Source organism: Pedococcus bigeumensis (assembly GCF_039531795.1).
Taxonomy (GTDB): domain Bacteria; phylum Actinomycetota; class Actinomycetes; order Actinomycetales; family Dermatophilaceae; genus Pedococcus; species Pedococcus bigeumensis.
In genome coordinates this window covers 736,830-850,615 of record NZ_BAAAQS010000003.1, presented here as the reverse complement: position 1 = coordinate 850,615, position 113,786 = coordinate 736,830, and the positions used below count along the sequence as shown (strand labels likewise).

The 113,786-nt window shown below is 71.1% G+C and carries 107 protein-coding genes, 1 tRNA gene and 3 pseudogenes (2 of these 111 cut by a window edge); 40 read left to right on the top strand and 71 right to left on the bottom strand.

Features of this window, described 5'->3' with window-relative positions:
* Nucleotides 1-552, bottom strand: the 5' portion of a protein-coding gene (locus ABD262_RS14575) for an NADP-dependent oxidoreductase (protein WP_344137596.1). Its footprint begins 375 nt before the window's first position; only the first 552 of its 927 coding nucleotides appear in the window; it begins with the start codon at nt 550-552; its stop codon lies off the left edge, out of view.
* Nucleotides 553-711: 159 nt separating this feature from the next.
* On the opposite strand from ABD262_RS14575, the gene ABD262_RS14570 reads away from it, so the two are divergent.
* A tRNA-Phe gene (locus ABD262_RS14570) sits at nt 712-788 on the top strand.
* A gap of 167 nt (nt 789-955) precedes the next feature.
* Here ABD262_RS14570 and mobF read toward each other — a convergent pair.
* Nucleotides 956-3,859: a MobF family relaxase gene (mobF, locus tag ABD262_RS14565; protein WP_344137593.1), complete on the bottom strand. Its 2,904-nt coding sequence runs from the start codon at nt 3,857-3,859 to the stop codon at nt 956-958.
* 569 nt (nt 3,860-4,428) lie between these two features.
* On the opposite strand from mobF, the gene ABD262_RS14560 reads away from it, so the two are divergent.
* The 3 genes and pseudogenes from ABD262_RS14560 to ABD262_RS14555 all read left to right on the top strand — a co-directional run bounded on the left by ABD262_RS14560 (nt 4,429) and on the right by ABD262_RS14555 (nt 5,750).
* The gene (locus tag ABD262_RS14560) at nt 4,429-4,638 is read left to right on the top strand and encodes an excisionase family DNA-binding protein (RefSeq protein ID WP_344137590.1); all 210 of its coding nucleotides are present in this window, start codon (nt 4,429-4,431) and stop codon (nt 4,636-4,638) included.
* Nucleotides 4,638-4,787, top strand: a pseudogene (locus ABD262_RS19680) (tyrosine-type recombinase/integrase); the annotation flags it as partial. The gene ABD262_RS14560 and the pseudogene ABD262_RS19680, both read left to right, overlap by 1 nt.
* A 378-nt stretch (nt 4,788-5,165) precedes the next feature.
* Complete coding sequence (locus ABD262_RS14555) at nt 5,166-5,750, top strand: site-specific integrase (RefSeq protein WP_344137587.1); 585 nt, start codon at nt 5,166-5,168, stop codon at nt 5,748-5,750.
* A gap of 526 nt (nt 5,751-6,276) precedes the next feature.
* On the opposite strand, the gene ABD262_RS14550 is transcribed toward ABD262_RS14555, so the two are convergent.
* Nucleotides 6,277-6,837 (bottom strand): hypothetical protein, encoded by a 561-nt coding sequence (locus ABD262_RS14550; protein WP_344137584.1) that lies wholly within the window; start codon nt 6,835-6,837, stop codon nt 6,277-6,279.
* A gap of 71 nt (nt 6,838-6,908) precedes the next feature.
* On the opposite strand from ABD262_RS14550, the gene ABD262_RS14545 reads away from it, so the two are divergent.
* Nucleotides 6,909-7,070, top strand: coding sequence for a hypothetical protein (locus tag ABD262_RS14545; protein WP_344137581.1), 162 nt, complete (start codon nt 6,909-6,911; stop codon nt 7,068-7,070).
* A gap of 41 nt (nt 7,071-7,111) precedes the next feature.
* Here the strand turns inward: ABD262_RS14545 and narI are convergent, their stop codons facing one another.
* The 6 genes from narI to ABD262_RS14515 form a co-directional block, all read right to left on the bottom strand.
* Nucleotides 7,112-7,840, bottom strand: coding sequence for a respiratory nitrate reductase subunit gamma (gene narI, locus ABD262_RS14540; RefSeq protein WP_344137577.1), 729 nt, complete (start codon nt 7,838-7,840; stop codon nt 7,112-7,114).
* Nucleotides 7,837-8,547: a nitrate reductase molybdenum cofactor assembly chaperone gene (gene narJ / locus ABD262_RS14535; protein WP_344137574.1), complete on the bottom strand. Its 711-nt coding sequence runs from the start codon at nt 8,545-8,547 to the stop codon at nt 7,837-7,839. Before narJ ends, narI begins: the two co-directional genes overlap by 4 nt.
* The gene (gene narH, locus ABD262_RS14530; protein WP_344137571.1) at nt 8,544-10,193 is read right to left on the bottom strand and encodes a nitrate reductase subunit beta; all 1,650 of its coding nucleotides are present in this window, start codon (nt 10,191-10,193) and stop codon (nt 8,544-8,546) included. The genes narJ and narH overlap by 4 nt, the downstream gene beginning before the upstream one ends.
* Nucleotides 10,193-13,960: a nitrate reductase subunit alpha gene (locus ABD262_RS14525; protein ID WP_344137568.1), complete on the bottom strand. Its 3,768-nt coding sequence runs from the start codon at nt 13,958-13,960 to the stop codon at nt 10,193-10,195. The genes narH and ABD262_RS14525 overlap by 1 nt, the downstream gene beginning before the upstream one ends.
* A gap of 34 nt (nt 13,961-13,994) precedes the next feature.
* Complete coding sequence (locus ABD262_RS14520; RefSeq protein WP_344137565.1) at nt 13,995-15,266, bottom strand: MFS transporter; 1,272 nt, start codon at nt 15,264-15,266, stop codon at nt 13,995-13,997.
* A gap of 73 nt (nt 15,267-15,339) precedes the next feature.
* Entirely contained in the window at nt 15,340-16,137 is a 798-nt protein-coding gene (locus ABD262_RS14515) for a DUF2249 domain-containing protein (RefSeq protein ID WP_344137562.1), read from the bottom strand.
* A gap of 147 nt (nt 16,138-16,284) precedes the next feature.
* Between ABD262_RS14515 and ABD262_RS14510 the strand changes: the two genes are divergently transcribed.
* Genes ABD262_RS14510 through ABD262_RS14500 form a run of 3 tightly spaced genes read left to right on the top strand, consistent with a single transcriptional unit; the run spans nt 16,285 to nt 20,734 of the window.
* On the top strand, nt 16,285-16,917 hold the full coding sequence (locus tag ABD262_RS14510; protein WP_344137559.1) for a helix-turn-helix transcriptional regulator: 633 nt from the start codon (nt 16,285-16,287) through the stop codon (nt 16,915-16,917).
* Nucleotides 16,914-18,047, top strand: coding sequence for a hypothetical protein (locus ABD262_RS14505; protein WP_344137556.1), 1,134 nt, complete (start codon nt 16,914-16,916; stop codon nt 18,045-18,047). Before ABD262_RS14510 ends, ABD262_RS14505 begins: the two co-directional genes overlap by 4 nt.
* Nucleotides 18,048-18,070: 23 nt before the next feature.
* Nucleotides 18,071-20,734 (top strand): multicopper oxidase domain-containing protein, encoded by a 2,664-nt coding sequence (locus ABD262_RS14500; RefSeq protein WP_344137553.1) that lies wholly within the window; start codon nt 18,071-18,073, stop codon nt 20,732-20,734.
* 4 nt (nt 20,735-20,738) lie between these two features.
* Here the strand turns inward: ABD262_RS14500 and ABD262_RS14495 are convergent, their stop codons facing one another.
* On the bottom strand, nt 20,739-21,806 hold the full coding sequence (locus ABD262_RS14495) for a tellurite resistance/C4-dicarboxylate transporter family protein (RefSeq protein WP_344137550.1): 1,068 nt from the start codon (nt 21,804-21,806) through the stop codon (nt 20,739-20,741).
* 395 nt (nt 21,807-22,201) lie between these two features.
* The gene (locus ABD262_RS14490) at nt 22,202-22,645 is read right to left on the bottom strand and encodes a hemerythrin domain-containing protein (RefSeq protein WP_344137547.1); all 444 of its coding nucleotides are present in this window, start codon (nt 22,643-22,645) and stop codon (nt 22,202-22,204) included.
* Between the two features lie 737 nt (nt 22,646-23,382).
* On the opposite strand from ABD262_RS14490, the gene ABD262_RS14485 reads away from it, so the two are divergent.
* Nucleotides 23,383-24,084, top strand: a complete 702-nt coding sequence (locus ABD262_RS14485; protein ID WP_344137544.1) for a GAF domain-containing protein — start codon at nt 23,383-23,385, stop codon at nt 24,082-24,084.
* Between the two features lie 363 nt (nt 24,085-24,447).
* On the opposite strand, the gene ABD262_RS14480 is transcribed toward ABD262_RS14485, so the two are convergent.
* Nucleotides 24,448-25,128 (bottom strand): ABC transporter ATP-binding protein, encoded by a 681-nt coding sequence (locus tag ABD262_RS14480; protein WP_344137541.1) that lies wholly within the window; start codon nt 25,126-25,128, stop codon nt 24,448-24,450.
* The gene (locus ABD262_RS14475; RefSeq protein WP_344137538.1) at nt 25,125-26,198 is read right to left on the bottom strand and encodes an FtsX-like permease family protein; all 1,074 of its coding nucleotides are present in this window, start codon (nt 26,196-26,198) and stop codon (nt 25,125-25,127) included. The genes ABD262_RS14480 and ABD262_RS14475 overlap by 4 nt, the downstream gene beginning before the upstream one ends.
* Nucleotides 26,199-26,428: 230 nt before the next feature.
* Here ABD262_RS14475 and ABD262_RS14470 point away from each other — a divergent pair, with 230 nt between their 5' ends.
* Together ABD262_RS14470 and ABD262_RS14465 are read left to right on the top strand one after the other, a co-directional pair.
* On the top strand, nt 26,429-27,727 hold the full coding sequence (locus ABD262_RS14470; RefSeq protein WP_344137535.1) for a sensor histidine kinase: 1,299 nt from the start codon (nt 26,429-26,431) through the stop codon (nt 27,725-27,727).
* The gene (locus ABD262_RS14465; protein WP_344137532.1) at nt 27,724-28,362 is read left to right on the top strand and encodes a response regulator; all 639 of its coding nucleotides are present in this window, start codon (nt 27,724-27,726) and stop codon (nt 28,360-28,362) included. Before ABD262_RS14470 ends, ABD262_RS14465 begins: the two co-directional genes overlap by 4 nt.
* 369 nt (nt 28,363-28,731) lie before the next feature.
* On the opposite strand, the gene ABD262_RS14460 is transcribed toward ABD262_RS14465, so the two are convergent.
* The 3 genes from ABD262_RS14460 to ABD262_RS14450 all read right to left on the bottom strand — a co-directional run bounded on the left by ABD262_RS14460 (nt 28,732) and on the right by ABD262_RS14450 (nt 32,636).
* Nucleotides 28,732-30,084, bottom strand: coding sequence for a nucleotide disphospho-sugar-binding domain-containing protein (locus tag ABD262_RS14460; protein WP_344137529.1), 1,353 nt, complete (start codon nt 30,082-30,084; stop codon nt 28,732-28,734).
* On the bottom strand, nt 30,059-31,948 hold the full coding sequence (locus tag ABD262_RS14455; RefSeq protein ID WP_344137522.1) for a glycosyltransferase: 1,890 nt from the start codon (nt 31,946-31,948) through the stop codon (nt 30,059-30,061). The genes ABD262_RS14460 and ABD262_RS14455 overlap by 26 nt, the downstream gene beginning before the upstream one ends.
* A gap of 94 nt (nt 31,949-32,042) precedes the next feature.
* Nucleotides 32,043-32,636: a GNAT family N-acetyltransferase gene (locus ABD262_RS14450; RefSeq protein WP_344137519.1), complete on the bottom strand. Its 594-nt coding sequence runs from the start codon at nt 32,634-32,636 to the stop codon at nt 32,043-32,045.
* Between the two features lie 176 nt (nt 32,637-32,812).
* Between ABD262_RS14450 and ABD262_RS14445 the strand changes: the two genes are divergently transcribed.
* Nucleotides 32,813-36,136 (top strand): response regulator, encoded by a 3,324-nt coding sequence (locus tag ABD262_RS14445; RefSeq protein WP_344137516.1) that lies wholly within the window; start codon nt 32,813-32,815, stop codon nt 36,134-36,136.
* A gap of 169 nt (nt 36,137-36,305) precedes the next feature.
* On the opposite strand, the gene ABD262_RS14440 is transcribed toward ABD262_RS14445, so the two are convergent.
* The 3 genes from ABD262_RS14440 to ABD262_RS14430 form a co-directional block, all read right to left on the bottom strand.
* A complete protein-coding gene (locus ABD262_RS14440; protein ID WP_344137514.1) occupies nt 36,306-36,692 on the bottom strand; it encodes a hypothetical protein in 387 nt (128 codons plus the stop codon).
* 120 nt (nt 36,693-36,812) lie between these two features.
* Nucleotides 36,813-37,943 carry a CaiB/BaiF CoA transferase family protein gene (locus tag ABD262_RS14435; protein ID WP_344137511.1) on the bottom strand — a complete coding sequence of 377 codons (1,131 nt, stop codon included), beginning with the start codon at nt 37,941-37,943 and terminating at the stop codon, nt 36,813-36,815.
* 88 nt (nt 37,944-38,031) lie between these two features.
* Nucleotides 38,032-38,220 carry a BldC family transcriptional regulator gene (locus tag ABD262_RS14430; protein WP_056922026.1) on the bottom strand — a complete coding sequence of 63 codons (189 nt, stop codon included), beginning with the start codon at nt 38,218-38,220 and terminating at the stop codon, nt 38,032-38,034.
* 233 nt (nt 38,221-38,453) lie between these two features.
* On the opposite strand from ABD262_RS14430, the gene ABD262_RS14425 reads away from it, so the two are divergent.
* The 4 genes from ABD262_RS14425 to ABD262_RS14410 all read left to right on the top strand — a co-directional run bounded on the left by ABD262_RS14425 (nt 38,454) and on the right by ABD262_RS14410 (nt 42,168).
* Complete coding sequence (locus ABD262_RS14425; protein WP_344137503.1) at nt 38,454-39,581, top strand: Glu/Leu/Phe/Val dehydrogenase dimerization domain-containing protein; 1,128 nt, start codon at nt 38,454-38,456, stop codon at nt 39,579-39,581.
* A gap of 219 nt (nt 39,582-39,800) precedes the next feature.
* Nucleotides 39,801-39,998, top strand: a complete 198-nt coding sequence (locus tag ABD262_RS14420; RefSeq protein WP_344137501.1) for a DUF3073 domain-containing protein — start codon at nt 39,801-39,803, stop codon at nt 39,996-39,998.
* A 140-nt stretch (nt 39,999-40,138) separates the two neighbouring features.
* Nucleotides 40,139-41,629: a purine-cytosine permease family protein gene (locus tag ABD262_RS14415; protein WP_344137498.1), complete on the top strand. Its 1,491-nt coding sequence runs from the start codon at nt 40,139-40,141 to the stop codon at nt 41,627-41,629.
* Nucleotides 41,626-42,168 carry a cysteine hydrolase family protein gene (locus ABD262_RS14410; protein WP_344137495.1) on the top strand — a complete coding sequence of 181 codons (543 nt, stop codon included), beginning with the start codon at nt 41,626-41,628 and terminating at the stop codon, nt 42,166-42,168. The genes ABD262_RS14415 and ABD262_RS14410 overlap by 4 nt, the downstream gene beginning before the upstream one ends.
* Here the strand turns inward: ABD262_RS14410 and ABD262_RS14405 are convergent.
* From ABD262_RS14405 to purM, 5 genes are all read right to left on the bottom strand, one after another.
* Nucleotides 42,165-42,656 carry a hypothetical protein gene (locus ABD262_RS14405; RefSeq protein WP_344137492.1) on the bottom strand — a complete coding sequence of 164 codons (492 nt, stop codon included), beginning with the start codon at nt 42,654-42,656 and terminating at the stop codon, nt 42,165-42,167. The two genes, ABD262_RS14410 and ABD262_RS14405, sit on opposite strands and share 4 nt — an antisense overlap.
* A gap of 8 nt (nt 42,657-42,664) precedes the next feature.
* The gene (locus ABD262_RS14400) at nt 42,665-43,168 is read right to left on the bottom strand and encodes a hypothetical protein (RefSeq protein ID WP_344137489.1); all 504 of its coding nucleotides are present in this window, start codon (nt 43,166-43,168) and stop codon (nt 42,665-42,667) included.
* A 138-nt stretch (nt 43,169-43,306) separates the two neighbouring features.
* A complete protein-coding gene (locus ABD262_RS14395; RefSeq protein WP_344137487.1) occupies nt 43,307-43,798 on the bottom strand; it encodes a hypothetical protein in 492 nt (163 codons plus the stop codon).
* A 141-nt stretch (nt 43,799-43,939) separates the two neighbouring features.
* Nucleotides 43,940-44,293, bottom strand: coding sequence for a hypothetical protein (locus ABD262_RS14390; RefSeq protein WP_344137484.1), 354 nt, complete (start codon nt 44,291-44,293; stop codon nt 43,940-43,942).
* 49 nt (nt 44,294-44,342) lie between these two features.
* The gene (purM, locus tag ABD262_RS14385; protein WP_344137481.1) at nt 44,343-45,458 is read right to left on the bottom strand and encodes a phosphoribosylformylglycinamidine cyclo-ligase; all 1,116 of its coding nucleotides are present in this window, start codon (nt 45,456-45,458) and stop codon (nt 44,343-44,345) included.
* Nucleotides 45,459-45,556: 98 nt separating this feature from the next.
* Between purM and ABD262_RS14380 the strand changes: the two genes are divergently transcribed.
* On the top strand, nt 45,557-46,429 hold the full coding sequence (locus ABD262_RS14380) for a hypothetical protein (protein ID WP_344137478.1): 873 nt from the start codon (nt 45,557-45,559) through the stop codon (nt 46,427-46,429).
* Nucleotides 46,430-46,601: 172 nt separating this feature from the next.
* On the opposite strand, the gene purF is transcribed toward ABD262_RS14380, so the two are convergent.
* On the bottom strand, nt 46,602-48,146 hold the full coding sequence (gene purF / locus ABD262_RS14375) for an amidophosphoribosyltransferase (RefSeq protein WP_344137476.1): 1,545 nt from the start codon (nt 48,144-48,146) through the stop codon (nt 46,602-46,604).
* Between the two features lie 63 nt (nt 48,147-48,209).
* A complete protein-coding gene (locus ABD262_RS14370) occupies nt 48,210-48,434 on the bottom strand; it encodes a hypothetical protein (RefSeq protein WP_344137473.1) in 225 nt (74 codons plus the stop codon).
* A gap of 80 nt (nt 48,435-48,514) precedes the next feature.
* Between ABD262_RS14370 and ABD262_RS14365 the strand changes: the two genes are divergently transcribed.
* The 4 genes from ABD262_RS14365 to ABD262_RS14350 all read left to right on the top strand — a co-directional run bounded on the left by ABD262_RS14365 (nt 48,515) and on the right by ABD262_RS14350 (nt 52,435).
* Nucleotides 48,515-50,101 carry a molybdopterin-dependent oxidoreductase gene (locus ABD262_RS14365; protein ID WP_344137470.1) on the top strand — a complete coding sequence of 529 codons (1,587 nt, stop codon included), beginning with the start codon at nt 48,515-48,517 and terminating at the stop codon, nt 50,099-50,101.
* Between the two features lie 292 nt (nt 50,102-50,393).
* Nucleotides 50,394-51,029 (top strand): fasciclin domain-containing protein, encoded by a 636-nt coding sequence (locus ABD262_RS14360; protein WP_344137467.1) that lies wholly within the window; start codon nt 50,394-50,396, stop codon nt 51,027-51,029.
* A gap of 72 nt (nt 51,030-51,101) precedes the next feature.
* Nucleotides 51,102-51,650: an ECF RNA polymerase sigma factor SigK gene (sigK, locus tag ABD262_RS14355; RefSeq protein WP_344137464.1), complete on the top strand. Its 549-nt coding sequence runs from the start codon at nt 51,102-51,104 to the stop codon at nt 51,648-51,650.
* A complete protein-coding gene (locus tag ABD262_RS14350) occupies nt 51,647-52,435 on the top strand; it encodes an anti-sigma factor (protein WP_344137461.1) in 789 nt (262 codons plus the stop codon). The genes sigK and ABD262_RS14350 overlap by 4 nt, the downstream gene beginning before the upstream one ends.
* Nucleotides 52,436-52,535: 100 nt before the next feature.
* Here the strand turns inward: ABD262_RS14350 and ABD262_RS14345 are convergent, their stop codons facing one another.
* Entirely contained in the window at nt 52,536-53,399 is an 864-nt protein-coding gene (locus ABD262_RS14345) for an LLM class flavin-dependent oxidoreductase (RefSeq protein WP_344137458.1), read from the bottom strand.
* A gap of 91 nt (nt 53,400-53,490) precedes the next feature.
* On the opposite strand from ABD262_RS14345, the gene ABD262_RS14340 reads away from it, so the two are divergent.
* The 3 genes from ABD262_RS14340 (at nt 53,491) to ABD262_RS14330 (ending at nt 56,528) form a co-directional block, all read left to right on the top strand.
* Nucleotides 53,491-54,537 (top strand): zinc-dependent alcohol dehydrogenase family protein, encoded by a 1,047-nt coding sequence (locus ABD262_RS14340; RefSeq protein ID WP_344138238.1) that lies wholly within the window; start codon nt 53,491-53,493, stop codon nt 54,535-54,537.
* A 35-nt stretch (nt 54,538-54,572) separates the two neighbouring features.
* Nucleotides 54,573-55,376, top strand: coding sequence for a spermidine synthase (locus ABD262_RS14335; RefSeq protein WP_344137455.1), 804 nt, complete (start codon nt 54,573-54,575; stop codon nt 55,374-55,376).
* 117 nt (nt 55,377-55,493) lie between these two features.
* Nucleotides 55,494-56,528, top strand: a complete 1,035-nt coding sequence (locus ABD262_RS14330; RefSeq protein WP_344137452.1) for a Gfo/Idh/MocA family protein — start codon at nt 55,494-55,496, stop codon at nt 56,526-56,528.
* 105 nt (nt 56,529-56,633) lie between these two features.
* Here ABD262_RS14330 and ABD262_RS14325 read toward each other — a convergent pair whose 3' ends face one another.
* The 5 genes from ABD262_RS14325 to purS form a co-directional block, all read right to left on the bottom strand.
* Nucleotides 56,634-57,026, bottom strand: a complete 393-nt coding sequence (locus ABD262_RS14325; protein ID WP_344137449.1) for a VOC family protein — start codon at nt 57,024-57,026, stop codon at nt 56,634-56,636.
* 30 nt (nt 57,027-57,056) lie between these two features.
* The gene (locus ABD262_RS14320) at nt 57,057-57,419 is read right to left on the bottom strand and encodes a sterol carrier family protein (RefSeq protein WP_344137446.1); all 363 of its coding nucleotides are present in this window, start codon (nt 57,417-57,419) and stop codon (nt 57,057-57,059) included.
* Between the two features lie 272 nt (nt 57,420-57,691).
* Nucleotides 57,692-60,007, bottom strand: a complete 2,316-nt coding sequence (purL, locus tag ABD262_RS14315; RefSeq protein ID WP_344137443.1) for a phosphoribosylformylglycinamidine synthase subunit PurL — start codon at nt 60,005-60,007, stop codon at nt 57,692-57,694.
* Nucleotides 60,004-60,675, bottom strand: a complete 672-nt coding sequence (gene purQ / locus ABD262_RS14310) for a phosphoribosylformylglycinamidine synthase subunit PurQ (RefSeq protein ID WP_344137440.1) — start codon at nt 60,673-60,675, stop codon at nt 60,004-60,006. Before purQ ends, purL begins: the two co-directional genes overlap by 4 nt.
* On the bottom strand, nt 60,672-60,932 hold the full coding sequence (gene purS, locus ABD262_RS14305) for a phosphoribosylformylglycinamidine synthase subunit PurS (RefSeq protein ID WP_344137437.1): 261 nt from the start codon (nt 60,930-60,932) through the stop codon (nt 60,672-60,674). Before purS ends, purQ begins: the two co-directional genes overlap by 4 nt.
* 164 nt (nt 60,933-61,096) lie before the next feature.
* Between purS and ABD262_RS14300 the strand changes: the two genes are divergently transcribed.
* A complete protein-coding gene (locus ABD262_RS14300; protein WP_344137434.1) occupies nt 61,097-61,513 on the top strand; it encodes a nitroreductase/quinone reductase family protein in 417 nt (138 codons plus the stop codon).
* A 66-nt stretch (nt 61,514-61,579) separates the two neighbouring features.
* Here the strand turns inward: ABD262_RS14300 and ABD262_RS14295 are convergent, their stop codons facing one another.
* Nucleotides 61,580-62,500 carry a phosphoribosylaminoimidazolesuccinocarboxamide synthase gene (locus tag ABD262_RS14295; RefSeq protein WP_344137431.1) on the bottom strand — a complete coding sequence of 307 codons (921 nt, stop codon included), beginning with the start codon at nt 62,498-62,500 and terminating at the stop codon, nt 61,580-61,582.
* A gap of 180 nt (nt 62,501-62,680) precedes the next feature.
* On the opposite strand from ABD262_RS14295, the gene ABD262_RS14290 reads away from it, so the two are divergent.
* Nucleotides 62,681-64,099 (top strand): MFS transporter, encoded by a 1,419-nt coding sequence (locus tag ABD262_RS14290; protein WP_344137428.1) that lies wholly within the window; start codon nt 62,681-62,683, stop codon nt 64,097-64,099.
* A gap of 4 nt (nt 64,100-64,103) precedes the next feature.
* Here ABD262_RS14290 and purD read toward each other — a convergent pair whose 3' ends face one another.
* On the bottom strand, nt 64,104-65,387 hold the full coding sequence (gene purD / locus ABD262_RS14285) for a phosphoribosylamine--glycine ligase (protein ID WP_344137425.1): 1,284 nt from the start codon (nt 65,385-65,387) through the stop codon (nt 64,104-64,106).
* A gap of 285 nt (nt 65,388-65,672) precedes the next feature.
* Between purD and ABD262_RS14280 the strand changes: the two genes are divergently transcribed.
* From ABD262_RS14280 to ABD262_RS14270, 3 genes are all read left to right on the top strand, one after another.
* On the top strand, nt 65,673-66,797 hold the full coding sequence (locus tag ABD262_RS14280) for a helix-turn-helix transcriptional regulator (protein WP_344137422.1): 1,125 nt from the start codon (nt 65,673-65,675) through the stop codon (nt 66,795-66,797).
* Nucleotides 66,798-66,921: 124 nt separating this feature from the next.
* Complete coding sequence (locus ABD262_RS14275) at nt 66,922-69,159, top strand: HelD family protein (protein WP_344137419.1); 2,238 nt, start codon at nt 66,922-66,924, stop codon at nt 69,157-69,159.
* A 160-nt stretch (nt 69,160-69,319) separates the two neighbouring features.
* Nucleotides 69,320-70,504 carry a hypothetical protein gene (locus tag ABD262_RS14270; RefSeq protein ID WP_344137416.1) on the top strand — a complete coding sequence of 395 codons (1,185 nt, stop codon included), beginning with the start codon at nt 69,320-69,322 and terminating at the stop codon, nt 70,502-70,504.
* Between the two features lie 62 nt (nt 70,505-70,566).
* On the opposite strand, the gene ABD262_RS14265 is transcribed toward ABD262_RS14270, so the two are convergent.
* The 12 genes from ABD262_RS14265 to ABD262_RS14210 form a co-directional block, all read right to left on the bottom strand.
* Entirely contained in the window at nt 70,567-71,121 is a 555-nt protein-coding gene (locus ABD262_RS14265; RefSeq protein ID WP_344137413.1) for a DUF402 domain-containing protein, read from the bottom strand.
* Between the two features lie 90 nt (nt 71,122-71,211).
* A complete protein-coding gene (locus tag ABD262_RS14260) occupies nt 71,212-72,513 on the bottom strand; it encodes an adenylosuccinate synthase (protein ID WP_344137410.1) in 1,302 nt (433 codons plus the stop codon).
* Nucleotides 72,514-72,610: 97 nt separating this feature from the next.
* On the bottom strand, nt 72,611-73,450 hold the full coding sequence (locus ABD262_RS14255) for a hypothetical protein (protein WP_344137407.1): 840 nt from the start codon (nt 73,448-73,450) through the stop codon (nt 72,611-72,613).
* Between the two features lie 270 nt (nt 73,451-73,720).
* The gene (locus ABD262_RS14250) at nt 73,721-74,125 is read right to left on the bottom strand and encodes a DUF3151 domain-containing protein (protein WP_344137404.1); all 405 of its coding nucleotides are present in this window, start codon (nt 74,123-74,125) and stop codon (nt 73,721-73,723) included.
* A complete protein-coding gene (fbaA, locus tag ABD262_RS14245) occupies nt 74,122-75,150 on the bottom strand; it encodes a class II fructose-bisphosphate aldolase (RefSeq protein WP_344137401.1) in 1,029 nt (342 codons plus the stop codon). The genes ABD262_RS14250 and fbaA overlap by 4 nt, the downstream gene beginning before the upstream one ends.
* A gap of 159 nt (nt 75,151-75,309) precedes the next feature.
* Nucleotides 75,310-76,596 carry an RNA polymerase sigma factor gene (locus ABD262_RS14240; RefSeq protein ID WP_344137398.1) on the bottom strand — a complete coding sequence of 429 codons (1,287 nt, stop codon included), beginning with the start codon at nt 76,594-76,596 and terminating at the stop codon, nt 75,310-75,312.
* Nucleotides 76,593-76,952, bottom strand: coding sequence for a YciI family protein (locus tag ABD262_RS14235; RefSeq protein WP_344137395.1), 360 nt, complete (start codon nt 76,950-76,952; stop codon nt 76,593-76,595). The genes ABD262_RS14240 and ABD262_RS14235 overlap by 4 nt, the downstream gene beginning before the upstream one ends.
* The gene (locus ABD262_RS14230) at nt 76,949-77,311 is read right to left on the bottom strand and encodes a YciI family protein (protein ID WP_344137393.1); all 363 of its coding nucleotides are present in this window, start codon (nt 77,309-77,311) and stop codon (nt 76,949-76,951) included. Before ABD262_RS14230 ends, ABD262_RS14235 begins: the two co-directional genes overlap by 4 nt.
* A gap of 8 nt (nt 77,312-77,319) precedes the next feature.
* Nucleotides 77,320-77,682: a YciI family protein gene (locus ABD262_RS14225; protein WP_344137391.1), complete on the bottom strand. Its 363-nt coding sequence runs from the start codon at nt 77,680-77,682 to the stop codon at nt 77,320-77,322.
* A gap of 54 nt (nt 77,683-77,736) precedes the next feature.
* Nucleotides 77,737-78,399 (bottom strand): TrmH family RNA methyltransferase, encoded by a 663-nt coding sequence (locus ABD262_RS14220; RefSeq protein ID WP_344137388.1) that lies wholly within the window; start codon nt 78,397-78,399, stop codon nt 77,737-77,739.
* The gene (locus ABD262_RS14215; RefSeq protein ID WP_344137385.1) at nt 78,392-78,802 is read right to left on the bottom strand and encodes a VOC family protein; all 411 of its coding nucleotides are present in this window, start codon (nt 78,800-78,802) and stop codon (nt 78,392-78,394) included. The genes ABD262_RS14220 and ABD262_RS14215 overlap by 8 nt, the downstream gene beginning before the upstream one ends.
* A 43-nt stretch (nt 78,803-78,845) precedes the next feature.
* Nucleotides 78,846-79,622 (bottom strand): polysaccharide deacetylase family protein, encoded by a 777-nt coding sequence (locus tag ABD262_RS14210; protein ID WP_344137382.1) that lies wholly within the window; start codon nt 79,620-79,622, stop codon nt 78,846-78,848.
* Nucleotides 79,623-79,845: 223 nt separating this feature from the next.
* Between ABD262_RS14210 and ABD262_RS14205 the strand changes: the two genes are divergently transcribed.
* The 3 genes from ABD262_RS14205 (at nt 79,846) to ABD262_RS14195 (ending at nt 84,132) form a co-directional block, all read left to right on the top strand.
* The gene (locus ABD262_RS14205) at nt 79,846-81,159 is read left to right on the top strand and encodes an acyltransferase family protein (protein WP_344137379.1); all 1,314 of its coding nucleotides are present in this window, start codon (nt 79,846-79,848) and stop codon (nt 81,157-81,159) included.
* Between the two features lie 255 nt (nt 81,160-81,414).
* Nucleotides 81,415-83,328 (top strand): GTP-binding protein, encoded by a 1,914-nt coding sequence (locus ABD262_RS14200; RefSeq protein WP_344137376.1) that lies wholly within the window; start codon nt 81,415-81,417, stop codon nt 83,326-83,328.
* A 117-nt stretch (nt 83,329-83,445) separates the two neighbouring features.
* The gene (locus ABD262_RS14195; RefSeq protein ID WP_344137373.1) at nt 83,446-84,132 is read left to right on the top strand and encodes a DedA family protein; all 687 of its coding nucleotides are present in this window, start codon (nt 83,446-83,448) and stop codon (nt 84,130-84,132) included.
* A 70-nt stretch (nt 84,133-84,202) separates the two neighbouring features.
* On the opposite strand, the gene ABD262_RS14190 is transcribed toward ABD262_RS14195, so the two are convergent.
* The 9 genes from ABD262_RS14190 to ABD262_RS14150 form a co-directional block, all read right to left on the bottom strand.
* Nucleotides 84,203-85,726, bottom strand: coding sequence for a multicopper oxidase family protein (locus tag ABD262_RS14190; RefSeq protein ID WP_344137371.1), 1,524 nt, complete (start codon nt 85,724-85,726; stop codon nt 84,203-84,205).
* Nucleotides 85,692-86,174 carry a COX15/CtaA family protein gene (locus ABD262_RS14185; protein ID WP_344137368.1) on the bottom strand — a complete coding sequence of 161 codons (483 nt, stop codon included), beginning with the start codon at nt 86,172-86,174 and terminating at the stop codon, nt 85,692-85,694. The genes ABD262_RS14190 and ABD262_RS14185 overlap by 35 nt, the downstream gene beginning before the upstream one ends.
* Before the next feature lie 163 nt (nt 86,175-86,337).
* Nucleotides 86,338-86,964 (bottom strand): response regulator, encoded by a 627-nt coding sequence (locus ABD262_RS14180; RefSeq protein WP_344137365.1) that lies wholly within the window; start codon nt 86,962-86,964, stop codon nt 86,338-86,340.
* Nucleotides 86,961-88,187 carry a sensor histidine kinase gene (locus tag ABD262_RS14175; RefSeq protein ID WP_344137362.1) on the bottom strand — a complete coding sequence of 409 codons (1,227 nt, stop codon included), beginning with the start codon at nt 88,185-88,187 and terminating at the stop codon, nt 86,961-86,963. Before ABD262_RS14175 ends, ABD262_RS14180 begins: the two co-directional genes overlap by 4 nt.
* Nucleotides 88,188-88,194: 7 nt before the next feature.
* Nucleotides 88,195-89,004, bottom strand: a complete 810-nt coding sequence (locus ABD262_RS14170; RefSeq protein ID WP_344137359.1) for an ABC transporter permease — start codon at nt 89,002-89,004, stop codon at nt 88,195-88,197.
* The gene (locus ABD262_RS14165; RefSeq protein WP_344137356.1) at nt 89,001-89,894 is read right to left on the bottom strand and encodes an ABC transporter ATP-binding protein; all 894 of its coding nucleotides are present in this window, start codon (nt 89,892-89,894) and stop codon (nt 89,001-89,003) included. The genes ABD262_RS14170 and ABD262_RS14165 overlap by 4 nt, the downstream gene beginning before the upstream one ends.
* Nucleotides 89,895-89,992: 98 nt before the next feature.
* Entirely contained in the window at nt 89,993-90,724 is a 732-nt protein-coding gene (locus ABD262_RS14160) for a LemA family protein (protein ID WP_344137353.1), read from the bottom strand.
* Nucleotides 90,725-90,786: 62 nt separating this feature from the next.
* Nucleotides 90,787-91,341, bottom strand: coding sequence for an orotate phosphoribosyltransferase (pyrE, locus tag ABD262_RS14155; protein WP_344137350.1), 555 nt, complete (start codon nt 91,339-91,341; stop codon nt 90,787-90,789).
* A 46-nt stretch (nt 91,342-91,387) separates the two neighbouring features.
* On the bottom strand, nt 91,388-92,155 hold the full coding sequence (locus ABD262_RS14150; RefSeq protein ID WP_344137347.1) for an SDR family NAD(P)-dependent oxidoreductase: 768 nt from the start codon (nt 92,153-92,155) through the stop codon (nt 91,388-91,390).
* Nucleotides 92,156-92,192: 37 nt separating this feature from the next.
* On the opposite strand from ABD262_RS14150, the gene ABD262_RS14145 reads away from it, so the two are divergent.
* From ABD262_RS14145 to ABD262_RS19670, 3 genes and pseudogenes are all read left to right on the top strand, one after another.
* Entirely contained in the window at nt 92,193-92,978 is a 786-nt protein-coding gene (locus ABD262_RS14145; protein WP_344137344.1) for an exodeoxyribonuclease III, read from the top strand.
* A gap of 44 nt (nt 92,979-93,022) precedes the next feature.
* A pseudogene (locus tag ABD262_RS19675) lies at nt 93,023-93,532 on the top strand (alpha/beta hydrolase); the annotation flags it as partial.
* Nucleotides 93,533-93,632: 100 nt separating this feature from the next.
* Nucleotides 93,633-93,884: pseudogene (locus tag ABD262_RS19670) on the top strand (alpha/beta fold hydrolase); the annotation flags it as partial.
* 67 nt (nt 93,885-93,951) lie between these two features.
* On the opposite strand, the gene ABD262_RS14130 reads toward ABD262_RS19670, so the two are convergent.
* Nucleotides 93,952-95,592: an MFS transporter gene (locus tag ABD262_RS14130; RefSeq protein WP_344137338.1), complete on the bottom strand. Its 1,641-nt coding sequence runs from the start codon at nt 95,590-95,592 to the stop codon at nt 93,952-93,954.
* A gap of 22 nt (nt 95,593-95,614) precedes the next feature.
* A complete protein-coding gene (locus ABD262_RS14125; protein ID WP_344137335.1) occupies nt 95,615-96,313 on the bottom strand; it encodes an LppX_LprAFG lipoprotein in 699 nt (232 codons plus the stop codon).
* Nucleotides 96,314-96,420: 107 nt separating this feature from the next.
* Here ABD262_RS14125 and ABD262_RS14120 point away from each other — a divergent pair, with 107 nt between their 5' ends.
* Nucleotides 96,421-97,257 carry a C40 family peptidase gene (locus tag ABD262_RS14120; protein ID WP_344137332.1) on the top strand — a complete coding sequence of 279 codons (837 nt, stop codon included), beginning with the start codon at nt 96,421-96,423 and terminating at the stop codon, nt 97,255-97,257.
* Nucleotides 97,258-97,341: 84 nt separating this feature from the next.
* Here the strand turns inward: ABD262_RS14120 and ABD262_RS14115 are convergent, their stop codons facing one another.
* The 4 genes from ABD262_RS14115 to clpB form a co-directional block, all read right to left on the bottom strand.
* Nucleotides 97,342-99,024: an alpha-amylase family protein gene (locus ABD262_RS14115; protein WP_344137329.1), complete on the bottom strand. Its 1,683-nt coding sequence runs from the start codon at nt 99,022-99,024 to the stop codon at nt 97,342-97,344.
* A 2-nt stretch (nt 99,025-99,026) separates the two neighbouring features.
* Nucleotides 99,027-99,992, bottom strand: coding sequence for a TIGR03885 family FMN-dependent LLM class oxidoreductase (locus tag ABD262_RS14110; protein WP_344137326.1), 966 nt, complete (start codon nt 99,990-99,992; stop codon nt 99,027-99,029).
* Nucleotides 99,993-100,116: 124 nt separating this feature from the next.
* Entirely contained in the window at nt 100,117-100,554 is a 438-nt protein-coding gene (locus ABD262_RS14105) for a hypothetical protein (protein WP_344137323.1), read from the bottom strand.
* Nucleotides 100,555-100,636: 82 nt separating this feature from the next.
* The gene (clpB, locus tag ABD262_RS14100; RefSeq protein WP_344137320.1) at nt 100,637-103,210 is read right to left on the bottom strand and encodes an ATP-dependent chaperone ClpB; all 2,574 of its coding nucleotides are present in this window, start codon (nt 103,208-103,210) and stop codon (nt 100,637-100,639) included.
* 221 nt (nt 103,211-103,431) lie between these two features.
* Between clpB and ABD262_RS14095 the strand changes: the two genes are divergently transcribed.
* Entirely contained in the window at nt 103,432-105,261 is a 1,830-nt protein-coding gene (locus ABD262_RS14095; protein ID WP_344137317.1) for a right-handed parallel beta-helix repeat-containing protein, read from the top strand.
* Nucleotides 105,262-105,389: 128 nt separating this feature from the next.
* Here the strand turns inward: ABD262_RS14095 and ABD262_RS14090 are convergent, their stop codons facing one another.
* Genes ABD262_RS14090 through ABD262_RS14080 form a run of 3 tightly spaced genes read right to left on the bottom strand, consistent with a single transcriptional unit; the run spans nt 105,390 to nt 106,461 of the window.
* Nucleotides 105,390-105,662 (bottom strand): ribonuclease E inhibitor RraB, encoded by a 273-nt coding sequence (locus ABD262_RS14090; protein ID WP_344137314.1) that lies wholly within the window; start codon nt 105,660-105,662, stop codon nt 105,390-105,392.
* A gap of 48 nt (nt 105,663-105,710) precedes the next feature.
* Complete coding sequence (locus tag ABD262_RS14085; protein ID WP_344137311.1) at nt 105,711-106,073, bottom strand: ImmA/IrrE family metallo-endopeptidase; 363 nt, start codon at nt 106,071-106,073, stop codon at nt 105,711-105,713.
* Between the two features lie 40 nt (nt 106,074-106,113).
* Entirely contained in the window at nt 106,114-106,461 is a 348-nt protein-coding gene (locus ABD262_RS14080) for a helix-turn-helix domain-containing protein (protein ID WP_344137308.1), read from the bottom strand.
* A 188-nt stretch (nt 106,462-106,649) separates the two neighbouring features.
* Here ABD262_RS14080 and ABD262_RS14075 point away from each other — a divergent pair, with 188 nt between their 5' ends.
* Entirely contained in the window at nt 106,650-106,910 is a 261-nt protein-coding gene (locus tag ABD262_RS14075; RefSeq protein ID WP_344137306.1) for a helix-turn-helix domain-containing protein, read from the top strand.
* 116 nt (nt 106,911-107,026) lie between these two features.
* Here ABD262_RS14075 and ABD262_RS14070 read toward each other — a convergent pair whose 3' ends face one another.
* From ABD262_RS14070 to ABD262_RS14045, 6 genes are all read right to left on the bottom strand, one after another.
* A complete protein-coding gene (locus ABD262_RS14070; protein ID WP_344137304.1) occupies nt 107,027-107,503 on the bottom strand; it encodes a heat shock protein transcriptional repressor HspR in 477 nt (158 codons plus the stop codon).
* A 5-nt stretch (nt 107,504-107,508) separates the two neighbouring features.
* Nucleotides 107,509-108,519, bottom strand: a complete 1,011-nt coding sequence (locus tag ABD262_RS14065; RefSeq protein ID WP_344137301.1) for a DnaJ C-terminal domain-containing protein — start codon at nt 108,517-108,519, stop codon at nt 107,509-107,511.
* Nucleotides 108,520-108,638: 119 nt separating this feature from the next.
* Nucleotides 108,639-109,268, bottom strand: a complete 630-nt coding sequence (gene grpE / locus ABD262_RS14060; RefSeq protein ID WP_344137298.1) for a nucleotide exchange factor GrpE — start codon at nt 109,266-109,268, stop codon at nt 108,639-108,641.
* Entirely contained in the window at nt 109,265-111,163 is a 1,899-nt protein-coding gene (gene dnaK / locus ABD262_RS14055; RefSeq protein WP_344137295.1) for a molecular chaperone DnaK, read from the bottom strand. Before dnaK ends, grpE begins: the two co-directional genes overlap by 4 nt.
* A gap of 131 nt (nt 111,164-111,294) precedes the next feature.
* Complete coding sequence (locus ABD262_RS14050; RefSeq protein WP_344137292.1) at nt 111,295-111,822, bottom strand: hypothetical protein; 528 nt, start codon at nt 111,820-111,822, stop codon at nt 111,295-111,297.
* Nucleotides 111,823-111,864: 42 nt separating this feature from the next.
* Nucleotides 111,865-112,800 carry an SGNH/GDSL hydrolase family protein gene (locus tag ABD262_RS14045; RefSeq protein WP_344137290.1) on the bottom strand — a complete coding sequence of 312 codons (936 nt, stop codon included), beginning with the start codon at nt 112,798-112,800 and terminating at the stop codon, nt 111,865-111,867.
* Between the two features lie 55 nt (nt 112,801-112,855).
* On the opposite strand from ABD262_RS14045, the gene ABD262_RS14040 reads away from it, so the two are divergent.
* Nucleotides 112,856-113,044, top strand: a complete 189-nt coding sequence (locus ABD262_RS14040; RefSeq protein WP_344137287.1) for a hypothetical protein — start codon at nt 112,856-112,858, stop codon at nt 113,042-113,044.
* Between the two features lie 47 nt (nt 113,045-113,091).
* Nucleotides 113,092-113,733: a DNA-3-methyladenine glycosylase family protein gene (locus ABD262_RS14035; protein WP_344137284.1), complete on the top strand. Its 642-nt coding sequence runs from the start codon at nt 113,092-113,094 to the stop codon at nt 113,731-113,733.
* A gap of 9 nt (nt 113,734-113,742) precedes the next feature.
* Here the strand turns inward: ABD262_RS14035 and ABD262_RS14030 are convergent, their stop codons facing one another.
* Nucleotides 113,743-113,786, bottom strand: the end of a protein-coding gene (locus ABD262_RS14030; RefSeq protein ID WP_344137281.1) for an elongation factor G-like protein EF-G2. 2,053 nt of this gene lie beyond the right edge of the window; only the last 44 of its 2,097 coding nucleotides appear in the window; its start codon lies off the right edge, out of view; its stop codon occupies nt 113,743-113,745.

Here is a 113,786-nt window from a genome sequence, read left to right as displayed (position 1 = left end):
GAACTCGTGGTTCGCCTCGGAGGCGGTGCCGATCACGCGGGCGCCGAGCGCCTTGGCGATCTGGACCGCGAGGAGGCCGACGCCACCCGCGGCGGCGTGCACCAGCACGGTCTCGCCCTCCTTGAGCCCCAGCCGCGCGAGCAGCTGGTATGCCGTGAGGCCGGCGAGCGGGAGGCCGGCGGCCTGGTGCCAGTCGAGCGACTTCGGCTTGCGGGCGACGGTGCGCACGGGTGCGGTGACGAGCTCGGCGAAGGTGCCGCCCTGCACCCAGTCCTTGCGGGCGTAGGCGATGACCTCGTCGCCCACCGACCACTCGGGGGTGTCGAGGCCGACGGCCTCGACGACTCCGGCGACGTCCCAGCCCGGGATCGCGGGGAAGCTCACGACCATGAGGCCGTCGAGGTAGCCCTTGGCCACCTTCCAGTCGACGGGGTTCACGCTCGCGCTGCGCACGCGGATCAGCACCTCACCGGGACCGACCTTGGGATCGGCCACGTCGGTGAGCTGGAGGGTGTCGGGGTCGCCGTACTCGGCGTAGGTGATTGCCTTCATGTCCAGCGCAACTTCGTTTGCACACGCGGGTATTCCGCGAATGCACCCGGGTGTGAGATAGCCCCCACGATCGGCTATGATCCTCCAGTCGCGACGGTCCCCCGGGCTACGGCACGAGGCCGCCGCGATCGCATGTCCGCCGCCACGGACGTGCGATACGGCCAGGTAGCTCAGTTGGTACGAGCGTCCGACTGAAAATCGGAAGGTCGGCGGTTCGACCCCGCCCCTGGCCACCACCCGAAGCCGCAGGTCAGAGCCCTCTGACCTGCGGCTTTACGGATCCGGCGACACTCCGATGGAAGGGTCGACTGCCCGCCAATGACCGCGATTGACCCGTAATAGCCGAGAGATGTTGCACGAGATGTTGCACGGCGGGGTGGATGCCGCCGCGCTCGCCATCGCCTCAGGGGCCTTCGCGTGCTGGGAAAGTCGTTCCTCGTGGTTCGATCCGCGAGGTCGGCCACTGGGGCGCCTGTTCGGCCCGTCGGACGTGGGTGGCGGGAGTGTCGACGCCTGAGGTCGTGATGACGGTGCGGAGCACGTCTGCGGGAGGGGCGGGACCGATGGAGCCATGGCTGGTGGCGAGATCAGGGTCGTGGGCGGTGTCGACGTAGAGCCTGTTGGATTCGCGCCCGCGGGTGGCCATGACGTACAGCGGCTCACGCATGGTGCTGGCGCTCACGTAGGCGTGGGCGGTGTCGACGGTGCGACCCTGGGCGCGGTGCGCCGTAGTGGCGTACCCCAGCGCGACATGGTCGGCGACGTAGTCCGCGGGCAGGATCGCAGTCTCCCCGGTCTCCGTCCTTGCGACTCGCATCGACCCGTCGTCCCCTGTCTCGCGGACGATCCAGTCGTCGCCGTTCTTGACCCAGCCTCGCCCGCTTGCAAGGGCGCGAACATTGAGCCGGGTGACGATGACATCGCCGACCCCGATGGTGGTCCCGTCGGCGGTGGTGACACTGCCGCCAGCGACGTCACCTGTGGACACTCGGTGGGCTCGGGCACGGGCATTGAGATCCCCAACGCTTTGTGCGTCGGTGGAGATCATCAGCGATGATCGACCCGCGAGAGTGTCGGTGAGCCATGAGTCGAACAGCAGGTCGAGCATGTCTTCCCGCGCACCCGACTCGACTCGACCGTGCTGGAGGTAGGTGTCTGCCGCGGCGGGGTTCCCGGCGCGCAGCTGGAGGGTGGCGTCGCGTTCCCATTCGTGGCGGAACCGTCGTACGTCGTGCAGGGTCGGGGCGTCGTCGCCGCGGTCGTCGGCCAGCAGCTTGAACGCGCCGCCCGCCTGCACTGGGGACAGCTGTGCCCAGTCCCCGACCAGCAGGACTTTCGCCCCCGCCCGGGACGCGATGGCGGTGATGTGGTCGAGGTCTTTGGTGGCGGCCATGGAGGCTTCGTCGATGATGACCAGCTGACCGGGCCGCAGGGTCCACCGGGCGTGTGCCGCCCGCTCGGCCGCGGCCTGCTGCTGCAGTTGACGGGTGGCCACGCAGGGGTAGGCGCCGGCGAGCCGGGTGGCGTACTGGCGCAGGCGAACTTCGCGTTCGGGGGTGCGGTGGTTCTCGCTGATCCACTTCGCGGTGTTCTCGGTCGGGACGCCGACGGCGTCCGCCAGCACTTCCGCGGCTGCCGCCGACGGCGCCAACCCGATCACCGACCCGGGCCCGAAGGTGGCTTCCCACGCGGCGCGGACCCCGGCCATGGTGGTGGACTTCCCCGTCCCCGCCGCCCCGACAAGCACGTCAAGCCTGCGCCCAGAGGTGACGACCGCGGCGACCGCATGCACCTGCTCCGCGGACAACAGGTGTTCCCGCCCTGGGGCCACCAGGCGGGCCAGCTTGGCAGCGACCCGTGGGTGGACCACCGGACCGTCGGCCGCCTGCCCAGCGGTCAGCAGGCGAGCCTCCGCGTCCAGGATCTCGCGGGTGGCATAGACCTCGCTGTTGCGGGCCCGCAGCCTGTTCGTGCCGTCTGGCCGGAGCAGGTGCGCGGGCAGGAGCTCGGTCGCGACTGGGGTGAGCCTCACGGCCCTGTCGGCTGCGAGGGTCGCGGTCCGTTCCGCGACGTTGATGCGGTCGCCGGGGGTGGCGAACCGGACTCCATGAAACTGTCGGTGCGTCTCGGCGACCAGGTTCGCCCGGGTGAACGTGGCCCGCTTCTCGGCGACCTTGGCCAGCACGAGCGTGGCGGTGTCGGCCAGGATCCCCTCCCCCAGATCGGTTGCGGTCAGCAGCCGTTGCTGGTGTCGGCCGGCCAACTGGTTCACCCACGACGTCTGGTCGGTCCCTATGAAATCGGCGGCCCGTTCGCGCCAGGTCTCGACGAGCTCGTTCAAGGGGCGAACGTGCTTGTCGCCTCGGCTGGCGAGGGTGGCCTGCTGCCGCAGCTGGATGACCTCACGGGTCGTGGGCTGGTGCCCGTGCGAGGCGGCAAACTCGTCGATGAGGTCGTCCTTGGCGCGTTCGATGGCGGTGGTGCGCTGAGAGAACTCAGCCCGCAGCCCCTTCGGGACGCCCTCCACTTCCCACTTCTGCTCCGCTGAGCGGCGCCGCGCCTCGGGCACCCACGCCCACCCCAGCTCGCGAGTGAGCTCGTCGGCGAGCAGCCCGTTGTACAGCTCCGACATCCCCACTACCGCCCGGAACAACGCCTTCGAATCAAGCGTCCGCCACCGGCCATCAACCGCGGACTGGGCCCTGTTCATCACGACCACGTGGGTGTGCAGCTGGGGGTCGCCGGCACGGGAGTCCCAATGGTCGAACGCGGCCGCGACCACGCCGCGCACGTCCTCACTGATCGCGCCGCCATGGCCGGTGCGGGTGGCGAACACCTCGGACTCGCCATAGGCGATGACCGCCTCCAAGGCGCGCCAGTGGGCCGCATGAATCCTGGCGCGAGTGGGTTCGTCGGCGAGCGCCCAGGCGACCGACACCGACTTGGGCGCAGAGAAGGTCAAGTCGAAGCCTGCCACCGACTGGCGCGCCTTGCGCACCCGGCCGAGATGGTCGACGAACACCATCCCCGGTCCCGTCGGCGGACGTCCCAGCTGCTCCGCCGTGACCGGGTCCTGCAGCATCCCCAGCATCCGCCACAGCTGCTCCTCGGTCACCACCGACCCGCACTCGACGCCTGCCCCGCCCGTGAGGCCAGCCAAGCCTGAGCCGAGGTACCGTCCGGGTGGGGTGCCGTGGGCGGCGTAGTACGCAGTGAGTCCGCCAGCCGGGCCGGTCTCGTCCCGCCGGGCGACCGATGACATCAGGTACCGGTAGCCGGCACCCAGAGTCATCCGTCTGATCGACATTGTCACACCGCGCCAACGCGACTCCGGGGGCACCATCGGAACCACGAGCCCCACACCTTGGTGCCAGACGTGTGAAGCGCGTTTGGTCGGTCAGACGGGCGGCGTGAGGTAGCGGGCGGTCAGGTCGGGGTTTGATCGGCGACGAACAGGTCGCTGACTGGACCGAATGCGACGGGGCGGCGAAGGCAATGCTGGACCCGCGGGAAAGCGGCATGGCTGGAGGATTTTGCCCAAGGGCCTTCGCCCGACTACGTAGGCACGCCCGCTAGGGATGGGGCGCCGTGATGCGCTGCCCGGCTGTCAGGTCGTCGCTACACATGCGGTCCATGCCCCGAATCCCCGCGGGTCCGGTCCTCGACCGCGACTCCACCGGGGGCAGGCCGGACTGGCTTGCGCCCTTGAGTTCTCTGCAACGAGAGCGAGACGCGTGAAGTCAAGACGGGCTCAAGAAGCGGTGATCCACTCCATCTACGCTCCGCAGATTTCACCCGGAGAAATAGAGAACCTTCGAATTGAGCGGGGCACGGGGTCGAATGGTGACCCCTCGCGTCGGTTATCTAGACAACAGGATGGAGGACGTCATGGATCGACTACTCACCGTCGATGAGGCTGCAGCGATGCTTGGCACCACCACGCGGTTTCCCCGTCGCCTGATCGCCGAGCGTCGCATCAAGTTCGTCCGCCTGGGCCGGCATGTCCGCATCTCCGAGCGGGAACTCGAAGCCTTCATTGATGCGGGTACCGTCAACGCCGTCTCCTCGCATGTCGGCGTTCGCTGATGCCTCGTCGCCGATTCGGGCTGGTCCGGCGACTCCCCTCCGGAAGGTTCCAAGCGTCGTACATCGACCCAGACGGTGCCCGTCAGACGGCCCCTGAAACCTACGGGACGGAAGCAGACGCTGCCCGCTTCCTCGACCGCATCGAGCGTGAGATCAAGCGCGGACACTGGACGCAGGACGAAGGGCTGGGTCGACGCACCCTTCGGGAATGCTGTGAGGCCTACCTCGAGGAGAACCCGCGAGTTGGGTTGCGATGGGCAGAGACATGCCGCCGCAACATGCGGCTCCACATGTCCGAGCTCCTGGACATGCCAATCATCAACATCACCTCACCCGTCGTACGAGCCTGGCATGCGAAGGCACTACGCGGGAACGGTGGCAGAACCTCAATCAGCCAGTCATACCGGCTCATGAGGTCGGTCCTGAACGTTGCGGTTCAGGACGGTGCCATCTTGCGGAATCCTTGCCAGATCCCCGGCGCAGGCGCCCAGCGCAGTCCGGAGAGGACTATCGCAACGCCGGCCCAGGTGGCTCAACTCGTCGACGAGACCACGCATCGCTTCCGTGCTGCCGTGGTGCTCGCGGCCTGGTGTGGGCTGCGACGTGGCGAGATCTGCGCCCTGCGCACCGAAGATGTCGACCTGCAGTCGGGCGTCGTTCGCGTGCGGAGGAACTACGTCGAACTGCTCGAGCAGCCAACACGATTCGAGAAGGACCCCAAAAGCGACGCGGGCAAGCGCACAGTCACCATTCCCCCTCACGTCTTGCCAGTCCTCAAGGACCACGCGGAGGCGTTCGCAGGCGCCGAGTTCTTCTTCGTGGACCGGTACGGTCACAGGGCCCGAGGCAACGCGATCTACCAGGCCTACGTCCGGGCACGAAAGAAGGTCGGGGTCGACATCTCGTTTCACGACCTCCGGCACACCGGACAGAGCCTCGCTGCTGCTACTGGCGCCAGCCTCGTGGACCTCAAGAAGCGTCTTGGCCACTCATCGACAGCCGCCGCCCAGCGATACATGCACGCAGTAGAAGGCCGGGACGCACAGATCGCCAAGGCCCTCTCCGACATGGCCCTCGACGGCGATGCCACGAAGCTCCCCAAAAGCTTCTGAAGCACGAGATAGTGCACGAAGACGTCGCGCTCTACCCAACAACCCCGCGCTGACCTGCGTATCTGCGTATGTCTGAAGATCGGAGGGTCGGAAGTTCGGCCCCGCACTGGTCAAGTCCCACGGCAAGTCCGGAGTCGTCGAGGATCGGAGGCGGTAACGGGCGACAAGGTAGGTCGCCAGCCGACAATGGTGGCATCGCGGCCCGTGTCATCCCCACGAGGACCTCGTGATCGACGGGGCGACCGTGTGGCGCTCAGGCGACGCCCCTGGGACTGGCCAATGGCCACGCATGGTGGAACCAACGATCCTGGCGACCCGTGCGGTCTCGGGTGACACTAGGGACGAAGGTCCCGGGCGCCTGCAGCAACTGTCCGAGGGTTCGACTTGGCAGTCGTCTCCAGCCGTTGGACGGCGCCTGCGCAGCCGGTGGCGACACGGCAGGCATCCCCACACCGCACCCCTGCCGCATCAGCCTGGTGCTTGGAGCCGGCGGTGGCGGGCCAGTCGGCGGTGAGGCCCCTGGACTTCAGGTGGGACCAGGCGCCGTCGCCGGGTCAGCGACCGGCACCCCGGCAGAGTCTGCGGCCATCACGGCGGCACGCGCCCCCCGCAGCCATCGGCGGATAGTCACCCGGCCGGCTCGGTGCAGAACCGTCCGGTCCAGCACCACCCCCACCCGACCCAACGGCGGGCGGTAGCTGCCGACCAGGGCTACCCGGCTCCGGCCGGCCTCGCACCCGGTGATCTCCAGGTTCGCGTCAAGGGTTGGAAACAGGTCCCCCGCCGGCCCGGTGGCCGACCAGCGCAGCGGTATCACGGTGACGCCATCTCGGACATTCGCCCGCATGGTGTCCACCTCAACGGTCTTGCTCAACCCGGCAAACCCAGCGCGCATCAGCACCCGCCCCCCGGCGGCCAGCGCATCGGCTGCTGCGATCTCACCGCCCCCGACGGCCAGCCATGAGGAAAGACGCTGACAGGTGCGCTCCACGGCGGAGTCCACGCGGATCTCTTCGGATAAGAACACACCCCATCCCACGCCGGGCGGCGCGGACCGGTAAGGGTCTTTGGTCCCGTTGCTCGGCACCCTCCGATGATGGCTTGACCAGGAAGCAGGGTCAGAACTGGACGGGATCGGCGATCCGCTATCGCCCAAAGATGCCGTCGTCCTCACGCTGGACGTGCCGGTCGAGGTGGGCGACGAGGCCGCTGAGCCGCTACGTCGCTGCCGACGGCGAGGTCGTCGCCATCCCGACGGAGCGCCACGCCTTGAGCGCGGTCACCGACGCGGTGGTCCTGCTCACCGTGGCGCTGCACTGACGCCCGCTGCACTCAGCCACGCTGCACGGTGGTCGCGGACCTCAGCCCACTCGGTCCCACCCGCGACGTGTCCGGTGGCTGCCGAGCTGGGTGTCCTCGCGGCTGCGGTAGACGATGTAGGGGCGGGTCAGGTAGCCGACCGGCGCGCTGAACACGTGCACCAGCCTGGTGAAGGGCCACAGGGCGAACAGCCCGAAGGCGACGAGCGCGTGCAGCTGGAATCCCAGTGGCGCGTCCGCCATCAGCGAGGCATCGGGGTGGAACGCGAGGAACGAGCGGTACCAGACGGAGACCCCCTCGCGGTAGTTGTACTCGCCGCCGATCGTCATGATCGAACCGGCGATGGTGTTCCACATGCCCAGCAGGATCACGACCGCGAGGAAGGCGTACATGACCTTGTCCATCCGCGTCGTGGCGGAGAAGACGGGTCCGACGGTGCGTCGGCGGTAGATCAGGATCGCCATGCCGACCACTGCCATCACGCCAGCCAGCAGACCTCCGGTGACGGCCACCACGTGGTAGGCATGCGGGCTGATGCCCGCCCAGTCGGTCCAGGACTGAGGGACCAGCAGGCCGATGATGTGGCCGCCGACGACTCCCAGCATCCCGAAGTGGAACAGCGGGCTCCCGATGCGCAACAGGCGGTTCTCGTAGAGCTGTGAGGACCGGGTCGTCCAGCCGAACTTGTCGTAGCGGTAGCGCCACAGGTGTCCGACCACGAAGGTCGTCAGGCACAGGTAGGGGAGGATGACGAAGAGGAACTCGTTCATGTGCGGGCTCCCGGGAACGACGGCATGGGCAGCGCGATGGATGCGGTTGCGGCACCGGCGTCCGCGCCGGGGCTGAACTGGGGGTTGGCGAACGGGGCGAGCCCCACCTCTTCCTCGGGTGGCCCGTCGGCAGCGAGGCGCCGGACGGCGTCGCGCTCGTCACCGCGCAGCGGCGGCAACGTGGCGGTGACTGCGTCGATCAGGTTCGCCCACGGCGAGCCGATGTCCCGCAGCGAGAGTCGCAGCAGCTCGAGGCCGGCCCGGTGGTCGAGCATCAGGTCACGGCCGATCTCCTGGTCGACGGTGCCGGCGAACTCCAGGACGACGCAGAGGTGGTCGGGCAGCTCCCCGTCGTCGAGCTCGAACCCGGCGCGCAGGTACGTCTGCTTGAACCGGAGCAGTGCCATCCCGCGCTTGCGGGTATCCCCGTGGGCGAAGTAGGTCAGGAACAGGTTGCAGCGGCGCCGGGTGTCGAACGTCTCGACGTAGTCGGCCTGGAGCTCTGGCAGCGGGGTGGACTCGAGGTGGTCCAGGAACGCCCGGAGGGAGCCCCCAACAGCCGGCGTCAGCCGTTGCGATGCCGACCTGAGCAGGTCGGTGCGGGCGAGGAGGAACTCGTCCGGGTAGTCGAGGAGCAGGGAGACCGACTGCCAGACGATGGTGAGCTGGTCGGGGGGCAGGGTCGGTTTCGGGCGGCGGCTGCTCATGAGTCGGAGCCTGTCGGTGGGAACATCCCGGGCGGGGAGCCCTTGCCATCCCAGTTGAGCAGGTTGACACGCCCCTTGGTGTTGCTGGGGCCGGCCAGCGAGTCGGAGGTCTGCCGGTCCTGCAGCATCTGGAAGTTCTCCACGGCGATCGGCGTCGGGATTCCGGAACCCTCGCCGAACAGGTCCTGCTGCCCGCCGCCGTACTCCGACACCGAGCACTCGGTGGACAGCTCCTCCAGGGAGTGGGCCTGTTCGGCGTGCGCGGGCGGGATGACGTAGCGCTCGTCGTACTTCGCGATCGCGAGGAGGCGGTACATGTCGTACATCTCCTCTTCGCTCATCCCGACCGCAGCCGGGATCGACGCGTCCGGGTCGCGGCCCATGTTGATGTCGCGCATGTAGCAGCGCATCGCGGCGAGCTTCTTGAGCACGGCGTCCACGGGCTCGACCTCGCCGGCAGTGAAGAGCTCGGCGAGGTACTCGATGGGGATCCGCAGGGCGTCGATCGCGGCGAAGAGGTTGCCCTTGTCCTCGGCGTCCTCCCCGGTCTCGGCGACGACGTCGACGACGGGGGACAGCGGTGGGATGTACCAGACCATGGGCATCGTGCGGTACTCCGGGTGGAGCGGCAACGCGACCTTGAACGTGTTGATCAGGGCGTAGATCGGCGAGCGCTGGGCTGCGTCGATCCAGTCGCGGGCGATGCCGGCCTTCTCCGCCTCGCGCATCACCTCGGGGTCGAACGGATCGAGGAAGACGTCACGCTGGGCCTCGTAGAGCCCCTGGTCGTCGGTGGTGGAGGCCGCCGCGAGGACCTTGTCCGCGTCGTACAGCATCAGGCCGATGTAGCGCAGTCGACCCACGCAGGTCTCGGCGCACACGGTGGGCAGGCCGACCTCGATGCGCGGGAAGCAGAAGGTGCACTTCTCGGCCTTGCCGGTGCGGTGGTTGAAGTAGATCTTCTTGTAGGGGCAGCCGGAGACGCATTTGCGCCAGCCCCGGCACTTGTCCTGGTCGACGAGGACGATGCCGTCTTCCTCGCGCTTGTAGATCGCGCCGCTGGGGCACGACGCGGCGCACGACGGGTTCAGGCAGTGCTCGCAGATCCGGGGCAGGTAGAACATGAAGGTCTGCTCGAACTCGAACTTCACCTTGTCGGCGATCTTCTTGAGCATCGGGTCGCGGTGCGCGGTGGCGGTCGAGCCGCCGAGGTCGTCGTCCCAGTTGGCCGACCACTCGATCTTCATGTTCTTGCCGCTGATCAGCGACTTGGGTCGGGCGACCGGGGTGTGCTCCTGGGCCGGCGCGTCGGTGAGCGTGGAGTAGTCGTAGGTCCACGGCTCGTAGTACTCGCCGATCGAGGGCAGGATCGGGTTGGAGAAGATCGTCATCAGGTTCTTGAGGCGTCCGCCGGCCTTGAGCTTCATGCGGCCGCCCTTGGTGAGCTCCCAGCCGCCTTTCCACTTCTCCTGGTCCTCGTAGGTGCGCGGGTAACCGAGCCCGGGCCGTGTCTCGACGTTGTTGAACCAGATGTACTCGGTGCCCGAGCGGTTGGTCCATGCCTGCTTGCAGGTCACCGAGCAGGTGTGGCAGCCGATGCACTTGTCGAGGTTCATCACCATTGCCATCTGGGCCATGACCTTCATCAGTACGTCACGTCCTGGCTGCGCTTGCGGATGATGGTGACCTCGTCACGTTGGTTGCCGGTGGGCCCGAGATAGTTGAACGCGAACGTCAGCTGGGCGTACCCCCCGATCAGGTGGGACGGCTTCACGAGCAGCCGGGTGAGTGAGTTGTGGATTCCTCCGCGCTTGCCGGACGTCTCTGCGAGCGGGACGTCGATCAGCCGGTCCTGGGCGTGGTACATGTACACCGTTCCCTCCGGCATCCGGTGCGAGACGATCGCCCGGGCCACCACGACGCCGTTGCGGTTGACGGCCTCGATCCAGTCGTTGTCCTTGATGCCGACCTTGGCCGCGTCGCGGTCACTCATCCAGATGTTCTGGCCACCGCGCGAGAGCGAGAGCATGAACAGGTTGTCCTGGTACTCCGAGTGGATCGACCACTTGTTGTGGGGGGTCAGGTACCGCACGGTCAGCCCTTCGACCTGGCCGGCCGACCCGTCCGACACGGTGCCCAGCGCGGGCTCCGCGAACAGCGCCGCCATGTTGAGCGGGGGCCGGTAGACGGGGAGGCCCTCGCCGAGCTCGGTCATCCAGTCGTGGTCGAGGTAGAAGTGCATCCGCCCGGTCAGGGTGTGCCAGGGCTTCTTGCGCTCCACGTTGATCGTGAAGGGCGAGTAGCGCCGCCCACCGGTCTCGGAGCCCGACCACTCCGGGGAGGTGATCACCGGCACGGGCGGACCCTGGGTGTCGGCGAAGCTGATCTGCTTGCCCTCGTGCTCCTCGGCCAGGTCGGCCAGCTTGACCCCGGTGCGCTTCTCGAGGGTCTTGAAGCCCTGGGTGGCCAGGTGCCCGTTGGTGGTGCCGGACATCGCGAGGATCGCCTCGCAGACGTTGACGTCCTTCTTCAGCGATGGCCGACCGTCGGCCACGCCGCCCCGGACGGCGCCGTTCTTGGCGCGCAGGTAGTCCACCTGTTTGCTGAGCTCGAAGGTGACGCCCTTGGTGGTCGCACCGAGGGTGTCCACGAGTGGGCCGAGCGCGTTCATCTTGGCGGCGACTGCGCCGTAGTCACGCTCGACCTCGACGAGCTTGGGCATGGTGACGCCCGGGATCGGCTCGCACTCGCCCTTCTTCCAGTCGCGCACGACGCCGTGCGGGTTGGCCATCGCGTCCGGGGTGTCGTGGGTGAGCGGCACCGCGACCACGTCCTTGCGGACACCGAGGTGCGTGGCGGCCAGCTCGCTGAACTTCTCCGCGATCGTCTGCCAGGCGTCCCAGTCGGTGCGGGTCTGCCACGGCGGTGCGATGGCTGGGTTGAAGGAGTGCACGAAGGGGTGCATGTCAGTGGTGTTGAGATCGTGCTTCTCGTACCAGGTCGCGGCCGGGAGGACGACGTCGGAGAAGATCGTGGTGCTGGTCTGGCGGAAGTCGATGGTCATGAGCAGGTCGAGCTTTCCCTCCGGTGCCTCGTCCCGCCACTTCACGTCGACGGGCCGTTGCCCCTCAGGTGTCTCGGTGGCTCGCACCGAGGAGTCGGTGCCGAGCAGGTGCTTGAGGAAGTACTCGTTGCCCTTGCCGGACGAGCCAAGGAGGTTGGCCCGCCAGATCGACAGGATCCGCGGGTAGTTGCCGGGGGCGTCCGGGTCCTCGCCGGCGAAGTCCAGCTCGCCGGACTTGAGCTGTTCGACGACGTACTCGCCGATCGGCTTGCCCGCGGCAGCCGCGTCGTCGCTGAGGTCGAGCGGGTTGCGGTCGAAGGTGGGGTACGACGGCATCCAGCCCATCCGCGCGCTCTGGGCGATGACGTCGGCGGTGGACTTGCCGGCGAGCTGGCCCTTGCCCGTGGTCGCAGAGAGCGTGTCGGCGCCGAACTGGTCATAGCGGAACTGGTTGGTGTGCAGGTACCAGTAGGCCGTCTGGATCATGTTGCGCGGCGGGCGGTTCCAGTCCAGGGCGTTGGCGATCTGGGTGTAGCCGGTGATCGGGCGGACCTTCTCCTGGCCGACGTAGTGCGCCCAGCCGCCGCCGTTGACACCTTGGCAGCCCGTGAGGTTGGTGAGGGTGAGGAACGCGCGGTAGATCGTGTCGGAGTGGAACCAGTGGTTGGTGCCGGCACCCATCACGATCATGGACCGGCCCTTGGACTCCTCGGCGTTCTGGGCGAACTCCCGCCCGATCCGGGCGGCGGTGGCGGCCGGCACTCCCGTGATGGTCTCCTGCCAGGCAGGTGTGTATGGCGCGTGTGCGTCGTCGTACCCCTTGTTGTCCCCGGTCGGCCAGACGCCGGGGAGCGCCTGACCCTGGTGCGACCGACCGACGCCGTACTGGGCGAGGAGCAGGTCGTAGACGGTGGTGACCAGGTGGCCGTCGACGCGACGCACGGGTACGCCTCGGGGGAGGTCGGCGGACGCGCCGTCGAGGGTGTCGAAGCGCGGCATACGGACGACGACGGACTCGGTCGCGGTGCCCAGGAGGGACAGAACGGGGTCGACGTCGCCGAGCTCGAGGTTCCAGCTGCCCACACCTGCCTCGCCGTACCGGTGACCCAGGGACCCGTTCGGGATGACGGGATCGCCGGTGGCGGCGTCGATGAGCACGGTCTTGAAGGCGGCGTTCTCGTCGCCGAGGTGGTCGGGGAGGTCGGCGGCGGTGAGGAACTTGCCGGCGGTGTACTCACCGTCAGCGGCTTCCTCCAGGCGGACCAGGTGGGGCAGGTCCGTGTAGGCCTTCACATACTCGGTGAAGTAGGGCGTCTCCTGGTCGACGAAGAACTCCTTCAGCACGACGTGGCCCATCGCCATCGCGAGGGCGGCGTCGGTGCCGGGCTTGGCGGCCAGCCACTCGTCGGCGAACTTCACGTTGTCGGCGTAGTCCGGGGCGACCGCGATGACCTTCTGGCCGCGGTAGCGCGCCTCGGTCATCCAGTGCGCGTCCGGGGTGCGGGTGACGGGGAGGTTGGAGCCCCACATGATCAGGTAGCCCGCGTTCCACCAGTCACCGGACTCAGGGACGTCGGTCTGGTCGCCGAAGACCTGCGGCGAGGCGACGGGGAGGTCGGCGTACCAGTCGTAGAAGCTCAGCATCGACCCGCCGACGAGGTTCACGAAGCGAGCCCCGGAGGCGTGCGAGACCATCGACATCGCGGGGATGGGCGAGAATCCGGCGACCCGGTCGGGGCCGTACTTCTTGATGGTGTGGACGTGCGCAGCGGCGACGATCTCGCTGGCCTCGTCCCAGGTGGCCCGGACCAGGCCGCCTTTTCCGCGAGCCGACTTGTAGGCCTTGGCCCGCAACGGGTTCTCGACGATGTGCTCCCAGGCCTTCACCGGGTCCCCGTCGTGCTGGGACTTGGCCTCGCGGAACATCTGGAGCAGGACGCCACGCACATACGGGTAGCGCACGCGGGTGGGGGAGTAGGTGTACCAGGAGAACGCCGCGCCACGGGGACAGCCGCGGGGCTCGTACTCGGGGGAGTCCGGGCCGACCGAGGGATAGTCGGTCTGCTGGGTCTCCCAGGTGATGATCCCGTCCTTCACGTACACCTTCCACGAGCAGGAGCCGGTGCAGTTCACCCCGTGGGTGGACCGCACGACCTTGTCATGGCTCCAGCGGTCGCGGTAGAAGTCGTCAGCCTCGCGCCCTCCGACCTGCGAGATGGTCCGGAGATCGTCCGAGACGGTCCCCCGGGTGAAGAACCTCCGGCTGCGGACCAGCGCGTCGCTGAGCCGCCCGTCCAGGCCGACCTCGCGGCTGTCCCGATGTCCTTCGGGTTGGACCTCTGTGCTCATGAGTTCATCCTGACGTCGTGGGCTTCAATGGACGTTACCGAAAGGCTGGTTGCGCTTGAAGTGCGGAGGTGTCGTGCGCGCGTTCGGTACGACGGACCACGGTCAGGGTCAGGATCAGGGTGAGCGCCGCGGTCACCGACAGCAGCCACAGGCCGATCGCGTAGGAGTCGGTGCGGCCGTAGACGTAGCCCATGATCAGCGGCGGGACGAACCCGCCCAGACCTCCGGCGGCGCCGACGAGTCCGGTCACGCCACCGACACGGGAGGGGTCGGTGACCTTGGCGATGAGCGCGAAGGTGGCGCCGCTACCGGACCCGAGAGCGGCGGCCATGGCCAGGAACGCGACCGTGCCCACGTGCTCGAGCAGCGGATGGGTCGCGGCGACCCCCGCTCCGAGCACGACCACACCCAATCCGACGGCCAGGACCGGGATCGGGCCGATCCGGTCGGAGAGCCAGCCTCCGATGGGCCGCATGACCACGGCGACCAGGACGAAGCCGGCCATCCGGTTGGCCGCGTCAGCCGGGGTGAGCGCGTAGTCGGTCTTGAGGTACGCCGGCAGGTAGACCGAGAAGGCCACGTAGCCGCCGAAGGCGACCGCGTAGAGCGCGCAGGCCTGCCAGGTGATCGGAAGCCGGGCGTTGGCCGAGAGCCGGGTCATCAGCGAGGTGGTCGGCGCCGTCCGCGTGGGCGCGTCGCGCAGGATGAGCCAGGCGGCGATCGCGTAGGCCGCGAGGACAGCGGCGGTGATCAGGAACGGCGCTCTCGAGCCTACGTTGTTGAAGAGCTTCACCGTGGTCAGGGCGCTGATCGCGGTGCCGCCCATGCCCGCGCCGAAGATGCCGATCGCGAGGCCACGGCGTTCCGGGGGGAACCAGGCGTTCACGAAGGGCACACCCACGGCGAACGCGGTGCCGGCGATGCCGAGGAAGAGCCCGCCCAGCAGCAGCAGCGCGTAGGAGTCGAGCGCGAAGAAGGCGATGAACAGGGTCGGGACGATGGTGACGCCTGAGACGGTCGGGAACATGACCCGGCCGCCGTACCTGTCGGTCAGGGCACCGACCACGATCCGGCCCAGGGAACCGACAATGACCGGGACGGCCACCAGCAGCGCCACGTCGGACTCGCTGAGCGAGCCGAGGGTCCCCTTGTCGCGGAACAACGGGCCGAGCGGGCTGATCAGCGCCCACGCCCAGAAGTTCAGCGCGAACCCCACGGTTGCCATCATCAGCATCAGCCACGGCGAACCGGCCGCCTCGCGGGTACGAGGATCGGCCGGCGTCGATTCGCCGATCGGTGCCGTCATGGTCGTCGTCCTTCGAAGATCCTCATGGTCTCCACCCTTACCGATGTTGCTCGTGTTGCCAATGGGTTCGGGCTCATGCATCGGTGCGCACCAGGCTGAGCCGCCATGTCTTGGGTCCCCGCTCGCTGTAGGCCACCGAGAAGGCCCCTGGCCAGCGCTGGTTCACCTGGTCCAGCAGCGGCACCGGGTCGTGAGGCGCGACCAACTCCAGACCGGCACCCGGGTGGACGGACTCCAGCGCCCCGAAGATCGTCGCGTGCCGGATCGCGTGCGGAATGGAACGCACGTCCAGTTCGGGATACCCGGGGCCGTCGACCTCACCACACTCGCAGGTGTGGCCACCGCAGCCGGTACTCACGCCATCCGCGTCCGCGGTCTCGACCGAGTTGCCGAGGAGCTGGTGCATGCCACCGAGCAGCTCGGCCACCGAGACGCCGGGTGTGCGCGCTAGAAGCGGCACCACCAGGTCGTTCTCCTTGGTCAGGTGGGAGTCGAAAACCGCACGGAGCGCTGCGGCCGACGCGGCAGCACGCAGCACGTCGGCAGAGTCCGCCACCTCGTGCAGCAACCGGGTGAGGACCTCGTGCTCGCGGAGCATCGCTTCGACCAGCAGCCTGCCCTCGACCGTCGCCTGCGCGGCCGGGTACAGCGCCTGCTCCTCGGCCAGGGCGTGCGGGACCAGCTCGCGCTCGCACCAGCCCACCAGGTCTCGGCGGGCGTGCTCGGCCGCGGAAGTGGCGTGTTGGGAGGCGGCCGTCAACAGTGCCTCGGTGCGCAGACTGAGGGCGGCCGCCAAGGCGGCGTGGTGTTGCTTGACCGCCTCGGCGGCGTGGGCGTCGGCCTCGTTCGAGGCGATGACGAGTTCGGACATGTTGGGATCTCCTTCAATGAGCCGGATTGGTAAGTCCAATTCGATTTTATTACACTCTGCTCCGTGGAAAATAATCGGCCCTCAATGCCGTCGCGGATGACTCGGGGCTACGGTCCCCGTCCAGGTGCGGGACGCGCTCGCGCGCCGTTGTCCAGGTCGCGGGCGGCGCTGCTGGAGACGCTGCGTGCCCAGAGCGAGCCGACGACCCTCACGGCGCTCGTCGCCATCTCCGGGCTGCATGCCAACACGGTCCGCGAACACCTCGACGCGCTGGTGCGCCAGGGTCTCGCGCACCGTCACCCCGCGGCCCCGGCCGGACGCGGCCGGCCCGCCTGGCTCTACGGGGCTACCGGCAGCGACGCTGCCGCTGCCCCTGAGTATGCCGGGCTCGCCGCGGCGTTGGCAGCGGCGATCCACCGGACCAGCGCGTCCCCGATCGAAGACGCGGTCACCGCCGGAAGAGAGTGGGGGCACGAGCTGGCGCGCGACCGTGGCGCCGGGCCGGCACCGAGTGCGGTCGCGGCCAGACGGGAGGTGGTCTCCTTGCTCGACGAGGTCGGGTTCGCCCCGCAGGCCGACGCACGCAGCTCGGTGGTTCGGCTGACCCGCTGCCCGTTGCTGGAGGCAGCCCACAAGTATCCCGATGTCGTGTGCGGCGTGCACCTGGGGCTCGCCCAGGGGGCGCTGGAGGAGTACGGCGCGGACTCCGAGGGCACCGAGCTGCTGCCGTTCGCGGAGCCCGGCGCCTGCCGCCTGCGCCTGATGCGGCGGCCCCGATGAGCACGACCACCCGCCAACACAATCCCAGTGGCCCCAGCAGGGTCCGCGACGTCCGGGCGTCGCTGGCGCCCCGGGTCGCGTTGCTGGCTCCGGCCGCGATCGCCCTGCTGGCCGGACTGGACGCCGCCCTGATGCTGCTGGGTCTTCCCGCGCCGGTGCGGGTCGACCGGCTGCCCGAGGTGCACGGGATGCTGATGGTCCTTGGCTTCGTGGGCACCTTGATCGCCCTGGAGCGAGCCGTCGCGCTCAGGCGTCCTGCCGGCTTCATCGCCCCCGGCCTGCTCGGACTCGGCGCCCTGGTGCTGCTCTCACCGGCGCCGCTCGTGGTGGGTCGAAGTCTGCTGACGGCCGGCGCCGCCGCGCTGGTCGGCGTGTACCTGCCGCTGTGGCGTCGACAGCGCGACGATGCGGTCCTGGTCCAGGCTCTCGGGGCGGTGCTGGCCCTCGGGTCTGCGGTGCTGTGGCTGGGCGGCACTGCCGTGCCGGTCCTGGCGCCGTGGCTGGTCGGGTTCGTCGTGCTGACCATCGCCGGGGAGCGGTTGGAGCTGGCCAGGATCGCGATGGGACCCTCGGCTGGCAGCACGCTCGTGCTGATCGCTTCCGGGCTGCTGACCGGGGTGGTGGCGGCGTTGCTGTGGCCTCGGCCGGGCACGGCCCTGCTCGGGGCCGCACTTCTGGCCCTGACCGGATGGCTCGCCGCCCACGACGTCGCGCGGCGCACCATCCACACCGCGGGGCTGACCCGCTACATGGCCGGCTGCATGCTCGCCGGGTACTGCTGGCTGTGCGTCGCCGGCGCCATCTGGCTGCTCGGCGGCCCGGCGCTGGACGGCGTGCGGTACGACGCCCTGCTGCACGCGGTGTTCCTCGGGTTCACGCTGTCGATGATCATGGCGCACGCCCCGGTGATCCTCCCGGCCGTGCTGCGCCGACCACTGCCCTACCACCCGGCGCTCATCGCCCCGGCCGCGCTCCTGCACGCCTCCCTGGCGTTGCGGCTCTGGGTCGGCGACGCCCTCGGCAGCCACGGCGCCTGGGTCACCGGCGGCGTCCTCAACATCGTTGCGGTGCTCTCGTTCCTGGCCGTCGCGGTCGGCTGCACGGTCCGCGGCCACCGGACGCCGTCGTGAGCAGCGGTCGGCAGCAGACGGTCGTGAGCAGGCAGGGCAGCCGTGGCTTCTGGCCACTGCGCGATCTGCCGGTGCTGGTCTGGTCGGCGGCCACGGTCGTGGTCGCGGTCGTGCACCCGTTCGTGCCGGCGCCACGCTGGCTGATGATCCATCTGCTCATGCTCGGCGCGGTCAGTCACGCCATCCTGGTCTGGAGCCGGTACTTCACCGACGCGCTCCTGCACTCCGCGAACGCGGACCGCCGGGGCCAGAACCGACGGCTGCTGCTGCTCAACGGTGGCGTCATCCTCGTAGTGGCCGGCGTCCCCTCGGATGTATGGCCGCTCACGCTGCTCGGCGCGACCGCGGTTGGCTCCGCGGTCCTCTGGCACGGCTGGAGCATCCTGCGCCAGCTGCGTGCTGCCCTGCCGGCCCGGTTCGGACCCCTGGTGCGCTACTACGTGGCGGCCGCGTGCTTCCTGCCGGTCGGTGCCGGCCTCGGCAGCGCTCTCGCGCGCGGCCTTGCCGAGCCCTGGCACACCCGGTTGGTCGTCGCGCACGCGTCGGTGAACCTGCTCGGCTGGGTCGGTCTCACCGTGGCGGGCACGCTGGTGACCCTGTGGCCGACCATGCTGCGCACCCGGATCGCCGAGGGCGCCGGGCGGGCCGCGGCGCGGGCGCTCCCGGTGCTGGTTTGCTCGGTGCTCGTCGCCGCGGGGGGTGCGTCCGCGGGCCTGCGCCCGGTCGCCGCCCTCGGGATCGCCGGATACGTGACGGGGCTGCTGCTCACCGCGCCTGCGTTCGTCGACGCCCTGCGCCGCAAACCGCCGACCACGTTCCCGCCCTGGTCGGTCCTGGCCGGGCTGACCTGGCTGGTGGCCATCCTGGTCACCCTCGGCGTGGGCATCGGTGCCGCCCCCTCATGGCAACGCGTCGATGAGGTGTTCGGCTGGGCGACGCCGTTCCTGGCTGCGGGCTTCGGTGCGCAGGTGCTGCTCGGCGCCTTGTCCTACCTGGTCCCGGTCGCCGTCGGCGGAGGACCGAGGCCGGTCCGGGCAGCGAACGCCGTGCTGGATCGAGGCGCCCCCCTGCGCCTGGCGATGACCAACGCAGCCCTTCTGCTCTGTGCGCTGCCGGTGCCCAGCACCGTCCGGGTGCTCGCCTCGATCCTCGTCCTGGCCGCCCTCGCCTCCACATTGCCGTTGCTGCTCCTGGCGGTGCGGGCCTCGCGCCGCGCGAAGGCGGACCCGACCACGGCCCGGGCCGGCACGCGAGCATCGCACGGTCGACCGGCAGGTCAGGTCGCCGGCCTCGCGGCGGCCGGGCTCGCCGCTGTGGTGATGGTGGTGGCCTCGGGCGTGGCGGTCGACCCGGCCGCCGTCGGCGGCACGGACACCGCCTCGGCCGCGGCCGGTGTCGCCGCCACCGGCCAGATCACGACGGTGCAGGTCGAGGCCCACGACATGCGCTTCACCCCGGCGAGCATCTCGGTCCCAGCCGGCACCCGGCTCGTCATTGTGCTGACCAACACCGACGACGAGGATATCCACGACCTGGTGCTCGACACCGGCGCCCACAGCGGCCGCCTCGCCCCAGGAGAGAACGCGCGCGTCGAGGTCGGAGTGGTCGGCCGCGACCTCGACGGCTGGTGCTCGGTCGTCGGGCACAAGCAAATGGGCATGGTCTTCAACGTCGACGTCACCGGCACCGCACCCTCCACGGCGGCAGACGTGTCCGAGGGTCACGCCGGCCACCAGCACGGGCCAGTCGGGAACGACGGCGACCATTCCCCCGCTGAGACCGACCAGGGTCAGGATGCCGAGCAGACCCCGGCGACGGACAACCTGGACCTGATGGCCGACCCCTCACCCGGCTGGACGGCACGCGACGCGGTCCTGCCGCCGTTGTCGGAGAGCCGGCTGCACCGGCGTACGTTCGTGGTCCGCGACGTCGAGCGGGAGGTGGCGCCCGGGGTCACCCAGCGGCTGTGGACCTACGACGGCACCGCCCCTGGCCCGGTGCTGCACGGTCGGGTCGGGGACCGGTTCGAGATCACTCTGATCAACCGTGGGTCGGTCGGCCACTCGATCGACTTCCACGCCGGAGCACTCGCCCCGCAGCGTCCGATGCGCACCATCGCACCCGGGGAGTCACTGACCTACCGCTTCAGCGCAACCCGCGCGGGGCTATGGATGTACCACTGCTCGACGATGCCGATGTCGGCGCACATCGCCAACGGTCTCTTCGGCGCGGTCGTCATCGAACCACCGCGGCGGCCGCGCGTCGACCGCAGCTACCTGCTGGTGCAGTCCGAGATGTACCTCGGCGGCCAAGGCAGGGAGGTCGACGTGACCAAGCTGGCCGCCGAGGACCCCGACCTGGTCGTGTTCAACGGCTTCGCCAACCAGTACGACCACGCACCCCTGACAGCGCTGGTCGGGGAACGGGTCCGGGTGTGGGTCCTGGACGCGGGCCCGAACCGGCCGACCTCGTTCCACGTGGTCGGCGGCCAGTTCGACACCACCTACGCCGAGGGCGCCTACCTGCTGCGGCGCGGAGAGGGCGGTGCGCAGAGCCTGGGCCTGCAGCCGGCCCAGGGCGGGTTCGTCGAGCTCACCTTCCCCGAACCGGGCGACTACCCGTTCGTCTCGCACCTGATGATCGACGCCGAACGCGGTGCGCACGGGATGTTCCGGGTCACCCCCTGAGCCCCTACCCCCGGGGGACGGTCTGCGGGCGGGCCGGGGCGATAACCGTTCGGATCAGGTGCAGCACCATGGCTGCGAAGACCAAAACGCACGCGGCGAACGCCACCCACAGCTCGGCGCTACCCACCGCCTCCACCACCGGCAGGTCGTCTGCCCGGCCGAGGTAGATCCCGGCGACCGCGTACATGCCGAGCGGGAAGATGATGCTCCACAGCGTCGCCTCATACCGCAACGGCACCCGCCGGCGGACGTGACGCCACCAGCCCGCGGCGACCAGTACCGGGATCAGCCAGGTCGCGAACGCCCAGAACACCACGGCCAGTCCCGCGATCAGGTCCCGGGTTACCGTGACCATCGGAGCATCGGCCATCTCCACGATCCGGGCCCCGGCCAGCACCGTGATGGCCAGGGCACCCATCGAGACCCAGTACGGCGGCGTCAACTCCTCCGGACCGAACTCATAGAGCATCAGCCGCAACGACACCAGCAAACCCGTCGCGCCGTACAGGAACACCCCAACCGACCACGACATGATCGCCAGCACCGCGAGCTCTCGTCGCACCGAGTCGAAGACCGGCTCGATGGTCGCCGCCGCCACCGCGACAGACTGACTAGCCACCACCCAGATGAACCAGGTGCCGTTCGCGGTCGCGAGCACCGGGCGTTCCTGTCGACCGAGAACCGCGGTCCAGGGCACCACGTAGCCGAAAGCCACCCAGGCCAGCCCGGCGACCACAAGCAACACCGCGGTCGCCTCGTGAAAGCCCGCAAGGCCAAGGCGGACACCGAGCACGTTGGTACCGGCCACGAACGTGAAGAACCCGAACCCCCTGCGCGGATCAGTGAAGTCCTCCACTACCGCGCTGCGGAAGCCGACCAGCCGCCAACCCGTCAAGGCCAGCAACACAACGAAGGATGCACAGCACACCCCCAAGAGCACCGTCGACAGGATGTCGAACCCCTCCAGGTGCATCCCCACCGAGAGGATGCCGGTCGCCATCACCAGGGCGAAGTAGCCAGGTGTCAGCCCCTGGACCGCCTCGCGGACGCGCGCCACACATCCCTCAGTCACGAACGGAGTCTGCCAGCAGCGCGACTCGGCGATCCAGTTCCACGCGTAGAGGGGCGGCATAACTAGGCCGGGACGCCCTCCCCACGACAACGACCACCCGTAGCTCGAACCCGGGCGCGGGATCGAGCTCACCCCTGTCCCACCGAGAGACTCGCTCCTTGTGCTCGGCATCGTGTTGGCCGATCTCGCGCCACTCGGCTGCTTCCTCGCCGGCAGCACGGTCGGTGTCGCTGACACCACACAACGCGTCAGCCCGATGTTCCTCTACCTCTTCAGTGGATTCGTGCTCGAAGGCCTTGGCTTGGTGATGGCCGGGCTGGGTGGATTCAGTCCTTACCGCAGCGTCAGGGCCGGTCATGCGGGAGGAGATAGGGAGGTCAGGCGACTGGAGCCCTTCACTCGCCGATCATGGTGCCGTCGGGATGTGCCGCGTGCCAAGCTCGGATGGAGGCGTCCCACTCGTCGCCCCCCAGCGCTATGAGTGACGCGGGGAAGAGGCCGTCTTCCTCCTTCGCGATGTGCTCGTGCAGCTCAAAGACCGCGGAGCGGACGCGCTCCCGGTCCCCCGGGTCGGACAAGTTCACCGTGCGCAGCAGCTCGTCGAGGCCGCGGTGCTCCCGCACCAACGGGCCGATGTGCTCCGCAAAGAGCTCGTCACGACCCAGCACCGCGAACAGCCCATCTTCCTCACCCCGCCAGTGGGCCCGCAGCTCGGCGCCCATGGCATCGAGCAGGGCTCGGGCGTTCGACAGCTCGCCACGGTCGATCGCCCGCACGGCGTCGCCCCCCAGGTTGATGGCTCGCTCGTGCTCTGCGACGTAGTCCCTGATGAGGGGCACTTCTCGGCATCCGCAGTAGTGGCACATCGTCCATCCCATCTCAGCGTCCGTCCCACGACCCTAGCTGCGCAGTCGGCCGCGGCTGCTGTTGGACGAGGCCGACGAAGTCGACAACCACAGCCACGGGCAGGGGACCTTTCAGCCCGAAGCTGGTGGCTCGAGCGTCCCGCGGGTACGCGGGACAGGCGGGCAGACGCACACCAACACCGGGTACCAGCGTGAGGCCGGGAGGCCGGGGGGTCTCGTGCGTGACCTGGTGGAGGTGTTCGAATATGCCCGCTCTCGCGCGCTGTGGCGGGTCGTGGCGAAGACCTACGAGCTCTCGCAGCTCCTCGTCGACATGCTCGGCGTGACGGGTGTCGGAGCCTCGTACCCGCACCGCGTGACCTGCTGTCGAACTTCGAGGACACCGATGCCCATCACAGCCATCGGGCGAGTGCTGGCGCCCTGCATGTAAACCTCTGACGAAGACGCTGTAAATGCCAGCGCATGCGGCACGGCCGTGACGGTCATGTCGTGTGTCGCGAAGAGGGTCGCGAGCGCCGTGGTGTCGTGCCAGGGAAGGGTGGCGGGGCGCCAGGGCCCAATGCGGCGCGGACCACCGCCATCGGGACGCACTCAGATCGGCGATTCGCAGGCTAGAGTCGGGCGAACTCGTCCTTGGTGACATTGCCGAGCTGGTCCTTCCACGATGGGGAGCGTGAGCCGGTGCCCAAGGACTCGACCGGACGTGGCGGTTGCTGGACGACTTCGCCGAGGTCGCGCGCCTCCTGCGAAGCCCCACCGCCGATCCTGATCTCGCCGACACGGTGTGCGAGTTGGCCCTGAGGGTCGTCGGTGGCGATCACGCATCGATCACCAGCATCCGGTCGAATCAGTTCACGACCCTCGCAGCCACCAGCGAGGTGCCTGAGCATGCGGACAAGATTCAGCGCAAGGTCGGCAGCGGGCCGTGCCTGGCAGCTATCAGTGAGAGCGACACCATCCGTGTCGACGACCTCGCGACCGACCCGCGATGGCCTGAGTTCGCGGGCGCGGCATGCTCAGAGCTCGGGATGCGCAGCATGCTGGCCTCAGTTTTCCTGGTCGATGATCATGTCCTCGGAGCGCTGAACATCTACTCGGCCGCGACACACGCCTTCGATGCCCGGGACGAGAAGCTCGTTGCCATCCTCGGTTCTGCCGCAGTCACTGCCATGAGAGCCGTGAGACACCAGGATCGGGCCGACCACATGGAGCGGGCTCTACACACCAGCCGCCGAATCGGCGTCGCGCTCGGCATCCTGATGGCGACTCGGGGTGTGGACCTCGACCAGGCTTGGGCGTTGCTGTCCAAAGCCAGCCAGGACTCAAACACCAAAGTCTCAGAGTTGGCCGACCAGGTTGTTCGTCAGGGGTTCCTGAACGATCCCGAGAAGGCGGAAGCCCCCAGGGTTTGAGTTCGACTGCTGGTGCAGTTGGCTGGATGAGGGCACACGCCCAAGGTCGATGGCTCCACGGGTGAGCAACCACAATTAGCGCACCGCCGGACCCAGAACGGTTGTGTGCTGAACCGCTAGCACGCAGGGCAGCCGTGCCAACTGCCTCTGCAGGAGCGCAGCATGCTCTTGGCTGGTGATGAGGCTGTGCTCGACAACCCAGGTATCGACCTGGGTCGTCGAGCCATGCCGCCAATGAGCGCGGGTCGGTTCCACGGTGGCGCAGCAGACTGACGACTCGGTTGACGCCGGCGAGCCCGTCGGTCGTTCTCACGCGCAGGACCTGGCTGGAAGCGTTTTCAGGTGAAGCGGCTGACATCCGGGTCACCAGGTCGCGAGCTGGCGGGTCTTGCCGTCGACGATTTCGGTGACTCGGTCGGCGCCTGCGAGGTGGTCTTGGTTATGGGTGACCATGAGGGTGGTGAGGGCGCGCTCGACGGTCAGCTGACGCAGCAGGTTCAGGATCTCTTCGCCGCGCTGGCTGTCGAGAGCGCTGGTCGGTTCGTCGACCAGCAGCAGGGACGGCTGGTTCATCAGGCCGCGGGCGATGGTGACCCGTTGCCGCTGACCGCCGGAGAGCTGGTGTGGGCGCTTGTCGGCTTGGGCGCCGAGACCGACCGCGTCGAGCAGGTCCCCGGCCCGGGCACGCGCAACAGCCAGGTCGGTGCCGTTCATGTGGGCGATGACCAGCAGCTGGTCCATGGCGGTCAGGGAGGCAAGGAGATTCGAGCTCTGGAAGATGATGCCGATCTGCTCGCGGCGGACCTTGGCGGTTTCGGCCCGGTTCAGCGTGGCGAGGTCGAGCCCGTCGAGCAGGACGCGTCCGCTGTCGGGGGTGATGAGGGTAGCTGCGACGGCGAGCAGGCTGGACTTGCCCGAGCCGGACGGTCCGACGATGGCGGTCAGGGTGCCAGGCTCGGCGGTGAGGCTGACGTGGTCGAGCGCGGTCAGGCGCTGGTCGCCGTCGGGGTAGGTGAGGGTGATGTCGTCCAGGTGCAGGGTCATCGGGCACTTCCTAGGGCTGTGAGGGGGTCGACCGTGATGACGGTGCGCAGGGAGACGGCCGCACCTGCGAGGCCGAGTACGACCATGACGAGGGCGGGGAGTAGCAGGGTGGGCAGGTTCAGCACGAACGGCACGGCGCTGCCGGCCAGGGCGGTGATGCCGGCCCCGATACCGGCGGCGATGCCGGTCCCGAGGGCGGTGCCGAGGGCGAGCAGCGCCAGGGCTTGGCCGAGGGCGTCCTTGAGCAAGTAGCCGGTAGAGGCGCCGAGCGCTTTCAGGATGGCGATCTCGCCGCTGCGTTGCACGGTCCAGACGGTGAAGAACGCGCCGATGACCAGGGCGGAGATGGCGAACAGGAGGGCCCGCATCAGCTGCAGCGAGCCGTTCTCTGAGGTGTAGGACCCGATGGCGGACAGCGACTTGCCGGGGGTGAGGGTCAGCGTGCCCAGCTGCCGGTCGGCTGCGGCGAGGTCGGCGCCGTCGTCGCTGCTCAGGGCCAGGAAGGTCGCAGTGCCCGGCTGTTGTCCGGCCGCTGGGGCGTTGGTGGTGGCTGCCCAGATCACCGGGGCGTGGGAGAACTCGTCGGTGCCGGACACGCGTGCGACGGTGACCGGCTGGCCGGCCAGGTCGATGCGGTCTCCGGCGGCGACCTTCAATGCGGTGGCGGCCTTGGTTGACAGGACGACCCGGTCGGCGCGGACTTCCGGTGCCAGGGTTGAGCCGGGTGTGACCGCGAAGACCGCGACGCCCGCGGTGCGGTTCCCCACGCTGGCGCGGGTCATGGCGACGGTGACGGGGTCGGCTCGTCGCACACCGGGGACCCGCGCCCACTGGGTTTGGACGGACGGGTCGATGGAGGAGTCGGTGAAGGCGAGCTTCTGGCCGGCGGCGGGGGCGGAGAACACCAGGTGGTCGGCCGGCAGGTCGGTGATGGCGGAGGTGTTGCCGCGCCCGAGGCCGGCGGTGAGGCCGGACAACAGGACGACGAGCAGGGTGATGAGGATCACGACGGAACCCATCAGGGCGAACCGCCCCTTTGCGAAGCGGAGATCTCGGATGGCGACGAACACGCCGGTGGTTTCCTTCCATAGGTGGCTTGGGTCTGACGCGTGCTCTCGTGAAGCTCGCGTACGGCCGTTGCCGGTTGCGCCGCAGTTGCGGCGCCATCACCTACGGTCCTCGCCGGGGCCCTTTCGGGCATCGAGCTCAGGAACGGTTCGCCGGCGTCGAAGGGTGCACTTGCGCGTCAAACTTTCGATGGATGCCGCCCACCGGGGGTGCGCCGTAGGGTTGTCCGGACATGTCCCGTCCAGCGCCGAGCCAGCCGGCCACCCCTGCCTTCACCCCCGAAGTGGTGTCGGCGCGCGTTCCGGACCCGTTGCGGTGGGGGGTTCACCTGCTCGTTGTCGCCCTGCTCGCGCTGGGCGCCGGGCGCGCCGCCCTCGCCACCCCTGCTGACTGGGCTGCGGTGGCCTGCTCCGGTGTGGTCGGCGCCATCTACGCGGTCGGGGCGCGGTGGCATGCGGTCGCCACCTCAGCGCGGGCAGCTGGTGCGTGGCTCACGGTGCTGCTCACCGCTTGGGTTGCCCTGTTGGTCCTGACCCCGGACGCCATCTACCTGGCCTTCCCATGGTTCTTCCTCCTGCTGTACCTGCTGTCCCGGCCCGTCGGGCTGGCCGCCGTCCTTCTCACGACCGTGGCCGCGGTTGCCGGGTTCGGCTGGCACCAGGACACGTTCACCGCAGCCATGGTCATCGGGCCGGTGCTCGGGGCCGCTGCCGCCATCGCCACCGTGTTCGGGTACCAGGCGGTGCAGGAAGAGTCCGAGCAGCGCCGGCGTCTCATCATCGAGCTTGACCGCACCCGTACCGAACTGGCCCAGGCCCAACACCGGGCCGGGGTCCTCGACGAGCGGGAACGGCTGGCTCGCGAGATCCACGACACCCTCGCCCAGGGCCTGACCAGCATCCAGCTGCTGCTGGCCGCCGCCAGCAGGTCGCTGACCCCAGCGCAGCCACTCAACGCGCGCGCAGCATCGGAGCTGGTGGAGCAGGCTCGCCTCACCGCGCAGGAGAACCTGGACGAGGCCCGCCGTTTCGTCCGCGCACTGGCCCCGGCAGACCTGGACCAGTCCACGCTGCCGGCCGCTCTCCAGCGGCTGTGTGACAACACCACCACCCGCACCGGCATCCCGGTGTCCTTCCACCAGGTGGGCCTCGTGCCGGCGCTGCCCACCCCGGTCGAGGTTGCGCTGCTGCGCATCGCCCAGGCCGCGCTCGGCAACGTCACCCAGCACGCCAACCCCAGCCGTGCTGATGTCACCCTGACCGGCATGGACGCGGCGATCACGCTGGACGTCGTCGATGACGGTACCGGGTTCGACACCGACGCCCCCGTCCCGGTCACCGCTGAGTCAGCGGGTCAGGGAGGTTTCGGTTTGCGCTCAATGCGGTCCAGGGCGGCTGCCCTTGGTGGCGTGCTGAGCGTGGAGTCCCAGCCCGGGCGCGGCACTGCGGTGTCGGTTCACTTCGAACAGACCCCGGATGGTCCACCCACAGCCGCCCGCCCGGCACAGCGAGTCACCGGGTTGTCGCCGTGACCCCCATCCGGCTGCTCCTGGCCGACGATCACCCCATCGTGCGCGCAGGGCTGCGAGCCGTTCTGGAGTCTGAGCCAGACATCGTCGTGGTCGATGACGTCGCTACCGCCGAGGCCGCCATCGAACGCGCCCAGAACGGTGACATCGACGTCGTCCTGATGGACCTGCAGTTCGGGACCGGTCTGGGTGGCATCGCAGCCACCGGGCACATCGCCGCCCTGCCCGCGGCCCCACGGGTCGTGGTCCTGACCACGTACGACACCGAAGCGGACATCATCGCCGCCGTCGAGGCCGGTGCCGCCGGCTACCTGCTCAAGGACGCCCCACCCGAAGAGCTCATCGCGGCCGTGCGCGCCGCCGCCGCCGGGCAGTCCGCCCTTGCGCCCACCGTCACTGGCCGCCTCATGGACCGCGTGCGCACCCCGGCAACGTCGCTCAGCGCTCGGGAGGCGCAGGTGCTGACGCTGGTTGCGGACGGCCTGTCGAACGAGGACATTGCCCAGCGGTTGTTCGTCTCCCAAGCCACCATCAAGTCCCACCTCGTGCATATCTTCGCCAAGCTCGACGCAGACTCTCGCACCGCGGCCGTCGCCACCGCGGTTCGACGGGGACTCATCCGACGAGGCGGCCCATAGGGCCTCCGGGAGCGCGGCCACGGCGTCCTCGGCTCCCTGGTCTGTCAGTGCCTGACTGTAGAATGCAGGACGGACCGGAGTGGAGATGCCGACTGTTTGGGCTGGGCGCATGTGGACGATTTTGCAGCCCGGATGCGCTTGGCGACGACGAGATGTTGCACGAGATAGTGCACGGCACATCCGCAGTCCCATCTGACCTGCGCGTATGCGTATGTCTGAAAATCGGAAGGTCGGCGGTTCGACCCCGCCCCTGGCCACCACCCGAAGCCGCAGGTCAGCCCATCGCTGGCCTGCGGCTTCCTGTATGCCGCGGATCGCTGGGCGACTGGGCGGGGCGACCCCACCGAGCGCGCCGGCGGCCGGCCCGGGTCAGGCCCGCGCTCCTCCGCCGGCCCCCAGCGGCTGCGCGGCTGCGACGTCGGCAGGCCCCGCGAGCGCCACGCGGGCCCGTCGGGGCCCGGAGCTGCGGGTGAGGTCCAGCGACAGCCGGGCGAGCCGGGCCGACGCCTCCGGCGCGGGGGCGAGGAGGTGCTCGACGGCCGCCCGCAGCTGCGCGGGCGTGGCTGCGTTGGGGTCGAGTGCCGCCCCGAGGCCGGCCGCCTCGATCCCGGCCGCCCCGGCGAACTGGTCGGTCGACAGCGGCAGGAGGAGCAGGGGCACGCCGGCTGCCATCGCCTCGGTGACGCTGTTGTTGCCACCGTGGGACACCGCCAGGACGGCCTGGCCGAGGATGGTGACCTGGGGCAGCTCGCGACGGACCAGCCATGACGCCGGGATCGGACCGAGGTCGTCACGAGACGTGGAGCCGGCCGCCAGCGCGACCCGGACCTCGAGGCCACGCAAGGCCTCCGCGACGCGCGCGAGCACGTCCGACCGCACGGAGAGGAAGCTGCCGAGGCTCACGTAGACGACGGGTGCGTCATCGCGGGCCAGCCAGGCGTCCACCTCCTCATCGGGTTCCTCGGTGCGGACCGAGGACCCGAGGAAGGCGTGCCGGGGGAGCAGCGCGGTTCGTTCGGGCGGGTGCAGCTCCTCGGGATAGTTGAGCAGCAGGACGTCGCCGGTCTCGGCGAAGGCGTCCTGGCTGGCTGGTGCGCCCGGGTCGAGGCTGGCCAGCGCGGCGTTCCACTGCTCGGTGAACACATCGCGCACACCCTCGCACTGGCGGCGCAGGGCGCCGAGCGCGCCGGCGTCGGGCTGCAGCCGGCGCGGCCAGGCGGAGGGGTAGCCGTAGACCTCGTCACCCACCGTCAGCGCGGAGGGATGCCCGAGGACGACGTCGGCGTGGGGCACTCCCGCGCCGGTGAGCCCCAACCGGGCGCTGAAGGCGAGGTGGTCCACGACGACCTGGTCGGGTCGGACCCGGTCGACGAGGTCCTGCACCTCGTGCGCGACCCGCAGCGGCTCCCAGAGCAGGTCGTCACCGCGGGCGGCCGCTTGGAACGCCAGGGTCGGCACGGCCCCGAGACGGGTCGCCTCGAAGAACCCCCGCAGCGCGTCGTCTTCCCCGCGGGGCTGGTCCTCGGCGCGGATGACCCCCGGGTTGGAGCCGCGGCCCAGACGGAGGTCCTCGCGCTCGAAGCCGAACCTGCGCACGATCGCGTCCGTCGCCGGACCGGTGGCGACGACGACCCGTTCGCCGGCCTCGGCCCACGCGGTGCCGAGCGTGGCGAGCGGGAGCAGGTGCGAGGCGTAGTCAGGACTGATGACGAGCAGCGTCACGGGTGACCTCCGAGTAGACCGTGGCGAGGGACGAGGCCATCGTGGCGATGCTGAACTCAGCGGTGACGACGTCCTTGGCGTGCTGGGCGCGGACGGCGGCGTCCGGGGCGGCCGCCAGGTCGAGCGCCGTGACGACGGCAGCCGAGAGGACGTCGGCCGACGTGGTGTCGACGAGCAGGCCCGTCACGCCGTGCTCGACGTAGGTGGCGGGTCCACCCCCGTCCGGGGCGACCACGACGAGTCCCGACGCCATCGCCTCGAGGATGGCGATGCCGAACTCCTCCTTGAGGCTGGCCGACACGTAGACCCCACCCGGCGCGCTGAGACCGGCCCTGCCCAGGCGGACGGCGGCCAGCCAGGTGGCGACCACCCCGTTCGGGCGGTGGCCCGCCAACAGCAGACCGCGCTCGCCGGCCTCTGGGCGAGGCACCGACGCATCGATGCGGGCGAGCTGCTCCGCCTCGTCGTCGGACGGGTCGGCGAGGTCGCCGCCGACGACGAGCAGGTTGCACCGCTCGGCGCAGGTCGGGTTGGACGCCCACGCCTCCACCAGCGTGGCCATGCCCTTCACCCGGTGCAGCCGCCCGACGGTGATCGCGAGCGGGAGCTCGCGGCGCGCGGGTGGCAGGGTCGAGAGCAGGAGGTCGAGCTCGGCCAGCGCACGTCGAGCCGGTGCGGGAACCTCCGCTTCCCAGGCGGTCCCGGCCACCTCACGGGCGGCGCGGTCGATGGGGGCGAGGTCGATGCCCTCGGGCACGATGACGGGGCGGTCGCCGGCGTCCGGGTCGAGGTGCAGGAGGTCGCGCAGGTCGCGCTCCAGCTGCGGCCGGGGGAAGACGACCAGGCCCGCGGCGCCGGCGGCGAGGTCGCGCAGCAGGAGGACCCGGAAGACGAGGTGCTCGGCGTGGTCTGCGGCGCCGAAGGTGGCGCGGGTGAGCAGGCCGGCCGCCTGACGTGCGGCGATGAGCGCGTGCGGGTCCGGCGCGAGGGTCAGCACCGTGGGAATCCCGAGCTCGGCCGCCACCTCCGCCGCGGCCCACGAGCCGACGTCGGCCATCCGCAGGTGCAGGACGTCGACGGGAGCGGCGGCGCGGAGCGCGCGGCGCAGCCCCTGCCGCACGGTCCGGCGAAGTGGCCAGGTGTCACCGGCGGGCCGCACCGGTCCGGGCAGCGGGACGCCGAGGTAGTGGTGGCCCGGAGCCAGCGGGTCCGCGGCGGTCCGGCCGTCGTCGTCGTGGCTGCGCGAGAGGGTCAGCACCCGCGCGATCCGCCGGTCGTCGACGAGCGAGTCGCCGAGGTGGACGAGCAGGGTCGCGATCCCACCGGTGTCGCCCTTGCCCGAGTGCAAGAGGCTCCCGTCGATGTCGGCGTGGAGGAACAGCTGGGCGACCGTCAGGCCGGACGGGTCGGGGCCGGCAGGCCGCACCCGGGGCGGGGCCGCGACCTCATCGTCGGGACCGAGCAGCCCCCAGGCCTCCAGCGTCGCCTCGGCGAGCATGCCGGTGAAGCCACCCTCCGCCATCGTCGCCCGCAGGGCGGTGACGGCCTCCGGCAGCAGGGGGCACCAGCGCAGGGCCCACACGGCGTGCTCCCGCAGGAACGGCACGGGTGAGGTCAGCAGCGGCACCACGAGCGCAGCGGCCACGGCCGCTCCCCCAGCGGCCGCCGCGTGCACCGCGACGATTGCCGTGAGCTGGTCGCTGTCGTCGTCGATGGCGTCGCCCAGCGCCCTCATCGCGGCCTCGCCATCGACCCTGACGACGTCCGCGAGCGGGTCGATGAGGTCGATCGCCTCGAGGAACGAGGGCGCGGACCGGACCGCATCGAGCCGACCCAGGGTCGGCGCAGGAAGGGTGGAGGTCACGCCCCATCGTAAGGCCAACCTTGTACAAACCCTAGACGTCCCTCGGGCGGGCCCGTCAGGACGGGCCCGTCAGGACGGCGGTGGGCGCAGGTCGTCAGGACGGCGGCGGGGCGCTCGGGGCCACCTCCCGCACCATCACGCAGTTGCCCAGCCCCTTGGGCCGGTCGTAGGTGAAGCCCTCCCGCTCGTACATCGTGCGGGTGCCGTTGTAGAGGAACGACGAGTTCTTCTTGCGCACCCCGCCGGTGTCGTGCGGGTAGCCCTCCACCACGCCGCCACCGGCCTGCGCGATGAGCTCGACCGCCCCCCGGAGGGCGACCGCGGCCAGGCCCTTGCCCCGATGGGCCTTCTCGACCTGGATGCACGTGACCCGGTAGTCGGGCAGGCGCTCGGCGGTGGCGAGGTACTCCTTGCGGTGGTGGATGGAGGGCAGCTCCTCGGGGGTCCCGTACTCCGCCCACGCGATGGCGAGGTCGCCGTCGTAGACCAGCGCCGCGTGGGCGATCCCCTCGTCCACCCAGCGTCGCTTGAGCGCCTTGTTGCCCTCGGCGGTCTGGCCCCGCTCCTCGCACTCGGGATGGAACCAGGTGCACCAGCAGCTGGCGAACATGCCCTTGTTCCGCTCGACGAGAGCCGCGAAGTCATCGAACGTCTCGGGCGTGAGCGCCTTGATCGGGTAGTCCGACATGCTCGGCAAAATACCCCCGACCCCGGACGTTCGGCGTCCGGTGCCGCCCGCGGACGACAGCACTCGTCGGGGCTCCCTCCTGCCGGGAAGGGCGCGCCATGGACAAAGCATCGACAGGGCCGGCGGACCCGAGTGTTCGAGTGGGTTTCCACAGCCTGATGCAGCAAACTCGCTGTGTGCAGGAACCACAGCTCGGCGACCTCGGCGCTTCCCCCGGCGCCGCCTCCCCCGACGGCCGCCCCGACCCCGGCAGCTCGTCGAAGGGCGCCCTCGGCGACCTGGGCGACCCCCGCAACCTGGGCGACCTGAGCCGCTGGCTGGTCGACGCCTCCCCCGACGGCCTCTGGGTCTTCGACGACGAGGGCCACACCGTGCTGGCCAACGCCCGCATGGCGCAGATGCTCGGCCGCACCCCGGAGGAGATGCCGGGGATGTCGGTGTTCGCGACGCTCGACGAGGAGGGCCAGGCGCAGTTCGAGCACCACCTGAAGGACCTCGAGACCAGCCGGGAGAGTGGCAGCAACCTCGAGTGCAGCCTGCTGCGCAAGGACGGCGAGCGCTTCTGGGCCCTGGTCAGCCACACCCCCATCAACGACGACGACGGTCACCACGTCGGGTGGCTGCACCGCGTCACCGAGTACAGCCAGCAGCGCCGCCTCATCGACACGCTCCAGCGCCGCGAGACCCAGCTGGCGGAGGCCCAGCGGATCGCCAAGATCGGCAGCTGGGAGTGGGACGTCGTCAACGACGTGGTGGCCTGGTCCGACGAGCTCTACCGGATCTACGGCATCACCCCCGACGAGGGCTTCGTCCCCAACTACCAGGGCTTCCTCGACCGGATGCACCCCGACGACCGTGAGGTGGCCGCCCACGCGGTGCAACGCGCGCTGGAGGGTGACAGCCAGTTCGAGTTCGACGCCCGGATCTTCAAGGGCGACGGGTCGATCGCGTGGATCCGGGGGCGCGGCCAGGTCGGCACCGACGAGACCGGCGCGATCGTGCGCATGGGCGGCACGTCCCAGGACGTCACCGACACCAAGGACGCCGAACAGGCCCTCGCCCTGCTGACGTCGATGGCCACCGCAGCCAACGAGGCGACCACCCTCGCCGAGGTCATCCCGACGATCGCGGAGCTGGTGACCACCCACACCGGGTGGCAGTCGGTGGCCGCGTGGGTCGTCGACCCGGAAGGCAACCTGGACCCGGTGCCCGCGGACACCCGTCCCGTCCCCGACGCGGACCTCGTGGAGGCCCAGCGGCTGGCCCACGAGGCGGTCCGCACGCTGTCGCTCCACGCCTCGCTCAGCACCGAGGGCACCAGCCTGGTGGCCGCGCCGGTCGTCGCCGAGGACCGGGCTGCCTGCGTCATCGTCATGGACACCCGCGCCAACACGCCCCCGACCGAGACCGACGGCCTCACCGTCGCCCGGGCGACGTCGATCTTCGCGCGGGTCGCAGAGCGCGAGCTTGCGGCCGAGAAGCTCCGGCAGGCGCGCGACCACGCGGAGGGGGCCTCGCTCGCGAAGTCGGAGTTCCTCGCGACGATGAGCCACGAGATCCGCACCCCCCTCAACGGCGTGATCGGACTGTCCGAGCTCCTGGGGCGTACCGACCTGACCGCCCACCAGCGGCGGCTCGCCGACGGGATCGACGGCGCCGGTCGCGCCCTGCTCGCGCTGGTGAACGACATCCTCGACCTGTCCAAGATCGAGGCCGGTCGGCTCGAGCTCGAGGCGGTCGACTTCGACCCCCGCGCCATCGTCGAGCAGAGCACCACGCTGATGGCCGAGCGCGCCCGCGCCAAGGACCTCGAGCTGGCCGTCACCTGCCTGCCCGACGTGCCCCACGCGGTCTGTGGCGACCCCGTGCGATTCGGACAGGTGATCTCCAACCTCACCTCCAACGCCGTGAAGTTCACCTCCAGCGGTGAGGTGGTCGTCCGGGCCAGCGTCGAGTCCACCCACGACGACGGCAGCACGGTGATCCGCGTCGAGGTCAGCGACACCGGCAGCGGCATGACGCCCGAGGTCAAGGAACGGCTGTTCACCGCCTTCTCGCAGGGCGACAGCTCCACCACCCGCGAGTACGGCGGCACCGGCCTGGGGCTGGCCATCAGCCGGCAGCTCGTCGAGCAGATGGACGGCGAGATCGGCGTCAACAGCGAGTCCGGCTACGGCAGCACCTTCTGGTTCACCGCACGCTTCGAGCCGCCCCACGAGCTCCCCGAGAACCGGCCGCCCGTGCCGGACGTGGCCGGGCTACGGGTCCTGGTCGTCGACGACAACGAGACCAACCGCTTCATCCTCGAGGAACAGCTGGCGGGGTGGTCCATCGAGGCCGCCATCGCCGCCTCCGGGGTGGAGGGACTGGGGCTGCTCGACGACGCCCACCGGCGCAACGTGCCGTTCGACATCGTGCTGCTCGACTACGTCATGCCGGGCGTCAACGGCGAGCAGTTCGCCCGGATGGTGCGCGGCGACGGCCGCTTCGCAGACACCCGGATCGTCCTGCTCACCTCGGCGATGGACCTCGACCCCGAGGTCCTGTCGTCCGCGGGCATCAACGTGTCGCTGACCAAGCCCGTCCTGCCCTCCAGCCTCCTCGACACCCTGGCCAACGTGGCCGGCGACCGCGCGGAGTCGCTGGGCCAGGACGGCGCCGAGGGCGCCCCCGGGCGCGTCGGCAGCCGGGCCCCCAGCGGCTCGCGCGGCCGCGTCCTCGTCGTGGAGGACAACGAGGTCAACCAGATGGTCGCCGTCGGCATCCTCGAGAGCCTCGGGTATGCCGTGACCGTCGCCGAGAACGGGTTGGCCGGCTACTACGCCTTCCAGTCCGGCGACGGCAGCTTCGACGCCGTGCTGATGGACTGCCAGATGCCGCAGATGGACGGCTACGACGCCACCCGGATGATCCGGTCCTTCGAGGACGGCCAGTACCACACGCCCATCATCGCCATGACGGCCGCGGCGATCGCCGGCGAGCGCGAGCGGTGCCTCGAAGCAGGCATGGATGACTTCCTCACCAAGCCGGTGGACGTGACCCTGCTGCGCGAGACGCTCGATCGGTGGGTCCCCACCTCCGGGGAGACCGTGGTCGATGACGAGTCGCCCGACACCCGCCGGCTCGCGTCGCTGGCCGACACCACGGTCCTCGACCCATCCCGACTGGAGGAGCTGCTCGACCTCGACCCCGGTGACCCGTCGATGCTGCTGCGCTTCATCGACCGGTTCGGTCCCAATGCCCGGGCCACCCTGGCCGGCATGCGTGAGGCACGCGAGGCCGGCACCGCGCCCGAGCTCGGCCGTGCCGCGCACGCCCTCAAGGGCAGCGCGGCCAACCTCGGGGCGACCCGGTTGGCCACCCTCTGCAAGGAGGTCGAGGACCTGGGCGAGGAGGGCGTGGTGGTCGAGCAGCCGGCCCTCGTGGCCGTCGAGCGCGCCCTCGACGCGGCCGTGAAGGCGCTCGAGTCCTTCGCCGTGATCCTGCGCCGCCAGTCCTGACCTGCGGCGCGGCACTCGTGACAGGACGAAGCCGCCGGTCACAGGGGGAGTGACCGGCGGCTTCGTTGAAAGGGACTACTCGTGCTGCCAGGTTCCCGTCTGGCTCATGGGCGGGTCTGGGTCCTGCATCGACGGATCACCTTGGGGGTTGGCGACCCGACGTCTCTGATCAGGCCGGCTGTGCGGTGTCCGCCACCTGCTGGCCGGCGCTGGTGAGGTACTGGCCGGTGCGGGCGCCGAGCGCCAGCCGGCGCCGCACCTCGCGCATCAGCTCGTCGTTGGTGGCCAGCATCAGGGCCTCGTTGTGGTCGATCCCGCCCATGACCGAGAGGCCGGAGCCCTCGGCGGCGCGCAGCGCGATCTCGCGGACGGAGACGCACAGGGCCCGGGACAGGGCCAGCATGTCGTCGGGCTGCGGCCACTCCGGCAGGACCGGGGAGTCGAGGATCCCCTCGAGGGTCCACTCGTCCAGGCCGGTCCGCGTGGCCAAGGTCGCGCGGCTCCAGCCGAGGACGCGGAGCTGCTCCTGGAGGAAAGTGCCGAGGCTGTTGATCACGGTGGCTCCAAAGGTTTTGTGAGGGCTACCCCCAGATAGAAGCGCGAAATCGACCCCCGAAACCGTTTTTTTGCCATCCCTTGACCATTGTCTCGTCCGTTCGGCGGAACGTACCTCCCCCTAACGTGTCAGCCCCAGCCCGCGCGCTACGACGTCGGTATGAGCCCCGGGCTCTGGGGCGGGTGTGCCGGCAGTGGTGGGAGTGGCCGAAAACCGGGGCGCCGGGGCCGGCTGGACCAGTCCCGGGGAGCCGGGGACGGCGGCATACGTGCCCCTCGCCGACAGGTGCGGGTCGCTGCGAGCCTCCTGCACCGTGAGCACCGGCGCCACGCAGGCATCGAGGCCGGCGAAGACGGTCACCCACTCCGCGAGTGGCTCGGCGGCGATGCGGTCGCCGATCAGCGCCGCCACCCGCGGCCACTGGTCGGCATCGAGCTGGGCCGCCCCGACCTCGGCAGGTGACAGCCCCAGCCCGTCCAGGAACCGGCCGTAGAACACCGGCTCGATCGCGCCGACCGCCAGCCACCGGTCGTCGGCGGTGCGGTAGCACCGGTAGAACGGCGCACCGCCGTCGAACAGGTTCGAGCCCCGCGCCCCGGGCCACAGCCCTGCGCCCAGCATCGACTGGTGCATCGCGGTCATCGCGGCGACGCCGTCGACGATGGCGGCGTCGACGACCTGCCCCTGCCCGGACTCGCGGGCGTGCCACAGGGCGGAGACGACGCCCAGCGCGAGCAGCATCCCGCCGCCCCCGAAGTCGCCGAGCAGGTTGAGCGGCGGGACCGGACGCCCGTCAGTGCCCGCGAAGGCGTCGAGCACCCCCGCGACGGCGAGGTAGGTGAGGTCGTGACCCGCCAGCGCGGCATAGGGGCCGTCCTGGCCCCACCCGGTCATCCGGCCGTAGACGAGCCGGGGGTTGCGCGCGAGCGCGGCCGCGGGCCCGAAGCCCAGTCGTTCGGCGACCCCGGGGCGGAACCCCTCGATGAGGATGTCGGCACGATCGACCAACCCGAGCACGAGGGCCAGGCCCCGGGTCGACTTGAGGTCGGCCACGACGGACTGCCGGCCCCTGAGCAGCACGGCATGGGTGGGCCGGAGGTCCTCCTCGGGCCGGTCGACCCGCACGACGTCGGCACCCAGGTCGGACAACATCATCGCCGCGAACGGCCCCGGACCGATGCCGCCGACCTCGACGACCCGGACCCCTGCGAGCGGGCCTGGTCTGCGTCGCGAGTCGGCCCACGGATCCATGGCACCGACCGTACCGTCGCCCACTCGACGTGAGCTCACCGAGCGAGGGGCTGCGCGCCGGGCCCTGCTCCCGACGCGACCCCCTCGATCAGAGGACGTCAGAGAGCAGTGCGCGAACCTCGACCTCGCGGTAGCGGCGGTGGCCGCCGAGGGTGCGGATGGAGTTGAGCTTCCCTGCCTTCGCCCAACGCGTCACCGTCTTGGGGTCGACCCGGAACAGGGACGCCACCTCCGCGGGGGTGAGCAACTTCTCGACCTCGGTGGTACGAGTAACCATGACATAACTCCTAGTGCAGGGGACGTCCTCCAATAATCGGACAAGGTGGACGCTTTGGGAACATTCCTAACGGGTCATCCGATATGGCCCGTTGGGACTAGTCACCCGACCACCCTGTGACCCTCAGGGAGGGGAGCCGGGTCGGACCCGAGGAGGCATACGCTGGACCCGGCGCGCGATCCGCGCCAACAGACCCGGCCCCCGCGCCCCACCGAGCTCAAGGAGTCACCACCGTGACCGCGTCCTCGTCGCCCTTCCCCAGCCTCACCACCCCGCCCGCGGCCTCCTCGCCCACGGACTCGTCGGCGCACGAGCAGGTCGTCTTCTGCCACGACCGGCAGACCGGGCTCCGGGCCATCATCGGCATCTACTCGACGGCCCTCGGGCCGGCGCTGGGCGGCACGCGGTTCTACCCCTACGAGAGCGAGGACGCGGCGCTGGCCGACGTCCTGCGGCTCTCCAAGGGCATGGCCTACAAGAACGCCGTGGCCGGTCTCGACCTCGGCGGCGGCAAGGCCGTCATCATCGGCGACCCCGCCACCGACAAGACCCCCGACCTCCTGCGCGCCTACGGCCGCTTCGTCGAGTCCCTGGGTGGCCGTTACGTGACGGCCTGCGACGTGGGCACCTACGTCGCCGACATGGACATCGTCAGCGAGACCACCCGCTTCGCCACCGGCCGGTCCGAGGCGAACGGTGGCGCGGGCGACTCCTCCGTGCTGACCGCCTTCGGCGTCTTCCAGGGCCAGCGCGCCGCGGCGCAGCACCTCTGGGGCGAGCCCACCCTGAAGGGCCGCACCGTCGGCATCGCGGGCGTGGGCAAGGTCGGCCGCATCCTGGCCGGCCACCTGCTGGAGGACGGGGCGCGCGTCGTGGTGACCGACGTCAACGAGCAGGCGCTCGCCGCCCTCAAGGACAAGCACCCCGAGATCGAGGTCGTCGCGGACACCGCCACCCTCGTCACCGCCGACATCGACGTCTACGCCCCCTGCGCGCTCGGTGGCGCGCTCGACGACACGACCGTCGAGGCCCTGCGCGCCACCGTGGTCTGCGGCGGCGCCAACAACCAGCTGGTCACCGAGGGCCCCGGCGGCACCGCCGACCGCCTCCGCGAGCGCGGGATCACCTACGCCCCCGACTTCCTGGTCAACGCCGGTGGCGTCATCCAGGTCAGCGACGAGCTGCACGGCTTCGACTTCGAGCGGGCCAGGAAGGGCGCCGCGGCCATCTTCGACCACACGCTCGAGGTGCTCCGCACGGCGGACGAGCGCGGGATCACCCCCGCCGCGGCCGCCGACCACATCGCCGAGGAGCGGATGGCGGCCAAGCAGGCAGCCGGGATCTGGCTGCCGGCACGGTGAGCGGCGCTCGCTGACCTGCGGTTCTGCCGGGACGGGCCCGACCCGCGCCGATTTTGGGTGCGGTGGGACGTGGGTCTGGCCACAGAACTTGCGCCGCTCATGTAGCGTTGACCTCACGACAAATACACGATTCCCGGGACCGCTCCGCGGAGCCGAGTCACCGAACAGGTGACTCGACTAGGCGATGCCGTCCCGGCAGACGCATGAGGGGGTCACGCCATGGGGCGCGGCCGGGCTAAAGCCAAGCAGACCAAGGTTGCACGGGAGCTGAAGTACTTCTCTCCCAACACCGACCTGACGGCACTTGAGCGAGAACTGCACGGGTCTTCCTACGCGGAGCCGGAACCTGCTTCCGACAGCTCCGTGGGCGAGGACGAGTACGACGAGTACGGGAAGTGGGCAGCGGGTCAGCAATGACCCGACGTCCTGACTGACCACCACCTCATGCGCGGGCCCTAGGGCTCGTGTGTCACCTCCGCCGCGCCGCGGCGTGCGGCCATGTCCGTATGCCGTGGCGCCTCGGTCTGTGCGCGTGCCCTGAGCACTACGCTCGCGTCATGAGCACAGACACGCGCGCTGAGACGCAGCGCCTGGGGGTGGAGACCACCGGTATCGAGATCATCGACGAGGCCGACCGCACGGCTCGTCCGAAGGACCTCTTCTGGCCGTGGTTCGCGGCCAACGTCTCGGTCTTCGGGATCAGCTATGCCGGCTTCGTGCTGGGCTTCGGCATCTCCTTCTGGCAGGCCGTGCTCGTCACGGTCGTCGGCGTCGTCGTGTCGTTCCTGCTCTGCGGGCTCATCGCGATCGCCGGCAAGCGTGGCTCGGCGCCGACCATGATCCTGTCGCGGTCCGCCTTCGGCGTCACCGGCCAGAAGGTGCCCGGGGTCATCTCGTGGCTGACCTCGATCGGGTGGGAGACCTTCCTCGCCATCCTCGCGACCCTGGCCACGGCGACGATCTTCAAGCAGCTCGGCTGGGGCGGGGGCACCGGCACCAAGGTCGTGGCGTGCGTCGTCGTGGCCGCCCTGATCGTGGCGGCGTCCGTGGCCGGCTACCACATCATCATGAAGATGCAGTCGTACCTCACCTGGATCACGGGGATCGCGACGATCGTCTACATCGCGCTCACCGTCGACGACGTCGACCTGTCAGCCGTCAACGCGCTGCCGAGCGGCTCGACCGGCGCCGTGGTCGGCGCCCTGGTGCTGGTCATGACCGGGTTCGGCCTCGGCTGGATCAACATCGCCGCCGACTGGTCTCGCTACCAGCGGCGCGACGCCTCGGGCGCCTCGATCGCGGCCTGGAACACCTTCGGTGGAGCCCTCGCCCCCGTCGTCCTGGTCATCTACGGGCTCCTGCTGGCCGGCTCCGACGAGAAGCTGCGCGACGGCATCCAGGCCGACCCGATCGGCACCCTCGCCACCATCCTGCCGACCTGGTTCCTGCTGCCCTTCCTCGTCGCGGCGATCCTGGCCCTGGTGAGCGGGGCGGTGCTCGGCATCTACTCCTCGGGCCTGACCCTGCTGTCGCTCGGCGTGCGGATCCCCCGGCCGCGGGCGGCCTTCATCGACGGGGTCATCCTCACCGTCGGCACGATCTGGGTGGTGTTCTTCGCCGAGAGCTTCATCAACCCGTTCCAGTCGTTCCTCATCACGCTCGGCGTCCCCCTGGCGTCCTGGGCCGGCATCATGATCTCCGACCTGGTGCTGCGCCGACGCGACTACGACGACGACGCGCTGTTCGACGCGAGCGGCCGCTACGGCGCGTGGGACTGGACCTCGATCGGCACGATGGTCGTCACGACCGTGCTCGGCTGGGGACTGGTCGTCAACAGCTTCGCCGGCGACGCCTCCTGGAACAACTGGCAGGGCTACCTCATCGAACCCCTCGGCCTCGGGAAGTTCGTCGACGACCCGGCCGGCCCCTACTGGGAGGGCACCTGGCCCTACGCGAACCTCGGGGTCCTCCTGGCGCTGGTGCTGTCCTTCCTGGTGACCCTGGTGGCGCGACGCAGCACCGTGCGACAGCAGGAGCTCGGCACGTGACCGAGCGCCCCTTGCTGCTGGCGATCGACCTCCAGCGGGTCTTCGGCGACCCGTCCAGTGCCTGGTGCGCTCCGCGGTATGCCGCCGCCGCGGCCAACGTGGTGCGGCTCGCCCCGACGTTCGGCGAACGGGTGCTGTTCACGAGGTTCGTCGCGCCGGCCGCTCCGACGGGGGCCTGGGCGCCCTACTACGAGGAGTTCCCCTGGGCCCTCGAGCCCTCGGACAGCCCCCTCTACGAGCTGACCGACGACGTCGCGGCCCTGGCCCGGCGCACCGTGGTCGCCACCACGTTCGGCAAGTGGAACGAGGACCTGCGTGCGATCGTCGGCGAGCAGCCGGCGCTGGTGGTCGCGGGGGTGGCCACGGACTGCTGCGTCATCTCGACGGTCCTGGCGGCGGCCGATGCGGGGGCAGCGGTCACGGTGGTGACGGACGCCTGCGCCGGGTCGACCGACGACAACCACCGCAAGGCGCTCGACGTGATGTCGCTCTACGCTCCGCTGGTCACGCTGGCGACGACCGACGAGGTGCTCGGCTAGAAGCCCCCGGCCCCGACACCGGTCTGGGCCGCGTGGGACCGCGCGAGGTCCTTCGCCGTGTTCACCTGCACGCCGAGCGCCTCGTGGGCGCCGTTGCCGCCGTGGTCGTCACCGAACGAGCTGGGCTCGGGGTCGGCGCCGTCCCACGCGGCATACCCGGCGAAGAGGCCGAAGGCCGCCTCGGCGTTGATGACGGCGTCGGCCAGCGCCTGCAGGGCGACCGGGTCGCACGCGTCGAGGAAGGCCCGGGGTTCGCGTCGCTCACCGATGCTGACGAGCCGCGCGATCGCGCCGGTGGCGTCGGGCGTGAGCCGCTGCCCTGCGACCAGCCCCGCACGGACGGCGGCCAGGACCGCCGCGCGCCGGCCCTCGTCGAGTCGGTCGAGTGCCTCGCGGTGGGCCGCCTGCAGCGCGTCCGGCGAGGCCGTCCGCAACAGGTAGCGGTACTGCCTGACGGTCTGGTCCTCGAGCTGGCGCGGTGTCTCCATGCCTGATGTTAAGGGCTGGCCAGGCTCCGCGGGGCGCCAACGGCGGCTGGCTGCTGGGTCATGCTGATGACCGGGCTGGTCAGGCTGGCGTTGGTGGGGGCGCTCGGGGCCTGCGGCCGGGCCGGCGCACGGTCGACACCGTCCCACCCGCCATAGCCCTCGAGCAGGGGCTCGGCGCCCGGCAGCGTGGTGACGCGGAAGGCGAGGCGTTCGAGCGCAGCCTCGGTCAGGGCCGACACGACGATGCCCGGGGTCTGCGACTCACCCGTGCAGAGCAGGTGGGCCAGGCCCTCGATGTCGTCGACGGTGAGCTCGCGGCCGCTGAGCAGGCGGTCCTGGGTGGTGCGCAAAATGTGGGCGCGGATCAGGACGTCGAGGGTGGCCAGCGCCTCCGCATGGAGGCGCTCGAGCGCGGGGAGGTCTGACGAGCGGAGCAGGAAGCGGTACTGGCGGACCTGCGGGCGCTCGACCGGGCCCGCTGGCTCGGCGGTACGGCGCTTGAAGATGCTCACGTGTCCGACGGTAGGCAGCGACGGACCGGATCGGCTCACCCAGAATGCGCTCTCGGACTCCTTCAGACGGATGAGGCGTCGGGCTGCCCGGGGTGCCCCGGCGAGGTCCGGTCTGCGGCATTCGGCCGGGTCTGGCCCTCAGTGACCACCGAAGGCCGTGTCCGGGGAGCTCGGCCCGCCCACGAAGTTGCGGTAGCTGACGTGGTTCATCAGGACGTCGTGCCAGTGTTCGCCGTAGCCGCCGTCGGCCCACTCGCCCACCTCGGCGAGGTCGGGCTCGGTGCCGTCCCACGCGGCATACCCGCCGAACCGCCCGAACATCGCCTCGCTCAGGATCACCGCACCCGCCAACGGCGTCAGCACGGCGCGCGGACAGGCGCGCAGGAACTCGCCGGGACGGCGGCGCTCACCCAACGCGACCAGGTGGGCGATCGGGCCGATGTCGTCGGGGTCGAGCCGCGCCCCCGCCAGCAGGCCCTCCTGCACGGCTCGCAGCACGACCGAACGACGCGAGCGCCACATCGGCGTCAGGGCCTCGACGTGGGCCGCCTCGAGGGCGTCGAGCGGGGCCGTGCGCAGGAGGAAGCGGTACTGCCGCACCAGCTGGTCCTCGTCGTCAGGAGCCCACACCACCCGACGGTAACGCCAGCGCGGCCGCCCGGGGAAGCCGCAGACGGGGGTTGGCCGCGGGGGGCCGCGGGAGTCCGTCGGGCCCTTCGGAGCCGCTGGAGCCCGTCGGGCCGGTCGGAGCCCGCTGGAGCCAGCGGTCGCTCAGATCGGGGTGAGCCCGAGCACGATCGCGAAGAGGGCCGCACCAGCGGCCACACCGACCAGCCCCACCGCCAGCCCGGCCAACCAGCGCGGGGTCAGGCCGTCGGGCCCGCCCGCGAGCACCCACCCGCCACCGCCCGCGACCGCGAGGCACAACCCCATCGACGCTCCGGTCACGACCCAGATGTCCGAGGTCGAGGTCGCGTCCGAGGACGCGTGGCCGAGCGCGTCCAGCGCCGAGGACGCGATGTCCACCACCACCGTCAGCGCCAGTCCGGCCGCCCCGATGGCGAGCGCGCCGACCCACCCGACCCCGAGGGACCAGGCGATCGTGCTGCTGGAGCGTCGGGCCATGGCGCCGAGTGTGCCGCCCGGACGACGCCCGCCGCATGGGGTGGGGTACTCAGCCCGTGGGGTGGTCCCCCACCAGCTGGACGGCGCCGCCCTCGACACCCTTGGCACCCCGCACGACCTCGTGGCCGTCCTCGACGACGGCGTCCTCGGCCGCGGTCACCTCGCCGATCGTCCACGCCGGTATGCCGCGGGCCTCGAGCTCGCGGGTTGCCCGGTCGACCTGGTCGGCCGGCAGCATCGCGACGAAGCCGACGCCCATGTTCAGCGTGCGCTCGAGGTCGGCCCGCGGCACCTGCCCGAGCGAGCCGATCGTGGAGAAGACCGCAGGCGGGGTCCAGGTCGAGCGGTCGAGCCGGGCGAAGACGGTCGGCGGGAGGACGCGCGCGAGGTTCGCGACCAGGCCGCCACCGGTCACGTGGGACAGCGCGTGCACGTCGATGCTGTCGGTGCGGATGAGGTCGAGCAGGTCGGCGGAGTAGACCCGCGTCGGGGTCAGGAGCTCCTCGCCGAGGCTCCGTCCGAACTCGTCCACGTGGCGGTCGAGCTGCCAGCCCGCGGCGCCGATCACCTTGCGCACCAAGGAGTAGCCGTTGGAGTGCAGGCCGCTGGAGCCGAGGGCGAGGACCACGTCGCCGGGCACCACACGGTCGGGGCCGAGCACATCGGCATACTCCACGACACCGGTCGCGGCACCCGCCACGTCGTACTCGTCGGGCTCGAGCAGGCCGGGGTGCTCGGCCGTCTCGCCGCCCACCAGGGCGACCCGCGCCTGCTCGCACGCCGCGGCGATGCCCGTGACGATCGCCGCGATCCGCTCGGGGACGACCTTGCCGGTGGCGATGTAGTCGGTCATGAACAGCGGCTCGGCCCCGCACACCACGATGTCGTCGACCACCATGCCGACGAGGTCGAAGCCGATGGTGTCGTGCCTGTCGAGCGCCTGCGCGATCGCGACCTTGGTGCCCACACCGTCGGTGCTGGTGGCCAGGACCGGATGGGTCATGCGGGCGATCGCCGAGGCGTCGAACATCCCCGCGAAGCCACCCAGGCCTCCCAGCACCTCCGGCCGGGTGGCCCGGCGCACGGAGGCCTTCATCAGCTCGACGGCCTTGTCACCGGCCTCGACGTCGACACCGGCGGAGGCATAGGTGATCGGCTCGCTCACCCGCCCAGCCTAGTGCGCGGGGGCTGACGTATCAGACGCGGCAGTGGGACCCTCCTCATCAGTGGTGCAGGGACCGGATTCGTCGAGGGGGACCAGCCATGTCCACGAGCTACCAGTTCGACCTCTTGCGCACCTACCGCTACCTGCGGCTGGCCATGGTGCTCCTGGTTTTGCTGCTCTTCGCCTCGGTCACGATGTACATCAACTCGGACAGCGGCCAGATGCTCCAGTCGATCAGTGCGTCCTACTACACGCCGGTCCGCGCCGTCTTCGTGTCCAGCCTCTGCGCGGTGGGCACCTGCCTGATCGTCTACCAGGGCAACACCGACCTGGAGGACGTGCTCCTCAACGGGTCGGGGTTCTTCGCGTTCATCGTGGGGTTCGTCCCGACCCGGCCCGAGAAGAGCTGCGTGGCGAGCGCGATCCCGCGCGACGTCCGCGACGCGATCAGCAACAACGTGACGGCGCTGATGTCCATCGCCGTGGTCGCGTTCGTCGTCGTGATGGGGATCCAGGTCTTCGCGACCCCCGCCTCGGAGCGGGCCCTCTCCAAGGGTGCCGGGGCGGCCCTGGCGGCCTCGGTCGTGGCGTTCCTGGGCCTGGCCGGGTTCTACGTCGTCAACCGCGACGCCTTCCTGTGCCACGGACACGACACCGCGGCGATCCTGCTCTTCCTCGGCATCGTCGCTGTCGTCTTCGTCAGTGCCCGCGGGTTGGCCTTCAAGCAGGCGAGGGAGGACGGCCGGCCACCGCGGGCGCACTTCTGGAACCGGTACTTCCTCGGCTTCCTGCTGATGGTCGTCTCGATCGCCGTCATCGCTGTCACCGGGCCGTGGCTGGGCTGGCTGGACCACTGGGTGTTCTGGCTCGAGGCGGCACTGATCGCCCAGTTCGGGCTGTTCTGGCTGACGCAGACCCTCGAGCTGTGGCGTGAGCCCCGGCGCGAGGACGCCCCGGTGACCGGCGCCTGACAGCTCTCGGCGGACTTGTTGCCACCGGATGGTCACCTCAGGCCGATCTCGGGCTCCCCGTGACGACCAGGTGGCAACAAGTCGACGTCAGTCCCGACCTGTTGCGAACTGGTGGTCAGGAGACGCCCGAACGGGGCGTCCGTGACCACCTGCGGGCAACACGTGGGGTAGGTCAGGGGCGGGTGAGGGCGTCCTCGGCGCCGCCGCCGACCCCGAGTGACACACCGTCCACGTCGACGTCGATGGGCAGGGTCTCGAAGAGGTTCTTGCCGAGCCGGCTCGCGTCGGGCAGCTCCAGCGGGTACGTGCCTGTGAAGCAGGCGGTGCACAGCGAGTCGGCGGGCTGCTCCGTCGCCGCGACCATGCCCTCCTCGGAGATGTAGCCGAGCGAGTCGGCGCCGATCGACGTGCAGACCTCCTCGACCCCGATACCGGTGGCGATCAGCTCTGCACGGGTCGCGAAGTCGATGCCGTAGAAGCAGGGCCAGCGCACCGGCGGTGACGAGATGCGCACGTGGACCTCGGCCGCCCCCGCCTCGCGGAGCATCCTGACGAGGGCGCGCTGGGTGTTGCCGCGGACGATGGAGTCGTCGACCACGACGAGGCGCTTGCCCTTGATGACCTCGCGCAGCGGGTTCAGCTTGAGCCGGATGCCGAGCTGGCGGATGGTCTGCGAGGGGGCGATGAACGTGCGCCCGACGTAGGAGTTCTTGACCAGCCCCTGGCCGTAGGGGATGCCGGACTCCTGGGCGTAGCCGATCGCGGCCGGGGTCCCCGACTCGGGGGTCGGCATGACGAGGTCGGCCTCGACCGGGTGCTCCCGGGCCAGGGTGCGGCCCATCTCGACCCGCGACTCGTGCACGCCGCGGCCGTTGATCGTGGTGTCGGGGCGCGCCAGGTAGACGTACTCGAAGACGCAGCCCTTGCGGTCGGTCTCGGCGAACCGCTGGGAGCGCAGGCCGTCCTCGTCGATGACGATCAGCTCGCCCGGCTCGACCTCGCGGATCAGCGACGCGCCCACGATGTCGAGGGCGGCTGTCTCGGAGGCCACCACCCAGCCGCGCTCGAGCCGACCCAGCACCAGCGGACGGATCCCCTGGGGGTCGCGAGCGGCATACAGGGTGTGCTCGTCCATGAACACGAAGCAGAAGGCGCCGCTGAGCTTGGGCAGCAGGTCGAGCGCCGCCGCCTCGAGCGAGCGGTCGGGGTCGTCGGCCAACAAGGCGGTGACCAGGGCGGTGTCGGTGGTGTTGCCGCGACCCAGCTCGCCACCTTCGGCGCCGTAGCCCTCCGCGCGGCGCTCCTGCACCATCTCGCGCAGCTCCGCGGAGTTGATCAGGTTGCCGTTGTGGGCCAGCGCCACCGTCGACTCGGCGTGTCCGCCGAGGGTGGGCTGGGCGTTCTCCCACGTGGAACCGCCCGTGGTCGAGTAGCGGCAGTGCCCGACGGCCAGGTGGCCGCGCAGCGACGCCAGCGACCGCTCGTCGAACACCTGGGAGACCAGGCCCATGTCCTTGTAGACGAGGATCGAGCGACCGTCGGAGGTCGCGATACCGGCCGACTCCTGCCCGCGGTGCTGCAGGGCGTAGAGGCCGTAGTAGGTCAGCTTGGCGACGTCCTCGCCGGGAGCCCAGACGCCGAAGACCCCGCAGGCGTCCTGCGGGCCCTTCTCGCCGGGAAGCAGATCATGCGAGAGCCGTCCGTCGCCGCGTGCCACGTGGCCCAGTCTCCCACAGTCCCCGGCGGCGACGTCCGCCCGTCCGGGCGCGTCGCCGGACGCTCAGGTGCGTCGGTCGAGCAGCACGGCCACGACGGCCGCCACGAGCGCGAAGAGGGCCGCGCCGGTCACCCCGAGGAAGAGCACCGCGCTGGTCACGCTGTAGTCGTGCCCGTAGGTCGCGGAGTCGTCACCGAAGTAGGCGACCGCCGAGCCCACGACGAAGCCGAGGATGGCGCCGGTGGCGATGAACGCGACGAAGTTCGGGTAGCGACGGGTCGGTGGCACGTGCTCACGCTACCCGCGTCAGCATCCGGTAACCCGGTCGGGGATCCCATCCGGGACGCGCGGGAGTACGAATAGCAACTATGGAACCCAACGCACGACCACCCGGCCGCAAGAGCCAGCGCGCGATGTATGCCGTCAGCGGCGTGCTCGCGGCTGCGGCCGGTATGGCGGTGGGTCACCTCGTCGCGGCGTTCGTGAACCCGGCCGCCTCGCCCGTGCTGGCCGTGGGCTCGACCGTCATCGACGCCACGCCGACCCCCGTCAAGGAGTGGGCGGTCCAGCACTTCGGCACCGCCGACAAGCCGATCCTGCTGGGCAGCGTCACCCTCGTGGTCGTGCTCGCCGCGGCCGCGATCGGGTTGGTGTCGCGGTCCAGGCCGAGCCTGGCCAACATCCTCGTCGTCGGCCTCGCCTCGCTGGCCGGCCTGGCAGCGTGGTTCCGCCCGGCCTCCGCGCCGTTCGACATCGTGCCGGCGTTCGTGACGGCCATCATCGGTGTCCTCACGATCACCGGGCTGCGCGCGCTCATCCCCAACCTGCCCACCCCCGGTGCGGTGACGCCCGAGTCGCCGCTCGACCACACGGCATACGCGAAGGGTTCTGCCGGCACGCCGGCCCGACGCAACTTCCTCCTCGGAGCCGCAGGGGTCACGGTCGGCGCGGCCGCGCTGGGCGCCCTGGGCCAGAAGCTCGCCGCTCCCGCCACGCTGCCGTCGTCGGTGGCGCTGCCCCAGCCCCAGGAGACCATCCCGGCGCTCCCCACCGGGCTGGAGGACAAGGTCAAGGGCATCAGCCGGTTCCGCACCCCCGTCAAGGAGTTCTACCGGGTCGACACGGCCCTGGTGATCCCGCGCATCGACGTCGACAGCTGGAAGCTCGAGATCACCGGCAAGGTCGACAACAAGCTCACGATCACGTTCGACGAGCTGCTCAAGATGCCCATGATCGAGAAGGACATCACCCTCAACTGCGTCAGCAACGAGGTCGGCGGCCCCTACATCTCGTCCACCCGCTGGCTCGGCGTGCGGGTGCGCGACCTGCTGGAGCGCGCCGGCGTCCAGGACGGCGTCGACCAGATCCTCAGCGAGTCCACCGACGGCATGACGATCTCGACCCCGATCGAGGCGCTCACCGACGACCGCGACGCGATCATCGCCGTGGCGATGGACGGCCAGCCCCTCCCCGCGCGGCACGGCTTCCCGGCCCGCATGGTGACGCCCGGCCTCTACGGCTTCGTGGGAGCCACCAAGTGGCTGACCAAGCTGACCGCGACCACGTATGCCGCGGACCAGGCCTACTGGACCAAGCGCGACTGGCTGACCGACGGCACCGTCAAGACCCAGGCGCGGATCGACACGCCCGCGGGCCTCGCGACCCAGCCGGCCGGCAAGATCGCCGTCGGCGGCGTGGCCTGGGCCCAGCGCCGGGGCATCACCGAGGTCGAGGTGCGGGTCGACGACGGGCCCTGGGAGAAGGCCACCCTCGGACCCGACGGCGGTACGGACTACTGGCGGCAGTGGTTCTGGGTGTGGGACGCCAAGCCCGGTCGGCACGACCTCACGGTCCGCGCCAAGGACGGCACCGGAGAGTTCCAGACCGAGAAGCGGGCCGATCCCTTCCCGGGCGGCGCCTCCGGCTGGCACTCGATCGTGGTCCTCATCTCCTGACCCATCTCTCCTGACCCCTGCGGACGGGGCTTGCACGCGCAGCCCCGTCCGCAGGCCCCGGATCCCGGTGTCGCACGTCTGGTCGTGCGGCGCCGGGATCTGTCGTATCGAATCCCGCTGTGTCGCAGTCGGATCCAGCTCCGCCGCAACCGAACCCACTGTGTTGTGCACGGATACCGCTGCGTCAGGCACGGATTCCCTTGGAGGAGAAATGTTTTCAAACCATCCAATCCACCCTCGGGGCAGGTCCGAATACCGGGTGTCAGACAGTCCACAACAAGGAGCCACCATCATGCGACTCGCACGCCGCAGCACCATTGCTGCCCTCAGCCTCGCCCTTCCGCTCAGCCTGGCCGCCTGTGGGAACTCCGGTTCCGACGACACCGCAGCCTCGTCCACCTCGTCGTCCCCGATGTCGTCGTCCAGCTCCTCCTCGAGCACCACCGAGGACATGGCCGGCAAGCCGTTCGGCGCCGGTTGCGCCGCGGTCCCCGCGGACGGCAAGGGCTCGTTCTCCGGCATGGCCACCGACCCGGTCGCCACCGCCGCCAGCAACAACCCCGTCCTGTCGACCCTGGTCACCGCGGTGACCGAGGCCGGTCTCGGCGAGACGCTCAACTCGGCCAAGGACATCACCGTCTTCGCCCCGACCAACGACGCCTTTGCCGCAGTGCCGAAGGCCACGATGGACGCCGCGATGAAGGACCCCAAGGGCCTGCTCACCAAGGTGCTCACGAACCACGTGGTCCCCGGCAAGCTCACGCCCGAGATGCTGGCGGGCGAGCACAAGACCCTCGGCGGGGGCACCATCAAGGTGACCGGCTCGGGCGAGTCGTTCAAGGTCGGCGAGGCCAACGTGATCTGTGGCAACGTGCAGACCGCGAACGCCACGGTCTACATCATCGACGGCGTTCTCCTCCCCAGCTGAGACTGATCAGCGATGATGGTGCCCATGGCAGCAACCCCCTCAGGTCCTCAACCCGCTTGGGGAGGCGCTGCCGTGGGCACCGACCTCGCCGGCCTCCTGCGAGCCAGCGCCCTCGGTGACGAGAACGCCTTCGCCCAGCTGTACGACGCGGTGTCCGCCCGGATCTACGGGTTGGTGCTCCGCGTGGTGCGGGATCCGGCGCAGTCGCAGGAGGTCGCCCAGGAAGCCATGCTGGACATCTGGCGCACCAGCGCCCGGTTCGACCCCGCGCGGGGCAGCGCGGTGAGCTGGATGCTCACCATCGCCCACCGCAAGGCGGTCGACCGGGTGCGGTCCGCCCAGGCGTCCACCGACCGTGAGGACACCTACGGCTCACGGAACCAGGAGCGCACCTACGACGAGACGGCCGAGACGGTCGAACGTCGCCTGGACGCCCAACGCGTACGCAATGCCCTGGAGTCGCTCACCGAGACCCAGCGCAAGGCCGTCGAGCTCGCCTACCTCGGCGGCTACACGCACACCGAGGTGGCCTCCCTCCTGGGGGTGCCCCTCGGCACCGCCAAGACCCGAATACGTGACGGACTTATCCGCCTGAGAGACAGCATGGGGGTGCAATCATGAGTGCCGATATCCACGGACTGGTCGGCGCCTATGCAGTCGACGCCATCGACGAGCAGGAGCGCAGCGACTTCGAGCTGCACCTCGCCGAGTGCCCCGAGTGCCAGGCGGAGGTGGCCTCCCTCCAGGAAGCCGCCAACCAGCTCTCCCTGATGACCGAGACCGCCCCTCCCGCCTCGATGCGCAACGCGGTCCTGGCCGGCATCAAGACGGTCCGGCCGCTCCCCCCTCTCGAGGCGCAGTCCGGTGGCCCAGTCGCCTCTGGACCCGTTGGCGGATCCTCGCCCACGGTTGAGGCGCCGACCCGGGCTGACTCCAACGTCGTCCAGCTCCGGCCCCGACGTCGGGTGGTCGCCTGGCTCGCCACGGCTGCCGCTGCCGCCGTGCTGCTCATCGGCGGCATCAGCTGGAGCCCGTGGGACAACGGCACCGGCGGCAACGTCAGCGCCACCGAGCAGGTGCTCGAGGCCAAGGACGCCCAGCGGTTCGAGAAGGTCATCGGTGGCGCCAAGGCGACCATCGTGCGCAGCGCCTCCCTCGGCAAGGCCGTCATCATCGCCGACCACATGCCGGCCGCACCCGACGGCAAGGACTTCCAGCTCTGGTTCGACCAGCCCAACCGCGGCATGGTCAGCGCCGGGGTGATGCCGCACGGCACTGCCGACACGGTCACGGTGCTCCTCGACGGAGATGCGGCGACGGCCACCGGCGCCGGGATCACCGTGGAACCGGCCGGCGGCTCGCCGGCACCGACGTCCGCACCGGTCGCGCTGTTCAGCTTCTCCTGACCCATCCCGCTTCTGGCCACTCGTCCCGCACTGAAGGCCCCATTGGGCAGCCACGTGCGAGACGGGTGGCCAGAAGTGTGAGCGGCGAGGGCGACCTGGATCAGCTGAGGCCGGGCAGGCGGCCCGCGACGTCCTCCAGCACCGACTCGCTGCCCGCGTAGACACCGTGGGGTCGGGGCCAGTGCGTGACCACGTCGGTGAACCCCAGCGCGCCGGCCCGGCCCACCATCTCGACGAACAGCTCGGCGCTCTCGAGGGAGAACCTCGGGGCCCCGTCGAGCGAGAGGTAACGGTCCAGCGGCGCCGGTCGTGCCGCGTCCGCCTCCGTGGCGTCGAGCCGGGCCGACAGGTCCGCGATCCCGCTCCACCACTCCTCGAGCGTGTCGCCACCCTTGCCATAGGTCACCCAGCCCTGGCCCAGCCGGGCCGCCAGGCGCAGCGACCGTGGCCCGTTGGCGGCGACGACGAACGGCACCCGGGGCTGCTGCCCCGGACCGGGGAGCGTGCGGGCGTCGACCGTGCGGTACGACGCCCCGTCGTGGTCGACGTGGTCCTCGCGGAAGAGCCGGTCGAGCACCTCGACGAACTCGTGGAACCGGTCGACGCGCTCCTTGAGGGACTGCTCCTCGCCCAGGATCCGTGCGTCGAGGTCACCCCCCGTCCCCAGGCCGCACAGCAGGCGGCCACCGGAGATGTCGTCGAGCGCGAGCAGGTCTCGGAGGAAGACGTAGGGGTGGCGGTAGTTGGGTGAGCTGACGAAGGTCCCCAGCCTGATCGTCGAGGTGACCGTCGCGGCCGCCGTCAGGGTGGGCAGCGCCCCGAACCACGGCGCGTCCGGCAGCCCTGCCCAGACCAGGTGGTCATAGGTCCAGGCGTGGTCGAAGCCGTACTCCTCCGCACGCCGCCAGAGCGGGGCGGCCTCGGTCCAGCGGTGCTCGGGGAGGATCGTGATGCCGAAGCGCATGGGGCGAGGGTATGCCGCGTGGCCCACCGCGCGGCATACCCCGGCTGGCCGCGTGGCATACCCCGGCTGGCCGCGTGGCAGGCTGGGCGCCATGAAGGCCACCATCCTCAACGCCCCCCGCGACATCCGGGTCGAAGACGTGCCGGATCCCACCATCGTCAAGCCGACCGACGCGGTGGTGCGGGTGACCGCCGCGTGTGTGTGCGGCAGCGACCTGTGGCCCTACCGCGGCATCAACGACGTGACCGAGCCGACCCGGATCGGGCACGAGTTCGTGGGGATCGTCGAGGAGGTCGGCGCGGAGGTGCGCGGCCTGCGCCAGGGCGACTTCGTGGTCGCGCCCTTCATGTACTCCGACAACACCTGCCCGCACTGCCGGGTCGGCATCCAGTCGCGCTGCTCGTCCGGCGGTTTCTGGGGCAGCACCGACCGGGACGGCGCGATGGTGGACGGCGGTCAGGGCGAGTACGTGCGGGTCCCGCTGGCCGACGGCACCCTCGTCTCGACGCGGGAGGTGCCGGACGACAGCCTGGTGCCGAGCCTGCTGAGCCTGTCGGACGTCATGGGCACCGGCTGGCACGCCGCTGTTGCCTCCGGCGTCCAGGAAGGCGACACGGTCGTGGTCGTCGGAGACGGGGCCGTCGGGCTCAGCGGCGTCCTGGCCGCCGCGCGGATGGGCGCCGAGCGCATCATCGCGATGTCCCGCCACGAGGCGCGCCAGCGGATCGCCCGCGAGTTCGGCGCCACGGACATCGTCGAGGTGCGCGGTGACGACGCCGTCAACGCCGTGAAGGAGCTCACCGACGGGGTGGGCGCGGACGCAGTGCTGGAGTGCGTCGGCACCAACGAGTCGATGTCGACCGCGATCGCCGCGGCCCGACCCGGAGCGACGGTGGGCTACGTCGGGGTGCCGCACGGGATCGAGTACCCGGTGCGGGACCTGTTCGTGCGCAACGTCGGCATCGCCGGCGGCATCGCACCGGCCCGTCAGTACCTGCCGCAGCTGCGGGACGACGTGCTCTCGGGCGCGATCAACCCCGGGTTGGTGTTCGACCTGGAGGTGCCGCTGGCCGAGGTGGCGGAGGGCTACGCGGCGATGGACGAGCGCCGGGCCGTCAAGTCCCTCGTCCGGCCCTGACCGCGCAAGGACTGACAGGCTGACTGGCTGACACCGTGCAGGACTTCAGGATCGAGCTCGACGAGCACGGCGGGAGCACCGTCCTCGTCGACGGCTACCCGCAGTCCTACGTCAGCCTCGATGACCCCGAGCTGCTCGTCTTCGGCTACGTCCAGCACCTCGGCGCCGTCCTCGACTCGCTCCCCGACGGACCGGTCGCGGTCACCCACGTCGGGGGCGCGGCGATGACGCTGCCGCGCTACGTCCAGGCGACCCGGCCGGGCTCGCCCCAGATCGTGCTCGAACCCGACGCCCCGCTCACCGAGCAGGTGCGGCGCGAGCTGCCGCTCCCCCGTGGCCACCGGATCAGGGTGCGTCCGCAGCCGGGGCGTGCGGGGGTCGCGGCGCTCAAGGACGCGAGTGCCGACGCCATCGTGGTCGACGCGTATGCCGAGAGCCAGGTCCCGGCCGACCTCATCAGCTCGGAGTGGTTCGCCGACGTGGCGCGGGTGCTGCGGACCGCCGGGGTCGTCGCGATGAACACCGCCGACGAGCCCGACCACCGGCACGCGGCGCGGGTGCTGGCCGGCCTGTCGCAGCACCTGCCGCACACCGCCGCCATCGCCCAGGTCGACATCTGGAAGCGCCGGCGGTTCGGCAACCTCGTGCTGGTGGGGTCGCGCCGCCCGCTCCTGCTGGGTTCGATCATCCGCAGCGTCGCCCGCGGGGCCTTCCCCAGCACGGTGCTGGAGGGTGGCGCCCTGACGCGGGCCCTGGGGTCCGGACGACCGTTCACCGACGCCGACGCGGTGCCGAGCCCTCGCCCTCCCACCGCCCCCGGCGAGTGGCGCGTCCGCTGACCCGATCGCTGTGCTGCGGCCGCACGGTGACCGTCGGCGCACGCCGGCGGACCGTCGCGACCGACACCTGATGGGACGACCGGTGCGCATCCCGCTCCGAGCGCCGATGATGGGCCGATGCCTTCTCTGACGCTCCCCTCTCCCCGCACCCCGGACCCGCACGAGGCCCCGGCCCTGCGCTGGGGGATCCTGGCGCCGGGGGGCATCGCGCACTCCTTCGCCACGGCGCTGCGGGCGGCGTCCGGCCAACAGCTCCAGGCCGTGGCCTCCCGCAGCCTCCCGCGGGCGCAGGCGTTCGCCGCTGAGTTCGGGGTCGCCAAGGCCTACGGGGCGTACGACGAACTGGTCGCCGACCCTGACGTCGACGTCGTCTACGTCGCCTCCCCCCACTCCGAGCACCGCGCGCAGGCCATGCTCGCGACGGCCGCCGGGAAGCCGGTGCTCGTCGAGAAAGCCTTTGCCCGCAACGCCAACGAAGCGCGCGAGATCGTCGAGTCGGCCTCTGCTGCACAGGTTTTCGCGATGGAGGCGATGTGGACGCGGTTCCTCCCGCACATCGACGTCGTGCGCAGGTGTCTCGAGGACGGCCTGCTGGGCGAGGTCCACACCGTCCATGCCGACCATGGCCAGCACCTCTACCCCGACGGACCGGCCCGGCTGTCGGAGCCGTCGCTGGCCGGCGGCGCGATGCTCGACCTGGGGATCTATCCCGTGTCGTTCGCCCACTTCGTGCTCGGCGACTTCGCCGACGTCACGGCGAGCGGCACCCGCACCGACACGGGGGTGGACGCGCAGGCCGCCATCGGGGTCACCAGCAGCCGCGGGGCGATGGGCGTGCTCGGAACCACGATGCTGACGAAGACCCCGACGACGGCAGCCGTGTGTGGCACCGAGGCTCGGCTCGAGATCGACGGCGACTTCTACGGACCTCGCGCCGTCGTCCGCCTGGTGGCACCCGACGGCACCGAGCTCGACCGCTTCACCAACGCCGACACCCGGCACGGGCTGCACTTCGAGGCTGCGGAGGTCGCTCGGCAGGTCACGGCGGGTGCCCTCGAGTCGCCGCTGATGCCGCTTGGCGAGACCCTCACGATCATGGACGCCCTCGACGACGTCCGCGCCCAGATCGGCGTCCGCTTCCCCGGCGAGTAGGCCCCCACCCCGACTTGTTGCCACCTGGTCGTCACCAGACCCGCGATCCGCGGGTTCGGTGCAGATCTGAGCGCAACAGGTCGCGCCCCACCCCGGACCGTCCGGCTAGAAGGTGTCGCCCCGCCGCCAGGCCATCTCCTGCAGCTCGAACGAGTTGCCGTCGGGGTCGGCGAACTCCGCGCCCCTGACCCCGCCCCCGAAGTCGTGGATCTCGCTGACCTCGACCCCCCGGCTGACCAGCTCGGCCCGCGCCGCCTCGATGTCCTCCACGACGAGGTGCAGGCCGCGGATGCTGCCGGGCTCTCCCTGGTAGACCCCGAGCCCCGTGCCGAAGCCGACCGAGCAGCCCGAGCCCTCGGCCGTCAGCTGGACGACCCGGATGCCCTCGGCGGGCTGCACGTCGACGTCCTTCGTGAAACCGAGCGTGCCCTCGTAGAACGCGATGGACCGCTCGACGTCGGAGACGGGCAGCGGGACCAGCTCGAGCTTCATCTGCATGCGGATCGGACTCCTCGGGTGGGGCGGCGGTCAGGCGAGCGGGAGGTATGCCGTGAGGTCGGCGCGGTGGCCGCTCACCCTGAGCGTGCCCGACTCCCAGGCACCGTCCCAGGTCAGCGCGCCGGTCGCCACCGCCAGCCAGGTCTGGGCATCGGTCTCGACGACGTTGGGGGGCGTGCCGCGCGTGTGGGTGGTGCCCGTGACGCACTGGACCGCCCCGAACGGTGGGACCCGCACCTCGACGCTGCGCCCCGGTGCGACGACCGAGAGCTCCTCGAGCGTGAAGCGCACGGCTGTCGCGAGGTCGACGCGAGGCGTGGCCTCTCCCTGCGAGCGCCAGACCTCCACCGCGGATCGCCCGGCGGCGACGGGGACTCGGCGGCGCGGCGGCATACCGGCATCGTCGCACGACCCACCCATGTCCCGTGACGCCCGGCACGATGAGCCGTTCGGCGGACGAGAATGGGTACTTCTACCCATGGCGGCTGTCAGTGCCCCGACGTACTGTTCAAGGCGGGGACACACAGGGGACGAACGGCCCGGGCGCGCGGGGGATGCGCGACCGGGCCGCTCGCGTGTCCAGCCCTGGGTGCCGCGGCGATCGGCGACCACCCACCATGCCCTGCTGCGAGTCGTGGGCGACCCGCAGCCGCCGGACCAGCGGGTCAGCCGCCGAAGACCGACCGGAGGGTCCCGGTGTGCGCCGTGCGGAGCTCGTCGAGCGAGACCACGAACTGGCCCTGGACATCGAGGCCGTCGGTCTCGTCGTCCACGACACCGATCCGGGCGTGCACCTGGCCACGGGCCGTGCACATGTCGGTGAAACGCACCTCCTCCGAGCGGGGCACCGACACGATGACGCGTGCGGTCGACTCGCTGAAGAGGGCGGTGAAGGCGTCGATGCCGTCTCGTTCGCAGACCGCGTCGAGCCAGATCCGGGCCCCGGTGCCGTAGCGCATCGTCGCCTCGGCCAGCGCGATCGCCAGGCCTCCGTCGGACAGGTCGTGGGCCGCGTCGACCAGGCCGTCACGGCTGGCGTTGACGAGGATCTCGCCGAGCAGCTGCTCCGCCGCCAGGTCGACCTTCGGCGGCAGGCCCCCGAGGTGACCGTGCACGACGTGCGCCCACTCGCCACCGGCCAGCTCGTTGCTGGTGGCACCGAGGAGGTAGATGACCTGGCCCGGGGTCCGCCAGCCGGACGGCGTGCGCCGGGCGACGTCGTCCATGACGCCCAGCACGCCGATGACGGGAGTCGGGTGGATCGCGACGTCGCCGGTCTGGTTGTAGAAGCTGACGTTGCCGCCGGTGACGGGGATGCCCAGGATCTTGCACCCTTCGGCGATGCCCTTGACCGACTCGCGGAACTGCCACATCACGCCCGGATCCTCCGGGGACCCGAAGTTGAGGCAGTCGGTCACGGCCAACGGGGTCGCCCCCGCCGTCGCGACGTTGCGGTAGGACTCGGCCAGCGCGAGCTGCGCGCCGGCGTACGGGTCGAGCTTGGCGAACCGCCCGTTGCAGTCGGTCGAGACCGCGACACCGCGACCGGTCTCCTCGTCGACCCGCACCACTCCGGCGTCATCGGGCATCGCGAGGGCGGTGTTGCCGAGCACGTAGCGGTCGTACTGGTCGGTGACCCAGGACTTGTCGCAGAGGTTCGGGGAGGCGAGCAGCGTCAGCAGGTCGGACTTGAGGCCGAGCCCGTCCACAGGACGTCCGAGGGTGTCGGTGCCGTTGTCCTGCAACGCATCCAGGTATGCCGGTCGCTCGAGCGGGCGGTGGTAGGTCGGGCCCTCGTGGGCGACCGACCGCGGGGGGACGTCGACGATGACCTCGCCGTGCCAGGTGATGACCAGGTGCTCGCCGTCGGTCACCTCGCCGAGGACCGTCGCCTCGACGTCCCAGCGGTCGGTGATCGCCATGAACTCGTCGAGGTGCTCGGGGGCCACGACCGCCATCATGCGTTCCTGGCTCTCCGACATGAGGATCTCCTCAGGTCGCAGCGAGGTGTCACGCAGCGGGACGCGGTCGAGCTCGATCTGCATGCCGCCGTCGCCGTTGGAGGCCAGCTCGCTGGTGGCGCAGGACAGGCCCGCGCCGCCGAGGTCCTGGATCCCGTCGACCACGTGCGCGGCATACAGGTCGAGGCAGCACTCGATGAGCACCTTCTCGGCGAACGGGTCGCCGACCTGGACCGCCGGGCGCTTGGTCGGGCCGCCCTCGTCGAAGGTCTCGGACGCGAGCACCGACACCCCGCCGATGCCGTCGCCGCCGGTCCTGGCCCCGAAGAGGATCACCTTGTTGCCGACCCCGGAGGCCTTGGCCAGGTGGATGTCCTCGATGCGCATGGCTCCCACGCAGAGCGCGTTGACGAGGGGGTTGCCCTGGTAGCAGTCGTCGAAGACCACCTCGCCACCGATGTTCGGCAGGCCGATGCAGTTGCCGTAGCCACCGACCCCTGCGACGACCCCTGGGAGCACCCGCTGGGTGTCGGGGTGGTTCAGGTTGCCGAAACGCAGCGGGTCCATGATCGCGATCGGGCGAGCGCCCATCGACATGATGTCGCGGATGATGCCGCCGACGCCGGTGGCCGCACCCTGGTAGGGCTCCACGTAGGACGGGTGGTTGTGCGACTCGACCTTGAAGGTCACCGCCCAGCCGTCACCGATGTCGACGACGCCGGCGTTCTCACCGATGCCGACCAGCAGCTTCTCGCGCATCTCGTCGGTGGTGTTCTCGCCCCAGAGCGAGAAGTGCACCTTGGACGACTTGTAGGAGCAGTGCTCCGACCACATCACGGAGTACATCGCCAGCTCGGCGCTGGTCGGGCGCCGGCCGACGATCTCGCGGATGCTGGCGTACTCGTCCTCCTTGAGGCCGAGCTCGACCCACGGCTGGGCGACGTCGGGGGTCTGCGCCGCGTGGGCGACAGTGTCGAGGACGGGCTTGTCGACCTGGGCGGTCGTCGGGTGCGCGGTCATGAGGTGGCCAGTGCCTTCAGGACGGAGGTGAAGAACGGGAGCCCGTCGGTCGAGGGGCCGTAGCCCTCCTCGATGCAGTGCTCGGGGTGGGGCATGAGCCCCACGATGTTGCCGCGGTCGTTGGTGATGCCCGCGATGGCGCGGTAGGAGCCGTTGGGGTTGTCACCGGCATACCGGAAGACCACGCGACCCTCGCCCTCGAGCTCGTCGAGCGTGCGCTCGTCGGCCACGAAGCCACCCTCGCCGTTCTTGAGGACGATGGTGATCTCCTGCCCGGCCTCGAAGTCGGAGGTCCACGCGGTGGAGGCGTTCTCGACGACCAGCCGCTGGTCGACGCAGTTGAACTTGCGGTGGTCGTTGCGGATCAGCGCCCCGGGGAGCAGGTGCGACTCGCACAGCACCTGGAACCCGTTGCAGATCCCGAGCACGGGCAGACCGCCCTGCGCCGCGGGGATGAGTGCGTCCATGACGGGGGCGAAGCGGGCGATGGCGCCGCAGCGCAGGTAGTCGCCGTAGGAGAAGCCGCCGGGCAGCACCACCGCGTCGACCCCCTTGAGGTCGGCGTCGCCGTGCCAGAGCATGACGGCCTCGGCGCCGACGGCGCGCACGGCTCGGGCCGCGTCACGGTCGTCGAGCGAGCCCGGGAACGTGACGACCCCGACCTTCACTGGTCGGGGTCCTCTGCACGACGCACGCTCACGACGTCCTCGATCACCGGGTTGGAGAGCAGCTTCTCGGCCGCCTCCGCCGCCGCCGCGAGGTGCTCGTCGGTCACCTCGCCGTCCACCGTGAGGACGAACCGCTTGCCCTGCCTCACGTCGGTGAACTGCTCGAAGCCGAGCCGGGGAAGCGCCCCGTTCACGGCCTGACCCTGGGGGTCGAGGATCTCTGGCTTCAACATGACGTCGATGACGACGTGGCCCATTCGGGTGTCTCCTGGGTTGCAGCGGGGTGGTGCGGGGAAGGAAGCACGCGCAGTCTATCCGCGCCACACCGCCGGGTATGCCGCGCGGTCACCTCGCGGACGCGGCGTCCGGCGTGAGCCAGCGGGGTCTTCTCAGGTTGCCCGAGGCGGGGGACACTCGAGCCATGTCGATGGCCCAGTGGTCGACCCGTATCGGCGCGTGGATGTACCGCCGCATGGACGGCCGCGCGATGGGCGGCACGAAGGACGCTCCCGTGGTCATGCTGACCACGGTGGGCCGGCGCAGCGGACTGCCCCGCTCCACCTGCGTCAGGGCGCTCCGGAGACCCGACGGCTACCTCGTCTGGGGCACCGGCTCGGGCAGCCCGCGAGACCCCGACTGGTTCCAGAACCTGCGGGCGGCAGGGGAGACGGACCTGCAGGTGCTGTCCGAGCGCATGCGGGCGTCGGCTCGCGAGCTCACCGGGGCCGAGCGGGACGAGGTGTGGCGCGACGTCATCGTCGCCACGCTGCCGGGAGTGGCGAAGTACGCCCGCAAGGCGGGCCGGCCCATCCCCGTGGCGCTGCTGACCCGCCGCTGACCGGGCCCTGTCCCCGCCCTCGAGACCGCCCGCGTGCCGGTCGACCGGAGGCGAGGGCCCACCCGGTCAGCCCGCGACGAAGGTGCGCCCGGTCAGTCGCTCGTAGGCCTCGACGTACTTGGCGCGGGTGCGCTCGAGCACCTCGTCGGGCAGCGGCGGCGGGGCCTGGCCCGACGCCTTGTCCCACCCGCTCGCGGGCGAGATCAGCCACTCGCGCACGTACTCCTTGTCGAAGGACGGCTGGGTGTGGCCGGGCTCCCACTGGTCGGCCGGCCAGAACCTCGACGAGTCAGGGGTGAGGACCTCGTCGGCCAGCACCAGCTCGTCGCCGTCGATCCCGAACTCCACCTTGGTGTCGGCGATGAGAATGCCTCGCGCGGCCGCGATCTCGTTGCCACGGGCGAGGATCCGCGTGGTCAGGTCCTTCGCGCGCTGGGCGGTGCGCTCGCCGACGGCAGCCACGACATCGGCATACGGCATCGGCTGGTCGTGCTCGCCCACGGGCGCCTTGGTCGACGGCGTGAAGATCGGCTCGGGGAGCCGTGACCCGTCGACGAGGCCGTCGGGGAGCCGCACCCCACTGACGTGGCCGTCGGCCTGGTACTCCCGCAGGCCACCGCCAGTGAGGTAGGCGCGGGCGACACACTCGACGGGCAGCATCTCGAGCCGGCGCACCAGCACCGCACGCCCGGCCACCTGCGCTGGCACGTCGGTCGAGACGACGTGGTTGGGCACCAGGTCGTGGAGCTGCTCGAACCACCAGAGGGACAGCTGGGTCAGGACCGCGCCCTTGTCGGGGATCGGCGTCTCGAGGATGAAGTCGAAGGCCGAGAGCCGGTCGCTCGCGACGAGCAGCAGCTGGTCGTCGCGAGGCGCACCCGCGGCGTCGAGGGGGGCGTAGAGGTCGCGGACCTTGCCCGAGTGGACGTGGGCGTAGCCGGGCAGGTCGACCGCGGCGGCGGCCGCGTCGGGCTGGGAGGACGTCATGGCGCACATCCTCCCAGCCCGGGCGCCGAACGCTCAGCCGAGTCCGTGCAGCCCCTGCCCGCACTTGTTGCCACCAGGTCCTCACGAACGGGCATCTCGGAGGTTGCGTGACCACCACAGCGCACCACGTGCGCGGAGTGGCTTGACTTGAAGTCGACTTCAACTTCCACACTCGTGCCCATGCCCCTCGTCACCCCCGAGATCCCCGCCACGGACTCCCCCGCGCGTCCGGCCTCCCTGCTCGACCGGGCCCACCTGCCCTTCGCCGTGGGAGCCGTGGCCCTGGTCACCCTCGGCGCCTTCGAGAACCGCGCCACCATGACCGTGCTGCCCACCGTGGCGCGCGACCTGGACGGCCTGTGGCTCTTCGGCGCCGCCAGTGCCGCGCCGCTGGTGTCGTTCGTGGTCACCACCGTCGTCGCCGGGGCCTGGGCCGACCACCGGGGGCCGGTGCGACCACTCCGGGCGGGCATGCTCGCGTTCACCATCTCCCAGGTCGCGATGGCCCTCTCCCCGGGGATGGCGGTCTTCACGCTGGGCCGGTTCGGGTCGGGGATCGCCGAGGCGCTGATGGACGTCTCGCTCACCGTGCTGCTGGCCCGCACCATGCCCGAGGAGCTGCGGGCCAAGGTCTTCGCGGCGTTCGCCGCGGCGTGGGTGCTCCCGTCGCTGGTCGGCCCGCCGATCGCGGGACTGCTCACCGAGATGCTCTCGTGGCGGTCGGTCTTCGGCATCGGGGTCGCCCTGCTGCCGATCGCGTGGCTCCTGCTGCGCCCCGCCATGCGCGCCGAAGGTTCCAGCGCCGGGGGTGCCGGCGCGCAGACCGCCTGGACGCCTCGCGAGCACCGCGCCGTCCGTGCCGCCGCCCTCGCAGCTGCGGGCCTGGCCGCACTCACCGCGGGTGGATCCCTCCTCGGCCGCTCCGGCCCCGTCGAGGCGCTCGGCGGCGCGCTCGTCCTGGTGGGCACGGCCTGCACCGTCCCCGCGGTCCGCACCGTCCTGCCGGCCGGGACGCTGCGGTTCGCCCCCGGCATACCCGCGCTCGTGGCGCTGCGCGGGCTCGTGGCGGCGGCGTTCGGCACCGCCGGAAGCCTCCTGCCCCTCATGCTCACGACGATCCACGGCCTCGGGCCTGCCGCTGCGGGCGCGAGCCTCACCGTGACCGGTCTGTCATGGGCCGCCGGGTCGCAGCTGCACGGGCTCGCCGTGGTCCAGCGACGCGTCCCTGCGGTGCGCCGTCTCGCCGTCGGGTTCGCCCTCATCGCGGTCGGCGTCCTCGGTCCAGCGCTCACCAGTCTCGATGCGCTGCCCATCGTCGCCGGGCTGGTGCTCTGGGGCGTGGCCGGGCTCGGGATGGGGATCGTGTCACCCACCCTCTCGACCCAGCTGCTGCTCTTCGCGCCGGTGAGCGACCAGGGCCGGATCACCGCCGCCTCGAGCCTGACGGCGTCGGTCGCCCAGGCCATCGGCCTGGCCGCGGCGGGCGCCCTCATCGCGTGGCAGGCGCCTGACCTGCCGGGGTGGCTGTTCGCTGCCACGATGTCCGCCTGCGCGCTCGTGGGTGTGGTGGGACTGGCGGCTGCGCGCCGCGCGGGCTGACCCCTCAGCCGACGTGCAGCTCGTCGCGCTCGGCCGCGAGCGCGATGTCGGTGCGGTGGTGCGAGCCCTCGAGCTCGAGGTGTTCGACCGCCTCGTAGACGCGCTCCCTCGCCTGGGTCAGGCTGTCGCCGAGCGCCACGACCGACAGGACGCGCCCTCCGGCCGAGACCAGCGTGCCGTCGTCGGCGCGAGCGGTGCCCGCGTGGAGCACGTACACCGACGGCACGTCCGAGGCCTCCTCGATCCCGGTGACGGGGTCACCGGTGCGCGGCGTGCCGGGGTAGTTGTGCGACGCCAGCACGACGGTCACGGCGTGCTGGCCGGACCACTTGAGCGCACCGACGGAGTCGAGGTCACCGGTGGCGGCGGCCTTGAGCAGGCCCCCGAGCGGGGTCTTCAGGCGAGCCAGCACGACCTGGGTCTCGGGGTCACCGAAGCGCGCGTTGAACTCGATGACCCGCGGGCCGCGCGACGTGACGGCCACCCCGATGTAGAGCACCCCGGAGAAGGGCGTCCCGCGCCGGGCCATCTCGTCGACGGTCGGCTGGGCGACCCTCGTGACGAGCTCGTCCACCAGGGATGCGGGAGCCCAGTCCAAGGGGCTGTAGGCGCCCATCCCACCGGTGTTGGGGCCCTGGTCGCCGTCACCGACCCGCTTGAAGTCCTGCGCCGGCGCGAGGGGGACGACGGTCTTGCCGTCGCAAAGGCAGAACAGCGACACCTCGGGCCCGTCGAGGAACTCCTCGACCACCACCGTGCCCCCGTCCTTGGCCAAGCAGGCCTTGGCGTGGGCGAGGGCCTCCGCACGGTCGTCGGTCACCACGACGCCCTTGCCGGCCGCCAGCCCGTCGTCCTTCACGACGTGCGGCGCCCCCAACGCGTCGAGCGCGTCGGCGACCTCGTCGAGGGTGGTGCAGACGCGCGCCATCGCGGTCGGCACGTCCGCCGCCGACATCACGTCCTTGGCGAAGGACTTGCTTCCCTCCAGCTGGGCGGCCGGCGCCGACGGCCCGAAGGCCAGCAGCCCGGCGTCGCGCACGACGTCGGCGACCCCGGCCACGAGCGGCGCCTCCGGGCCGATCACCACGAGATCGACGGTATGCCGGCGGGCCAGCTCCACGATGGCCGCGCCGTCGAGGACCCCACCGGGAAGGGCCTCGCACAGCGCGATCGCATCCATCCCGGGGTTCCCGGGGGCCACGATCACCGCGTCGACCTCCGGGTCGGCACCGAGGGCCTTGACGATGGCGTGCTCGCGGGCACCGGTACCGATCACGAGAACCTTCACGGGTCCAGCGTAGAGAGTCGCCTCGACCTGGGCCGACCCGGACGCGCGCGCCGTGCGAAAGGGGCCGGACATGAGTGCGCGGCGTCCCGGGGAGGCAGGGGGGACATCTCCCGGGGACGCCGCGCAGCCGACGTGCGGTCGCCTGGCGGGGGAACCTGCAACCATGCACGTGGGTCGACGCTGTCGACTGAATCAAGAGTGGACCATGGTCGGCCCGTTGGTAAAGCCCAGAGGTGTCGGACTTGCGCCATTGACGGAATCTCGCCAGAGGGCAAGCATGTGGGCATGTCGGACGACAGTCGGACGGACGAGGCCGCCCACGCGGCGGCCGCGGAGGTCGCGGACGCGGTCCTCACCAACGGCCTGAGCCCGGGGCGGGGCGCCGGGCTGGGCGCCGGTCAGGGCTCCAGACTCCCTTCCGGCGTCGCCGCCGGGCTCGACCTCAAGGTCGACGTCGAGGAGGCCGAGGGCACCGTCACGCGGGTCTTCCTGGCGGTGCTCCAGCACCAGGAGCCGACCAGGTCCCTGCTCATCGCGCAGGGAATGAAGGCGCCCCTGGTCGATCACTCGCTCGACGTCCTCGGCAGCCGTGGCCTCGTGCGACTGCATCCTGGCGGCGCCATCGAGGTGGTGCCCCCTGACATCTCGCTGCCCGCGCTCGCCCTCGACTACGAGAGACGGGCTCGTGAGACCCGCTCCGCCGCGCACGAGCTCGCGCAGGTCTACTTCCAGGCCAGGTCGGCCTCCCGCACCCCCGACGTGGGGACCGTCCGGATCCTCAACTCCCTGGACGAGATCGCGGCGGTCACGGCCGAGGCGGTGGCCGCCGGCACGGAGCGGATCCGCACCTTCCGCTCGCTCTCGCCGCGCACCCGAGCACTCTTCGCCAGCCCGCTCCACAGCCATGAGGAACCCAGCCGGGGGGTCGGCGGCAACGTGCTCGACTACACGACCGTCTACGACACCGACGTGCTGGAGATCGACGGCGCGCTGGAGATCCTCGAGGCGCGCGAGCGCGGCGGGGAGCGGTTCCGGTTCACCTCGGCGGTGCCCTTCTCCGCGGTCATCGTCGACGAGGCCGTGGCCATCGTCGACGTCAGCGCCTTCGACCCCTCCGGCTTCGGCTCGGCCGTGATCCGGGCCCGGTCGATGGTGCTGGCCCTGATCGCGCTGTCGGACCACCTCTGGGACCTCGGCTCGCCCCTCACCACCGGGGGCGTCACCACCGAGCGGCGCGACCAGCTGATCCTCTCGCTGCTCGCCGCCGGGGCGCCGGACGCGACGATCGCCCGCCAGGCCGGGGTGTCCCAGCGCACCGTCGAACGGCGGGTCCGGGCCCTGATGGACCAGCTCGGCGCGGGCACCCGCTTCCAGGCCGGGGTGCAGGCCGCGCGCCGCGGAATGGTCTAGTGCGCGGCGGTGCTCATCCTGCTCGCTAGACTCGTGCGTTCCCCGTGGGGAGCAGCCGCACCACAGCCTCGCCTGACGGCGGGGCAGTGGGCGCCATCAACGACCAGCCAGAAAGCAACGCACCGTGACGGGATCGGACCACTCGAGCGCGCAGTCCTCGAATGCCAAGGCCTCCAGCGCAGAGGTCGCCCGTGAGATCGCCATCGAGCAGGCCCACGTCGACCTCGTCTACGGCGAGCTCACCAAGGCCCAGGCGCGGGCCGGCCTGATCGAGGCCGACGGCCTGGCGCGCGGTCGCACCGACCGCACCGGCGACGTGCGAGACGAGGAGCTGACCGGCCTCTTCGAGCGGGACGCCCTGGTCTTCAACGCGGCCCGGCGACGCTCGACCCTCGACACCCAGTACGAAGGCCTGGTCTTCGGCCGGCTCGACCTCGACCACGCCCTGTCCGACGCGGCGAAGCCCTCGGACCGCGAGACGCGCTACATCGGCCGGCTCGGCGTGCGCGACGACGACTACGAGCCCCTGGTCGTCGACTGGCGCGCCCCCGCGGCCGCCGCCTTCTACCGGGCCACCCCGGTCGAGCCCATGGACGTGCTCCGTCGGCGCGTGCTGCGGTGCAAGGGCCCCGACGTCGTCGGTGTCGAGGACGACCTCATGGTGCCCGAGGCGCCCGACGACCTCGTCGTCGTCGGCGACGGTGCCCTCCTGGCCGCCCTGACCCGCAGCCGGGGGGCCCAGATGCGCGACATCGTCGCGACCATCCAGCGACACCAGGACGAGGCCATCCGCGCCTCGGCCCGTGGCATCACCGAGATCACCGGCGGACCCGGCACGGGCAAGACCGTCGTCGCCCTGCACCGCGCGGCCTACCTGCTCTACTCCGACCGGCGCCGGTTCGAGGCCGGCGGCATCCTCGTGGTGGGCCCCTCCTCCGCCTACACGGCATACATCGAGCGGGTGCTCCCCTCACTCGGCGAGGAGTCGGTCACGCTGCGCTCACTGGGCGACGTCGTCGACGGGGTCACCGCCACCAGGCTCGACACCCCCCGCGCCGCGGCGATCAAGGGCTCGCTGGGGATCCGGCGCCTGCTCGCCCGGGCTGCCGCCGACGCGCCGCCGGACGCCCCCGAGACGTTCCGCGCCTTCGTCAACGGCAAGGCCGTGCGGGTCGACGCCCCGGTCCTCGACCGGATCCGGGCCCAGGTGCTGCGCAACCACCAGCGCAACCTGGCGGCCAAGGCCGTGCAGAGCGCCCTGGCCGAGGCTGCGTGGGCGAGTGTGCGCGACGGCGACCGGGCCGAGTTCATGGACCGCTTCGAGGACCACCTCGAGGTCGACGCCTTCCTCGCCACCTGGTGGCCGCAGGTCGACCCTCGCGAGGTGCTGCTCTGGCTCGCGGACCCCGAGCGGGCTCGGCAGCACGGTGCCGGCGTCCTGTCGCCGAACGACTGCGACGTGTTCGCCGCGTCCATGCAGCACGCCCTCGAGGTCGGCAGCTGGTCGGCCGCCGACGCCGCGCTCATCGACGACCTGGCCGCCCGGCTCGGACCCGTGCAGGACGGTCCGGCCGAGGAGCGCGGGTTCTACGAGATCGAGGAGTTCGAGGACGTCTCGCAGTTCGGAGTGGCCGAGGTGCGGGCCGGCAGCGACTCCCGGGCGGTCGGCACGAAGTCCTCCCGCACGGCTCCCACCGACCCGCGCGAGCTCTTGCTCCAGGGCCGCATCGAGGGCCCCGGCGAGTACGCCCACGTCCTCGTCGACGAGGCGCAGGACCTCTCGCCGATGCAGTGGCGCATGCTCGGGCGCCGCGGGCGGTACTCGTCCTGGACCGTCGTCGGCGACGCGGCCCAGGCATCCTGGCCCGATGCCGTCGAGGCCGGTCGCGCCCGCGAGGAGGCCTTCGGCACCCAGGAGCGCCGGCTCTTCCACATGGACACCAACTACCGCAACGCCCGGGAGATCTTCGACTACGCGGCCGAGGTCGTGCGCGCCCACGTGCCCGATGCCGACATCCCCCAGGCGGTGCGGGAGACCGGTGTCGAGCCGGTCGACGTCGCCGTCACCGCGGGTGGCTGGCTCGCCGCCGCCACCGCGGCCGTGGAGTCCCTCCTCGACGAGGTGGAGGGTTCGATCGCGGTCATCACCCCCAGTCGGTATGCCGCGGAGCTGGCCGGGCTGGGCACGCTCAGCGACCGCGTGGGCGTCATCGACCCGATGTCGACCAAGGGCCTGGAGTACGACGCCACGCTGATCGTCGACCCCGACGAGATCACGGCCGAGTCGCCAGGCGGGGTGCGCGTCCTCTACGTCGCGCTCACCCGGGCAGCCCACCGGATGACGGTGCTGCGTCCTGCCTGAAGGCGTTCACACCTCGCAGTGATGGCTTCTGACCGAAGTGTCCGAGATGGCTAGTCCCTTCGGTGGTGCCGGGCATGTCCTTTACGTTTCCTATGCCCAATCTGGGTAGTTTCTTGACCAATGCGTCTCAGCGGGAGGCCCATCCCCTGAGAGGCAATCGATGACGTCTGCACGCACCCGGACCGGGCTCACCCTGGCGCTGGCCTGCACCCCCTTGCTGATCGCCGGCGCCGCCCACGCCGAGACGGCGTGCGGCACCCCGGCGGTGGCGGCGGTCTATGACACCGTCCACACCGACGCGGTCAGCCACGTCGAGCTCAAGTGGTCGACCACGGTCGTCGACACGCCGGGAATGGTCGCCTGGGACGAGCCCGACGTCGTCGTGCCGGCCACCTTCAAGACCGTCACGGTCGTCGACAAGGAGGCCTGGGACGAGACCGTCGTCGACAAGGAAGCCTGGGTCGAGACCGTCGTCGACAAGGAAGCCTGGGACGAGACGGTCGTCGACAAGGAAGCCTGGGTCGAGACGGTCGTCGACAAGGAAGCCTGGGTCGAGACGGTCACCGATGCCTGGTCCTACAACCGCTACGTGGTCACCCAACAGGCCTCGTACTACCGGGTGAACCAGTGGCGGTACCGGAACATCTTCGGCAACACGCTCTACTACGACTGGTATCGCGAAGGCACCAGCCCGAGCGGGAGCGGGTGGAGCCTGACCGGCAACTACTACTGGGGTGAAGTGCCCGAACAGGGCTACTGGGAGACCGTTCCCGCAGTCACCCACCCGGTCTACCACCCGGCCGAGACCCACGTGGTCAGCCATGACGCCGAGACCCACATGGTCACCCACCCGGCCGAGACGCACGTCGTCACGCACGAGGCGCAGACCCACGTCGTCGCCCATCCGGCGGTGAGCCACGAGGAGCAGGCCGTCGACGTGCCCGAGCACAGCATCCCCGGAGAGCACCACGACGCCGTCGCGGAGGTCTCCCACCAGGACTTCCAGTGGGCGGCCACGTCGCCCGGCGAGGCATGGGTCAAGACCGACGAGTCGCGCACCGTCATCGACACCGCGGCGACCGACACCCCGGTCCTGGTCACGCCGGCCGTCTCGGCGGGCGACGCCTGCCCGACGCCCACCGTCACGGCTGACAGCGACGCCGGAGACGGCGGAGCCGGCGGCAGTGGCAAGGGGACCGACCCCGCGCCGGCTGCCGCGTCGGCCTCGGCCGTGCCCGCCCTCGCACACACGGGGGCCGACGGCACCGCCGAGCTGCTCGCCCTCGGCGGCGCACTCGTCCTCGCCGGTGCAGGGCTCAAGCGAGTGGTACGCCGCCGCGCCTGACCCACGGCTTCGACCTCCGGGGCCCAGCCGTGACGAGCTCGTCACGGCTGGGCCCCGGGCCGTCAGCTTGACCGCAGGGACCGCAGGACCGCGCGCCAGGGGTTGGCCCTGGCGTCGGCGAACAGCGCTGCCTCCGCACGGATCTCGTCACCCACGCGGGCGCACTCGACCTCGGCTGCAGCGACCAGGTCGGGCGGGTAGCCGTAGGTGACCTGGTGCTCCGCGAACTCGTCCTCGTCGTCGACGTACCAGCTGCCGTCGAAGCGCCGGATCACGTCGAGGTCGAGGTCCACGGCCGTCACCACTGCTCCGTCCCAGACGGGCACCGTGGTGATGTCGACGTAGAGCTCGAACTCCTGCTCGGGGTGATCGGTGTAGAACATCGCCGTCAGGCCCCGGTCCCGCGGGACGAACAAGACGTTGTCAGTGATGCTGACGAACGACTTGGGTCCTCCGGACCACTGGTTGCCGACGGCGTCGCCGAGCCAGTCGCCGTGGTCGTCGGCGCCGAGGTAGACGACGTCCGCACCGTGGTGCCGCTGTCCACCCCACTTGGTGAACTGCACCCGCACGGGGGAGCCGGGCTCGAACCTCGGCCGACGCACTGGCTCAGACACCGCGCACTGCCTCCTCAGGCACCGCGCCCTCCTCAGGCACCGCGCCTTCCTCAGGCACCGCACCTTCCTCGGACACCGAGCACCGCCCGGTCAGGCGCCGAGCAGCGAGTGCCGGCTGATGATCTCGTCGCGACCCGGTCCGACCCCGATCGCGGAGACCCGGGCGCCGATCAGCTCCTCGAGGCGCAGCACGTAGGCCTGCGCGTTGGCGGGGAGCTCCTCGAAGCTGCGGCAGGTGGAGATGTCCTCCCACCAGCCGGGCAGCTCCTCGTAGATCGGCTTGGCGTGGTGGAAGTCGGTCTGGTTGACCGGCATCTCGTCATGCCGCACACCGTCGACGTCGTAGGCGATGCACACGGGGATGGTCTCCAGCCCGGTGAGCACGTCCAGCTTGGTGACCACGAAGTCGGTCACCCCGTTGATGCGGGTGGCGTAGCGGCCGACGACGGTGTCGACCCAGCCGCAGCGGCGCGGACGCCCGGTGGTCGTGCCGAACTCCGCCCCGGTCTTGCGCAGGAACTCGCCGTTGGCGTCCTCGAGCTCGGTCGGGAAGGGGCCCTCGCCCACCCTGGTCGAGTAGGCCTTGAGGATCGCGATCACGGTGTTGACCCGCGTCGGCGGGATGCCCGACCCGGTGCAGGCCCCGCCCGCGGTCGCGTTGGACGACGTGACGAAGGGGTAGGTGCCGTGGTCGACGTCGAGCAGGGTCGCCTGGCCGGCCTCGAGGAGCACGGTCTTGCCCTCGTTGAGGGCCTGCTCGAGCACCAGGGAGGTGTCGGCGACCATGGGACGCAACCGTTCGGCATACCCGAGGAGCTCGTCCATCACCTCGTCGACCTCGACGGCACGCCGGTTGTAGATCTTGGCGAGGATCTGGTTCTTGTAGGCGAGCGCGGCCTCGACCTTCTGGCGCAGGATCTTCTCGTCGAACAGGTCCTGCACGCGGATGCCGTTGCGCGCCATCTTGTCGGCGTAGGTGGGGCCGATGCCCCGGCCCGTGGTGCCGATCTTGCGCGACCCGAGGAACCGCTCGGTGACCTTGTCGAGCACCCGGTTGTAGGGCGCGATGATGTGGGCGTTCGCGCTGACCAGCAGCCGAGAGGTGTCGACACCACGCGCCTCGAGGCCGTCGAGCTCCTCGAAGAGCACGGCCAGGTCGACGACCACGCCGTTGCCGATCACCGGCGTGCAGGTCGGGGTGAGGATGCCCGACGGGAGCAGGTGCAGCGCGTACTTCTCGCGCTTGCCGTCCTTCTCGATGACGATGGTGTGGCCGGCGTTGTTGCCACCGTTGAACTTCACGACGTAGTCGACGTCGCTGCCCATCAGGTCGGTGGCCTTGCCCTTGCCCTCGTCGCCCCACTGGGCGCCCACGAGCACGATTGCCGGCATACCCGCACCTCTCCGTGTCTGTGTCGGTGTCCGCGTCGATCGAACTGGTCATGCGGCAGGCCCCGCGGTGTTCGCACGGGGCCCGTACCGGGAAAGGCTACCGGTCGCGGTCCGCCAGCGGGGAGTCGAGACCGCCCGTGGACGCCGCCAGGCCGAGCTGGAAGCGGGTCTGCACCCCGTGCCTGGCCATCAGGACGGCCACCCGCCGCCGCACCGTGCGCAGGCTGCACCCGAGGTAGCGGGCGATCGACTCGTCCTTGAGCCCGAGGCCCAGGAGCTTGACCAGCCGCTGGTCGTCGTCGTGCTCGTCGTCCGGAGAAACCGGAAGCGCGCGGTCGAACGCCCGGTCGAACAGCTGGATGAAGGCCGCGACCAGCATGGGGTCGCGCACCATGACGTAGCTGGACCCAGGGTTGCCCCACTCGCTCACGGCGACCAGCGAGTGCTCGTCGAAGATGGCGAACTCGCTCGGGGGCGACAGCGACAGCCGCTGCTCCTCCCCGACCGCAGCGAACGACCGCACCCACGCCCGGCCCTGCTCGGTCTCCATGATGTCCATCGGGTAGATGGTGCGTTGCCGGAAGCGTCCCTCGGCCAGCAGGTCCTGGTTGAGCCGGTAGTTCTCCTGCTCGACCCCCGCACCGGCGTCGACCACCATGGTGCAGACCCGGCTGAGGTCGGTGGTGTGCTCGATCAGGTAGCGCAGCAGTGGAGCCGCCATCTCGGGCCGCAGCGGCTCCAGCACGTGGCCCGCTTGCGGAGGGCGGGCCGGGCCGCCCTGGGCGGTCAGCTCGTAGAGCGCGTAGCGCACCTCAGCCAGCTCGGCGCGCCGCGCGTCGATCTCTTCCTCGCCCCGTTCGAGGATGGCCATGAGCCGGTCGAACGGATCGGTGAGCAGCCGCTCGACCTCGTGCGCGCGGTCGTTTGCGCTGGTCACAGGCTTTCCCCCACCCCGAGACGGCATCATCTGTCCTTTGACAGCATAGTGCCAGCACGCCTCGGCGCCGTCATGCAGAATGGCCGGACGCTGCTCGTCAGGCGGCAGGGGACGACGTGACGAGCAGCCACGTGGACCACGGTCCACGGCACAGGGGGCGACGCCGGGGGAATGGATCCAAGGGTCCGGTCCCCCGGCGTCACTGTTCGTCTCCAGCCGGCCGCAGACCGGGCTCGCAGGGCTCCGGCTCGCCGGCGCCCCGGAACGCGGTCAGAGACCGAGCTCGCGGGCCCCGGTCATCGAGGAGTCGCGCAGGAACTGCGCGCACCGCAGCTCCTCCTCGGTCTCACCGATCGCGCCGGCGGCGCGGGACAGCGCAGCGAGCGAGCGGAGGAACCCGCGGTTCGGCTCGTGCTCCCAGGGCACCGGACCCTGGCCGCGCCAGCCGTTCTTGCGCAGCGAGTCCAGCGCGCGGTGGTAGCCGGTGCGCGCGTAGGCGTAGCCCTCGACGGTGCGTCCGTCGGCGAGCGCGTCCTCGGCCAGGGTCGCCCAGGCCAGCGACGAGGTCGGGTGGGCCGCGGCGACCTGGTCTGCGGCCACCCCGTCCTCGAGCTTCGCGGCGGCGGGGTCGACGGGGAGCCTGGTCTCGGGGATGCCGAGGAGGTTGTCGCTCATGCGTGGGTGCCGGCCGAGCGCAGGTTCTGGCAGGCCTCGACCACGCGGGCCGCCATGCCGGCCTCGGCCTCCTTGCCCCAGGCGCGCGGGTCGTACTGCTTCTTGTTGCCGACCTCGCCGTCGATCTTCAGCACGCCGTCGTAGTGGGCGAGCATGTAGCCGGCCACCGGGCGGGTGAACGCGTACTGGGTGTCGGTGTCGATGTTCATCTTCACGACGCCGTAGTCGACCGCGGCGGCGATCTCCTCGGCCGTCGAGCCCGACCCACCGTGGAAGACGAGGTCGAACGGTCGGGCGTCGGCGCCGAGGCCGAGCTCACGGGCGGCCGCCTCCTGCGCGGTCTTGAGGATCTCGGGGCGCAGCTTGACGTTGCCGGGCTTGTAGACGCCGTGGACGTTGCCGAAGGTGAGGGCCGTCAGGTAGCGGCCATTCTCCCCCGCGCCGAGCGCCTTGACGGTGGCCACGGCGTCCTCCGGCGTGGAGTAGAGCTTCTCGTCGATCTTGCCCTCGACACCGTCCTCCTCGCCGCCGACGACACCGACCTCGATCTCGAGGACGACGTGGGCGTCCTTGGCCAGGGCCAGCAGCTCGCGGGCGATCTCGAGGTTCTCGTCGAGCGGCACCGCGGAGCCGTCCCACATGTGCGACTGGAACCAGGGGCTGCCCCCCGCCCGGACGCGCTCGGCGCTCGCGGCGAGCAGCGGCCGGACGAAGCCGTCGAGCTTGTCCTTCGGGCAGTGGTCGGTGTGCAGCGCGATGTTGACGTCGTACTTCTTGGCGACCTCGTGGGCGTAGGCCGCGAGGGCGATCGACCCGGTCACCATGTCCTTGACCGTGGGGCCGGAGAGGTACTCGGCGCCACCGGTGGAGACCTGCACGATGCCGTCGCTGCCGGCCTCGGCGAAGCCCCGGATCGCGGCGTTGAGGGTCTGCGACGACGAGATGTTGATCGCCGGGTAGGCGAACGAACCGGCCTTGGCGCGGTCCAGCATGTCGGCGTACACCTCGGGGGTGGCGATGGGCATGGGAGTCTCCTTCGACTGGCGGGTGTGCGACTCTGCGGCGTCCTTGCGTCGTCGCCGATCTTTGCACGACCCGAGCGCAGCCGGACACCCGTGTCTCAGCGTGGTTCGAGGTCCGTGCGGAGGTCCGGGCCGAGGTTCGTGCAGAGCCCCCGCACCGGTTCAGCTGGTCGCGTCGCGAAGGGCCGCGCGGCGCTCCTCGAGCAGGGCCCGCTCGGCGTCGTTGCCGCACCGCTCGATGGCGAGCGCGTATGCCGCGTCGGCGGCCTCGGTGTCGCCGGCGCGGGCCAGCAGCTCGGCCCGGACCGACGGCAGCCGGTGGCTGTGCGCCAGGTCGTCGTCGAGCCCCGCCAGCGCGGCGAGTCCCTCACGCGGTCCCCGGGCCTCGGCGACGGCCACAGCCCGGGCCAGCCGGGCGCTGGGGGTGGGAGACAGTGCCACGAGGTCGTCGTAGCGCGTCACGATGCGGTCCCACCGGGTGGCTGCGGCGCTGGGCGCGGTCGCGTGCTCGACCGCGATCCCGGCCTGAACGGCATACCCGGCTGCCTGGACGCTGAGCGGTCCGGTGAGAGCGGCCGAGGACGCGAGCGCGACACCCTCGTCGATCTCGTCGCGGTGCCACCGCGACCGGTCCTGGTCGGGCAGCAGGACGATCGCGCCGTCGGCGTCGACGCGGGCGTCGCGCCGCGAGTGCTGCAGGAGCATCAGCGCCAGCAGCGCGACCAGCACGGGCTCCTCCGGGCGCAGCCTGAGCACGACCCGCACGAGGCGGATCGCCTCCCCGGCCAGGCCCGTGCGCAGGGCGTCCGGTCCCGAGCCGGGGGCGTACCCCGCCGTGAAGGCGAGGTACGCGGTCTGGGCCACCGCGTCGAGCCGCTCGGGCAGCACGTCGGAGGACGGCACCGCGAACGGGATCCCGGCGGTCACGATCTTGCGCTTGGCCCGGGTGACGCGGGCCGCCATGGTGGCTTCCGGCACGAGGAAGAGCCGCGCGATGTCGGCCGTGCTGACGCCGAGCACCAGGCGCAGGGCCAGCGCGCTGGCGGCAGCCGGGTCGAGGGCCGGGTGGGTGCACATCAGCACCAGTCGCAGGAGGTCGTCCTCCACGAGGTCCCCGGGGTCCGCGAGCACGGGCGACCCCTCCTTCCCTTCGGCCTCCACGACGAGCAACGGCACCTTGCGCTGTGCCATCGCCTCGGCCCGCAACCGGTCCAGGACGCGTCGCCGGGCCGCGGTGTGCAGCCAGCCGACGGGGTTGTCCGGGGTGCCGTCACGGGCCCACCGGCGCGCTGCCGTCTCGACCGCGTCGGCCAGGGCGTCCTCGACCAGGTCGAGCCGACGGAAGCGCGCGAGGAGCAGCGACGTCAGTCGTCCCCACTCCTCGCGCACGACCGTCGCCAGCACCTCGGCGGACGGTTCCGGCGTCGTCTCCCCCGGCCGGTCGGTCACCGGCTCTCGTAGCCCTCCACGCCGACCACGGAGCGGATCTCGAGCGTGTAGGCCCGGGGCAGCAGCTTGGCCGCCGCGATGGCGGCGTCGAGGTCGGGCAGCTCGACGTCGTAGTAACCGCCGATCTGCTCGGTCAGCTCCACGAACGGCCCGTCGGTGACGACGTCGGAGGTTCCGTCGCGCCTGATCGTCGTGGCCAGGTCGGCATCGCTCAGCGCCCCACTGGACAACCGCTCACCGTGCTGCTCGACGTACTCCTCGAAGGCGTGGTGGGCGTCGAAGTACTCCTGCCGCACCGCCTCGTCCGCGCCGTCCCAGTGGCCCGGCTCGTAGGCGATGAGGACGACGTACCTCACGTCTCGCGGTCCTCGGGCGTGACCACTCGGCGCACCTGCACACCGTCACCCAGGGCCGCGATGATCTGGCAGCAGTCGACCAGGTCGTCGAGGTCATCGGTCTCGACCTGGTAGAAGCCACCGACTTGTTCGGTCACCTCTGCGAAGGGACCCTCGGTCGCGGCACCCCCACCGGGTGGGATGCGGCGTCCCTCCGACGTGGCGTGCAGCTCGGCACCTCCCGTGATCTTGTGGCCCCGCTTGCCGAGCTCGTCCGCGAAACGGGCGTACTCGGCATACCCGTCCTGGCGCTGGTCCATGCTCATGGTGGTCCACCAGCGGTCGGCGTCACCGACGATCAGCACGACGTACTCGGTCATGGCCGGCCTCACATGCCCTCGACGAGCTGGCGGATCTCGATGGCGTCGTGGAACGGAGTGGCGAGGAGCCGCCCGCAGACCTTGGCCAGGTCGTCGGCGTCCGAGGTCTCCACGACGTAGTAGCCGCCGACCTGCTCGGCGCTCTCGGCGTACGGGCCGTCGGTCAGGGACACGTCGTCGAGGGCGGACCCCCGGACCACCCGCGCCTGCCCCGACGGGGTCAGCTGGGCGCCGCCGGTCATCTTGTGCCCGCGCTCGGCGAGCAGCTGGACGAACTCGCCGTGGGCGGCCGTCAGCTCGGCACGCTCCTCGGCGGAGGCCGACGCGTAACGCCCTTCGTCGGTCGGCAGCAGGACGATGTACTGGGTCATGGTGGTTCCTCTCATCGGTGGGTGCTTCCACCCTGATGACGAGCGAGCGGGGTGCTAATCGACAGCCTGCCCGAAGATGTTGCGTCGCACCCAGGCATGCATGGCAATCGCCGCCGCTGCGCCGGCGTTGATCGACCTCGTCGACCCGAACTGCTCGATGTGCAGCACGACCTCGCAGGCTTCGCGCATGGGTGCGGACAGCCCGGGGCCCTCCTGCCCGAAGACGAGCACGCACTCGCGCGGCAGGTCGTGGGTCTCGAGCGGCACCGACCCGGGCAGGTTGTCGATCCCGATGAGGGGTATGCCGCGTGGCCGGCCCTGCGCGTCGGTACCGGCCGTTGCGGCCCAGGCGACCAGGTCGTCGACGGTGGGGTGGTGGTGCTCGTGCTGGTAGCGGTCGGTGACCATCGCCCCGCGGCGGTTCCAGCGACGCTTGCCGACGATGTGGAAAGCCTTGGCGTTGAACGCGTTCGCGGTCCTGATGACCGAGCCGATGTTGAAGTCGTGGCCCCAGTTCTCGACGGCCACGTGGAAGTCGTGGCGGTGGGTGTCGAGGTCCGCCACGATCGCGTCATGCCGCCAGTAGCGGTAGGCGTCGATGACGTTGCGGCGGTCACCGTCGCGCAGCAGCTCGGGGTCCCAGTGGTCGCCGGTGGGCCACTCCCCCGCCCAGGGACCGACCCCGACCTCTTCATCAGCGCTCGTCACCTCAGTCATCGAGCTCCTGGAAGAGGGTGAGCTGGACGCCGGCCGGCGCCGCGAGCCTCGCGTTGCGTGAGCGCCACGGCGTCTCGGTGGGCGGCGCGATGAGCTCGGCCCCGGCGGCGACGGCCTCGGCGGTGACCTGCTCGGCGTCGTCGACCTCGAGCGCGACGCGGAAGTGCGGCGCGACCCGTCGACCGACCTCGACCTCGTCGATCATCTCGACCTGGGCGGTGTTCGACAGCTCGAGCGTCGCGCGCCCCGCGTCCAGGATCGACACCTGGGCGCCCCCGTCACCCGCGTAGGCCTCCTGGACCGGCATACCGATGACGTCGCGGTAGAAGCGCAGCGCGGCCTCGTAGTCCTCCGCGTGCACCACCAACCGCAGCTGGCGGACCGTGCCTCCGTGCGAGCTCATGGCCCAAGCCAACCACGGGTGACGCCACCCACGGGTGAGGCCGTCAGACGCCGGTCAGCTCGCTCACCGTCACGAACCGCAGGTGCCTCGCGAGCACGGCCTCGAGCAGGTGCGGGAGCGCAGCCACGGTCGCGGACCGGTCGAAGCTCTGGGGGTGCGGGCCGTCGAGGTGTCCCCCGTCGTGGCAGAGCAGGATCGAGCCGGGAAGCACCCGCTCCGCCATGGCGGCGACCGCCGCGGACGGCGGGCCGAGGGCCAGGTGGTGCTCGAGGCAGTCGCTCCAGAAGATGCTCCGTGACCCCTCCTGGCCCAGGACGTCCGCCACCGTGCCGCTGGTCCAGCCGTGCGGGGGCCGGAACAACCGGTTCGGGGGCGCCCCCGCGCGCACGAGGCTCTGGGCGCCGAGGTCGACCTGACGCTGCACGACGCCCGGGGGCTGGCGGTCGAGCCAGAGGTGGTCCTGGCTGTGGTTCGCGACCTGGTGGCCACGCCGGACCACCTCGGTCACGAGCTCGCCGTGCTCGACGACGTTGCGCCCGATCATGAAGAACGTGGCCGGCACGCCGAAGTGCTCGAGGACCTCCAGGACCTGGGGGGTGGAGGCGGGGTCGGGGCCGTCGTCGAAGGTGAGGGCGACCACCCTCTTCCGGGTGTCCACGCAGCTGATCGACCGGGGATCGACGCGCGAGCGCGAGTGCGGGTCGATCGTGCGCGGCTGACGGCCCCCCGCGTGGGCGGCTCCCGGGAACAGCGCGGTGGCGACGCCCGTGGCGAGCGCGCCGGCCAACACGGCCCTGCGCGTCGGCAGTGGTCTGCCCATGGCCCACCCCCCGGTGTGCGCTGGCCCCATCCCCCGACGAGGTCCTGGCCCGACGGTCCCACGCGCGGCCACCAATCGACACCAGCGTTCAGATGAGTGCCGGATCGTGATGGTGCGGCCCGGCTGCGCGGGCACCACCGCGTCGCGGACGGCCCGTCGTGACCACAGCGGGTGGGCACTTGTACTCAAGCGGCGCCTGCCCTGCGCGAGGCACGCTCGACCCATGGACCCCAGCGCCCTCGTCGCCGCCACCCCCGCTGACCGCAACCGGGTGGTCGACTTCCTGCGTGCCGCCGCCATCGTCACCGTCGTGCTCGGCCACTGGCTGATGGCCGCGGTCATGGTGCGCGACGGCTCGCTCGTCCCGAACGCCGTGCTCAACATCGCGTCGTGGAGCCACCCGCTGACCTGGGTGTTCCAGGTGATGCCGCTGTTCTTCATCGTCGGCGGCTACGCGAACGGCCTCTCGTGGCGCTCGGCCCGTCGGCGCGACGACAGCTACGCCACGTGGCTGCGGGCCCGCCTGCGGCGCCTGGCCGCACCCGTGCTCCCCCTCCTCCTCGTGTGGCTCGTGATCGTCTCCATCGCGTATGCCGCGGACGTCCCGACCGCGACGCTGCGCACTGCCTCGCAGGTCGCCCTCGTGCCCACCTGGTTCCTCGCGGCCTACATCGGCGTGGTGGCCTTCGCGCCGCTCCTGCTCGCCGCCTGGCAGCGACTCGGTTGGTGGAGCGTCGGCGCCGGGCTCGTCCTGGGAAGCCTGGTCGACTGGTGGAGCATCGCCGGGGACAACCTGTGGGTCGGTTTCGCCAACTACCTCGTCGTCTGGGCGACGGTGCACCAGCTCGGGTTCGCGTGGCTCGACGGCGCGCTGGCCGGTCGGGGCCGGCGGGTCGCGCTCGCCGGCGTGGGCCTGGTCGGACTCGTGACGCTCGTCTGGGCCGGCCCCTACCCGATCTCGATGATCGGGGTCGACGGGGCGGTCCTGAACAACTCCTACCCGACCCGGGTCACGTTGGCCTTCCTCGGCATGATGCAGGCCGGCGTGGTGCTGCTCGCCGAACGCCGGCTGACCCTGCTGATGGAGCGGCCGAGGCTCTGGGCAGTCACGGTCATGGTCAACCTCCGCATCATGTCCGTCTACCTCTGGCACCTGACCGCGATGGTGCTGGTCATCGGGATGTCCTTGCTGGCCGGCGGGTTCGGGCTCCACACGGCGCCCCTCAGCGCTTCCTGGTGGGTCACCCGACCGGTGTGGTTCGCTGTGATCGCCGTCGCGACGTCCGGGCTGGTGCTGTTGTTCGGCAGGTTCGAGTCCCCCGTGCGCGACCGCCGCCCGGCCCCCGCCGCCTGGCGGCCAGTGGTCGCGACCGCGGCGATGTGCGGGGGGCTGGGGGTGATGGCGGCTTCCGGCCTGGTCGCTCGGGACGGCATCCACTGGGTGTGGCCGCTCCTGCCCATCGCGGCCGTGGTCGGGCTCGGCGTCGTGCCGCTCCCGGGTCGCCACCACCGTCAGGACGCCGCGCTGCAGCCCTGAGCCGGCTCCCCACTGGTGACGGGCAGGGCCGTGGTGCCGCCGTCGTGGTCCCGCCGTCGTGGTCCCGCCGTCGTGGTTCGGCCGCCGTCGGCCCTTTGCGACCGGTAAAACCGGTTGCCCCGGTCGCCCCGGCTCTGTTGCCATGAAGGGGCCCCAGCTGCCGACCGCCGGCACTGCCCACGAGAGGAACCCGACCAATGCGAGCAGCTTTCACGTCCCGCCAGGTACCCACCTACCGAATGGATGTGAAAGCCAGTGCGAGCTGGAAGCAGGAGAACCCTCAGCCTGGGGATCGTCGCGCACGTTGATGCCGGCAAGACCAGCCTGACCGAGCGAGTCCTCTACGAGGCCGGGGTGCTCGACCACCCCGGCAGTGTCGACGCCGGCGACACGCAGACCGACAGCATGGCGCTGGAGCGCCAGCGCGGCATCACGATCCGCTCGGCGGTCGTCTCCTTCGACTGGCGGGCGACGACCGTCAACCTCATCGACACCCCCGGGCACTCCGACTTCATCGCCGAGGTCGAGCGCGCCCTGACCGTGCTCGACGCAGCGGTGCTCGTCGTGTCAGCGGTCGAGGGGGTCCAGGCGCAGACCCTGGTGCTGATGCGCGCCCTCCAGCGCCTCGGCCTGCCCGTCGTCGTGTTCGTGAACAAGGTCGACCGGTCCGGGGCCGACCCCGACGGGGTGCTCGGCGAGATCGGCACCCGGCTCAGCCCGGAGGCCTTCGCCCTGGGCCAGGTGAGCGACGCGGGCACCCGCGACGCGGCATACCTGCCGTTCGAGGTGGGGGCGACCGAGCTCGGCGAGCTGCGCGCCAGGGTGCGCGGCGCGACCGGCCACCCGGTGCTCTTCGGGTCCGCGATCACCGGTGCGGGCGTGACCCAGCTGCTCGACACCCTCGCGACCCTGCTTCCGGGCGTCACCCCCGAGGGCACCGGCCCGCCCAGTGGCACCGTCTTCAAGGTCGACCGGGCCGAGGGTGGACGGACCGTCCTGGCGCGTGTGCGCTCGGGGTCGCTGCGCGTGCGCGACCGCGTCGAGCTCGACGGCCGGGCGGCGGAGAAGGTCACCGGCCTGAGGCTCTTCGACCGGGGCCGGCTGGTCACGGTGGACCAGGTGCCGGCCGGCCGGATCGCCGCCGTGACGGGCTGGTCGTCGGCCCGGATCGGCGACCGGTTCGGCGCCCTGCCGGCCCAGTGCGGGGAGGCCGAGCAGTTCTCGCGGCCGACCTTGGAGACGGTGGTCGACCCGGTGCGGCCGGACGACGTGGTGCCGATGTACGCCGCACTCACCGAGCTGGCCGACCAGGACCCGCTCATCGACCTGCGCCGCGACGACGGCAGGCGCGAGATCGCCGTGTCGCTGTACGGCGAGGTGCAGAAGGAGGTCATCGCGGCGGTGCTGGCGCAGGAGTACGGCGTCGAGGTGACCTTCCGCCCGACGACGAGTATCTGCGTCGAGCGGGTGGTCGCCCCTGGTGCGGCCGTCCAGCTCATCGCCACCGCCCCCAACCCGTTCCTCGCGACGGTGGGCCTGCGGGTGGAGCCGCTCCCCGTCGGGGCCGGCCACGAGTTCGCCCTGGAGATCGAGCTCGGGTCGATGCCGCCCGCGTTCTTCACGGCCGTGCGGGAGGGGGTGGACGCGACGCTCGAGGAGGGCGTGCACGGCTGGCCCGTCCCCGACGCCCGGGTCGTGATGACCCACTCCGGCTACTTCCCGCGGCAGAGCCACGCGCACGCGACGTTCGACAAGGCGATGTCGAGCACCGCCCAGGACTTCCGCAGCCTGACCCGACTCGTGCTGGCGCAGGCCCTGGTGCGTGCGGGCACCGTCGTGGGCGCGCCGGTGCACCGGTTCGAGCTCGAGGTGCCCGAGGACACGCTCGGCTCGGTGCTGGGCGAGCTGTCGCGGCACCATGCCGTGCCGCTCGAGACCACCCTGCGCGGTCGGTCGGCCGTGCTGGTCGGGGAGGTGCCCGCCGACGCGGTCCACGGCGTGCAGCAGCGGATCCCGCACCTGACGCGGGGTGAGGGCGTGTTCACGTCGGGGCTGGACCACTACGCACCGATGACGGGCCCACCGGTCGATCGCAGCCGGGCCCAGCCCGACCCCTTCGCGCAGATCGGCGACTGGACGCGCATCCAACGCAGCTGGCCCGCTGGCTAGCCGGGGTGGTGTGCCCGGGACGTGCTCCCCGGCCCGTCTCGGGCGCACGACCCGTTCTCAGCATCCGCACAGGCGAGGATTGGGGGGCCGGCGCGCACACGGCATACCCTTTTCCCCATGCACTCACTCAGCACCAACTGGATGGACCCCCAGTGGCTCCTCGACCACTTCGGATCGCAGTTCTTCTGGGTGAGCGTGACCATCGTGTTCATCGAGTGCGGGCTGCTCTTCCCGATCCTGCCGGGTGACTCGCTGCTCTTCGCCATCGGGCTGTTCATCAGCACCGGCGACTTCTCGATGAACCTCGTCGTCGCCCTGCTGGTGCTGAGCGTCGCGGCGTTCGCCGGCAACGTCGTCGGCTACGAGATCGGTCGCGCCGTGGGTCGGCCGCTCTACGACCGGGACGGCCGCTTCCTCAAGAAGAAGTACTTCGACCAGAGCCACGAGTTCTTCGAGAAGCACGGCGCCAAGGCCCTGGTCATCGGCCGCTTCGTGCCGATCGTGCGCACCTTCATCACCGTGGTCGCCGGCGTGAGCCGGATGGAGCGGCGGCACTTCTTCGTGTGGTCGGGCGTGGGCGCCGTCCTCTGGGTCTGGGCGATCACGCTGCTGGGCTACTTCCTGGGCAACTCGTTCCCCGCCCTGAAGGACCACCTCGAGCTGGCCATCATGGCCATCGTGGCCGTGTCGGTCATCCCCATGGTCGTGGAGGTGATCCGGGTGCGTCGTGGACGGACCCCGATCGAGGTGGTCGTCGAGGAGACCGGCGAGGCCGTCGAGGACCTGCGCGACGACCGCGTCTGACCGACCCGAGCCGCCGACCCGAGCCGCCGACCCGGGCTGCCGAGCCGGACGCGACGAGCCCGTCGCCCCTCTACTCGGGGGTGTTGGGAGTGCCCCGCCCGAGCCTGAAGTGGGTCGTCACCCCCTCGTACATCAGGTGGGCCGTCAGGCCGTCCCTGGCGTGCGGCAGGTTGTGGCAGTGGTCGAGCCATACCCCCGGGTTGTCGGCGACGAAGGCCACGTCGAACTCCTGACCGTTGAGGACCTCGAGGCTGTCCGTCCACCACGGGCTGCCGGTGGCCTTGACGCCGTCACGGGCGAGCACGACGACGTGGTGGCCGTGCAGGTGCATCGGGTGCGTCTCGCCGGAGTGGTTGTCGATGTGCACCACGGCGACATCCCCCTCGGCCACCATGAACATCGGTGCGGTCGGGAACATCCGTCCGTTCACGGTCCAGTGCACGCCCGGCCGCCCGTTCATGAAGCCCGGGCGGCGACCGATGCTGTAGGTGAACCTGCGGTCGGGGTGCGCCACGTCGAGGCCCAGCGGAGCGGGTGAGCCGTAGCTCAGGAGGTCCACCACGCCCGACGGCGCGCGGGTCGCCGGGGTCGAGCTGCCGGCTGGCCCGAGGACCAGCGCGGCCCCGCCCATCTCCACGCGCACCGCCGCGCCGGAGGCGGGGACGTGCACCCTGAGGTCGACCCGACCGCCGGCCGCCAGGGCCACCTTCTTCCCCTCGACGGGGGTGGGCTCGTTGACGTCGGTGCCGTCGACGGCCACCACCTCGAAGGCAGCGCCGCTCACCCACACCGGCATGATCCCGTTGTCGGTGTTGATGATCCGCACCCGCGCCCGGGCCCCGGCGGGGACCTCCACCGGCACGTCGCCCGCGCGTCCCTGCACCGCGCGCCGACCGGCATACAGGTGCGCCAGCCCGAGCACGTCGACGTCGCCCCCTAGGCCGGCCCGCGGGGTGACGACCACGGCGCCGAGCAGGCCCTTGATGACCTGCTCGTGCGAGACCTGGTGGGAGTGGTACCAGTAGGTCCCGACCTGCGCGGCCCGGAACCGGTAGACGTGGCGCCCCCCGACCGGGACCGCGTCCTGGGTCACGCCCGCCACCCCGTCCTCGGCGTTCGGCACGTCGATGCCGTGCCAGTGCAGCGTGGTGCCGTCGGGCACCGACTCGTTGACCAGCGTGACCTGCACGAGGTCACCCTCCCGCGCGCGGATCGTGGGGCCCGGCGTGGTGCCGTTCAGGGTGTATGCCGTGAGCGTCGGACCCCCGGGGACGGTCACCTGCTGCCGGCGCGCAGTCAGGGTCACGTCGACGTCCGGCGGACCCCGGTCGGGCTCGACCAGGGTCGTGACGTCCCGCCCGCCCGCGGCGCCGGGCCGGTGGGAGTGCGACAGCGCGACCCCGCCGGTGTCGGCGGGGCCCATCGTCATCACCGAGTAGGAGGACGGCACGAGGCTCGCCGCCCACAACCAGACCAGCGGCAGGAGCACAGCGAGGGCGGCGGCGAGCGCGACGACCAGACGGACGCGCGCCCGCCGCCTTCCCCGACCCCCCGGGTCGTCAGACGGCAACGCGCTCGGCGGACTCGCTGTCACGGCGCCTGGTCGTCGCGGTCGAGCGGGACCGGATGCCGGTCCAGGCAGCCGTGGAGAACAGCGCCAGGGCATTGATCCCGTGCAGCGCACCCAGCGCGGCGACGCTGTGGCCGAGGAGGCCGAGCGTGACCTGCACCACGACCAGGGCCAGGACGCCGAAGGCGAAGGCGATCCCCTTCGGGACCTTTGCGAAGAACGACGAGATGACCAGCAGCAGCGCCAGGCCGGGGATGACCATCATGCCGTTCATGCCGTGCAGCACGAACGCCTGGAACTCCGGGAACGGCGCCTGTCCGGACTCGAACGCGTTCTCGAACGTCGCCTTGTCGACGACCCCTCCGTCGTCGACCCACAGTCCCAGGCCGGCGTCGCCGTAGACGATGAACATCGCCTGCACCGCGACCTCGATGGCCACGAGGAAGGCGAGTACCCGGTAGACCTTGCGCATTGCGAACCCCTCTCACCCTGCGGGGGCCGTGCGGGACCCCGTCGACCATCCATGGTGACGTGCTCGGGGCGCCGAGGGCACCCATTTTCGGTACTAGCGCAGGTGCGCGGGACGAACCACCGCAAACCAGCGCAAGTCACGTGCGGCCCGCCTCCGGCGCCACTCAGAGCTCGATCTGGCCGCTCTTGTATGCCGCGGTGACGGCGGCCGTGCGGTCGGTCACGCCCAGCTTCTCGAAGGCCCTCAGGAGGTGGGTCTTCACGGTCGCCTCCCCGATGTGCAGCTCCCGGCCCACCTCGGCGTTGGACAGGCCCCTGGCCACGCACCGGAGCACCTGCGCCTCCCGGTCGGTCAGCGCCGGGACCGCGGGCGTGCGCAGCCGGCTGGCCAGCCTGGCCACGACCGGTGGAGCGAGGACGGTCTCGCCTCGGGCCGCGCGCCGGATGGCGTCGGCCAGCGTCTCCCTCGGCGCGTCCTTGAGCAGGTAGCCGTTGGCGCCGGCCTCGACGGCGCGGACGATGTCGGCGTCGGTGTCGTAGGTGGTGAGCACCAGCACCGCGGGCGCCGGAGGGCTGGCCAGCATCTTGGCCGTCGCCTCGGGGCCGTCCATGACCGGCATCCGCAGGTCCATCAGCACGACGTCCGGGGCGAGCCGCTCGGCGAGCAGCACCGCCTCGGCACCGTCGGCGGCCTCGCCCACCACCTCGAAGTCGGTGTGCTCCGACAGCATCGCCACCAGGCCCATCCGCACGACCGGGTGGTCGTCGACCACCAACAACCGCAACGTCATCGGGGCACCTCCACCCGGAGCCGCGAGCCCTTGCCGGGCGCACTGTCGACGTCGAAGCGGCCGCCCACCTCGGAGGCCCGGGCCGTCGCACCGTCGAGCCCGTAACCCCGGGCCTGCGCACCGGGCTCGAACCCGATCCCGTTGTCGGAGACCGCGAGGGCGACCGGGCCGTCAGCGGCATACGTCAGTGAGAGCTCGAACGTCGTGGCGCCGGAGTGCCGTCGCACGTTCGCCAGCCCCTCCTGGGCGGTGCGCAGGAGGACGACCTCTGAGTTCGCCGGGAGCACGACCGGCTCACCCTCCACGTGGAGCGTGCCGGTCATCCCGCTCTCGGCGGAGACCGCGTCGACCAGCCGCTGCAGGGCCTCCGACAGGGTGCGCGACTGCAGGTGGCCCGGTGTCATCTCGGCCACGATGAGCCGCGCCTCCGACAGGTTGTCGGCGGCGGTCTGCTCGATCAGCCGCAGCCGCTCGCGCACCGCAGCCAGGTCGCCGCGGTCGAGGGCGAGCTCCGTCGCGCGGGCGAGGGTGACGACCGAGGTGAACCCCTGAGCGAGCGTGTCGTGGATCTCGCGGGAGATCCGCTCGCGCTCACCGGCCACCCCCTGGGCCCGCTCGGCGGCCGCCAGCTCGTCCTGGGTGCGCTTCAGCTCGTCGATGGTGCGGGCGCGGGTGTCGGCCTCGCTGATGATGCGGTCGATGAACAGTCCCAGGGTCAGCGACAGGACGAGCATGATCACCGTGCTGATCGCGATGCCGACGAAGTCGTCGCCGGTGCGTGGTCCCTGCCACAGCCGGGCGAGCCCGATCCCGACGACGGCCAGCACCACCGTGAGGGCCGCCTTGTTGCGGGGCAGGATCGCCCAGGTCTGCGGGAAGAGGCCGAAGCTGAGGATCCACGCGGTGCCGGTGCCGTCGAGCGCCATCAGGCCGATCATCAGCCCCCACGCGACCACCAGGTAGGTGAGGCCGGCCCGCTCGTCGCGCTCGCCCATGCCCCGGCGACCCCACACGGCATACGCGGTGCCGATGGCGAGCACGCCCGCGACCCGCCAAGCGAGGTGTGGCTGGTCCTCGACCACCATCACGACGGCGGTGGTCGCGACGAGGACGGCGAACAGCCCGTGCCACCAGCGCAGCTGGCCGCGCCACATCTCGTCGAGGTCGTTCGCGGACGACCCCTGCTCCGAGCAGTCGGCCGGCCCGATGCCGTTGGCGCTCACGGCACCATCATGTCGTGCCGCGCTTGGTCCAGCGGAAGGTGCGGGCGCAGACGACCAGACCGGCGACGAGCCAGACGGCCAGCACCAGCGCGGTGCGACCGGGCTCCCACGTGCCGGCCATCTCCTGGGTCTGCCAGTCGTCGGGGAAGAAGACCGAGCGCATGCCCTGGGCGATCCACTTCAGGGGGAACAGGGACGCCACCTGCTTCAGCCACTCGGGCAGGTCGGTGAAGGCGAAGTAGACGCCCGAGATGAACTGCAGGATGAGGGTCGGCGCGATCACGATGGCGCCGACCGAGCGCGACGAGGAGGCCAGCGAGGAGAAGGCGATCCCGAGCACCGTCCCCGCCGCGACCCCCAGCAGGAACACCCACACGAAGGTCGCCCAGCGGCCCGCGTCGGTGGGCAGCTGCACCCCGAACCCGAGCTTCGCGACAGCCAGCAGGAGGGTGAACTGCGCGAGGCTGGTGAGGGCGACCAGGCCGACCTTGCCGAGGAAGTAGGCAACCGGCGGCATGGGCGTCGACCGCAGTCGCTTGAGGGTGCCGTCGTCCCGCTCGACGGCGACGCTCAGCGCCATCGTCTGGAAGCTGGTCAGCATCACCCCGGCCGCGACCATGCCCGGCAGGAAGAAGCGGGCCGCGTTCACCCCGGCCGCCTCGGCATCGCCCTGGGCGAAGCTGTCGCTGAAGATCACCGAGAACATGCTGAGCATGAGGATCGGGAAGGCGAAGGAGAAGAACACCGCCTCCTTCTCCCGGAAGTACATCTTCAGCTCGAGGACCGTGCGGTCCCAGCCGATGGCGGCGGCGTTCACGCGACGACCTCCAGCTCGGGCTCGCTGTCGTTGCCGGCGAGGTGCGGTGCGATCAGGGCGAGGTAGGTGTCCTCCAGCGACGGCCTGGTCACGGTGAGCTTGGGCACCTCGCCACCGAGCTCCGCGCCGAGGCGGGCCACGAGCTGCGTCGGCACGCTGGTCTGCTCGGTGTGCCGCACACCCGCGGCGTCCTCCCACGTCACGGTGGCCTGGGAGAGCGACCGGCCACCCAGGTTCGCCGGGGTGTCGAGGGCGAGCATCCGCCCGGCGGCGATGACGCCCACCCGGTCGGCGAGGTGCTCGGCCTCGTCGAGGTAGTGGGTGGTGAGCAGGATCGTCGTCCCGCCGTCGGCGAGAGACCCGATCAGCTCCCAGAAGTCGCGCCGGGCCTGTGGGTCGAACCCGGTCGTGGGCTCGTCGAGGAAGAGCAGCTCGGGTGTGCCGATGATGCCCAGGCCCACGTCGAGGCGCCGGCGCTGGCCACCGCTGAGCTTGCCGACCCGGTCACCGGCCTTGTCGGTGAGCCCGACGGCGGCGATCACCTCGTCGACGTCGCGCGGGGTGCGGTAGACCTTGGCGGTGCTGGCGAGGGCCTCCCGCGGGGTGAGCAGGTCCAGCCCCGTGGACGACTGGAGCACGATGCCCAGCCGGTTGCGCCAGGCCAGCCCTGCCGTCTGCGGGTCCTCGCCCAGGACCGAGACGGTGCCACCGTCGCGCTGGCGGAAGCCCTCGAGGATCTCGACGGCGGTGGTCTTGCCCGCTCCGTTGGGGCCGAGGAGGGCGAACACCTCGCCGCGCTCGATCTGCAGGTCGATTCCGTCGACGGCGGCGCGGTCGCCGTACCGCTTGCGCAGGCCGGTGACGAGGATGGGTGCGTCGGGTGCGGACATGGCTCCAGCCTCCCGCACGCGGGGCCGACGCGTCAGACCCGCGCGGTGGACCCGCCGTCCACCATCCGGTGGACCCCTCCTCCTGCCCCTGACCCTGCCTAGGGCTGGGGGGTGGAGGGAGGCGTCTCGGCCGCAGGGGTGGTCTCGGGGGTGGGCGCTGCGGCGGTCGGGGCAGGACCAGCGGCAGTCGCCTCGCCGGCCGAGGGCCCCGCGGGCGGCGCGGCTGGCGTGCCCCCGGCATACCCACTGGGCGGCGGGATGGTCGCGTCGCGCTGGCCGAAGTCGACCTTCACCGGGTCGCGCTCCTCGCCCTCGACCTCGAAGTACTCCGCGCGGCCGATGTTGAACATCCCCGCGATGATGTTGGAGGGGACGGTCTCGACCCTGGTGTTCAGCTCGCGCACGTTGGCGTTGTAGTAGCGGCGGGCCGAGGCGATCCGGTCCTCGGTGGAGGTGAGCTCCTGCTGGAGGGCGAGGAAGTTCTGGTTGGCCTTGAGGTCGGGGTAGGCCTCGGCCACGGCGATGAGCCGACCGAGCGCCTGGCTGAGCATGCCCTCGCTCTGCGCCTGCTGTGCGGGTGACTGCCCACCGGCCATCGCGGCCGAGCGCGCCTTCATGACGTCCTCGAGGGTGCCGCGCTCGTGGGCGGCGTAGCCCTTGACGGTCTCGACGAGGTTGCCGATCAGGTCGTGGCGCCGCTTGAGCTCGACGTCGATCTGGCGCCAGGCCTCCTGCACGAGGTTGCGCAGCTTGATCAGCCCGTTGTAGACGCCGACCGCCCACAGGACGACCAGGACGAGCACGACGGCGATGATGATCCAGACCCACATGAGCAAACCCCTTGTCTTGTGCGGCGCTGTCCTGGGCGGCGTCCCGCCTGCTGCAGAGCAGCCTAGGCCAGACCGAGTTCCTCGAGGTCGTAGACGTAGCGGTACTCGATCCCGGCGTCCTCGAAGCGCTGTGCCGCGCCGGTCGCCCGGTCGGCGATGGTCGCGATGGCGACGACCTCGGCCCCGGCCTCGCGGGCCGCCTCCACGGCGTCGATCGGCGAGTTGCCGGTGGTCGTGGTGTCCTCGACGACCACGACGCGACGTCCTTCGATCGAAGGGCCCTCGATGCGCTGCTGGAGCCCGTGCGCCTTGCCGGCCTTGCGCACGACGAAGGCGTCCTTGCGGTCGCCGGCAGCCGCGCTCGCGTGCAGGATCGAGGTGGCGACCGGGTCGGCACCGAGGGTCAGCCCGCCCACCGCGTCGTAGTCCAGGTCGGCGATGAGGTCACGCATCACGACCCCGACGAGGGGCGACGCCTCGCCGTCGAGGGTGATCCGCCTGAGGTCGACGTAGTAGTCGGCCTCCTTGCCGGACGACAGGGTCACGCGGCCGTGCACGATGGCCTTGTCCTTGATGATGTCGAGCAGGCGGGCGCGGGCGGCGGAGGTGTCGGTCACGGTCCGTGAGCCTACCGAGCGAGCGTTGCGGGTATGCCGCGTGGCGTCACTTCCCGGGGCGGTGGACGCTTCCGGCGCGGCGACGGACGAGCGACCGGGGCACGAAGCGCAGGCCCGCGACGATCGCCTTGTACTGGGGCGACGGCACCGAGAGGACCCGGCCCTTGGCGACGTCGTCGAGGCAGTCGCGCACCAGCCGGTCGGCGTCGAGCCACATGAAGTCGGGGATGCTCGACATGTCGACGCCGGCACGCTGGTGGAACTCGGTGTGGGTGAAGCCGGGGCAGAGCACCGTGGCCGTGACCCCGCTGCCGCGCAGCTCGGCGGCGAGCCCCTCGGTGAAGACCGTGACGTAGGACTTGTTGGCGGAGTAGGTGCCCGCGGTGATGAACGAGGCGACCGACGAGACGTTGACGATGGCTCCGTGGCCCCGCTCGCGCATCGCGTTGCCAGCTGCGTGCGACAGCACCAGGACCGCCCGGCAGAGGACGTCGAAGTTGGCTTCTTCCTCGGTGACGTCGTGGCGCAGGAACGACCCCTTCAGGGAGTAGCCCGCGTTGTTGACGAGGAGGTCGACCGGACGCGCCCGGTCGGCGACCCGCTCGGCGACCTTGCCCGTCTCGGCCCGGTCGGAGAGGTCGGCCACGAGGATCTCGGTGCCCACGCCGTACTTCGCCCGCAGCTCGTCGGAGACGTTCTCCAGGCGCGGCCGGTCGCGCGCCACGAGCACCACGTCGTGCCCGCGCTCGGCGAGGAGGTGGGCGAAGGACAGGCCGATCCCAGCCGTGGCGCCGGTGACGAGGGCAGTGCTCATGACGCCACTGTAGGCCGGTCCGCATAGGGTTGCCTGCGTGCGTATTGCCACCTGGAACGTCAACTCGATCCGCTCCCGCATCGACCGGGTGGAGGCCTGGCTGCAACGCAGCGACGTAGACATCCTGGCCCTCCAGGAGACCAAGGCCACCGACGCGCAGTTCCCGTTCGACCGGCTGGCAGCCCTCGGGTACGAGGTCGCACACCACGGCCTCAACCACTGGAACGGCGTGGCGATCGTGTCGCGGGTCGGCATCGAGGACGTGACCCCGTCGTTCGCCGACGCGCCCGCGTGGGGCGATCCGCCGGTGGTCGAGGCCAGGGCGCTGACGGCGACCTGCGGCGGCATCCGCGTCACCTCGGTCTACGTGCCCAACGGTCGCCAGATCGAGGACCCCCACATGGTCTACAAGCTCGACTGGCTGGCGCGGCTGCGCGACCGGGCCCAGCAGTCCGTCGAGGCCGGCGAGACCGCCGCGATCATGGGCGACTGGAACATCGCCCCCCAGGACGAGGACGTCTGGTCGATGGAGTACTACCTCGACAAGAGCCACGTCTCCCCCGGTGAGCGGGCCGCGTTCCAGGCGATCCTCGACACCGGGTTCGTCGACGTGGTCCGGCCGCACACCTCCGAGCCGGGCACCTTCACCTACTGGGACTACACGCGGCTGGCCTTCCAGAAGCGCCGGGGCATGCGGATCGACTTCATCCTCGGCACGCCGGCCTTCGCCGACCGGGTCATCGGGGCGGCCATCGACCGCGAGGAGCGCAAGGGCAAGGGCGCCTCCGACCACGCGCCCGTCGTGGTCCAGCTCGACGACTGAGCGCCGGGCTGCACAGCCAACTTACCGTCGGTGATACTGGCGCGATGACCTCCCGCACCTTCACCGTCGCGACCGACGACGGCACCCTGCTGCGGGTGCAGGAGCACGCCGGGGCGGACGACGACCGCCCCACCGTCGTGCTCACCCACGGCTGGACCCTCACCCGCGACTCGTGGCTCCCCGTGGTCGGTCCCCTCGTGGACGCCGGCCTGCGGGTCGTGACCTACGACCAGCGCGGGCACGGCGCGTCGAGCCCCCTGCGTGGTGAGACGTCGGTGCGGATGCTGGGCCACGACCTCGCGGCGGTCCTCGACGTCGTGGCCCCGCACGGGCCGGTCGTCCTGGGTGGGCACTCCATGGGCGGCATGACCGCGATGGCGTATGCCGGGCTGCACCCCGAGGAGTTCTGCTCCCGCGTCGTGGGCGTCGTGTTGGTGTCGACGAGCGCGGACGACCTCGAGCACCGGCTCCGGTCCGTCGAGGCCCGGGCGATGGCCGTGGCCGCCCGGCTGCCACGGATCCCGGCCGGCCGGTTCGTGACCCTCAAGGGCCAGCGCCGCCTGCTGTTCGGCGTCGACCCCGACCCCGCCCACGTCCAGCTGACCCGCGACATGGTGGCCGGGACGTCGTTGCCGACCATGGGCCGCTTCTTCGGGGCCCTCGGCGAGCACGACGAGAGCGAGGCGCTGCGCGGCGCTGCGCGGCATACCCACCCTCGTGCTCGTGGGCGACCGCGACAAGCTCACGCCGCCGCGGCACGCCCACCGACTGGCCGAGCTGGTGCCGCACGCCGAGCTGCGCGAGCTGCCCGGGCGCGGTCACATGCTGACCTACGAGGCGACCGACGAGGTGGTCGACGCGGTCCGGTCGGTGCTCGACTCGGCGGCCCAACCCGAGACGCCCTGACCCTTCGGCCTGACCCTCCAGACGGTCCTGACCCTCCGACCCTGCCGCCCGACGACCGGGTGGCCGGTCAGCCGAGCTTGGTCGTGCTCAGCGGCGGCCCGGTGGTGGCGAGCCGGTCGTCCGGCGGCCGACGGGTCAGGCCCAGGCCGACGGACCCGACGGCGCCGAGGAGCGCGGCGACCGCGGCGCCGAGGAACACCGTCTGCACCTGGACGATGCCCGCCGCCAGCAGGGCCTTGGTGTCGGTCTGGTCGGGGAGGGCGGCGACCGTGCCGTAGTAGCGGTGCAGGCCGATCGCCGTGAGCAGCGCGAGCCCGACCACCATCCCGACCATCCGGGCGACCACGACCAGCGCGGACGCGACCCCGTGGGCGTCGGCCGGCGCGTCGGCGAGGGCGGCGTTGTTGACCGGGGCCAGCGCCAGCCCGATCCCCAGCCCCACGAGGACGAGGACGACGGTGGCCATCGGGCCGTCGAGCGAACCGTCGCCCCAGCCACTCATCACGAAGAGCCCGACGGTGGCCACCAGCAGCCCGACGCCGCTGACCAGTCCGTCGCCGAACCGGCGCAGGGACCACCCGCCCAGCAACGCACCCACCGGCACCGCCAGCAGGAACCGCACGAGGACGAAGGCCGCGACCGTCTGCGAGTCGGTCAGGGTCAGGCGGGCGAGCACCGGCACGTCGACGATCACGGCGACCAGCGCGGCCCCCACCATCAGGCTCACCCCGAGCGAGGTGCGGGCCCGTCCGCGCACGACCCCACGCGCGACCAGCGGCTCGGCGGCGGTGCGGTGCCGCCAGAGGTAGAGCCCCAGCGCGACGGCGCCGACCGGCAGCAGGGCGAAGCCGAGCGGTCCGACCACCTCACGCTCGGGGTCGCTCGCGGCGAAGGTCAGCACGACGCTGCCCAGGGCCAGGCCCAGCAGCACCGCCCCCGGGAGGTCGGCCCGCTTCAGCAGACCCCACCAGTGGGGTGCGGTCACCGCCACCAGGGCGAGGACGAGCAGCAGCGCCAGCAGTCCGATCGGGGTCAGCACCCTCGACGTCGAGTCGCCGAGCGGGACGAACGGCACCCCCAGCGTGACGTCGGTCGCGAGTCGGGCCGGCGCGGCCAGCGCGAGCCCGCCGACGACCAGGGCCAGCGCGCCCAGCGCGAGGGGTATGCCGCGTGGTCGCCGCAGCGGTTGCCCTCCCACCACGGTGACGACGACGGCGAGGACCAGCCCGCCGACGGCGTTGACCCAGAAGATCATCCGCCAGTCGGCGATCGCCAGGATCGCGGCGCCGAAGACCGGCCCGAGCACGCTGCCGACCTCCTGCACCGCGCCGACCACCCCCAGCGGGGTGCCCCGGCGCTCGGCGGGCCAGAGGTCGGCGACGATGGCGAGCGTCGCGGGCACGAGGCCCCCGCCACCGATGCCCTGGAGCACCCGACCGGTCACCAGCACCGGCAGCTCGACGGCGAGGGCGGTGATGGCGGACCCCACGACGAAGATCATCAGGCAGGCCACCAGGATGCGTTGTCGCGCAACGAGATCCGCGAGTCGGCCGATGAGGGGCAGCACCGCTATGTAGCCGAGCAGGAACCCGGAGATGATCGGCGTGGCCTTCTGGAGCGCGTCGATGCCGAGGCCGACACCGGTCATCATGTCCGTCAGGGCCAGCACCACGACATAGGTGTCGGCTGCGGCGAGCGCGACCGCCACGGAGGCCGTGGCGAGCAGCGCCCTAGGGGCGGGAGATCGCAACGGGCTGCGCCAGGCTCGTGAGCCGCAGGGAGTAGGTGGAGGTCGACCCCGCGTAGAACGGACCCTTCAGCAGCACCGTGCGGAGCTGCTTCTCCTTGGTGACGCCGTAGGTCACGTCGAAGGTGCCGCTGCGGTCGCCGATGACGAACAGGTCCGCGACGGCGCTACCGGGCACCGTGCCGGTGAAGCTGCTCAGCACCTCCGACCCGTCACGGACCTGGCCACCCTTCTTGGGCGCCTGGGTCTTGCCGATGAGGCTGGTGATGCCCGTCTGCTTGTTGAACAGCTGGGCGGGGTTGGGGGCGCCGTAGGTCGCCGGGTCGATCTTGTTGTAGCCGGGCGTGAAGAACTTCATGTAGACGTCCTGCTCCACGGCGATGACGTCGACGGTGCCCGTGACCCCTGCGATGGTCGCGTTGAGGGTGCCCTTGAAGGACGGTGGGGTGAAGGCCCCGGTGCCCTTGGCGCCCGAGACACCGATGGCCTTGCTGGGCAGGCCGGTCGCCTCGAGCGTGAAGGTGACGGCCGGGCTCTTCTCGAGGTTGGTGCGCGCTGCCGCGAGCTGCTCCGCGGGCGTCCCCTCCTTGGCCGGGGCATCGCCTCCGGACGAGCACCCCACGAGGGCGAGTGCCACGACGGTGAGTGCCGGGCCGGCGGCGGCGAATCCCTTGAGGCGCATGACCCCGAGGGTAGTCGGAGGGGACCGCTCCCCATGGCCGCAACGCCACACCCGCCCCTAGCGTTCGAGCGACCCGGCACCCGCCGGCACATCCGAGGGGGACTCTCATGCAGCTGCTCAGCACCCGCCGACGCAGGATCGCCACCGCCGTGGCGACCGCGACCCTGGTCGCCGTGCCACTGGTCGGCGCGGTCGCCGCCGGCGCGGCCACCGCGACCGGCACGGTCAACACCACCGGAGACCCCGGACCCGCGCTCACGGTGCGGGCCCAGCCCACCGCCGCCTCCGCCGCAGTCGGCCATCGCTCGGACGGCGCGACGATCACCATCGTCTGCCAGACGTACGGACAGCAGGTGACCGGCACCTACGGCACGACGAGGATCTGGGACCGGACCAGGAGCGGCGGCTACGTCAGCGACGCGTACATCCGCACCGGCTCCGACGGGCTCGTCGCCCCCCTGTGCCCCGGCACCCCCACCCCGACCGAGCCCTCGCCGAGCGCCGGGGTGCGCGCCACGATCGCCGCGGCGAAGTCGATGGCCGGGAAGTACCCCTACTCGTGGGGCGGCGGCAACCACACCGGCCCCACCAAGGGGATCTGCTGCAGCCCCAGCGGCATCGACGACCGGCAGACGGTGGGCTTCGACTGCTCCGGCCTGATGGAGTACGCCTTCGCCAAGGGTGCCGGCCTGCGGCTGTCGAGCACCTCGCGAAGCCAGTACGCCGACGGTCCGCGGGTCCCGGTCTCGCAGCTGCGGGCCGGGGACCTGGTCTTCTGGTCGAACGCAAGCCGCGCCACCTCGGGCATCCACCACGTGGCCCTCTACATCGGCGACGGCAGGGTCGTCGAGGCCGATCGGGTCAGCGGTCCGGACATCCGGGTGCGCGCGTTCTCCACGCGCGAGACCGGCGTCATGCCGTCCGTCGTGCGACCGATCGGCTGAGCGCCGCGGGGTCGTGCGACCTGATTTGCCTGGGACGGGTCCGCGGGTCCGTCCCAGGCACACGGACTCGACCGGTCCTCGCACTCAGGGGAGGCGGGCGTCGTCGCCGACGTGGACCCGCAGCCAGCGGTAGCCGTAGCCGTCCAGGGCGAGGGTCACCCGGCCACGGTCGTCGGTGCGTTCCTCGCCGGGCTGCAGCAGGTCGACGAGCAGCACCTCCCGGTCCGCGACCGTCAGGTCGACCTCCGTGGGCTCCGCGCCGAGGTTGTGGACCGCGATCACCGCGGCGTCCTCCCAGGCCGAACGGTGGGCGAGGACGGCGTGGTCCGGCTGTGGCAGCACCTCGAAGGTGCCCCAGCCGAGCTCGGGACAGGAGCGGTAGGCCGCGATCAGCCCGCGGATGAAGCTCCACAGCGAGTCGGGGTCGCGCCGCTGCTGGGCGGCGTTGACGTGCGCGGGTCCGTAGCCACCCTCCACGACGGGGCTGACCAGCTTGCGTGGTGGCGCGGTCGAGAACCCGCCGTTGCGGCCCGAGGTCCACTGCATCGGGGTGCGCACCGCCATCCGGCCCTCCTGTGCGAGGTCCTCGCCCATGCCGAGCTCCTCGCCGTAGAAGATGGTCGGCGTGCCCGGGAGCGAGAACAGCAAGGCGTAGACGAGGCGCAGACGCCGGGGGTCTCCGTCGAGCATCCCGGGCAACCGGCGCTTGAGGCCGCGGCCGTAGATCTGCATCTCCGGCTCGGGACCGAAGGCGTCGAAGACCTCCTGCCGCTGGGCGTCCGTCAGCTTGTCGAGGGTCAGCTCGTCGTGGTTGCGCACGAAGGTGGCCCACTGGCAGCTCGGCTGGATCGCGGGGCGCTGGCGAAGGGCCTTGGCCAGCGGCCGGACGTCACCACGCGCCAGCGAGAGGTAGAGGTTCTGCATGGTGATGAAGTCGAACATCATGTGCAGCTCGTCGGCGGCGTTGCCCCCGAAGAACTTCTTCTGGTCGCGGTGCGGCAGGTTGACCTCGCCGAGCAGGATCGCGTTGCCCTTGCGACGGTTGACGAACGCACGCAGGTCTCGCAGGTACTGGTGCGGATCGGCCGGCACGTCGGGCCTGCCGGGGTCGGCCGCCGCGGTCTCGACGTCGTCAATGAAGAAGGGGACCGCGTCGACCCGGAACCCGTCGAGGCCGAGCTCGAGCCAGAACCCCATGGTCCGGGCGATCTCGTCGCGCACGGCCTGGTTCGCGACGTTGAGGTCGGGCTGGTAGCGGTAGAAGTGGTGGAGGTACCACTCCCCGGTCCGCGGGTCCTTCTCCCAGATGCTGTCCTCCCGGTCCGGGAACACGACCTGGTCCGAGGTGTCCGGCGGGGCGTCCGCGCGCCAGACGTACCAGTCCCGGTAGCGGTTGTCCTTGCTGCGCCGGGCCGCCTTGAACCACGGGTGCTGGTCGGAGGTGTGGTTGATGACGACGTCGGCGATGACCCGGATGCCGCGGTCGTTCGCGGTGCGGATCACCTCGACCAGCTGCCCGTGCGTGCCCAGCCGGTGGTCGACTCCGTAGAGGTCCGTGACGTCGTAGCCGTCGTCGCGGTCGGGAGTCGGGTAGAACGGCATCAGCCACAGGCACGTCACCCCCAGCTCGGCGAGGTAGTCGACGCGCTCGGCGAGACCTCCCAAGTCACCGATGCCGTCGCCGTCGGAGTCGTAGAACGTCTCCACGTCGAGGCAGTAGATGACCGCGATCTTCCACCACTGGTCACTCGTGTCGGTCACGCGCATGGTCAGCTCCCAGTGCTCAGGATGGGAAGGACGTGCTTGCCGAACGCCTCGATGAAGGCGTCTTGCTGCTGTCCCACGTGGTGCAGGTAGAGGTCGTCGAAACCCAGCTCGGCGTACTCCGCGAGCCACTCGGCGTGCTGGGCGAGGTCCGCCGAGACCCGCACCGCGTCGCGGACCGCGTCCGGGTCGACCTGGCCCCACAGCACGTCGAACGCCTCGGCGGTCTCGAGGTCCCACGAGACGGGCGGCCCGTAGACGTTGCCCGCCCACTGGTCGTGCGCGACTCCGAGGGCCTCCGCCTCCGTGGTCGCCCAGGACAGGTGCACCTGGAGCGCGGTGCGGCCGCGTCCGCCGGCGTCACGGTAGGCCGAGAGCACGTCGCGCAACGTCTCGATCGGTTGGTTCACGGTGACCAGGCCGTCCGCCCAGGGGGCCACCCTGGCCGCGCTCTCCACCGACACCGCCGGCCCGACCAGCAGCGGGACCGGGTCCGGCAGGTCCCACAGCCTGGCGCGGTCGACCGTGACCAGGCCGTCGTGGCTGACCTCTTCGCCGGCCAGCATCCGCCGGATGACGTCGACGCACTCCTCGAGCCGCTGGGTGCGCAGCTCCTTGCGCGGCCACCCGTCTCCGGTGATGTGCTCGTTGCTGGCCTCGCCGCTGCCCAGCGCGACCCAGAACCTTCCCGGGAACATCTGGCCCAGGGTCGCGATCCGTTGCGCGTGGACTGCGGGGTGGTACCGCTGGCCGGGAGCGGTGACGCAGCCCAGGGACAGGCTGGTCGTGGCGAGCGCGGCGCCCAGCCACGACCACGTGTAGCCGCTGTGTCCCTGTCGGGTGCTCCACGGCGAGAAGTGGTCTGAGCACATCGCCATGTCGAAACCGGCCCGCTCGGCGTGCTGGACGTCAACGAGCAGCTGGCGAGGGCTGACCTGTTCGTGGGAGGCGTGGAAGCCGATCCGCGTCATCACCCCACCTAAGCGGAGAAGCGGTCACCCCGCACCCGACCAGCGGGTATGCCGCGCGCGCGGCACCGCGGCACACCTCCCCGGCGGTCGTGGCCGGGCACGGCCGGCGAGCGCCATGAGCCGGTCAGCCCACGTCGTCGGGGGTGGCCTCGTGGCCGGCCCGCCCCTCGGTGCGCCGGTCGGCCTTCATCTCGGCCTCGAAGACGTGCCGCCGCCCTTGCATGAGCTCGTCGCGGACCTGCTGCTCGAGGCGCTTGAAGTTGGCGTAGTAGCCGTCGTCGAACTCCTCCACCACCTGGAAGGTCCACCGACCGGCCAGCACGTTGCGCCCCACGAGGTCACGCTCCAGCTGGTCGGCGAGCGCGCCGTGCCCGGCCGCACGCAGCTGGTCGCAGGCGTCGCCGAGGGCGAGGTCGGCCGAGCCGGTGAGCCGGTGCAGGCCGTAGAGCCGGCCGCGCACCTCCTCGATCGTCTCGAGCGCCTCGCTGAGCTTGCCCACGGCCTCGACCGTGGCATCGTCGACGCCCTCGGGGCGACGGTCCAGTCCCAGGTCGTCTGTCATGCCCACAGTCTGCGTGGTGACGCCGACGCGCGCAGGTCGTGGGTCCGGAGCGGCGCGCAGGCGCGCCCCGGACCCACGGCCGTCAGCGCAGGACGAGGGTGTCCGCGGTCTCGTCGAGGTCGACCGTCACGGTGTCGCCGTCGCGCACCTGCCCACCGAGGACCGCCCTGGCCAACCGGTCACCGATCTCCTTCTGGACCAGCCGGCGCAACGGGCGTGCGCCGTAGGCCGGGTCGTAGCCGGTGATCGCGAGCCACTCGCGCGCGGCCTCGGTGACCTCCAGGGTGATCCGGCGCTCGACCAGCCGGGTGGCCAGCTGGCGCACCTGGAGCTCGACGATGTGGGCCAGCTCGGCGGAGGTGAGGGCGTCGAAGATGACGACCTCGTCGAGCCGGTTGAGGAACTCGGGCTTGAAGCTGGCCCGCACCACCCCCATCACCGCTTCGCGCCGGGCCGAGTCGTCCATCGTGGGGTCGACCAGGAACTGGCTGCCGAGGTTGCTGGTCATCACGAGGATGACGTTGCGGAAGTCGACGGTGCGGCCCTGACCGTCGGTGAGCCGGCCGTCGTCGAGCACCTGGAGCAGGATGTCGAAGGTCTCCGGGTGCGCCTTCTCGACCTCGTCGAGGAGCACCACCGAGTAGGGACGTCGGCGGACCGCCTCGGTGAGCTGACCGCCTTCCTCGTAGCCGACGTACCCGGGCGGGGCCCCGATGAGGCGCGCGACCGCGTGCCGCTCGGAGTACTCGCTCATGTCGATCCGCACCATCGCGCGTTCGTCGTCGAACAGGAAGTCGGCCAGCGACTTGGCCAGCTCGGTCTTGCCGACCCCGGTCGGGCCGAGGAACAGGAAGGAACCGGTCGGCCGGTCGGGGTCGGCCAGCCCGGCGCGCGAGCGACGGACCGCGTCGGAGACCGCCGCGACCGCCTTCGACTGCCCGATCAGCCGGGAGCCGATGATCGACTCCATCGACAGCAGCTTCTCGGTCTCGCCCTGCAGGAGCCGACCGGCGGGGATGCCGGTCCACGCCGAGATGACCTCGGCGATGTCGTCGGCGCCGACCCGCTCCTTGACCATCAGGTCGCCGCTGCGCAGCCCGCTGGCCACCTCGTCCTCGTTGGCGAGGGCGAGGGCCTTCTCGAGCTCGGGGATCTCGCCGAACTCGATCCGGCTGGCGGTCTCGAAGTCGTACTCGCGGCGGGCCTTCTCCAAACGGGTCCGGGCCTCGTCGATCTGGGTCTTCAGGTCGCCCACCCGGTTGAGGCCGGACTTCTCCGCCTCCCAGCGCGCGTTGAGGGCAGCCAGCTCCTCCGACCGGTTGGCCAGGTCCTCGCGCAGCCTGGCGAGCCGCTCCACGGAGGCCTCGTCGGTCTCGCGCTCGAGGTGCAGCTCCTCCATCTTGAGACGGTCGACCGCGCGCCTGAGCTCGTCGATCTCGACCGGGCTGGAGTCGATCTCCATGCGCAGCCGGGAGGCGGCCTCGTCGACGAGGTCGATCGCCTTGTCGGGCAGCTGGCGGCCGCTGATGTAGCGGTCCGAGAGCGAGGCCGCGGCGACGAGGGCGGCGTCCTCGATCTCGACCTTGTGGTGGGCTTCGTAGCGCTCCTTGAGCCCGCGCAGGATCGCGATGGTGTCCTCGACCGAGGGCTCGCCCACGAAGACCTGCTGGAAGCGCCGCTCGAGGGCGGCGTCCTTCTCGATGTGCTGGCGGTACTCGTCGAGCGTGGTCGCACCGACCAGGCGCAGCTCGCCCCGGGCCAGTAGTGGCTTGAGCATGTTGCCGGCGTCCATCGCGCCCTCGCCGGTCGCTCCGGCTCCCACGACCGTGTGCAGCTCGTCGATGAACGTGACGACCTGTCCGTTGCTGGCCCTGATCTCCTCGAGGACCGCCTTGAGCCGCTCCTCGAACTCGCCGCGGTACTTCGCCCCGGCCACCATCGCGCCCAGGTCGAGGCTGATCAGCCGCTTGTCCCGCAGGGACTCCGGCACGTCGCCGTCGACGATGCGCTGGGCCAGCCCCTCGACCACGGCGGTCTTGCCGACGCCGGGCTCGCCGATGAGGACGGGGTTGTTCTTGGTGCGCCGCGACAGCACCTGCACGACCCGCCGGATCTCGGAGTCGCGCCCGATGACCGGGTCGAGCCGGCCGTCGCGAGCCGCCTGGGTGAGGTCGGTGCCGTAGGTCGCGAGCGCCTCGCCGCCCTCGACGGGGGTCTCGCTGGTGACGGTCCGTCCGCCGCGGGTGGCCTCGATCTTGGCCTCCATGTCCTTGGCGCCCCGCTTCTCGACGGCGGCGAGGTGACCTGTCTCGGCGAGGGCGAGCAGCAGCAGGTCGAGGGCGAGGTAGGTGTCGCCCTTGGCGCGCATCAGGGTGTCCGCCTGCTGCAGCACGGCCAGCGCCTCACGACCGAAGGTCGGGGGCTGAGTCGCGCCGGAGGTCTTCGGCAGGGCGCGCACTCGCGCATCGGCCTGGCCGAGCACGTGGGCTGCGCCGGTGCCGGCGGCCTGCAACAGGGCGTCGGCCTGCGCCGTGTCGAGCTGCACGAGGGCGCTCGTGAGGTGGTCGGGGGTGATCTCCGGGTTGCCGGCGGACTGGGCCGCTCGCTGGGCGAGCGCCAGCGCCTCGGCCACCTTGGCGGTCGGCTTCAGCTCCATGCGTGTGTCTGCTCCTCGCGGATGAGTTCGGGGACTTTTCCCTCGTGACAACCCCGCTGAACTTGAGCCTATTCCACTCAACCTTGTGCTGGGAAGGCATCAGCCGATCGGTTGATACTTCAAAAAACGCCGCGGCGACTCGTCCAGATGCATTAGTCCTTGTGTATGAGCTCATGTATTGTCCTCCGCTTGCAGGGACTGACCCCCCGGAAGGACCTCTCGTGAACAGGCCTCAGGCCCTGCATCGGTATGCCCCCCGCCACCGCGCCCAGCGCGGCACCGCAGCCCACCGCTTCGCTGCCCTGGCCCTCTGTGTCCCCCTCGCCGCGACGGCTGGACTGGGGACCGTCATCCCCGCCTCCGCGGCCACCACGACCACCCGCGCGGCCGACACCTCCGGCTCGCTCGCCATCGGCGCCGCAGGGTATGCCGTGCCTTCGGGCGCGGTCTTCGCCTCGACCTCGGGCAGCGACTCGGCAGCGGGCACGCTCAGCAAGCCGGTGCGCACCATCGCCCGGGCCATCGCCCTCGCCCCCGCGGGCGGCACCGTCGTCCTGCGTGGCGGCACCTACCACGAGTCGCTCGCCATCTACAAGAAGGTGACGATCCAGAACTACCCGAAGGAAGCCGCCTGGATGGACGGCACCGTCCCGGTGACCGGCTGGACGCAGTCGGGCACGGCGTGGGCGCACAAGGGCTGGACCACCCGCTTCGACGCGAGCGTCGGCTACACCAAGGGCGCCAAGGACGGGACCGCGCCGGGCTGGCAGTTCGTCAACCCGGCCTACCCCATGGCCGCCCACCCGGACCAGGTCTACGTCAACGGCACGCAGCAGCGACAGGTCGCGTCACGCGCCAAGGTGGTCGCCGGCACGTTCTTCCTCGACACCGCGACGTCGACCCTCTACCTGGGGAGCAACCCCACCGGGCAGGCCGTGCGCGCAGCCACCCTCAACCACGCGATGAGCATCCGCGCGGCCGGCGTGGTCGTCCGCGGCATCGGGGTCCGTCGCTACGCCCCCAGCATCTGGCACGTCGGCGCCGTCACGGTGGAGCAGCCGAGCGCGCGGATCGAGAACGTCAGCATCCTCGACTCGGCCACGATCGGGCTCGGCGTCATCGCCTCCGACGCCGTCGTGAACCGGACCACCATCCAGCGGGCCGGCATGCTCGGCCTGCACATCGCCACCGCCGACCGCTTCCAGCTGCTCAACAGCCGGGTGGACAGCAACGACTGGGAGCGGTTCAACCCGGCCCCGGTGGCGGGTGGCATCAAGGCGAGCCGCACCCGTGGGGTGCTCATCAAGAACAGCTCCGTCTCGAACAACCTCGGTCACGGCTACTGGTCCGACGTGTCCATCTACGACACCAAGCTGATCAACAACAACTTCGTCAAGAACGTGGCGACGGGCATCTTCCTGGAGATCTCAGCTCGCGGCACGATCGTCAACAACCTGGTCGACGGCAACGGCGCCGAGGGCATCAAGATCAACAACACCAGCACCGTGTCGATCTACAACAACACGGTGGTCCGCAACGCGCGTCCGATCAACATCGTGCAGGACCCGCGCACCCCGGCCAACACGTCGTACGGCCACGACTACCGCTACAACGAGCCCGAGATGACCTGGCTGGTCGGCCCGGTGACGGTGCGCAACAACGTGATCGGCCTGCCCAACTCCAAGGCCAACTGCGTCTTGTGCGTCGAGGACTACACCTACAAGCGCACGGCGGCCCAGATGGGCGTGACGAGCAACGGCAACGTGTTCAACCGGGTCAACGCGGGCGACCCCGACTGGCTGACCGTCTGGAGCCGGGGCACCGCCATCAACCCGGGCATCTACGGCACCCTGCCCGCGCACCGCAGCGGCACCGGTCAGGACAAGTCGAGCCTGGCGTACGACGGGTTCTACGCCATCTCGTCGACCGGCCACCTGTCCGGCACGGCCCAGGCCAAGGCAGGCAGCGTCGCCGTCGGCCTCCCGTCGGCACTGGCCAGCCTGTCCGGCCAGACCGCGGGCGCCAAGTGGCTGGGCGTCTGGGGTCGCTGACCCAGGGCAGCACGCGAGAGGGACCGGCACCCACTGGTGCCGGTCCCTCTCGCGTTGCCTGCTCGACCACCGACCCGGTGTGCCCGGGCTCCCGCGGGAGCCCTCGAGGTCGGGCGTGGCGCGCGCGGTCAGGTCGGCGGGATGGGATCCGGGTCGTACCAGCCGCCATGCTCCTCGGCCAGCGCGCTGAACCGGTCACGGAGCCCGGTCTCGACCGGGCCGGACTCGTCGGCGACCATCTCCTCGACGACGTGCACGGCCCACTCGTGGTCCTCGGAGTCGTCCTCCCCGGCCAAGGCTTCGCGGACGGCCCGGACCTCGGAGAATCCCTCGTGGGCCAGCTCGGCAGCCACGTCGTCGGCGGTCTCACGGTCGGGAAAAACCAGCAGGTGCTCACTCACAGGACGAGTATGCCGCGCGGGCGGGACGAGTCTGCCGCGCGGGCGGGGTCAGTCGGCCCACCGGCAGGCGCGCCGCAGCCGGGCGCGCTCGGCGGGCGCGGCATGGGTGAGCCGGAACCGCACCCACCGCTCGGGCACCTTCATGTGCCAGACGAAGTCGTCCCAGTCGCTGGCGAGGGAAAGACGTCGCTCCATGACGTCCAGTGGCATGGCCCGTCGGGCCGCCTCGCGCTCGACCCTGCGCTCGATGGCGGAGGCCGCCCAGCCGGCGCACTCGACGTCGCCACGCTCGGCGTGGACCAGCTCGTGCCACAGCGAGCACCGCTCCTCCTCGAGGCTGCGACCCGAGCGCAGCACGATCGCCCGACGGCCGTGGTAGTAGCGACCGGGCTCGGCGATGGGTTGGCGCACGAGCACCACATCGCGCATCCCGCCCAGCACTGCCCAGGGGTCAGGAACCCCGGATGCGCCGCTCGATGGCGTCAAGCCTGCTCCTCACGTCGTCGATCAGGGCCAGGACCTCCTCGTCGCTGACCCCGGACCGGACCCGCTGGCCCGGAGCGTTCACGAAGCCACCATCCTGCGGCGACCCACCGACAGGCTCACCCCGGTCGTCCAGCCCGAGCACCTCGAGCACCTTGGCCCGCTTGACGTCCTGCACGCCGAGCCCGTCCTCCACGCGCTTCCACGTGATCGAGGAGATGCGAGCCTCCCTGGCGGCCTGTTCCTTGCTCCACCCGTGACTGAGGCGGGCACGTTCGACACGGTGGCCGAGGCGTTCGAGCTGCTCACGATTCATGCTGCGCATCTTGCCAGTCACACCCAGTCACTTCTAGTCCTGCTCAGTCACGTTTCCCCCCGCGCCCCCACCAGTTCGGGCGCTGCACGGCGGGCGCCGCCGAGCCCCCGGCGAGGGCGATCGCTCGTTCCGGGGACCCCTGTGCACAACTCTTGCCGGACCACGCGTTCATGGCTAGATTCATGGCCATGTCTAGGGAAACACCGTCAAATGGCGCGATCGAGGTCCATGGCTACGCACTGCGCGTCATCCGCCGCGCCAGGGGGCGAGCAGTCACCGACCTCGCCGCGGCCCTGGAGGTCGACCCCTCGTACATCAGGCACCTCGAGACCGGCAGCAAGCTCCGGGTCAGCCCAGAGGTCTACGCCGCACTGCTGCGCGAGCTGCAGATCGAGGACTACCGGGCCCTGCTGGCCACCGCCCCCCTGCGCGACGAGGTGTCTGCGTGAGGTGCCCCGCCGAGGTGCCCGACTGACCTGCCCGGCCCCCCAAGCGCCGGCGCATGCCGAGAGCCCCACCCGGTGACGGGGTGGGGCTCTTGGCGTGCCGTGAGATCAGTGGTGCTTCACCGTGGCTCAGTGGTCGCGCGGTGGTGGCTCGGCCGCCACACCACCAGGGCCTGCGAGCGCTGCAGCCGGGGGCGCTGTCCGGCCCGTACCGCGATCACGTCGCCCGAGGGGCCGACCGCGAAGACCCGGGAGGCGGGTCGTGACGGGGACGCGAGCCGCGAGCGTTCCAGCTCGTCGGTGAGCTCGAGCACCCGGCTGCGCAGCGCCGTCACCTGGTTCTCGAGCTCCAGGATGCGCCGGATGCCGGCGAGGCTGACACCCTCTTCCTGCGACAGTCGCTGCACCTCCCTGAGCATCGCCACGTCGCGTCCGGAGTAGCGCCGACCGCCACCGCGGGTCCTCGACGGGCTGACCAGGCCGAGCCGGTCGTACTGCCGCAAGGTCTGCGCGTGCATGCCGGCCAGGGTGGCCGCGACGGAGATGACGAAGACCGGGGAGTCGTCGTCGGGGGAGAATGCACGGACGTCGGCCACGACCGTCACCGCCTCGCGTTCGCGAAGAGCTCGGCCCGGGGGTCGAACCCCTTGTCGAGGGTCTGCAGGGTCTCGACCGCGGCCATCGCCTCGTCGGACAGTCGCTGGGGCACCACGACGCTGACCTTCGCCAGCAGGTCACCCGGCTTGCCCTTCAGCGGCACGCCGCGGCCCTTGATCCGCAGGACCCTGCCACTGGGGGTGCCCGGGGCGATGCGCACCTTGACGCTGGACCCGTCGAGGGTCGGCACGGCCACCGTGGCGCCGAGGGTCGCCTCGGCGAACGTCACGGGAAGCTCGAGGGTCAGGTTGTCGCCCTCCCGAGCGAAGACGGGGTGCTTCTCGACCGCGACGGTGAGGATGAGGTCGCCCGCGGGCGCACCCGAGTCGCCCGGCTGCCCCTTGCCGCGCAGGCGGATCTTCTGACCGTCCTTGACCCCGGCCGGGATGCGGGTCGTGATCTGGCCACCACCGGTGGTGCCGAGGGTGACGGTGGCACCCTCGACGGCATCGCGGAACGACAGGCTCGTGCGGGCCGTCAGGTCCGCGCCCTTGCGCGGACCCTGGGGTGCGCGGAACCCGGCGCCCCCGTAGGCGGGACCGCCGCCTCCTCCGAACATCCCCCCGAGGAGGTCCTCGAGGCTGGGCTCACCGCCGCCACCGGTCGAGTAACGGACCCGGGGGCCGCCGCGGCCCCCGCCCCCGAACATGGTGGAGAACACGTCGTCGAAGCCGGCCGCGCCACCACCGGGCCCACCGGCGGTGAACCGGGCGCCACCCCGGGCCATCTGGCGGACCGCGTCGTACTCACGGCGCTTCTCGGGGTCGGACAACACCGAGTTCGCCTCGCCCACGTCCTTGAACCGCTGCTCGGCAGCGGCGTCCCCCGCGTTCTGGTCGGGGTGGTGGGCACGAGCGAGCTTGCGGTAGGCCTTCTTGATCGCCGCCTGGTCGGCGTCCTGGGGGACGCCGAGGATCGCGTAGAAGTCCTTCTCGAACCAGTCCTGGCTAGCCATGTCGGCATCCTCCTTCCTGCCTCGTCCTGGTGGCGCCCGGTCCGCCGGTCCGGCCCGCGCCGGTGGCGCGGGTCGGATCGGCGGCCGGGGCGTGGGTCATGCTGGAGATGATGCTGCCGTCACTCGGGATCGGCCACGGCGACGCGCGCCGCCCGCAGGATCTGCTCGCCGGCGCGGTAGCCGGGCTGAAGCACCTGCACCACGGTGGTCGAGTCGGTCGGCTGCACCGAGCCGTCCTGGGGCCACGCGGTGTGCATCAGGGCCTCGTGCAGGTTCGGGTCGAACTGCTCGCCGGCCGCGCCGTAGCGCTCCAGCCCGAACTTGCCGAGGGTCGACTCCAGCTTGTCGGCGATCGCCGAGAACGGGCCGTCGACCAGGTCGCCGTGCTCCCTCGCGGCGTGGATGTCGTCCAGCACCGGGAGCAGCGCCTCGATCACCGACTGGGCGGCGCGCTCCTGCACGACCGCCCGGTCCCGGTCGACGCGACGCTTGTAGTTGACGTACTCCGCCTGGAGCCGCTGGAGGTCGGCCAGCCGCTCCCCCGCCAGCACCGTGTCGGGGTGGAGGTCGGCCGAGTCCGACGGCTGCTCGCCAGCCGCCTCGGTGGCGTCACCGGGGTGCTGGGGGCCGTCAGCCTCGTCGAGGATGTCGCCCTGCAGCGGAGCCGCCGCGGGGGCGGTGGGCGCGGCGGTCTCGCCGGCGCCCACCACCTCCTCGACACCGTCAGGCATGGGGGCCTGGTCGGTCACTTCTTCTCCTCGTCGTCCTCGACGACCTCGGCGTCCACGACGTCGTCGTCGGACGCACCCGCGTCAGTGGAGCCGGCGCCGTCGGACGCCGCACCGTCACCGGAGGTGCCGGCCTGCTCGGACTCGGCCGCCGCGGCATACATCGCGGTGCCCAGCTTCTGCGACTCCTCGGAGAGCTTCGAGGTCTTGGCCGAGATGTCCTCGGGCGTCGCGCCCGACTCCGGCTTCAGGGCCTCCTTGAGGTCCGCGAGCGCGGCGTCGACGTCGCCACGGCCGTCGGCCGGGAGCTTGTCGGCGTTGTCGCCGAGGAACTTCTCGGTCGAGTAGACGAGGTTCTCGGCGGTGTTGCGGGCCTCGGTCTCCTCGCGACGCTTCTTGTCCTCGTCGGCGTGGGCCTCGGCCTCCTTGATCATCCGCTCGATGTCCTCCTTGGCGAGGGCCGAGCCACCGGAGATGGTGATCTTCTGCTCCTGGCCGGTGCCGCGGTCCTTGGCGGAGACGTTGACGATGCCGTTGGCGTCGATGTCGAAGGTGACCTCGACCTGCGGCACGCCGCGCGGGGCGGGTGCGATGCCGCTGAGCTCGAAGGTGCCCAGCTGCTTGTTGTGCTGCGCGATCTCACGCTCGCCCTGGAAGACCTGGATCAGCACGCTCGGCTGGTTGTCCTCAGCGGTCGAGAACACCTCGGAGCGCTTGGTCGGGATGGCCGTGTTGCGCTCGATGAGCTTGGTGAACAGGCCACCCTTGGTCTCGATGCCGAGCGACAGGGGCGTGACGTCGATGAGCAGGACGTCCTTGCGCTCACCCTTGAGGACACCGGCCTGCAGGCTCGCGCCCACGGCGACGACCTCGTCGGGGTTGACGCCCTTGTTGGGCTCCTTGCCACCGGTGAGCTCCTTGACGAGGGTGCTCACGGCGGGCATGCGGGTCGAGCCACCGACGAGGACCACGTGGTCGATGTCGGCCAGCGCGATGCCGGCGTCCTTGATGACGTTGTGGAACGGCTGGCGGGTCCGGTCGAGCAGGTCCTTGGTCAGCTGCTCGAACTGGGCGCGGCTGATCGTCTCCTCGAGGTGGATCGGGCCGTTCTCGGACATCGAGAGGTACTGCATCGACACGTTGGTGCTGGTCGAGGAGGAGAGCTCCTTCTTGGCCTGCTCCGCCGCGTCGCGCAGCCGCTGCATCGCGATCTTGTCCTTGGACAGGTCGACGCCGGAGGTGTTCTTCACCGTGGTGAGGAGGTGGTTGACGATGCGCTCGTCCCAGTCGTCGCCACCGAGCTGGTTGTCACCGCTGGTCGCGCGGACCTGGATCGTCGAGAAGCCGTCCTCCGGGTCCTTGCCGACCTCGAGGAGGGACACGTCGAAGGTGCCACCACCGAGGTCGAAGACGAGGATGAGCTCGTCCTCCTTGCCCTTGTCGAGGCCGTACGCGAGCGCTGCGGCGGTGGGCTCGTTGATGATGCGCAGGACGTTGAGGCCCGCGATCTCACCGGCCTCCTTGGTGGCCTGGCGCTCGTGGTCGTCGAAGTAGGCGGGGACGGTGATGACGGCATCGGTCACGTCCTCACCGAGGTAGGACTCGGCGTCGCGCTTGAGCTTCTGCAGGATGCGGGCGCTGATCTCCTGCGCGGTGTAGGTCTTGCCGTCGATCTCGGGCGACTTCCAGTCGGTGCCGATGTGGCGCTTGACGGAACGGATCGTCCGGTCGACGTTGGTGACGGCCTGGCGCTTGGCGATCTCGCCGACCAGCACCTCACCGCCCTTGGAGAACGCCACCACGGACGGGGTCGTGCGACCGCCCTCCGCGTTGGCGATGATCGTCGGCTCCCCGCCCTCGAGGACGGCGACGGCCGAGTTGGTGGTACCGAGGTCGATGCCGACCGCACGTGCCATGGGAAATCTCCTGTTGCGTTGGGGTTGAGTTGCCTGCACTCAAGTTAGGAGCAGAGCTGCCGGGTGGCAAATCCGAGCGCCAAACTTGCGTTCACTCGGCTCAACTTCGTGCGGGAGGAGATTGTTCCCGGTCAGTCCTCGCCGCGCGCGACCCCGTGCCAGTAGGCGGCGATCTCGCTGCCCTCGCGCAGCACAGCATCCGGCTGCGGCGGCGCGGGCCAGAGCTGGAGCAGGTAGCGGTCGGGGGCGACCTCGTCCTCCTCGGGGGTGTCGAGCTCCTGCCCCTCGTCCATCGCGGCCACGCAGTAGCGGGCCCGGTGCCACCCGGACTGCGGGATGGTGCAGCCGTACGCGCTCTCGAAGGTCGCGATCGTCAGGTCGGGCGTGGACAGGTCGACCGACACCTCGACGACGTCCTCCCACTCCTCGTCCACCGCCGGGGCGTCCTCGCTCCAGGTGACGACGAGGGGCACCTCACCGGTGTGCAGACCCGTGACCATGCCGAGCTGGTGCGGGACCTGCGCGCCCACGAGCCCGTTGGCCTGCCCCCGGCGGGCCGCGATCAGGTCGTCGGACTCGTCACCGCTGCCGTCGGGGTCGGAGTAGAGGTCGATGAAGCCGTAATGGACGTCGACGAGACCTGCGAACACCTCGGGCATGCGGCCAGCCTCTCGCGCCGCGTCGCGTCGAGGCAATCCGGGTCAGCGGGTGCGGGGCGCGAGGAACCGGGTCAGCGAGTCGCCCCAGGCCGCCCAGCCGGCCGGGTTGGGGTGGTAGACCTCGGCCTGCCGCCCGCCCCTGGTGCCGAACCCGACGAACCACGGGTCGGCCTTCGCCCCGGCCGCCGGCTTCGCGCCGAGCTCGTGACCGGCGAACACCGTGGCGGCGGACGTGTCGAGGTAGGTGCGCTCCCGCCCCGGGGCGGACGCCCGGACGGCGTCGACGGCCTCCTGCTGCACCGCCGTGCCGGCCCTCCCCAGCGCGCGGATCCCCCGGTTCGCGTCGTAGCCGCCCTGCTCCACCAGCGGCCGGTCGGGCGCCAGGAGGGGGTAGCTGCGCAGGACGAGGGTCGCGTCCGGCCGCATCCGCGACCGCACCTGCGTGAGCGCGGCGGTCAGGTCGGTGCGCAGCCGGGGCAGCTGTGCCCACGCCCGCTGTATGCCGTCGGCGCAGCCACCGTCGGCGGTGCCGGTGCCGAACAGGAAGCACTGGACGACGATCGTGCCGAACCCGACGTCGTTGCCTCCGATGGTCAGCACCACCACGTCCGCGGTCCGGTCCACCGCGTCGACCTGGGCGGGGCGGGACTGGTCGCGGGCGTGGGTCAGGTCCGCCACGACGGCCCCGCTGCACGAGACGTCCACGACCGCGGCCCGCACCTGCGCGGCATACCGGCGTCCTGCGCTCTGGGGGGTGCGGAAGCAGGAGTCGAGGTAGCCCCCGGCACCGTTGCCGGCCGAGTAGGAGTCGCCGAGCAGCACGACCTTGTCGAGCCGCTCGACCGGCGGGGCCGCCGGGGCACGGCTCGACCCGGCCACAGCCAGCCCGGCGCCGCCCAGCACGGCGACGGCCACGAGGGGCACGGCGAGCCTGGTCCACCGCTTCACCCGCACCTCCTCACCGGTCGACCCCCTCACGCTACGTCGAGATCCTGGGCGTCGGCTGTCGGTGGGCGGTCCTACCGTGGGCGTCATGGCCGAGAAGCGTCCGTCCCACCTCAGGCTGGTCCGCGCCCCGGCCGCCCCGGCGCCGGCTGCCGAGGTCTTGCGCGCCGAGGTCTCGCGCGCCAACACCGAGCCGACCGAGACCTACCCGACCGAGACCTACTTCGCCCAGCTCCAGGCCCTGCGCGACGAGCGTCGCCGGCTGCGGGCCGGCTGACCACCGGGTCGGGTCGAGTCGGTCGGGTCGGGGTAGCGTCGCCGCTCGTGGACGACCGGCTCTTCGCGCGCACGGTGTCGGAGCTGACCGCCGCCGACCCCGACCTCGCCGCGCTGGTGGCCGCCCACGGCACGCCACCGCTGTGGCTGCGGCCCCCGGGTTTCGCGAGCCTCGTGCTGTTCATCCTCGAGCAGCAGGTCTCGCTGGCCTCCGCGGCCGCCGCGTACCGCAAGGTCCTCGCGCGGACGGGCTCGCTGGCACCCGAGGCCCTGCTGCGCACCACTCCCGAAGAGCTGCGCGAGGACGGCGTCTCCCGGCAGAAGGACCGCTACCTGCGCGCACTGGCCGCGGCGGTGGTGACCGGTGAGCTCGACCTGCCCGCCCTCGACGTCCAGTCCGACGACGAGGTGCGCCGCGCCCTGACCGCCCTGCCCGGCATCGGCCGCTGGACCGCCGACGTCTACCTGCTCGCGTGTCTCGGCCGCCCGGACCTGTGGCCGGTCGGCGACCGCGCCCTGCAGGTCGCTGCGGCCGAGGCGCTGCACCTCGACGTGGTGCCCGACCAGGCGGGGCTGGAGCAGCTGGGCGCGCGGTGGCAGCCCCATCGCTCGACCGCGGCACGGCTGCTGTGGCACGGCTACCTCGTCCGCCGGGGGCGCTCCGAGACGCCGCTGGTCGTCCCGGACTGAGCGCACCGGTCAGCCTGCGGTGACCTCGCGGGCCAGGGCTGGCGGCATGTAGT

Coding starts and splice junctions, on each gene's coding strand:
- ABD262_RS14260 (WP_344137410.1), bottom strand. CDS start 72,513: ATGCCGGCAATCGTGCTCGTGGGCGCCCAGTGGGGCGACGAGGGCAAG.
- ABD262_RS14435 (WP_344137511.1), bottom strand. CDS start 37,943: ATGGATCCGTGGGCCGACTCGCGACGCAGACCAGGCCCGCTCGCAGGG.
- ABD262_RS14250 (WP_344137404.1), bottom strand. CDS start 74,125: ATGAGCGACAACCTCCTCGGCATCCCCGAGACCAGGCTCCCCGTCGAC.
- ABD262_RS14350 (WP_344137461.1), top strand. CDS start 51,647: ATGAGTGCCGATATCCACGGACTGGTCGGCGCCTATGCAGTCGACGCC.
- ABD262_RS14075 (WP_344137306.1), top strand. CDS start 106,650: ATGTCTAGGGAAACACCGTCAAATGGCGCGATCGAGGTCCATGGCTAC.
- purS (WP_344137437.1), bottom strand. CDS start 60,932: ATGGGCCACGTCGTCATCGACGTCATGTTGAAGCCAGAGATCCTCGAC.
- fbaA (WP_344137401.1), bottom strand. CDS start 75,150: ATGCCCATCGCCACCCCCGAGGTGTACGCCGACATGCTGGACCGCGCC.
- ABD262_RS14210 (WP_344137382.1), bottom strand. CDS start 79,622: ATGGGCAGACCACTGCCGACGCGCAGGGCCGTGTTGGCCGGCGCGCTC.
- ABD262_RS14185 (WP_344137368.1), bottom strand. CDS start 86,174: ATGCGCAAGGTCTACCGGGTACTCGCCTTCCTCGTGGCCATCGAGGTC.
- ABD262_RS14040 (WP_344137287.1), top strand. CDS start 112,856: ATGGCCGAGAAGCGTCCGTCCCACCTCAGGCTGGTCCGCGCCCCGGCC.
- ABD262_RS14325 (WP_344137449.1), bottom strand. CDS start 57,026: ATGCAGATGAAGCTCGAGCTGGTCCCGCTGCCCGTCTCCGACGTCGAG.
- ABD262_RS14080 (WP_344137308.1), bottom strand. CDS start 106,461: ATGAATCGTGAGCAGCTCGAACGCCTCGGCCACCGTGTCGAACGTGCC.
- ABD262_RS14065 (WP_344137301.1), bottom strand. CDS start 108,519: ATGGCTAGCCAGGACTGGTTCGAGAAGGACTTCTACGCGATCCTCGGC.
- ABD262_RS14320 (WP_344137446.1), bottom strand. CDS start 57,419: ATGCCGCCGCGCCGCCGAGTCCCCGTCGCCGCCGGGCGATCCGCGGTG.
- clpB (WP_344137320.1), bottom strand. CDS start 103,210: ATGGAGCTGAAGCCGACCGCCAAGGTGGCCGAGGCGCTGGCGCTCGCC.
- ABD262_RS14180 (WP_344137365.1), bottom strand. CDS start 86,964: ATGACGTTGCGGTTGTTGGTGGTCGACGACCACCCGGTCGTGCGGATG.
- ABD262_RS14280 (WP_344137422.1), top strand. CDS start 65,673: ATGTCGGACGACAGTCGGACGGACGAGGCCGCCCACGCGGCGGCCGCG.
- ABD262_RS14205 (WP_344137379.1), top strand. CDS start 79,846: ATGGACCCCAGCGCCCTCGTCGCCGCCACCCCCGCTGACCGCAACCGG.
- ABD262_RS14195 (WP_344137373.1), top strand. CDS start 83,446: ATGCACTCACTCAGCACCAACTGGATGGACCCCCAGTGGCTCCTCGAC.
- ABD262_RS14165 (WP_344137356.1), bottom strand. CDS start 89,894: ATGTCCGCACCCGACGCACCCATCCTCGTCACCGGCCTGCGCAAGCGG.
- ABD262_RS14050 (WP_344137292.1), bottom strand. CDS start 111,822: ATGCCCGAGGTGTTCGCAGGTCTCGTCGACGTCCATTACGGCTTCATC.
- ABD262_RS14345 (WP_344137458.1), bottom strand. CDS start 53,399: ATGCGCTTCGGCATCACGATCCTCCCCGAGCACCGCTGGACCGAGGCC.
- ABD262_RS14125 (WP_344137335.1), bottom strand. CDS start 96,313: ATGCGCCTCAAGGGATTCGCCGCCGCCGGCCCGGCACTCACCGTCGTG.
- ABD262_RS14220 (WP_344137388.1), bottom strand. CDS start 78,399: ATGACTGAGGTGACGAGCGCTGATGAAGAGGTCGGGGTCGGTCCCTGG.
- ABD262_RS14120 (WP_344137332.1), top strand. CDS start 96,421: ATGCAGCTGCTCAGCACCCGCCGACGCAGGATCGCCACCGCCGTGGCG.
- ABD262_RS14215 (WP_344137385.1), bottom strand. CDS start 78,802: ATGAGCTCGCACGGAGGCACGGTCCGCCAGCTGCGGTTGGTGGTGCAC.
- ABD262_RS14230 (WP_344137393.1), bottom strand. CDS start 77,311: ATGACCGAGTACGTCGTGCTGATCGTCGGTGACGCCGACCGCTGGTGG.
- ABD262_RS14150 (WP_344137347.1), bottom strand. CDS start 92,155: ATGAGCACTGCCCTCGTCACCGGCGCCACGGCTGGGATCGGCCTGTCC.
- ABD262_RS14515 (WP_344137562.1), bottom strand. CDS start 16,137: ATGTCCGAACTCGTCATCGCCTCGAACGAGGCCGACGCCCACGCCGCC.
- ABD262_RS14430 (WP_056922026.1), bottom strand. CDS start 38,220: ATGGTTACTCGTACCACCGAGGTCGAGAAGTTGCTCACCCCCGCGGAG.
- ABD262_RS14505 (WP_344137556.1), top strand. CDS start 16,914: ATGAGCACGACCACCCGCCAACACAATCCCAGTGGCCCCAGCAGGGTC.
- ABD262_RS14360 (WP_344137467.1), top strand. CDS start 50,394: ATGCGACTCGCACGCCGCAGCACCATTGCTGCCCTCAGCCTCGCCCTT.
- narJ (WP_344137574.1), bottom strand. CDS start 8,547: ATGAGCAGCCGCCGCCCGAAACCGACCCTGCCCCCCGACCAGCTCACC.
- ABD262_RS14110 (WP_344137326.1), bottom strand. CDS start 99,992: ATGACGCGGATCGGCTTCCACGCCTCCCACGAACAGGTCAGCCCTCGC.
- ABD262_RS14290 (WP_344137428.1), top strand. CDS start 62,681: ATGCCCCTCGTCACCCCCGAGATCCCCGCCACGGACTCCCCCGCGCGT.
- ABD262_RS14225 (WP_344137391.1), bottom strand. CDS start 77,682: ATGACCCAGTACATCGTCCTGCTGCCGACCGACGAAGGGCGTTACGCG.
- ABD262_RS14405 (WP_344137492.1), bottom strand. CDS start 42,656: ATGGAGACACCGCGCCAGCTCGAGGACCAGACCGTCAGGCAGTACCGC.
- ABD262_RS14450 (WP_344137519.1), bottom strand. CDS start 32,636: ATGTCGGACTACCCGATCAAGGCGCTCACGCCCGAGACGTTCGATGAC.
- mobF (WP_344137593.1), bottom strand. CDS start 3,859: ATGTCGATCAGACGGATGACTCTGGGTGCCGGCTACCGGTACCTGATG.
- ABD262_RS14525 (WP_344137568.1), bottom strand. CDS start 13,960: ATGAGCACAGAGGTCCAACCCGAAGGACATCGGGACAGCCGCGAGGTC.
- ABD262_RS14480 (WP_344137541.1), bottom strand. CDS start 25,128: ATGACCCTGCACCTGGACGACATCACCCTCACCTACCCCGACGGCGAC.
- ABD262_RS14545 (WP_344137581.1), top strand. CDS start 6,909: ATGCCGTCGTCCTCACGCTGGACGTGCCGGTCGAGGTGGGCGACGAGG.
- ABD262_RS14115 (WP_344137329.1), bottom strand. CDS start 99,024: ATGCGCGTGACCGACACGAGTGACCAGTGGTGGAAGATCGCGGTCATC.
- ABD262_RS14105 (WP_344137323.1), bottom strand. CDS start 100,554: ATGACAGACGACCTGGGACTGGACCGTCGCCCCGAGGGCGTCGACGAT.
- ABD262_RS14160 (WP_344137353.1), bottom strand. CDS start 90,724: ATGTGGGTCTGGATCATCATCGCCGTCGTGCTCGTCCTGGTCGTCCTG.
- narH (WP_344137571.1), bottom strand. CDS start 10,193: ATGAAGGTCATGGCCCAGATGGCAATGGTGATGAACCTCGACAAGTGC.
- ABD262_RS14390 (WP_344137484.1), bottom strand. CDS start 44,293: ATGGCCCGACGCTCCAGCAGCACGATCGCCTGGTCCCTCGGGGTCGGG.
- ABD262_RS14415 (WP_344137498.1), top strand. CDS start 40,139: ATGAGCACAGACACGCGCGCTGAGACGCAGCGCCTGGGGGTGGAGACC.
- ABD262_RS14300 (WP_344137434.1), top strand. CDS start 61,097: ATGTCGATGGCCCAGTGGTCGACCCGTATCGGCGCGTGGATGTACCGC.
- dnaK (WP_344137295.1), bottom strand. CDS start 111,163: ATGGCACGTGCGGTCGGCATCGACCTCGGTACCACCAACTCGGCCGTC.
- purL (WP_344137443.1), bottom strand. CDS start 60,007: ATGACCGCGCACCCGACGACCGCCCAGGTCGACAAGCCCGTCCTCGAC.
- ABD262_RS14365 (WP_344137470.1), top strand. CDS start 48,515: ATGGAACCCAACGCACGACCACCCGGCCGCAAGAGCCAGCGCGCGATG.
- ABD262_RS14330 (WP_344137452.1), top strand. CDS start 55,494: ATGCCTTCTCTGACGCTCCCCTCTCCCCGCACCCCGGACCCGCACGAG.
- ABD262_RS14380 (WP_344137478.1), top strand. CDS start 45,557: ATGTCCACGAGCTACCAGTTCGACCTCTTGCGCACCTACCGCTACCTG.
- ABD262_RS14295 (WP_344137431.1), bottom strand. CDS start 62,500: ATGACGTCCTCCCAGCCCGACGCGGCCGCCGCCGCGGTCGACCTGCCC.
- ABD262_RS14560 (WP_344137590.1), top strand. CDS start 4,429: ATGGAGGACGTCATGGATCGACTACTCACCGTCGATGAGGCTGCAGCG.
- ABD262_RS14270 (WP_344137416.1), top strand. CDS start 69,320: ATGACGTCTGCACGCACCCGGACCGGGCTCACCCTGGCGCTGGCCTGC.
- narI (WP_344137577.1), bottom strand. CDS start 7,840: ATGAACGAGTTCCTCTTCGTCATCCTCCCCTACCTGTGCCTGACGACC.
- ABD262_RS14420 (WP_344137501.1), top strand. CDS start 39,801: ATGGGGCGCGGCCGGGCTAAAGCCAAGCAGACCAAGGTTGCACGGGAG.
- ABD262_RS14470 (WP_344137535.1), top strand. CDS start 26,429: ATGTCCCGTCCAGCGCCGAGCCAGCCGGCCACCCCTGCCTTCACCCCC.
- ABD262_RS14520 (WP_344137565.1), bottom strand. CDS start 15,266: ATGACGGCACCGATCGGCGAATCGACGCCGGCCGATCCTCGTACCCGC.
- ABD262_RS14340 (WP_344138238.1), top strand. CDS start 53,491: ATGAAGGCCACCATCCTCAACGCCCCCCGCGACATCCGGGTCGAAGAC.